This window comes from Erwinia sorbitola, from assembly GCF_009738185.1.
In the GTDB taxonomy this organism is placed as follows: domain Bacteria; phylum Pseudomonadota; class Gammaproteobacteria; order Enterobacterales; family Enterobacteriaceae; genus Erwinia; species Erwinia sorbitola.
The window spans coordinates 4240427-4355769 of the sequence record NZ_CP046509.1; the positions used below are offsets into that span (position 1 = coordinate 4240427).

The following is a 115343-nucleotide window of genomic DNA, read 5'->3' on the forward strand; positions in this document are numbered from 1 at the left end:
ATCGTAGTCAAGCCGCTGTCAGGCAGGTGGGCAGAAACGGCGTAATGTTAAAAAGAGAATGGAGAATAGAGGAAGGAATTTACCGGCAGAGTTAATCGGGCTGGTGGTCAGAGCCACCACCAGCCCGCAGATTATCAGGCAGAAGTCTGGGTTTTTAGCTGTGATTCATAGGCCACGGCCTGTTCAGCATCAAACTGGTTTTCCCATTTGGCAATCACCAGCACCGCCAGCGCATTACCGACCACGTTCAGCGCCGTACGCGCCATATCGAGGATGCGGTCAACACCCGCGATAAACGCCAGCCCTTCTAACGGAATCCCTACGCTGCCAAGGGTTGCCAGCAGCACCACAAACGAAACGCCCGGCACGCCCGCAATCCCTTTTGAGGTTACCATCAGCGTCAGCACCAGCACGATTTCCTGCCCTAAAGAGAGATCAATGCCGTACAGCTGGGCGATAAAGATCGCCGCGATGCTCTGATAGAGAGTAGAACCGTCGAGGTTAAACGAGTAGCCGGTCGGCACCACAAAGCTGGTGATCGACTTTGGCGCACCGTACGCCTCCATCTTCTCCATAATACGCGGCAGCACGGTTTCCGAACTGGCGGTAGAGAAAGAGAGGATCAGTTCATCTTTCAGGATACGCATCAGGGTAGTGATACGCAGCTTACAGATGCGTGCCACTGCGCCCAGAATCACCAGTGCAAAGAAGGCAATAGCAACGTATACCAGCACCACCAGTTTAGCCAGCGGCACCAGGGAGGCGAAGCCGAAGTTAGCCACGGTGACCGAAATCAGCGCAAACACCCCGATCGGCGCATAGCGCATAATCATATTGGTGACTTTAAACATCGCTTCTGAAGTCGAACGGAACACTTTGACCAGCGGATCGCGGTGTTCAGACGGCAGAGAAGAGAGGCCCAGGCCAAACAGCACCGAGAAGAAGATAATCGGCAGCATGTCGCCCTTAGCAATCGCCGCAAAGATATTCTGCGGGATCAGCGACAGGATAGTGGCAACCAGACTGTGCGGCTGCCCCTGCACCTGCGCCGTTGTGGCTTCATACTTAGAGATGTCCACCGTTGCCAGCGTCGACATATCAATGCCGGAGCCGGGTTGAAACACGTTCGCCAGAGTAATACCTGTCACAATGGCAATGGTGGTAATCACTTCAAAATAGACGATGGTTTTAACACCAATACGCCCGAGTTTTTTAGCATCCCCGACGCCAGCAATACCAACAATCAGTGTGGAAATCACTATGGGTACGACGATCATTTTGATCAGATGGATAAAGATATCACCCGCAGGGCTGAGAACGTTGATGACTAACCATTCACGATTCTCTGGCTGATTATGCAATATTGCACCAAAGGTGATCCCCAGAACCAACGCAATCAATATTTGCCAGGCCAGGCTGACTTTTACTGCTTTCATAACGTATCTTTTCCTTAACAAAACCTGCTTTCCGCGTAATGCATGCGGAGTGAATAACACTCAAGGGAGGCTGACCGGGATCGGGCAATTCGCAGGTATAGGATGGTTGAAACCTGTTTTAAAGGCGCGTAATCAGTACCATTTTCAACGGCCTGAATGCAACCCTACGCGAGATGTGGCTACTTTAAGATCGACCGGCAGGATAAAGAACTATTTCCCCCTTGATAAAATAACCCCTTGTAATAATTAGAAATATCTCCGTCAGTAAAAGCATATCTATGCAATAAATTGTCTCTTTCCCGCAGAAACAAAATGGTCTATGTGCGCTTTTTTTGCGCAACATGTCGTGCGTATCTCACCGATTAAGAGCATAAAAGAATATCTTTAAGGCAGAGGGAACCCCCTCTTTCATCACATTCCGTTATGGCGTGATCTGCCGCGCAAAAAGAAAACAAAGCTAAACCAACATCTTCACTTAACCTTTGATTGACATATTATTAACAATCTTCAAGGAGGCCAGCTATGAGCCAATCACATACGTACCCGGTTCCCGCGAACATTGCGGAAAATACCCTGATCAATGCCCAACAGTACCCATCGATGTACCAAAAATCCGTACAGGATCCCGATGTGTTCTGGGGGGAACAAGGCAAAATCCTGGACTGGATTAAACCTTACACGGTGGTGAAGAATACCTCTTTTGCCCCTGGTAATATCTCTATTCGCTGGTTTGAAGATGGCACGCTAAATCTGGCAGCCAACTGCCTTGATCGTCACCTGCAAACCCGTGGCGATCATCCGGCAATTATCTGGGAAGGTGATGACAGCAGTGAAAGCAAAACCATTACCTATCGTGAATTGCACCGCGACGTCTGCCGCTTTGCCAACACCTTAAAAGAACTCGGCATTAATAAAGGCGATGTGGTGGCTATCTATATGCCTATGGTGCCGGAGGCTGCCGTTGCCATGCTGGCCTGTGCGCGCATTGGTGCCGTGCATTCAGTGATCTTTGGCGGCTTTTCGCCGGAGGCAGTCGCCGGACGTATTATCGACTGTAACGCCCGACTGGTGATCACCGCCGATGAAGGTGTACGCGCCGGACGCGCTATCCCGCTGAAGAAAAACGTGGATGACGCGCTGAAAAATCCGGGCGTCACCAGCGTGGGTAACGTCGTGGTGTTTCGTCGCACCGGTAAAGAGGTAGCATGGAACAACACGCGCGATCTCTGGTGGCATGAACTGATCAACAAAGCCAGCGCCCACCATCAACCTGAAGAGGTAGGTGCGGAAGATCCGCTGTTTATCCTTTATACCTCCGGTTCCACCGGCAAGCCGAAAGGCGTACTGCATACCACCGGCGGCTACCTGGTGTATGCCGCAACCACCTTTAAGTATGTGTTTGACTATCACCCGGACGATGTTTACTGGTGTACCGCTGACGTCGGCTGGGTAACCGGTCACAGCTATCTGCTGTACGGCCCGCTGGCCTGCGGAGCGACGACACTGATGTTTGAAGGGGTGCCAAACTGGCCAAAACCAAGCCGTATGGCGGAAGTGGTCGACAAACATAAAGTCACCATTCTCTATACTGCGCCGACGGCAATCCGTGCGCTGATGGCCGAGGGTGATAAAGCGATTGAGGGTACCGATCGTTCCACTCTGCGTATTCTGGGATCGGTCGGCGAGCCGATTAACCCCGAAGCCTGGGAGTGGTTCCACAAGAAAATTGGTAACGGTCGCTGCCCGATTGTCGATACCTGGTGGCAGACGGAAACCGGCGGTTTTATGCTGACGCCTCTCCCCGGTGCCACACCGTTGAAACCTGGTTCAGCCACTAATCCGTTCTTCGGCGTACAGCCTGCGCTGGTCGATAACGAAGGAAATGTGCTGGAGGGAGCCACTGAAGGTAACCTGGTGATTGTCGACTCCTGGCCGGGGCAGGCGCGAACGCTGTATGGCGATCACGAGCGTTTTGAGCAGACCTATTTCTCAACCTTTAAAAACCAGTATTTCAGCGGTGATGGTGCACGCCGTGATGAGGACGGTTATTACTGGATTACCGGGCGCGTTGATGACGTGCTGAACGTATCCGGCCACCGCCTGGGAACCGCAGAGATTGAATCTGCGCTGGTATCGCATCCATTAATTGCTGAAGCAGCGGTAGTGGGCATCCCGCACAGTATGAAAGGTCAGGCAATTTATGCCTATATCACCTTAAACCACGGTGAGGAGCCATCGCCGGAGCTGTATACCGAAGTACGCAACTGGGTGCGGAAAGAGATCGGCCCGATTGCCACCCCGGATGTGCTGCACTGGACGGACTCGTTGCCGAAAACGCGCTCCGGTAAAATCATGCGCCGTATTCTGCGCAAAATTGCCGCTGGCGATACCACTAACCTTGGTGATACTTCAACCCTGGCCGATCCAGGTGTCGTGGAAAAATTACTCGAAGAAAAGCAGTTGATTAAAATGCCGTAACTCAACAGGGGCCTCTGTGCCCCTGGTTTTCTCTCTTAAATAATAAACCTGCCGCAGAGCAGATCTTACCGCCTCACGTCTTAATATTGTCCGTACCAGGAAGTTATAAAAATAAACTATTCCCCCAATAATTGAAGTTAGCGCTTTCTTTATTAAAGGAATAACCCTGTACCTGGAGATATTACAATGAACGATGTCCTCTACGAAAGAATAGAAAAAAGTGCTCGTTTTAAAGAACTGGTGAAGAAGCGTCAGAGCTTTGCCACCCTGCTCTCCATTATTATGTTAGTGCTCTATGTGGGCTTTATTTTGCTGATTGCTTTCGCCCCCGCCTGGCTCGGCACACCACTGTACGAAGGGACAAACGTCACGCGCGGTATTCCAATTGGCGTGGGTTTAATTGTGATCTCTTTCCTGCTGACCGGTGTTTACGTCTGGCGCGCTAATGGCGAATTCGACCGTCTGACTCGCCAGCTGCTGAAAGAGGTGAAATGATGAAACTACGTCATCTGTTCTTTACTCTGGCGGCCCTGCTGCCGTGCAGTGTGCTGGCTGCCGATGCCATCAGCGGCGCGGTTGAACGCCAGCCTACCAACGTTGAAGCGATTATCATGTTTCTGGTATTCGTCGCCTTTACGCTGGGGATCACTTACTGGGCATCGAAGCGCACTCGCTCGCGCAGCGACTACTATACGGCGGGCGGCAATATCACCGGTTTTCAGAACGGGCTGGCCATGGCCGGGGACTTTATGTCTGCCGCCTCATTCCTCGGAATTTCCGCTCTGGTCTACACCTCCGGCTACGACGGGCTGATTTATTCCCTTGGTTTCCTGGTAGGCTGGCCGATTATTCTGTTCCTGATTGCCGAACGCCTGCGTAATCTTGGGCGCTACACCTTTGCGGATGTGGCCTCCTATCGCCTGAAGCAAAAACCGATTCGTACCCTCTCCGCCTGCGGTTCGCTGGTGGTGGTGGCGCTGTATCTGATTGCGCAGATGGTGGGTGCAGGCAAGCTTATCCAGCTGCTGTTTGGTCTCGACTACCATGTGGCGGTAGTGCTGGTTGGTATTCTGATGGTGATGTATGTGCTGTTTGGCGGGATGCTGGCCACCACCTGGGTACAAATTATCAAAGCCGTGCTGCTGCTGTTTGGTGCCAGCTTTATGGCGATTATGGTGATGAAAACCGTCGGCTTCAGCTTCAATACGCTGTTTACTGAAGCGATCAGGGTACATCCGAAAGGTATCGCCATTATGAGTCCTGGCGGGCTGGTACACGATCCGATTTCGGCACTCTCCCTCGGGCTGGGTCTGATGTTTGGTACCGCAGGATTGCCGCATATTCTGATGCGCTTCTTTACCGTCAGCGATGCGCGCGAAGCACGCAAAAGCGTGTTCTGGGCCACCGGCTTTATGGGATATTTCTACTTCCTCACCTTTATTATCGGTTTCGGTGCCATCCTGCTGGTGGGAGCCAATCCGGCATTTAAAGACGCCACCGGAGCACTGATTGGCGGCAATAATATGGCGGCGGTGCATCTGGCCGACGCGGTAGGCGGCAGCCTGTTCCTTGGCTTTATCTCCGCCGTGGCATTCGCCACTATTCTGGCAGTGGTCGCGGGCCTGACGCTGGCCGGGGCTTCTGCGGTTTCACACGACCTGTATGCCAGCGTATTCCGTAAGGGCCAGGCCAGCGAGCGCGACGAGCTGCGGGTCTCGAAGATCACCGTGGTGTTGCTGGGCATTGTGGCGATTCTGCTGGGTATTATGTTTGAAAAACAGAATATTGCCTTTATGGTCGGACTGGCGTTCTCAATTGCCGCCAGCTGTAATTTCCCGATTATTTTACTGTCAATGTACTGGTCGAAGCTGACCACGCGCGGCGCGATGATTGGCGGCTGGCTGGGCCTGCTGACGGCGGTGATGCTGATGATCCTAGGTCCGACAGTATGGGTACAGGTGCTGGGCCATGCAAAAGCAGTATTCCCATATGAATACCCGGCGCTGTTCTCAATGCTGGCGGCGTTTATTGGTACCTGGCTGTTCTCGGTAACCGACAGTTCGCCATCCGGTGCTGAGGAGCGCCAGCGGTTCCAGGCACAGTTTGTGCGTTCCCAGACCGGGATTGGAATTGAGGGAGGCAAAGGGCATTGAGGATCGGCATGTAACCCCGGGCGAGGCGTGCCTCGCCCCTGCGAAACAGTACAATTTTCTTTCCCGCCAATATCGTCGGGGTCAGCCCCGGGCGAGGCGTGCCTCGCCCCTACGAAACAGTACGATTTTCTTTCCCACCAATATCGTAGGGGATCAGCCCCGGGCGAGGCGTGCCTCGCCCCTGCGGAACAGTACGATTTTCTTTCCCGCCAATATCGTCGGGGTCAGCCCCGGGCGAGGCGTGCCTCGCCCCTGCGGAACAGTATGATTTTCTTTCCCGCCAATATCGTCGGGGTCAGCCCCGGGCGAGGCGTGCCTCGCCCCTGCGGACAGTGCGATTTTCTTTCCCTCCAATATCGTAGGGGTCAGGCATGCCTGACCCGTCAGCACCGGACGCGGCGTGGCTATCCCTTACGGACAAATAATGGTTTTGGTTTTGACGTTCAGACGGCACGTAACTGCGCCAGAGGAGAGATAATTTACAGGACATCAGCAGGAGGGTGTGACGGGACAGAGATATCCCGTCACACCCGATACGGCGGGAAAGCAGATTGACTCAGCCAATCAAGCTAACCACGAACCGACTAGAAGTGCAGCGCAGCACCCACATACGGGCCATCTGCCACAACGTTATCTTTACGGCCATCTTTACCGTTCATGGACATATACTTATAACCCACGGTCACATCCACCAGAGAAATTGGCTGGAAGCTTACGCCCGCAGATGCTTCCTGGTAGTCATCAATGTGGCTGGAGAAAGAGTCCGGAGAGTAGAAATACTCACCGTAAACGTTAAACATTTTTGTTACCGGAACACGTACTCCGCCACCCACAGCAATCGCATAGCCATCTTTGGTGTCTTTAGGATTGGTGGAGAGGGCTTTCACCGTCGGAGAGAGGAATACATCGCCAAGTGCAATGTTGTAACCCAGGCCAAGACTCTCAACATTACCATCGTGATCGCTACGCAGCCAGTCACCGGATAGCGCGAAACCAGGGGTTGTTGTCCCCAGGCCGACGTGAACGTCAGTGTATTCTTTACCTACAGTCACGCCACCTTCGATAGCCTGAGCAGAGCCTGCCAGCGCCAGCAGCGCCAGAGCGCCAGTTGTCATTGCCACTCTTTTCATTTCTTTCTCCTGATTAATTTTCACTCACGCCTTAATGCGGCGGCCTAGAAGAGTAAACCAACCGCCTCAGGATTTATATGAGAAACCAACTAATCGCCGTGAATTTGAGTAACCTTACAAAGCGCTAAGACACTATTTTTAACTGACTGCCCACATGATATGACCGATTGCGGGCGCTATTACCACGGTCACTACACCGGATAACATCATTACCAGACTCGATACCACCCCCTCCTGCTGACCGATTTCGTAAGCACGCGCCGTACCGGCACCATGAGACGCGGCACCCAGCCCGGCACCGCGAGCCAGCCCCTGTTTGATCGCCAGGCGTAGAAACAGCAGGTCACCCACTGCCATACCAAACACCCCGGTGATCACCACAAAAAGCGCCACCAGATCCGGCTGACCGCCGAGCTGTTTCGCCGCTGCCAGTGCAAACGGCGTGGTTATCGAACGCACCGCCAGACTACGCTGGATAGTTTCCGGCAGCGCCAGCATCTGAGCCAGCCAGACCGAACTACACACCGCCACCGCAGTAGCCGTAATCACTCCGGCACTCAGTGACATCCAGTGGCGGCGAATGATCGCCATATTCTCATAGACCGGTACGGCAAACGCCAGCGTCGCCGGGCCAAGCAGCCACAGCAGCCAGCGGCTTTCGCTGATGTAGTCCTGCCAGGAGATATGCGCTACCACCAGCAGCGCCACCAGCACCATCGGTGTCATCACCAGCGGCATCAGCAGCAGGCGATGCCAGCGGCGATACAGACGTTTATTGCAGAAGTAGACAATCAGCGTAGCCAGCAAACAGATCACGCTGAGGATAAAATCACTCATCGCTTGCTCCCTGTTTGCGTGCTGACAGCCATAGTTCGAAACGATATACCCGTTCAACCACCAGCGAGGTTGCCGCCAGTACCAGCATCGTGCTGACCCCAATCACCAGCAGAATTCGCCAGCCTTCAACACGCAACAAGTCACCGTAGTTAACCACCGCCACCACTGCCGGAACAAAAAACAGCAGCATTTCAGCCAGCAGCCAGCCTGCTCCGGCCTTCACCCAGCCCAGCGGTAGTACGTGCAGCATAATCATCGCCAGCAGCAGCAACATGCCAACGATATTGGCCGGAAGAGGCAAATGCAGCCAGCTGACCAGCTGTTCGGAGAGCAAAAACAGCCCGACATATAGCGCCACCTGTAGCGGAACCTGCGCCCGATGCAACCAGGCCGAACCCTGTGGACGAATTGCCCATGTCATGCTGTTTACTCCTTTATGAATGTTTTTACGGGAAACATTATAAAGCGGTAACAAAGGGTGAAAAAAATGACTTAATATTATCCCAACTATGCCAGACAGGAATGATTATGGACGTTCGCGCCCTGCGCTATTTTGTGGAAGTGGTACGCCAGCAGAGCTTCACCCGGGCCGCCGAGCAGCTGTATGTCACGCAGCCAACCATCAGCAAGATGCTGCGGCAGCTGGAGGAGGAGCTGGGCTGTACGTTATTGATCCGTGAGGGGCGAAAACTGCATCTCACCGATACCGGCCAGGCGGTATATCAGCGCGGACTGACCATCCTGCAAGAATTTAAGCAGCTGGAAGCGGAGATCAGCGATATCAACGAGCTGAAAACCGGTGAGCTGCGTCTGGGTATTCCGCCGATGGTAGGCATGCAGATTGCAGGTTCAATCTCGGCGTTTCGCCAGCGCTATCCCGGCGTGGAGCTGAAGATTTCCGAGTTTGGCGGCCTGACGGTACAGCAGGCGGTGCTTTCCGGCAGCCTCGATATCGCCATGACCGCCCTGCCCGTAGCCGATGATTTACCACTGAATTCACTGGCGCTGATGAGCCATCCGCTCTGCGTGCTGGTACCGCGCACCGAAGAGTGGTTACGCCGCAGCCATATGCCGATCAGTGAGCTGGCCGGACATCCAATTCTGATTTATAACGAAGAGTTTTCCCTTAACCGCCAGCTGATGCGCGCTTTTCAGGCCAGCGGATTTACCCCGCAGATTGCGGTACGCAGCGGGCAGTGGGATTTCCTGGCGGCGATGGTGCAGGCAGGAATGGGCGTGGCGATTCTGCCGGAGCCTATCTGCCAGCGTCTGGATAAAAGCCAGCTGCTGTGGCTGCCGCTGGAGTCTGACCTGGTGTGGAAGCTGGGGTTAATCTGGCGTGAAGGGAGCTATCTGTCGCGCAGCGCCCAGGCGTGGATTACCTGTTGCCGCGAGTTTTGGCCCAGCGAAACACCGCGTATTTCGTTGTAATTGAGCCGCAGCGCGCAGGGGTCGGGCATGCCCGACCCGCTGCATTGTGGCTACTCTTCTTTATCAATCAGCAGAGTTTCCAGCAGATCGAGATCGTGCAGCAGCTTCTGCATCGTCTCATCGCTGATTTTCTGTGTCGCACGCAGGTGATAAACCTCGCCGCGCTCGGCGCGCAGGGCGCTGAGACGGAAACGACGCTCAAGATTTTCTGCAAACAGCGCGCGCTCAAGGTCTTCTTTACCATCAACGCGACGGCGCAGATTACCAATCACCCTCAGGCTGACCTCTTTCAACAGCTCAGGGTCGATATTCTCTTCCGTATCAACCATCAGGCGCTCTTCCATCTTATGCAGACTTTCAATCGCCGTACCGGCCATTACCGCGCGGGCCATCTGGAGTTCTCGTCGATGTCCTGATTTATCCACGCTCTCTACGCCACGCAGCAGCAGAGGCAGCATCACGACGCCCACCAGCAGCGAGAAGAGGATCACGCCGGTCGCCAGGAACACCAGCTCATAACGCGCCGGGAAATCATTGCCGTTGCTCAACAGCAGTGGGATCGAGAGCACACCGGCCAGCGTAATCGCCCCGCGTACCCCGGCAAATGAAGCAATCAGCAGATCACGCGTTGAGTAGCTGGAGAACTCCATCGGCCGCTTCTTTAACAGACGGCGGCTGATCAGGCGCATCGTCCACAGCCAGCCAAAACGCACGATCATCAGCGCCATATAGATCAGTACGACGGAGGCAAACAGCGCCCATAGCTCAACGTTCGGATCGGCATCCGCCTGACGCACGGAGATCTCCAGAATACCCGGCAGTTGCAGGCCCAGCATCAGGAACACCATGCCGTTAAACACGAATTCCAGCATCTGCCAGACGCTGTTTGCACGCAGGCGCATCGCCAGCGGTGCCTGTCGAATAATCCCGGAGCGTGAGATGGTCATCCCGGCCGCTACCGCCGCGAGGATACCGGACACGCCGATATGTTCAGCGATCAGATAAGAGGCAAACGGCAGCAGCAGCAGCAGCACGGTCTGGGTGGCCGGATCATCCCCGCTCCAGCGGCTGAACAGGCGCAGCGATTTACCGTACAGCCAGCAGATGGCGATACCCGCCAGCAGCCCACCAATGGCTACTTTTGCGAACTCCAGCGAGGCACCAGAAACGGTAAATACCATGGTGCCCATTGCCACAGCGACAGCAAACTTCAGCGACACCAGGCCGGACGCGTCGTTCATCAACGCCTCGCCCTGTAGAATCCCCATGATTTTTTTCGGGATACGGCCCTCACCAACAATGCCGGAGAGCGCCACGGCATCGGTCGGCGACAGCACCGCCGCCAGGGCAAATGCTGGCAGCAGCGGAATACCCGGCACCAGCCAGTAAATCAGGTAACCAATACCGACGACGGTTATCAGCACCAGCATCAACGCCAGGCCGAGGATCTCGCGCCCGTGATGCAAAAACTCGCTGGTCGGTGTTTTCCAGCCATCAGCAAACAGCAGCGGCGGAATAAACAGCACTAAAAACAGTTCCGGATCAAAATCGACATGCAGGCCAAAGGTCGGCCAGGCGAGCAATGCTCCCATGGCAATCTGTACCAGCGGCAGAGGAATTTGAAAGGGAATAATACGCGCAGCGACGCCTGACAGCGACACAACAAGCATCAGAATGAGGATGGTAAAGAAGATTTCCATGAGTTCCTTTTTATACGTCTTCCGGAAGGCTTGAAACAGATTCAGGCATTGAATGTTAATGCCATGTGAGATAGTAAAACAAATTAGGGAAGCGATGAAAAACAGGATGTGCGTATAGAGGGAAAATCAGTGGTATCTGAAGGTGGGGCCGGTGATTCCGGCCCCGGGACAGGATTAAATCGCCCAGCCGCCTGCATAGAAAGCGACCAATGCTACCGCAATGATTACTGTGCCAAGGTTGAGCTTGCGCCACTCGCCAGCAAAAACACGGCCAATCACCAGCGAAGCGAAGCCAAGCATAATGCCGGTTACGATGTTACAGGTCAGTACGATAAATACCGCCGCCAGCAGACCGGACATGGCATCGACAAAGTCGCTGAAGTCGATTTTAGAGACGTTGCTTAACATCAGCAGGCCGACATACATCAGCGCCGGTGCTGTTGCGTAACCCGGCACAAGATACGCCAGCGGCGACAGGAACAGGATCATCAGGAACAGCACGCCGACCACAATTGCCGTCAGGCCGGTTTTTCCACCGGCTGCCGTTCCGGCTGCTGACTCAATATATACCGCCGCAGGAGCGGCACCGACCAGGCCTGAGAAGATGCTGCTCAGTGAGTCACTGGTCAGAGCCTTACCGCCGTTGATGATCTGATTGTCTTTATCCAGCAGGTTTGCCTGACCGGCCACGGCACGGATGGTACCGGTGGCATCAAATACCGCCGTCATCACCAGCGCCAGCACGCTTGGCAGCACGGCCGGTTTTAACGCTCCGAGAATATCCAGGCTAAACACCAGGGAATTCCCCTGCGCATCGCTCAGGCTTGGCATCGCGAACAGCCCCTGATAGCTCACCGCCGGATCGAAGATCAGTCCAAGAACCGAGATAGCAATAATGGTCAGCAGGATACCGCCAGGCACACGCAGTTTCTCCAGACCAAAAATCACCGCCAGCCCCACCAGCGACATCACTACCGGGAAAGAGGGAAAATGACCGAGTGCCACCGGCAGGCCTGGGCCTGGGTTTTTGACCACCAGGCCGACACCGTCAGCGGCAATCAGCAGCAGAAACAGGCCAATACCCACCCCTGTGCCGTGCGCTACGCCCATTGGCAGATTTCGCAGTATCCAGGCGCGGATGCCGGTGGCCGAGATCAGAGTAAACAGTATCCCCATCAGGAATACCGCACCCAGCGCAACGGGTACGCTGATATGCTGACCCAGCACCAGACTAAAAGCGGTAAACGCCGTTAGCGAAATCGCACAGCCAATTGCCATCGGCAGATTTGCCCACAGCCCCATCAGCAGTGAACCAAAACCGGCCACCAGGCAGGTCGCCACAAAAACCGCCGCTGGCGGGAAGCCTGCTTTACCCAGCATTGAAGGCACTACAATTACCGAATAGACCATCGCCAGGAAGGTCGTCAGACCCGCCAGGATTTCCTGACGAATGCTACTGCCGCGCGCAGAAATTTTGAACCAGGCGTCTAGGGAGCCGCTGGCCGGTTGAGAAGGCGTTGACATCGTAATCCTCTGAATTTCTTATGAGTTATCACTGTGTGGTTATCCCCACCTCAAGTGGGAGGGTATCGAACGTTTGCATCCCTGGCGCAATATACACGGAACAAAAACCTCAGGGCGAGGTGCAGTCCGGATAAAGGCAAACGTTTACTTATCCACGCAAAAAATTGCTAAATTGCCGTGCATGTTGATCCCCCGAAAGCTGTCATGGCGCAGTAAGGCGGTAAGCGCATCTGCAACCTGAAGACGATTAGGGGATACGCAAACGATTATCCTGTGTTTAATAGTGCATTTTCAACACTTGTTATCGCTAAAATTTGCATAATTATTGATTAATGCCCGCATCAGCCCATCAGACTTCTGATGGTAACGGCAGCTCCCTCTGCCCTCTAATAGCGCTTTCTTATGATGGCCGCCGCGATGCAAAGCTGAAACGTGGTTCGCTACGGGTGAGAAAAGGGATTAATCGAGGCTAATCTCGCCGCCCTTTTGCAGCGCCCGCTGCCAGGCTGCGCGGCTTTGCACCTTCTGCAACCAGGCCTGAATAGCAGGACTGTCAGCCGCGCCACCGCGTGCAGTCAGCGCCTGCAGGGGGAAACTCATCTGTACGTCAGCAATACTGAAGCGGCTGCCCGCAAACCATGCATGGCTGGCCAGATGCTGCTCGATAAACTGGCGATGGGTGGCGATCTGCGGGTCAAGATAGCCCTTCTGTACACCTTTACCAAAAGCGCTGCCGATGGGGCGCAGCAGCCAGGGTACCGGCGCTTTTCCCATCCGGCTGAAGATCAGTTTCATCACCAGCAGCGGCATCAGAGAACCTTCTGCGTAGTGCAGCCAGTAACGCGACTGGATCACCTCTTCCTCATCGAAAAGTTTCAGCCTGCTTTCGGTATCGTAATGCGCTTCAAGGTATTCAAGGATAGCGCCGGACTCTGCCACCACGCGATTTTCATCGGTGATCACCGGAGATTTACCCAGCGGATGGACTTTTTTCAGCTCCGGTGGCGCCAGCATACTGGCCTCACGCTGATAGCGCTTAATCTGGTACGGCACGTCCAGCTCTTCCAGCAGCCAGAGGACGCGCTGCGATCGCGAATTATTCAGATGGTGTACGGTGATCATATTTTCTCCTTAAAGCCTGAGTATAGTTAAACACTCTTCACATCAAGCAAAATCGCTCCGGTACCCTGCTCGCTCAGACGATCGTTTGGATTTCGCAGCGGGCAGTCCTCCATCGACAGGCAGCCGCAGCCAATGCAGCCATCCAGATCATCGCGCAGGTGGATCAACGTTTCGATACGCCTGTCCAGCTCATCGCGCCACTGCTGCGACAGCACCGCCCACTCTTTGGTGGTCATCCTTTTTCCGGGGGAGTACTGCATCAGACTGTCGCTGATGGTGGCCAGGGGAATGCCGATGCGCTGGGCTATCTTGATCACCGCCACGCGCCGCAGTACGTCTCGCGTATAGCGGCGCTGGTTTCCCGGGTTGCGGAAGCTGCTGATTAATCCTTTGCTTTCATAGAAATGTAGCGTCGAAACGGCCACACCGCAGCGCTGTGCAACGTCGCCGGGGGTCAGTTCGCGCTTATTGGGATTGCTGAGAATTTTTTTCATTTAGCGCTTTACCTCAAGTTAACTTGAGGAATTATACTCAGCAACCATTGAGTACGCGACCTGTTGACGCAGAGACCTGGGAGAAAAAATGTATGCATGACGACATCATCAGCACCCTGACTGACTGGATCGATAATAATCTGGATAAGACTCTGTCGATTGATGAAGTGGCGGCAAAATCGGGCTATTCGAAATGGCATTTGCAGCGTATGTTCCGTTCCGTAACGAAACAGACGCTGGGTGGCTATATTCGTGAACGCCGTCTGACGCTGGCCGCTGAAGCTTTACGTCTGACACAGCGCCCGGTATTTGATATTGCAATGCAGTACGGTTATGACTCTCAGCAGACCTTCTCGCGGGTTTTCCGCCGCCAGTTCTCACAGACGCCGACCGCATATCGCAGCAGTATGCGCCATGCCCCTGTGAAGCGCAGCAGCTGGAGCTTTGACTGTGGTGACTACGCCACCAGCAGCTTTAGCCAGCGCATCAGCGAAAAATCCTGCCCGACCTGTAGCTAACGATTAAACGATGCCGCCGCCTCCTGTGGTGGCACTCCCTGTCGTTCCTGCCCCCACCAGGATGGCGATAAGAACCAGCCACCGCCCAGCTCCTTAATGTGATACATCGCCGCATCCGCCTGCGCAATCAGCGCTTCAGGTGAGCTGTGGTTCTTCGCCAGCGCCACGCCAACGCTTAACGACTGCACAACCTGAATGCCCTCCGGCAGTGAGATAGGCGGGCGCATCGCTTCGATAATATCGCGTGCGACCTGTGCCACCTGCTCTTCCTGTTGGGCCGTGGATAACAGCACGGCAAATTCATCACCACCAAGCCGCGCCACCAGATCGCCGTTACGCAGGCGTGCGCGCAGACGTTCTGCCGTTACCATCAGCACATGGTCGCCCGCCGCATGGCCGTAGCGGTCGTTAATCTGTTTAAACCGGTCGCCGTCAATAAACAGCACGCTAACCTGCTGGCGTGTCTGTGGATCGTTCAGTAATGACTGTAGCTGCTGTTCGAACGCCTTTCGGTTTGGCAGCCCGGTCAATCCATCATGCAGCGTCTGATGGGTCAGCGAGTCGTTCTCATGCTTCAGATGACGCTGCCACAGATCCAGCTCTTCAAGCAGGCTGTTGAAATCACCGCTGAGTTTATCCAGCTCGGCGATTGAGGCCGCAGGCACACGCTGAGAAAACGCACGCCGTCTGCGGACATCATGCGTAACCGTGGCTATATTTTGCAGCCCCTGCACGATCCCCGCCTGCATACGATACGCCAGGTAAAATGCCAGCATTGCGGTCAACAGCAGGCTTCCGCCCAGCCATAGCAGCGCCTGCCATAAATAGTGCAGCACGCGTGACGCGTCACCGTTGATCCAGACGCGCCCGACCTCCTGCTGTTGGTGCATAACCGGTGCACTGACCGGCTGCGGAAACAGCCAGCTGGCGACCATTGCGCTGACGCCGCTACGCGCTGTCTGCCCGGGTGCCTGCCAGCTGGCGAGCAGCTGCTGGTCGGCACGGTAAATACGCCCGGCGGCAAACTCCGTCCGTGCGCCAATTTCACGCAGAATACTGTCAGCCGTGGCGGCATCATTCTCCAGCACCGCCGTCCGGGCGCTGTAGCTGACACTGGTCGCCACCAGCTGGATATTATTTTCCGCATAACTGCGCAGCACATACATGGATAGCGCAGATAACGACAGCCCGCTGAACAGCAGCGAAACCAGGATTATCACCATATGCATGCGCTGAAAGGACTGACGCATGGTCGGTAGTTCACGCTTCACTGCCACCGCCCCTTGCTGTTGAATCTTCATGCTACCTCCCCCCTCAGTGTTCAGCCCCGATTTCCAGCTCAGTGAGAATGCCGGGAGTGAAACAGAGTGCGGCTGCTTGTTTCCGCTGTGTGAAAGACCTGAAAGCCTTGAGTAACCAATGGACGGTACGCAGGCTGTTTTTATTGTTTCTGCTTTTGCAGATGTATTATTTTTGTTTATTTTGAGAACGTATTCAGGCAATAGAAAACTCTCCCTGGAATAATCCGGGGAAATAATGAAGCAGGTGTAATGTTGGCAAAAATCCTACAGATCATCGAAAGCTTGTACAACTTTAAACAGCGTAAGATTCATCTTAAACCGTTATATTTGACTTAAAAAAAGCCGAGATCTGGCAAATAAAATAACACTAAGCTGTTGATTTTAATCAAATAAATTAAACCACCATGGTTTAATACAACAGAAAAACCCAATCAGAAACCTGTTAAAACAATACGTCAGGTGGATCAATACTACTTAAGCTAAATTAGATGCGTATTAGCAACAGATATAGATAAAAAATGCTGCCCTGGCATGAAATTAATATAATGCATAAGGATTAGTCTGTATTTTTCATTCTGAAGGTGTTTTTTTCTGACTCTGAAAAGCAAAGCGGTGTTTGACCTGACAAAAAGATCCATCCCGCAAAAACCACATACGGCACAAAAAACTACCATACCAGGCCTAAATTTTGTTCAGTTTTAAAAAACGGGTGATATAATGTGACCGCCGTCACACTTTAACGACCTGCGCGTCAGAACCAAGAGGAGCAAGCCTGACAGCTCCGCTCGCGTTCCGGGTGATGTTGCATTCTGTTTGTCAGGCCGACCACCCCGGAGTTTTAAAATGGCTACAATTACCACCAGCGTTATTCTCATGAGATGGGAGCTGCTCAGTGCAGTGATGATGTTCCTCGCCAGCACCTTCAATGTGAAGTGCCGTAAAGCCAGCCACAATGTCATGGCGTTCGCATTTACCGGTATCGGTATTGGTATGTCATGCTGGTTTGTCACCGGGCTGCTGGGTATTACGCTGAGTATGGATAATCTGCACAACTTCTGGAACATCACGAAAGATGTCTTTGTCGAAGTAATGAGCCGCACGCCTGCTGACTGGCCAATGCCGTAAGCGACATCTGCCCGGTGGGGTGACCTGACTCACCGGGCAGAAGGTTATTTGTCACTCTTTAAATCTTTTTTAGCACCGCCGCAGGTATCGGCACATCACCAGACTCTTTTGCTTCCGGTAACGCTTCCGTTTTACGATCCTGTAACCACATATCGCCCATGATCTGATTAAGACCATTATCCAGCCCGGTCACCATGCCAGCCCCCGGCGTAAAGGTCAGCTCGCCGAAGTAGATATGCCCTTCATGGATATACCAGTCCACGCGTACATAGTCGAAATCTGATGCCAGCTGCTTGCTCAAAGCCAGCGCACGTTCCAGCGTCTCGTAGTCGGCACTGATATCAAATCCGGTATCACGGATTTTATAAAAGCTCTGCTTCAGATTATTAACATAGAAGCTCATCGACAGCGCAGCACTACCCACGCGGTTATAAATCACCTGGAGCACATACTCAAAGTTGCCATCCTTCTTGTTGAACATATGAAACTTGTAGTCAACGGCGGCAAACTTGCCATCCCCAACGTACTGTTCAACCAGGATGCGCGGCTTGATATAGCGATAGTGAATCTCACGCGCATGATGTGAGAAGTCCTTATGCAGCCACTCATCACAGCGCCTGATCAGCAGCTGCTTCTGGATGCAGTCCAGCTCTTCCAGCACAATTTCGACCATGCCGGAGCCATGATTCGGTTTAATCACGGTATTTTTCAGGCTGGGTAAACTCAGCAGCGAGATCGGGTCATCTGTCTGATGAATTAGCGGGATCAGATAATCCTCTCCGATGGTGCCGGCAATATAATCTCTGACCAGTAATTTATCCGATAAGTTTGCATAACGAACATGATCGCTGGTCATATATTTACGATACAGAATCTTCTCATTGAATAACTTTGGTTCCCGGATATTAGGAAGACGTTTGAATTTTTGAAAATAATAAACTTTATCCTGGTAAGACCAAGGCATTTTCTTGAGCAGGTATACAAAACCCTTTCTCAACTCTGCTTTGAGCTTCAACATGATTTACCTCATTTGTAGGTTTTGTAGTTGAGTGAGGAAAGCTGTATTTTAAGAATGACGCCATTCTTAAAGAAATAATTCATTATCGTCAGGGACAGGAGTTCAGTGATAAACACGCTCCAGGCAGCGCCTGTTAATCCCCAGGATTGGATAAAGAAGTAAGATGTCGCCAGGCCAATAACCACCAGCAGAATCACTTTCACCAGTAAGTAATTGAAACCACCCTCTTTAACCATGTAGCGATAGGCTACTGTTCCCATTGCCGAAAAGCAGGTTGCTAACGACAATAACGTAATGAGGTTTCCCGATTGTGTGTAGTCTTGCCCATAAAGGCTGTTAATGATCCTGTCACCAAACAGCGTGACAACGGAGAGCATTAAAAGTGAAACTGCCATAACATAACCATTAAGCCGTGAAGCCAGTTTAACTGCCACATCCCCACGCTCCCTGAAAATCTCAGAGAAACAGGATGTAATGATTGCTACGGGAATAAAAATCCACGAAGCAGAGATGGTATTCGCTGCGGTAAACAGACCCAGATCCTGGGCTGAACTTACCCCGACCAGAAAGAACTGCGCGGTCTTCACCTGAACAGAGATAAACACGCTGGAGATTGCCAGTGGTAGCCCCGCATGAAGCAAATAACGCAGATAATTCTTACGCTTATGACGCGGCGGCTGACTGATGGTGTTGGTCTGATAAAAGCGACTGCGCTTGATCAGATAAGGCACCAGCGTGACCGCAACGATAGACAGAGATAACCACAGCGGGCTGAGTTTATACCAGGCAACAGTGAAGCTGATAATGAAACTCAATATCATTCCCGTGGCATTTGCTACCGTATTCAGCCGCGATTCCAGGCGTGCGTTATTGTAAACGCTGAAAATATCCTGAGTAACAAACATCGCAGATAGAAATGACGCCACGGCAAACACAATAAAATTTTCCCGCATCATCAGCCAGACGTACAACAATACTGGCAACGACAGCACCAGTAATAATGTCAGGCGTAATGACTTCGCCACCGCCATCAGACGCATTCCCTTTGGCGTACTTTTGCTAATGCTTTTAAAAAGAATTGTCTCAGTGCCAAAAATGGCAATAGTCTGAACAATTGAAAATAGTGAGGCAGAAAATGCTATTTGCCCAAATATAACCGGGCCGAAAGATTTCGCGACATAAGATGTGACAAAAATCACACCGAAGACCGAGACTACTTTTTCGGACATCATCCATGCGGCATTTGTCATTGCACTGTATTTCATCGAAGCATCCTTTGTGTTTCCAACTTTCACAATCCTTAACCCAACACATCCGTGTCCACAACAGATTCAATTACGCACAGCGAAGCCCTGGCGAGACCGCAAAGAAAAAATATTATTTATCAGGCATCGTTGTGCCTTTAATTTTTTTGAGACTGTTTTTCAACCCGCACAGACACTTCTGCCTGCAATTATGGTTTTATCTGGTCTTATTTTTAGTGTGATCATTTTCACAAATCCCTCTGAACGGGATTAAAGTTAGCACACTTTTTTTTCCCTGCCCGTTGGAGTTTTCCTAATTACTGCGTGGCCTTGAACTGGCATGAGACGAATCTATATCAAAAAAACCAATATCGAAAGCTATCAAAACCCTTTTGAAATAAAATAGGAGAAATCCCATGATGTTATTTCTTCATAATCCCTTAACTTAAAGCCTGCCATTCCAATCGCGTACTTTTAAACACTGCGCTAATATCTGTACAAAACAGATCCATTGATTAATGCAGTCATTCTCATCCAATTATTGTTAAGAAAGGTAATAGCATTCATGAGAAAGTCACGATATACCGAAGAGCAAATCACCAGTGCCATTAAAGCTTCTGAAAACGGAATCAAGGTAAAAGAGATTTGTGATGAGTTGGGCATTTCTGAAGCAACGTTCTACAGTTGGAAAAAGAAATATGCCGGTCTGTCTTCAGAAGAAGGCAGGAAAATCAAGGAGCTGGAGGAGAAGGTTCACAGCATGGAACGTGAGCTACAGTCGCTCTCGTCAGACAAAGAGATGCTGCAAAGCGTACTTAAAAACTTTTTCACCACTAACGATAAACGGCAAGCCGTTAATTTCTTACAGGATACGTTCGACATTGGAACACGCCGTAGCTGCCGTCTGTTGGATATCAGCCGCAGTGTTTACCATTATCCTTACAATCTTGAAAATCAGTAATAGCCCGACGACGATAAACGGAAGCGTAATAGTACCAAAATAAAATATTCTCAAACCTTATTGAAAAGTACAGATCGATTTTGTTACGCGGACAGTTGCTGATGATTCATTTGGTAATCCGCTCTACTACTTGGCTGTAACTTACCCAGACACCAGCTAAAATCTCAATAGCATCAATACTTTCAATGCGCGTTTATCTTTGCAGGCAAAGATAAACGCGCCTAAAGTAACTTTATGCTTTCTAATAAAATCCCCCCTCGCTCGAAAAAAATCGTTAGCTCTGGTGATCATTCTCTTTTTTTTAATGGTTCATTATTCTGATTCATAACTGATGAATTGCAGATGGAGCCAGCCAGGTGAAAAGAGCACTATCCGTGATGCAAAGCCTGTAAAGGCAGCATCGGGTCAGTGATTACCGTAAAAAACAGATTAAAGAGGCTTATCTTTTGGCAGGGCGATACTCCATTGACGGGCACTTAGTGATGTTCCTTCTTATCATTAGCGCCGTTCTCTCTTTAGTATTCCTGTCAGATCAGCTGAATTTTTCTGCTGAAAATTCGAGTTAATACTGGTCTGCGCAGATTAAATCCGTCTCAAAAATGGAGAAATTCACATTGAGTAGGTGGAGTTCACTGTACAAAAAAAGATGTTCTATGGATTAGCGATTATTCTTATAGCCGAACAATCCCTGCCTGTGCCAGACGATCCGGCCAGTTGATGCTATATGAAGCAGAAGAGATGCAGGGTAAAGAGTGATAAAGATCGCATTATTACGATTAAATGACCTGATATCGGGCCAGACGGGTGCCTGACAGCCGCCGGGCTGAACCCTGATGCATTCAGTCCGGCGATAGCGACGTTTACTGGCTGACTTTCAATGACTTTACTACCGGTTCTGGCTTGATAAGCATCGCGCTCACCACTCCCGATATCAGGCAGAGGATACCCATCAGCGTCAACAGTGGTGGCCATGTCTGGCGCAGCAGGAAGGTGTAAGCCAGCCCGGCAAGAATCTCAAATACTATCAGCGGGCCGACCAATACCGTTGGCAGCCGCTGGCTGGCTTCATTCCAGCACAGGGTGCCCAGCCAGGAGCAGAAGAGTGCAATCGCCAGCATCAGCGCGATAAAGACTCCCGGACGCGGGCCGAACGGCAGCACAAATTGTTCCCCGCTAAGATGCAGCTGCCCCATGACCAGCAAATAACCCAGTAACGCCAGCGGTAGCGTCACCACACCCTGCGCGGTAGCCCAGGTGGCAGGACGAATGGCATGTTGCCGGAGCCAGCGGGCGTTACGCAGCGGATACCACGTCCAGCACACCACTGCCGCAAAGGCCAGCGCCATTCCGCTCAGATAGCGCCAGATATCCACCTGATGCGCCCCGCCCTTCAGCTCTGCCACATTGACGCATACCAGCCCGGCGACAATCAGTAACAGTGCCGGAAATAACTTGCGCCAGCGCAGCTGCCCTTCATCTTTGCCGTAACAGAGATTGGCACTGACGGAGATCACCACCGGCAACGTACCAATGATCATGGTGGATATCGGGGCCCCGGTTCGCTGTATCGCCGTGGCAAGGCAGGCGTAATAGAGTAAGTTCCCTACCAGCGTCAGCCGTAGGGCCTCCTGCCAGTCACGACGGGTCAGAGCCAGCAGCCGATGGCGATCCTGCCAGGCAAGCGGCAGCGCAATCAGCCCAAAAGCCAGATAGCGGCCCATCGACTGTAAAGTGCCAGGATAGTCAGGCACCAGCAGCGGCCCGACGAAAATCAGCCCCCACATCAACCCGGCGCTCAGGGCAAATAAAATACCCGTTAACATTGTCTACTCCAGAACGCGATTATGGGGAAAAGTCAGAGCGAGGATTGTAGCAAATTGCGCTTCACCCAGGAGCAGCACATAGCGATTTCTGACAGTGTGATACGAGGGGGAGCGGGAGGCGGTTTAATCGACGCGGCATTTAACGATTGATGCCAATCAGTGCGGACAAATCATGAAGAATAAACGCCAGCCTAACAAACGCATTTTTGTCTGCCATATCGCCAGCTGCATTGACTTATCATTTATTTTTGCCGTGTTTGAATAGCCCTCTCTCCATCATGTCGGGTTAATTATCATGTCAGAAACGCTGACGCTTACGCGCCCGGAGAACGGGCTATCACTGTTTTGTCATCTGCTTAACGGTCGGGTGGTGCCTGGCTCCATCTGGCACAGCGCCACCTGGCGAATGAAGTTTTTGATGCGCTCGCTGGCTTACCCGCTTGCCAGTTTTCAGCATTTACAACATATCGCCACTCAACCTGTCATGAGGGAAGCGCTGTATCTGCAACCAACCTTACCGGGTAAGATCCACCGGCCTTATCTGTATATGGGTCTTTCTGTACGCCAGCGCGTACAGGCACTCAGCCAGCACTACCGATTTGTGCAGCAGGTGCCTTCCCTGATATTGCGCAATGCCCTGCTGTCATCACAGCGCACGGTGCTGCTCAGTTTTAACGGTAAAGAGGGTGAAGAGTTCCAGCTCAGTCTGATCTGCAATGGCCGCTGCGAGCGTGAAGGTGAAGTGAATATGTTGCTGCACTGCAACGGGATCATGCTGGCGATCTTGACCTTCTCCGTGGTGGAGCGGAATGGCCTGCCGGTGATGTTGATAGGAGGGATGCAGGGTGCGCACAGCGAAACACCACATGCGCTGATCCGCTCGGCAACCAAGTCCTGCTATGGGCTGTTTCCTAAACGGATCCTGCTGGAGGGCGCTTCACTGCTGGCGCGGGCTACCGGCATCAGCGCCATTCTGGCGGTCAGCAACCGGGGCCATACCTATCGCAGCCTGCGCTATCGTTTTAAAAAGAAAGAGGTGTTTGTTGCCAGCTATGATGAGTTTTGGCAGTCAGTCAGCGCTGAACCGATTTCACCCCAGCTCTGGCAGCTGCCGCTAACCTTCAGCCAAAAAACAATCGAAGAGATCCCCAGTAAAAAACGTGCAGAGTATCGCCGCCGCTATGACCTGCTGGAGGATCTCAGGCAGCAGTTCGCACGTTTTCACTAAGTGTGTTCAGGGTGCAGGCGACTCTTTTTCAACGTCATCAATCTTCCAGCCATCGCGCTCCTCCACCAGCGTGACCAGCAGATGTTGCTGGTCAGCCGGGTCACGCCCGAGAGTCACGTCACCTGCGGCCCGCTTGCCGTTTAGCGTAAAGCGGCTGACGCTGACATTATTAACCCAACCGTCGCTGTAATCCTGATCTTGCAGGAAATAATCATCGTCCATGCCGTCCGGGCTTTTGATCAGCAGATTAATTTTTTGCAGCAGCCGCTGAGTGACATACTCGTTTAATAACGGGTCATGTTCATCAATCGGGCTCTCTTCTTTATTCAGCGCCGCCAGATACCAACTGTAAAATGCCAGACTGGTGCTCTGGGGATCGTTGTTATGTCCCGCCGCCGCTGCCTGAAAAGCAACGAAGGACATCACCAGTATCAGCAACCACTTTTTCATGCAAACCATCCCGGATAACACTGCTATTGTTCTGTACGCCCACAGGCCGCCAGTGATTGTATTGAATTTACCCGGCTAATCCAGCCTATTTCCCCCGACTTTGCCCGCTTTTTTAGTAACTGTTTATCGCAACGTCTCTTTTAGTTACGGCACGGGAGCCACCTGTACCGCCAGCCGCCCCCGTGAGCTACGACAGCGGCACCTTATGCCCAGTGTTTCTTCTTGCTGGTTTTACCAATACCTGGATTGCAGCTGTTGGTCGGATCCAGCTGATGGAAATGGTGCTGATGCTCTTCAGAGGCGTGATAAAGATGGCCAATATTATGTTCAGCCGGATATTTCGCCCCGCGCTGGTCAAGATACGCCAGGACTGCGGCTTTAAACTTCACGCTATCAACGCCGGGCTTGAGGATATAGTCCTGGTGATTCACCAGGCAGAAGAAGTGCCCGCAGCAGGAGTCTTCCAGCACCTGTGCCTGCAACTCTGGCGGCAGGCGGATCATCCAGCGATCGTCGTTACGGCGCAGCGCCACATCAAAAGCAATCAGCCGATCGTCGGTATTAATCCCGGCGTACTCACAGTAAAACACCGTGCACGCCCCGACGCCGAAACGCACCAGAAATGCATCCTTCTGCTCCGCTTGCGTACAGTGGAACCATTCACCGTTGCGCGTGGCAAAGTAAGCCGTCAGCAGCCGGCTCATCTGTGGCACTTCATCACGTGCTACTTTGATCATCAAATGATGCTCATAGCGGCGATGATAGGAGAGCAGACGCGGCGCAACGGTGGATGGCATGATGTAATTGCCCCACTGGATCAGTCGATCGATAGTATTGTGCGGCAGCAGCCGGAGTTTTTTCACCAGCGCATCCCAGCGCGCTTTTTTCTGCATCAATGCCGGCAGCGCCGCCGGGCCGAAACGCTTTATCGACAAGAACATATGGCGCGCATAGCGCAGAGTCAGCCGGAATGCGTTGCGGTGAATGTATTCCGCCTGAATCGGCAGCGTATCCAGCTGTTCAATCAGATAGCGGCGCAGCTCAAGCAGTACCTGCTCATCGTTGGTGCCGATATAGAAGGTATCTTCCTGCGGCGTGGCATCAAAGGTGGCGAGGCGCACCGCAAAAACGATCACTTTTCCGGCGCAGCCCGCGCTGTCATGCAAATATTGCGGGTTGCCGTTAAAACGCGTAGGGGTGGTGGCATCCACATCTTTAATCACCCCGGCGTAGTCATCGGCCCAGATTTTTCCTTCCCAGTCAGGAGCGGTACCGGTGGTGTAATCCCCTGCTTCCAGCCGGGCGATCATCTCTTCGGGTGTACTTCCCAAATCGATCCCAAGATGGTTAATCAGATCCAGTTCACCGCTGTCATCGATTTGTGCAAACAGGGATTTTTCGGTAAACGCCGGGCCTCGCTGTAACAGCGATCCGCCAGAATTATTGCAGATACCGCCCACCACCGATGCGCCAATGCAGGATGATCCAATCACTGAGTGCGGCTCTTTGTTCCACGGCTTCAGGCTGGTTTCCAGCTCGGTCAGCGTACTGCCCGGGAAGGCGATAACCTGCTGTGCATTATCAATAACCTGCACACCTTTGATTTTACGCGTACTGACAATCACAACCGGACGATCGTAATCATTGCCGTGCGGCGTCGAGCCGCCAGTCACACCGGTGTTCGATGCCTGCATCAAGATAATGGTGTCATTTTGCTGACAGACCTTGAGCACCTGCCACAGTTGCAGCAGCGTTTCCGGCAGCACCACCGCCAGCGCATCCCCATGCCCCACGCGGAAGCCTTTGCAGTAATACGCTTTCTGGTAACTGTCGGTGATTAGATTGTGCGGGTCGACGAGGTCGCCCAGTTGTTGCAGGGTCAAAGTGTGTTGCATGTTATCGCTGCCTCTCCATAGCGCATTTTTTTAGCAACAGCGATTGTACCCCTGGGGATCAGCATGGGCCAGCATGCCAGGGGGATTATCTGTCAACTGTGAGCACGAACAGCGAAACGGCTTTGTCCACCACGAATAATTTTTTTTCATCTCATCCCCCCGTCAGTAATGAATAAATAGTTATTTTTTGCTGCCGGATAGGAAAATCTTCTTTATGCAAATTTTATTCACTTTTTATGCATATTAAAAACTTTTTCGCTGTTTTTCAGAAACTTGAATGTGATCAAAAAGTGAATAATTACGTATTTTAGTGTGTTGACTTTGTTACAGAGCAGCGCCAGCATGTGCAACAGTTTCTGGCCCCAGTTGATTCTTAACTCACTGATAATACAGCGGGTAGGGGAGATTTTTCCTGCTAATAAGAACAGATCGAGAGGATGCTATGTCTGACCAGGAAAACGCCACGCAAAACCTGCACCGAGGCCTGAGTTCGCGCCATATCCAGCTTATCTCACTGGGAGGTGCCATCGGTACCGGGTTGTTTATGGGAGCAGGTAAAACCATCGCTGTGTCCGGCACCTCGATCCTGATCACCTATGTGGTGGTGGGTTTCTTTATGTATATGGTGATGCGGGCCATGGGTGAGCTGCTGCTGACCCGGCTGGATTACCGCTCCTTCGCAGATTTTGTTTCCGACTACCTCGGCCCGAAGGCCAGCTTCTTTCTCGGCTGGTCGTACTGGCTTAGTTGGGTGGTGACCTGTATTGCTGATGTGGTGGTGTGCGGTGGGTATATGCAGTTCTGGCTACCCGAACTGTCGCCGTGGATCCCGGCGCTGATTACCCTTGGGCTGCTCTGTCTGTTTAATCTGCTGTCGGTGAAAATGTTTGGCGAGGCTGAGTTCTGGTTTGCGATTATTAAAGTGATCGCCATCGTCGCGCTGATTGTTACCGGCATCTGGATGATTGCCAGCGGCTGGACATCGCCAGATGGCGTCACCGCCTCGCTGCACAATCTCAGCGATCCGCAGGTATTCCTGCCACACGGTATCGTCGGCTTCTTTGCCGGTTTCCAGATCGCAATTTTCTCCTACACCGGCATCGAGTTGCTGGGCACCATGAGCGCTGAGACAAAATCGCCGGAGAAGGTGCTGCCGAAGGCTATCCGGGCGATTCCGCTGCGCATTATTATCTTCTATGTACTGTCGATGGTGGTGATCATTGCCGTGACCTCCTGGCAGCATATCTCGCCGGATACCAGCCCGTTTGTTACGCTGTTTGCCAGGGCCGGGCTGCCTGCTGCTGCCGCAGTGATTAACTTTGTTGCCCTGACGTCGGCAATGTCATCTGCTAATAGCGGCGTCTACTCCAGCACGCGAATGCTGTACGGCCTGTCGCTGGAGCAGCATGCTCACTGGCAGTTTCGCACTCTGTCGCGCACCACTCGCATTCCGGTACGCAGCCTGATGTTCTCCTGCTTCTGTATGCTAAGTGGTACGCTGCTGCTGTTCCTGGTGCCGAACGTTATGACGCTGTTTACCGTGGTGTCGACGCTGGCGGCAATTCTGGTGATTTATACCTGGGGGATGATTCTGGTGGCGTATCTGGTGTATCGCAAACGCAGCCCGGAGCTGCACCAGCGCTCGACGTTTAAAATGCCCGCCGGGATTCTGATGAGCTGGCTGACGCTGCTGTTCTTTCTGTTTTCACTGGTGGTGATGGTGTTTGATCCGGATACGCTGATGGCGCTGTGCGCAATGCCGCTGTGGTTTATTTTGCTGGCGTGGGTCTGGCGCGTGAAGCAGCGCCGGGAACAGGCGGATGTGGTTCATGCTGCTTAGAGCGTAGGGCGAGGCAAACCTCGCCCGTTCTTCCTGCGGGCAGTTGGGGTTACAGTACGCCCTGTGCCAGCATCGCATCGGCCACTTTAACAAACCCGGCAATATTCGCGCCGTGCACGTAGTGGGTCTGCTTCCCTTCCCCGCCGTGCTCTACGCAGGCGTGGTGGATATCCAGCATGATATGTTGCAGGCGAATATCGACCTTCTCAGCTTTCCAGCTCAGACGCGCCGCATTCTGCGCCATTTCAAGGCCGGAAGTTGCCACACCGCCCGCATTCGCGGCTTTACCCGGAGCAAACAGCACGCCGGCATCAAGGAAGGCATCGGTCGCCTGAATGGTGGTGGGCATATTGGCCCCTTCGGCTACCGCTTTGACACCATTGGCGATCAGCTGACGCGCCGCAGGCAGGTCGAGTTCGTTCTGCGTTGCGCAAGGTAAGGCGATATCCACCGGTACGTTCCAAGGCTGCTGCCCGGCAAGATAGACCAGGTTGAGTTCCCGCGCATAGTCTTCCACGCTGCCGTAACGCACGTTTTTGATGTCAGCCAGCAGCGCCAGCTTCTCAGGAGTAAACCCGGCTTCATCCACCACGGTGCCGCGCGAGTCAGAGGCGGTGAGCACGCGCGCGCCCAGCTCCATCGCTTTTTCAATGGCGAACTGTGCCACATTGCCTGCACCGGATACCGCGACGCTACTGCCTTCAAAGCCCAGCCCATGGCGTTTTAACATCGCATCAGTGAAGTATACCAGGCCATAGCCGGTGGCTTCCGGGCGGATCAGGCTTCCGCCAAACGACAGACCTTTGCCGGTAAACACGCAGGCGGTGTTATTCGACAGCTTTTTCATCATCCCGGCCATAAACGCCACTTCACGACCGCCAACGCCGATATCGCCCGCAGGGACATCGGTATCAGGACCAAGGTGTCGATACAGTTCTGTCATCAGCGCCTGGCAGAAGCGCATCACTTCCGCGTTACTTTTACCTTTCGGATTAAAATCAGACCCGCCTTTACCGCCGCCCATTGGCAACGTGGTCAGCGCATTTTTAAATGTCTGCTCAAAGCCCAGGAATTTCAGAATCGACAGGTTCACCGATGGGTGGAAACGCATTCCCCCTTTATAAGGGCCAATCGATGAGCTGAACTGCACACGCCATGCGCGGTTTACCTGAACCTGACCTTTATCATCCGTCCATGCAACGCGGAACTGGATCACTCGTTCCGGTTCGACCAGCCGCTCCAGCAGACTTTGTTCCTGATACTGGGGATTACGCTCAAGGAATGGCCACAGCGAAGTGAACACTTCGCGTACGGCTTGCAGATATTCCGGCTGGTGCGGGTCGCGCTGCTGAACAGAGGTAAGAAAAGACTCCAGAGAGTGAAAAGCTGTCATGACTAATTCCTTGTTCGAAATGATCTAACTCTGATGCGGATAGGTATTGTTAGGGTAATCAGAGAGATGATGTTGTGCTTCTGGGACTATATCACCGGCTTTACGAGGTACAACAAAAAACTTATGACCTGCAATTCGCAGGTAAAAGAGGCTGATAAGTCGCCAGGCGGCATCAACACTGAGCACAAGCGTAAAATCTTATCTTCCTGCCATAAGAAAAAGTTATCACCAGGCGACTTTTCATAAATGTTGATGATTATGGCCTGCCTGCTGGCAGCGAGAGAGTGTCGAATCAATATCCGTATCCGATACTAAAAAAGGCCTTTTAATGACAAGGGATAACCATCGATTATTTTTACCTGCATGCAGACTTTATTTCTCCTTATTTCCCTTACAAAGGGATTATTCTATTCATCACTCACAACAGTTAACCCGCTTATAAATGTAAACTTTGGCAATACAGGTTGCCGTTAATATTTGAGTATGATTCCATCAATCCTCCAGACATTTCGCTTTGCACCTGAGAACAATAATGATGAAGCCGGATAGTAAAATTATTCAGGAAATGCCGATCGGACTGTTGCTGATAAATGAGCACTCGCGCAATGGAAAAGCCAATAAACAGCAGGCGCTGTCACTGTTAACGGCCCAGGGGATTCAGGTGATTGAACCTGAGCCACACGACCGCCGCAACAGCAGTGAGATTATTCTCGCCTACGCTGACCGCATCGATATGGTGATTATTGGTGGCGGGGACGGCAGCCTGAACGCCGCCGCCAAAGGATTAATGCATAGCGGACTGCCGCTGGGTGTGCTGCCGCTCGGCACCGCCAATGATTTCGCGCGCACCATCGGTATCGCTCATGATCTTACCCTGGCGGTAAAAACGATTGCTGCCGGGCATCAGCGCCCCATCGACTTAGGTGAGGTCAACGGCCATCCGTTTTTCAATGTCTCCAGCATCGGTTTTTCCGCTACGCTGGCGCACCATTTAACTGCGGAATCCAAAAAACGCTGGGGCACCTTTGGCTATGCGCTGGCGGCGTTTAAGCTGCTAAAACAGAGCCGCCCGTTCAGCGCCACCCTTGAGTATGACGGCATCGCCGAGAAGGTAAAAACGGTGCAGGTTTCCGTTGGTAATGGCCGCTTCTACGGCGGTGGCATGACGGTGGAGCAGAGCGCTGCGCCAGACGATGGTCGCCTGGATATTTACAGCCTGGAAGTGGCGCACTGGTGGGAAATGATCGCTCTGCTACCCGCCCTGCGGCGCGGCACCCACGGGCGCTGGCGTAAAGTGCGAACCTTATCCACCACCGCCATGACGCTGACCACCCGTCGGCCCCATAATATTAACGCTGACGGTGAGCTGATCGGGCAGACGCCCGCCCGATTTTCCATCAGGCCACATGCAATTAATGTTTTTGCTCCAGAGGGCTGAGGAAGCAGATTGCCCGTAGCTCTGCGAGCAACGATAGCGGATATTTATTTTTACTTTAATATGCTGAGTAATTCACTCATCAGCTCAGAAGCATCCTGTTTATAGTCCGATTCCCACCGTTTTTGCCAGTCAGTGGGTTTACCCTCCTGTTCCCATTCAGAAAGAGCGCATGCGTTGATGATTTCTAATTCAAACCATAGCTGATGATATTCGGCCTTGCTTTTTTCATCCTCAAAAAGCTCACTTATCCGATCGAGGTATTCTGCATAGCTAACAAAGCGTGCAAAACTAACCAGATCATTCAATGACTGATAATGTAACAGCAAAGTTGTAATGTCCGCCTTGGGCTAAGTTAAGATGTCCGGCGTGTATAATCAAGTAAGGATTACCATGACGGCTCTCGCAGCGGAGTTTTTCACTTTGGATGAAGTTAACCGACTCAAGATAATTCAGGACGTCATCGACCGGCGTCTGACAACACAGATGGCAGCTCAGCGGCTTGGGATATCCGACCGTCAGTGCCGCCGTCTTCTTGCGCGTTATCGTGAAGATGGTCCACTTGGAATGACCAGCCGTCGCCGTGGTAAAGCAAGCAACCATCAGTTGCCGCAGGGACTGGCTGCTTATGCGCTCAATATTATTCGAGAACGCTATAACGATTTCGGCCCGACACTGGCCTGCGAAAAGCTGTCTGAGGTTCATGGCGTACATATTTCCAAAGAAACTGTGCGTAAGCTGATGACTCAGGCCAGTTTGTGGGTCCCACGTAAGCAACGTGCGCCAAAAATTCAGCAGCCTCGTTACCGTCGTGCCTGTGCCGGTGAACTCATACAAATCGACGGCTGTGATCATCACTGGTTTGAAAACCGGGGACCTAAGTGTACGGCACTGGTTTACGTAGACGATGCAACCAGTCGTTTAATGCAGCTTCGTTTTGTGAAATCTGAGTCTACTTTCACCTATTTTGAAGCGACCCGTGGCTATATCGAAAAACATGGTAAACCGCTGGCACTGTACAGCGACAAAGCCAGTGTATTCAGGATCAACAATAAAAATGCAACCGGCGGCGACGGCGATACACAGTTTGGCCGTGCGATGCATGAACTGAACATTCAGACCATCTGTGCAGAAACCAGCGCAGCAAAAGGTCGTGTTGAGCGGGCGCATCTGACCCTTCAGGACAGACTGGTCAAGGAACTCAGGCTTCAGGGCATCAGCACCATGGAAGCTGCAAACGCATTTGCCGAAGAGTTCATGAACGATTACAACCGACGTTTCTCAAAAGCGCCTCGCTAGGAGTTCGATGTTCACCGGGAACTGGATGTCGATGATGATCTTGATATGGTGTTTACTTGGCGTGAAGCCCGCCGCGTGTCGAAATCACTCACGGTGCAATACGACAAAGTGCTTTATCTCATTGAAGACAGTGAATTCAGTCGTCGGGCGATTGGTAAATATATTGATGTTTGGCATTACCCTGACGGACATAAAGAGCTCCGGCTTAATGGCGTATCACTTCCCTACTCCACCTATGACAAACTGTCTGAAATCGATCAGGGTGCCATTGTGGACAATAAACGTCTTGGCCGTGCGCTGGAAATGGCGCAACTGGTGCAGGCCGAACGGGATAATAACCGGTCACAATCAGTGCCATCCGGTGACGGCCCTTCACGCAGGCGCAAAGCCCCTACGACGAAGAAATCCCAGCGTTCTTTGGATCAGGACGATATGTTCAATGCACTTGTAAAACTTCAGTCGCGTTCTGAAGAAATATTTGGGAAGAAACAGATATAAAAAGCCCAAGTGATTAATTCGGACCATTATTCCTGTCAGTTTTTAGTCTGAGTAACATGTGTAGCAGATGCTACTTCGTCGTAATAGCCTATCAAAGGTTTCCTGTCTATCGGAACTTCTGTGCCTTACAAATAAGGCACAGAACCCACAATATACAAGCAATTTAGCAGTTAAGAACGTTTCCTATCACGTTGAAGTTCTTCTAAAAATTTTGACACCAATTCAAGGTCTTGGGTTATCTCATCAATTGTCGGATATGGGTCACCAATCTCTGAAGCACTGTCATGTCCAGTGAAATATGTACTGCACTTCGTCATGCTAATTTCAACACGATCAATGTCATTTTGGGACAAATCAAGTAGGCGTGATAAACGCTGTGTAGCAACTCCTCTTTCAAATCTTGTTACTACTTTGTTGAGCAATTTTTCTTCTACAAGCCTTTCCCAGCATTCACGTAAGAGACCATAAAATGAACGTGATGCAAGTCTAAACTCTGCTACAGTCCCTTCCTTATCTATCCGTCTTAGCTTTTGAACTTCCGAGCGAAGATAGCTTATGCGCCTTCCTGTTGTTAAAGCTTCCCATGGTGGTGAATCTCTAACAATACCGGCATAACTGCGCGATCTATCTAAAGCAATTCCATCGTGCAGTGCATTCGTTGATTCGGCCGCTTCGAGCAATAGTTTATAAAAAACGATATTATGGGTGAAGATAATAACTTGTCTCTCCACTGATTCTTTAACTAATCGCAAAGCAACGCGACGACTCCATTCATGGCTCAAAGAATTTACTGGATCATCAAATATTACAGCTGATTTTCTTTTATCAGCCTTCATCTCAGCAAGAAAACTTGCTATTGCTATACAACGTTGTTCTCCTTCACTAGCAACCTTGGCTACAATTGGTTCATTTGCTTCAGCAATAACTAATTTAAATTGCTGTTGTCCTGTACGATTACGTGAATCAACATTTACGGTGAAACGATTAAAACCAAATGCATTAAGCTCATGATTAAATGCTTGAATTAGTGGTTGAACAATTCCAGTTCTGTAAAGCTGGGAAGCCAGATTTGATATTTGCCGAGTTCCGCAGTCAGAAATCACCTTTTCCCATTTTTTAATTATCTTATAACGTTGAATATTACTTCTTATAGATTTATTGTTTTCCAGGGCATACTTTTTATCTTCGATAAGTTGTAGTTCTGATTCATTTTTTGATATTAGTGACAGGAGATCATCGTCTGTTTGCAATGATTCGATTTGTGTCGTTATATTGTTAATTATGGAGTCAATGAACGAGATGCAACTTGTGTCAATAGTGTTATCGTTATTCCACCCTGTGAAATCCGTAGAGCACAATAATTCTTTCCGCTGTTGTAGATCTGAAAATAATTTTTTAATTGAGTCGCTAATACCGACCTGAAATGATTCAAGCAACGTTAAAGCAGCTTGATAAGGAACTAAGTTAATATTGTATGATTTTATTTTTTGAATGGCGTTAGAATATAATAATTGTGCATCTTTAGCATCGCTGGACGTTTTATCAGTAAGATATCTATTCAATGATGCTTGATTATGTTCACTCTCAACCCCTACTTTTTGCAGGCACAGAGGGCAAATATCCCCATTTTTTAATGGGAACGATTGTGTTTTCGCATCATGCGCAATGAATTCCTTTGCAGCTAACCAAAGAGTTTGCCAAGTCAACCCAGCTACGTTTTCTAAAGGTAGCCCTTGTAGGGTTGCTTGTCGTAATTCTTCTGCCGTAATTTGCTTGAGATTTCTATCTATGAATAATCCTTGAATGTATGTTATTGCATTATCATCTAGCAACTTTAATGTTCTTTCACAAAAATCCTTCAAAGGATTAATGACACTCTTATTATGATTGAGAGTTTTTTTTGTTTGCTCTGCTGTCTGTAATTTAAGTTGTGCAATCGACTGTCTTAATGGTTCAATTCTGAATAACTCCGCAGGCGATGCTACATGTTCTCTCAGCTCCGACTCCATTGTTTCAGAGCTTATGTTGTTAATAAATTTAGCTGTTAGACTTTGAGATTTGCGTTCAGTGAGAGTGATTAATCCATTTCCTGGCATTATATCTTCTTCAGCAATCGCTTTAACTTTATTTATAGCATTTATTAATTCTGAAAGTAGATTAAGCCCCGCAGGTTTAAATCCAAGGCTATCTTCTTTATTTACATAATGATGTGCAGATGAACTATCGAAAACACGTATTGATTTTAGAAGATCATTACTTTGAAATTTTTTATCCCATGAGAAATCTCTAACACCGCTATCACAATTAACCGAGATTTTCGCTTGAGGGGGAGGATTTGTTATTGAAAAAACATTACCGATGATTTCAGGACTATCACCTCTTGTTAAACATGCGTTTTTCAAAATTGATGCGTAACTTGATTTACCAGCACCATTATCACCATAAACAATAAATAAGCCACTTTGTGGGAATTTTAATGTCTGATTTTCTGCTAATGCAGCAATCCCCTTTACACTCGAAAGAGAATTTAGCGAAACTTCATGTTGTTCAGATTTATATCCAGAGAAATCAATATTAGAAGAATAGTATGAATAATTAATATCATGATCTTCTAAGCCATTTTCCATTCTTGCCACATGAAGTATTTCATCGAGGCAGTTTTGATTTAATTCACCATGCCTAAGAGCCAGTCGAACTGAGTGTCTCCACCAAACAGGTTTGTTCTGAATCCACTGAGCAATCTCCTCAATAGGTGCCATCGTCTAGCCTCTTCATAATCATCGGTTTAGGTAGATATCATATTTGAGAGGGGCTGTATCATCAATCCAATAAGTTGAATGAACATAGTAATGTGATCGGAGGTATCTTTTGTTTGTTATGGACATTTGAACTTTGCCCCACCCCGGACATCTCTACTTAGCCTTGACACCGGCCCGCTCGTTGAGGGCGGGCCAGGCTGTGAAGCTCTGCGGGACGGCTGCGCATAATACCCGCACATTATGTTTAATGGCCGTGCGCCGGGAACTGCCTTACAGAGGGCATAGGCAGCAAGGCCCGGTGCGCAGCCATTTACCCCCGCGCACACTGATGCTGATGAAGGCAGATCGCCGCAGAGTCGCGGCGCTCTGCCGTCCACGGAACCACTGCTCTCACAGGGAACCGGCTAACTTTTCTGATAACGACCCGCTATTTTTCTGGCAGTATGCAGGACACGCAGGATACTGACCACCTTCCCTTCAACGACATAGATGATGATGAACGGGAAGCGGGGCACCACCAGTTTACGATGCCGCGCTGTTCTTCCGGCTTTTGTACCGGCCAGCGGATTCTCTTTAAGGATGCCAGTCATGCTGACGAACTTATCGTCTGTAGCGCTGGCTACCGACAGGCCAGCTTCCTGGTACAGATAACGGAAGATGGCCTCCCTGTCTGCCTGAGCCTGCCTTTCCCAGCGGATCGTTTGTGTCACAACCTGCCCCGCGCTGCCTGCGCTTTCAGTTCGTCCATTCGACTGCTCATCTCATCATCACTGATGAAGCTGGCTTCACCAGCATCATAGCGACTGAACGCCGCTGTTATCTGCTGTTCGAGCCAGGCATCATGTTGACCGTCCTGATACTGTCGCTCCTCTGCAGCAAGCTCTTCAGCCCGCTGACGCATGATTTCCGTCAGGCTGGTCTTCTGCCGCTCTGCCGCCTGCATCGCCAGACGCTTGGTTTCATCATCTATCCTGAAGTGGATTGTGCTCATTTTGCATGCTCTTTGTGGTGTCGACTGTGGTGTCGACTGTGGTGTCATTATGACTTTTATTTTCACCGCTGTCAGCGGAACATTCCGCCGGATGTGTACTCGTATGGACCGCCTGCAACGCACGGATACTCACCTGCGTGCTGCCGCCGCTCACCCCCGACGCTATCCCTGCGGCCAGCGTGGCCAGCGCGCTCAGGTTTTCCTTCTGCCCTGACGTCAGCCTGCTGCTGTCCGCCGTTCCGTACAGCGCCAGCGCTATGGCCGGGGCCGCAAGCTCTCCCGTCACGCCGCCCGCTGCACCCGCCGCCGCACTTCCTCCGCTCAGTTCCGCCACCACGCCACCCAGCAGCGCATGCCCCAGCGCGTTGCTCGCCTTCTCCTGTGTGCTCTGCTCTCCGTACGGCTTGTTCTGCGTCGTCAGGCTCTTCACCACGCCCGCAAGATACGGCGCCGCATCGTACCCGACAGCGCCAGGGTGAACCAGCTCACCACCCGACAGCTAGAGCCGGAAGTGATAACCACGCTGAAGCAGCTCTGTAAGAAGCTCTCCGACCGTAAACAGCGGGAGATAGCGGCGTTTATTGAACTGGTTACCACGCCGCAGAAGCGGCCCCGGAAGATACCGGAAGGGAAGGTGGAGTGGCGGCTTGTTTGAGGTAACTGGCCGGTTATAAAGTAAAACCCCAGCCACTGAAGGCTGGGGCTTGTCAACTTACTGGTTTGTTTTTTTACTGTGCTTATGCTCTTGTAACCGGGCTTTTATCCAGATACCAATTCCCGACAACATCCCAGCAGAAGTACCTACTTTTACAGAATACAAAATATCCTTTTTCCAATCGAAAGTTAAAATATCAGTTTTGAAAAACGCTATTGCCCTGCCAAGAAGACAGCCTGTCATTGTTATTAAAAAAACAGAAATAATACATAGTATTACCAGCGCAAGCAGAGTGTTTAAATTAACATTTCGATTATTTTTTAGTTGATTTATCAGCTTCATCGAGTGTTCCTTTTACTGTATTACCAACGGCTTCACTGGCAACTGATCCTCCAATATTGCTGATAATATCTGCCGTTCCTTCTTTTACAGAAGTTCCTAAAGTTCCGGATATAACCTTGCCTGTACCGCTACCAAGCACGGATCCCAACCCGGTACTAATAACAGAGTTCGTCGGATCTTCACCTTTAATACCACTTCCAATCGCAGCACCACCCATATTTATTCCAGCTGATGTACCGATACCTTTACCCGTAGTAACTGCTGCTGTCACGCCAGCCATAATCGCATCCACGTAGCTGAATGGATCATTTCCGCTGAGCTGGGCAACAGAGTTAACCCCCATACCGATTGCCGCATTCAGCGCCATTCCCTCTTTTATCGTGGTGCCAAGCACACTGCTCCCAAACATCAGCGGCGCATCACCAATACTGGCGTTCGATTTATGATAACCCCAGGTATTCATAATGGTCTGCGCTTTAGCCATAGCCTCAGAGTCAGGATTTCGTTTTATATAATCCTGCCCCGATAGCAGACCTTTAACCAGCTCCTGCGACACGGCCGGGCCATATTCCTTCTCCATTTCACAGGCATATTACTGAACCTCCAGCGTGGCTGGAGGTTTTCTGTGCACAAATAAAAACCCAGCACGATGACTGGGTATTTATTATGATGGGCCAACCCATGTTAATTTAGGTTTCAAATCGTCAGGTACTATATTAAAAAGCTTTTTTATATAAATAAGATGTTGATTGTAATTTGGTGACACATCCTCATTACATTTCTCAACGTAATACTTTGCTTGGTTATTTAAAAACCATATATCGTGTTCTGTAAAATTCTTATCCAGGATAGATACGGTCAAATTATGAACAAGTTCAGCTTCCAGATAACAAGATAAGTTCAAGCTTTTTTCTTTCTTTTCAAGTCGCTGTAGATTTCGTATGTAAGGTAGTGCAAGCCCTAACATTTTCACGTATATTTCATTTTTATACATGTAGCTATCCACTTGATTAATATTCATAAAATATATCACTTTCTTTTCGGCATCGAAGAGGCTCCAGCCGGAGCATTTTTAGTCTGAGTCCACGAGCCATTTTGTATAAGTTTTTCAACATACGAAACATCTCCTGTTTTTTTATATATTTCCTGAGCTGCAACCATCCTGTGATTACCTTCAGATATATAGTAACTTCCTTTGCTATCAACATATCCAGCTATACGCCCTTCAGGTGCTGTAAATTTATAATTACCACTCACCATATCGTTTTTAAGCTGATCTACCTGCTGTGGATTCCGTAATCCAACTTGCATACTTTTTATTGCGAATGGAATGCCACCTTGAGATAAGTTGGTTAAGGTAGATCTTGCTAATTGTACTAACTCCTTTGTCACTAACCCACCCGAAAGCAACATGGCCTGATTTTCCGGATCAGCAACCAACGTCGCAAATTTTACCCAGTCCGGCGTAGTGACATCTATCTTCGTCAGATCCTGCGAGTTCCAGTACTGAACATAGGCTTTCGCCTCATCATCACGCATGACATCCAGGCCAAAAATATCACCCATCCATTCAGGCCGTTCCGTCGCCTGAATCCCGCCTTCAGCCAGTGGTTTGTCCCATTCTTTGGCCGTTAGGGGTTTATCTTTCAGGTTACTGTCAACCTGTGCGCTTTGCTCGTCACTGATTTTTTTCCATTTATCAATGATGGGCTGGCAGTTCTCACCGGCGCTGCGGCAGGCCTGCATTTCCTTATCAAACGTCAGCGCCTGATCTGAGTGCAGATAGTTATTCTCCACCGCATTTTTCCCTGCCTGAGCACCCGTCACCGCATCCGCCGTACTGCCGCCGCTCACCCCCGACGCTATCCCTGCGGCCAGCGTGGCCAGCACGCTCAGGTTTTCCTTCTGCCCTGACGTCAGCCTGCTGCTGTCCGCCGTTCCGTACAGCGCCAGCGCTATGGCCGGGGCCGCAAGCTCTCCCGTCACGCCGCCCGCCGCACCCGCTGCCGCACTTCCTCCGCTCAGTTCCGCCACCACGCCACCCAGCAGCGCATGCCCCAGCGCGTTGCTCGCCTTCTCCTGCGTGCTCTGCTCTCCGTACGGCTTGTTCTGCGTCGTCAGGCTCTTCACCACGCCCGCAAGATACGGCGCCGCACCCTGCGCCAGCGCCCTCCTGATGTCCCCTCCGGCCAGACCCTGTAGCGCGCTCACCACCGCATTCACGCCCGTGCTCACGCTGCCGCCCGTCTGCGCGCCATTCCGGCTCAGGGCATCCTCATACGCCAGCTGCCACGCCTTCTCCTTCACCGCCTGCCGGCTGTCGTCCACCACCGGATCGACACGTTTCGCATCCGCAAGCTCCGCCCCCGCCCGGCCCTCATACTCCCGCTGCCGGGCTTTATCCGCCAGCGCTGCCGTCGCCTCACGCGTTGCCTTCGTCGCCTCGTGCGTGTTGTAGATGTCCAGCGCCTGCGAGGCGATATCGCTCACCAGCTGCGCCTGCTGCAGCCGTTTCTGCTCTTTCTCTTTGTTAAAGATCGGCGTGATGCTGCCGTCGTTGGCATGCGCCGTATCACGACTCAGCCCGCTCACGTCCTGCTGCTGATTCGCAGTGTCGCGCACCGTGAGGCGGCCCGCGCTCACCGCCGACTTCGTGGTGCCTTCCGCATGGCCCTCACTCCCGGAGCCGGATACCGGCAGGGCGCTGACGTTGCTTAACAGGTTCGCACCCACCGGGCCGCCGCTGTTAAAGCCCGCGCTCTGGTGTTCGGTTTTATAGTCCGCACGGTTATGGATATCTGACCAGCCCAGCGTCCCGGTGTCCAGCCGGTTTTTATCCGCCGCCGCCGTCGAGGATATCACCGCCCCGTCAAGCCGGGTATGCTCACCCACCCTGATATCATAGCCGCCGCTGCCTGCATACAGCCCTGTCTGCTCTTTCACCGAGTCGAAGCGACTCTTCATCCTGTCGCGGCTGACGTTCACGTTAGCCGACCCGGTCATGGAGCCGAACGTGAAGCTGCCGCCCGCGCTGACGTTCTGCTGCTTCGCATCGTAGCTGTCGCTGTCCTGCTCCGAGGCCAGCGTCAGATGGCGGCCGACGTCGGCTGCCACCGTCTCTCCGCTCACCTGCGCGCCCCTGAGGGTGGTGTCGCGACCGCTGGTCAGGCTGACTGCGCTGCCCGCGTCCAGCGTGGTTTCGGTATGCGTCAGACCGCGGCCCGTCTCATGGCCTTTTCCGCCGTTGACGCTGGCCGATACGCTGATGCCGAAGCCGCCGGATCCCACCCCGATCCCCACGCCCACGCTGCCTCCCCTGCTGCTGTTTTTACCGTCGGTGCTTTCCGTGTTCTGCGCGGAGAGCAGATGAATATCGCGGCCGGCGTCGAGCGACAGGTCTTTACCCGCTTTCAGCTGGCTGCCCGCGATGCGGATATCCCCGCTGTCCGGCCCGTTTCCCCGCCCGGTGGCGGTGATGCTCAGGCTGCCGCCCGCCGTCAGGCTGCTCCCCTGCGACTGGCTGCTTCCGGTCACCGTCTCGCTCTTCGAGGACTGGCTGCCGTAAGAGAGGCTGACGCCGACGGTGTTGGTCGCCCCTTTTGCTGCGCCATCAGCGTCTTTACTCATGCCGCCGGCGGCATTTTTCGCATCCGCGGCTTCCGTCACGGCACTGTCATGATCGTAGGCCTGCACGCCCTGTGCGCCCGAGAGGATCGCCTTGGTGCCCTGCAGCGCCTGCAGCCGCCCGTCGCCCTCTTTTCTCGCCTGCTGTGCCGTGCTCACCGCCGTGTTCACCGCGCTTCCCACCGTACCCGACAGCGCCAGGGTCAACCCGCTCTGCCTGCTTTCAACGCTCTCCTCACGCCGGCGCTTATCGTAGCCCGGGTCGATCTGCACGCTGTCACCGGCGATCGACAGGTCTCTGCCCGCCACCAGGTCGGCGCCGCCGATATGGACGCGGTTCCCCGCCGTGATGCTGACGTTACCCTGGCGGCTGCCCACCGTGCTCACGCTCTGGCTCTGCGTGGTGGCCTTTTCATCAACCTGATGCCGCGTTGACTGGCTGCCCACCGTAAAGCCGATGCCGCCGCTGCTCATCAGCCCGCTCTTCTTCTTCTCCTCCAGCAGATAGCGGGACGCCGTCTCCGTCGCCGCAGCGATCTCAGCGTTGTTGCCCGCCGCCAGCGTCACGTCCTTATCCGCAACGATGGCGGAACCCCTCACCGCCAGGTCACGTCCGGCACTCACGCTGACGCTTTCACCACTGAGCAGGGATCCCTGTTCGTGAGTGTCGCGGTCGTCCTGCACCCTGTGGCTGCTGCTTTTCGACAGCACGCCTTTTTTCTCGCTGCGCTCCTCCGAGAACGCCGACTCACGGTCGGTGGCGCTGTTTATCAGCACGTCCCGCTTCGCCTGCAGCGCTATCGCGCCCTCCTCGCTGTGCAGCGTGCTGCCCGTAACGGCAATATCGCTTTCACGGGCAATGACCGTCACGCCGCGCTGGCCGCTCAGGGTGCTGCCCGTGCCGCTGTCGCGCACCGTTTCCCGCTCACGCCGGCTTCTGGTTTTGCCTTCGTGCGTGTTTTCATTATCCTGGTCGCTGACCACCCCGCGCGCCTCCCGGACGGTCACCGCCTGCGCGCTGACCCCGACGTTGCCCTGCCGGCTGTCAACCTGTGCGCCCTCCATCAGCAAACTGTTACCGGCCACCACCGTCACGCCCCCGTCGCCGCTCAGGGTACTGAGCTGCAGGCGGTCTTCCCGGCGGGTGTTGCTCACCGAGGAGGTGCGGCTGCTGGCGGTCAGATGCGTGGTGTTGGTGGTGGTCTCCGCCAGCAGCTTCACCCCGCCCCCGGCCTCTGCCCGGATGCTGCCGCCCGCCTTCGCCTGGCTGCCCTGGAGCGTGATGTCCTGCCCGGCGCGCAGGCTGAGGCTGCTTCCGGCACTCAGCGTACTGCCCAGCGCCTGCTGCCACTCGCCGCTGACTGTCGCCATCCGCGTGCCGGCCTCTTCCCGGCCCGCGCTGGTGCGGTTGCCCATCGCACCGGATATCACCGCCAGGCTGGCCGTGTGGCTGCTTCTGGCGGCACCGATGTCAAGGCTGTTCTGCGCGTTCAGGCTGAGGCTCTGCGTGGCATCCAGCTTCGCCCCCTCAAGGCGCACGTCTTTACCATTCAGGGTGATGTCACCGGCGCTCATCGAGGCCTGGCGCAGCGCATCCTGAAGGCGGGTGCTTAACGTCAGGCTGCCGGCCGTCACGCTGATGCTGCCGGCGCGGATATCTCCGCCCTGATGCAGGAAGCTGTCCGCATCAACGTTCAGCGCCCGGTCAGAGACCAGGTTAGCAGCATTGTTCAGGCTGTCAGCCGAGAGTTGCAGGCTGCCGCCCGCTATCAGCGCACCGTCGCCGGAGAGGCGCACCGTGCTGTTAGCCAGATATACTTTTGGCACCCATACCGTCTGCGGGCCACCGGCCGTATCGACCGTTTCACTCACCAGCCAGACGATATCCTGTTGCAGCGCCGCAATCTGTGCCGGCGTCAGCGCCACGCCGGGCACCAGATGGAAGTCCTGCGCCACGCTGCCGCCGTTGTTCATCAGGCGCTGATACTGCGCCATGGCGTCTTCGCCCTTCTCCGGAAGTCGCCCGGTCAGCGTCAGCATCTGTTCACGCACCAGGCGCTGCTCGTAGAAGCCATCGCCAAGGCGTTTAACCACCTGTGCAGGATCGTATCCCACCAGCCCCAGCAGATAGTCACTGCTGATAAACCGGCTGCGGCTGGTAAAGCGCGCGTCGGTGACCACCAGGAAAGGGCTGCCTGCGGCGATCTGCTGCCGGAACAGGCCGTTATCCGGCACGGACATTGCCACCCGATCGGGGTGCTGTTGACCGGTCAGCGCCAGCTCACCCGGGGTTAAGGGGCGGCTGCCGGAGGAGAGATCCACCGCCAGCGGGTTACGCTCCTGCTCGGCGCGTTCTGCTTCCGCCGCGTTCTGCGCCGCCGCAACGCTGCTAATCTGCGCCTGATTAACCGTCACGTTTTCGATGCCGGTTCCCTGAATGGTCACCGCGCCATTGCCGGTGAGGATGGCATCAATGGTGGTCAGCGCCGTGGTTGTATCGTGATCAAAAGTCGGATACCAGTGGTTGGTGTCACGGTCGTAGTGGTCAACAATATGTTCCTGACGCCGTTCGTTAACGGAATAGCCTCTGTTAACGATATTTTTAGCACCCGCAATATTCAGACTGCCGCCGGCGCTCAGGGTGCTGGCGTCATTCAGCAGCTGCCCGGTAACGCGCAGCACCATATTGCCCCCCGCCAGAATATGCGCGCCGGTACCGGCCGAGACCAGCCTGTCCCGGGTGACCGTGCCGGTGACCGTGCGCTCGCGCAGGTTGTTGTAGTCACTCACATAGGGGGCAGCGGCAATATCTATATGCCAGTCCGGATCCCACTGCTCCAGCTCTCCCTGATCGTGCTCGCGCCAGACGGTGTTCTGATAGGGTGTGGGGACGTTGTTCTGACGCTGCCCGCGGGTTTCGTAAAACGTCATGGCATAGCTGCCGTCGGCGTTGGGCTTCAGGGACAGGTAGTTCACCCACAGAACGGTCATCGCGCCCCGGTTGTTTTTCACCCGTACCTGAGCGCGTCTGGCTCCGGCATCAATGGCCAGCAGCGTGCCGTAACGGTTGTTCGCAGCCGCCGCGCTGTCGTTGAAGGTCAGCCGCTGGGTAGTAGGCGCCATGGTGTTTACGCTGTGGCCCACTTTTGAGCCGTAGGAGCGCCAGTAGTAGTTATAGCGGTGCCACCTGTAGTCGCTGCTCACCGCGTTGCGGGCGATGTTCAGCCCCACGCGCAGGTTGTTGAGGCGCCCGGCCTCCACCGTGATATCCCCATCGGCTTCGATGCTGGCGGCGCGGTTTTCAATCAGGTCGTCGCTGCCAAGACTGAGGCTGCCGCTGCTGTAGAGCAGGCTGCCGTCGCGGTTGGTCAGGCGCTCGCTGGCGCGCAAATCGAGGTGCCGGGTGGCGGCGATCGCCGCATCGCGGCCGTAGTTGTCGATGATGCGTGCGCGCACCGTGATGTCATCGCCGATCAGGGTGGCCGGGTTATCCAGCGAATCAACGTTAAGCGTCAGGCTGTCAGCCTCCAGCCGGCCGCGGTTAATCAGCGTTCCGGTGGTCAGTTGCAGCGTTTTACCCACCAGCGCGCCCTGGTTGGTGAAGTGCCGGCTGTTAAGCGTCAGGCTGCCCGGCAGTAACCAGTCGGTCAGACTGGTCAGCACGCCGGCCACGGAGAGCGTCAGGGTGCCGTTGCTGCTCAGGGTGTCGCCCGCCCGGTGGGTGTAGTCCTGCAGGACAGAGAGGTTCAGCGCCTGCTGGCTGAGTAGCGTACCGCCCTGGTTGTTCAGGGTGCTGGTCTGCACGGTTAAGGTGTCACCGCTCTGCACCACGCCACTCTGGTTTAACAGATTAAGCGCAGGGGCCACCGCGCTGCGGGCGCGACTGTCACTGCCCTGAATCGTCAGCGCCCGGTTCGCCAGAATGCGTCCCCGGCGGTTATCCAGCGTTTCCAGCAGTGAGAGCGTGAGCGTGCCGGCGCTTTTCAGCTCCCCGGCGCTGTTATCCAGCGAGCGAGCCGTCACAGCGGTGTGCGTGGTGCCCAGCAACACGCCGCCGTCGCGGTTGTTCAGGCTATCCGTTTGTATGGTCAGCGCGCCCTGGCTGCTGATTTGCCCTCGGGTCTGGTTACTGAGCTGCGCGGCGTGCAGATCCAGCGCCCGGGTAGCAACCAGCTGTCCGCCCTGGTTGTTTACGACATCCGACGCGATGGTCAGCGCATCGCCGCTGTGTATTTTTCCCTGCTGGTTACTGAGCGTGGTCACACGGTAGATGCCCGCGCCACGACCCACTACCGTGCCGTTCTGGTTATCCAGCTGCTGTGCGGTCAGGTCAAGCCCTGCGCCGCTGCTGAACACGCCCTGGCGGTTGTTAATCTGGCCGGCAGAAATCAGCTGGTCGCCGTTACTTTTTACCGTGCCGCCGTGATTATCCAGCAGGGTGAGAACGTTCAGGCCAAGCTGCTGCTGGCCGGCTATCATCCCGCCTTCGTTCTGCAACGCATCCGCGGCAATCTTCATGTCGCCGCCACTTTCGAGCTGCCCCCGGCGGTTATCCAGCGCGTTATCAGCCTTCAGCTGCATCTGCTGAAGGCTGGAGATCAGGCCGCCCTGGCCGTTATCGATGCTGAGTGCCGCGACGGTCAGCGCATCGCCCGCCAGCATCTGCCCTCCGGCGTTGTTCAGATGACCGCCGGCCGCACCGGCGGTGTGGCCCTGTACGGAGAGCTGCCGCTGTGCGCTGAGGTTCCCTGCGCGGTTGTCAATGTCCCCGCTGACGCCGATCGCCAGCTCTGCGCCTGAGGCCATGATGCCCTGCCGGTTATCCAGCGTGGCGGCGGTCAGCATCGCGCCCTGCCCGCTCTGCACGTTTCCGTCACGGTTAACAAAGCGGCCGCTGACCGCTGACCAGCTCCCCTGCGTACCCATCCATCCCCCGGTATTGAAAATATCGGCGGCAGTGAGGGTCTGGGTCTGCCGGCTGAAGAGGCGTCCTCCGCTGTTATCCAGCGCGCGGGTGAGCTGCATATCCAGGCTGTCCAGCGACTCAACGGATCCCTGCCCGTTGAGCAGGCTGTCGGCCTGAACCTGCACCGGCCCGCCCGCTGTCAGCTGACCGCCGGCGTTATTAATAGCGGCTTTGGCGATGATATTTAACGCTGACTGACTCTGTAACGAGCCGCCCTGATTATCGAGGTTTCCGGCTTCCAGCGTCAGGCTGCCGTTGCTGCCCAGCGTACCGCTGCTGTTATCCAGCAGGCCGTCGATCTGCCAGCGCTGCGCCGCATTATCCAGCGCGACCAGCCTGCCGCGCCGGTTGGTCAGCGCGGCACCGGTCAGACTGAGCTGCCGGGCTTCGATGCTGCCGTCGCTGTTATCCAGCAGGCCGGAGAGCGCAAAGCGGCTTGTTCCCGCGCCCGTCTGGGACCAGATGCTGCCCCGGGCAAAAAGGCTGCCGGCGTTGATATCCCAGCGTCCTGCGCCGATCTGCGCCTGCTGCGCGTCAACGTCTGCTGCGCTGTTCACCACCAGTTCGCCGCTGTCCACGCTGGCCCGTTGCAGCGCCACGCCGCCTGCCTGCGCGTCAATGTTCAGCTGACGCGCCGCCAGCGTACTCTGGCTGAGATCGACCCGCCGGCCGCTGATGCTGACCGTTTTTTTGCTTAACAGGCTGCCGCTGGCGCTGATATCGCCCCCGGCGGAAAGCGTTAAATCCGCTTCACGCGTCAGCGTACTGTTGATATCGCTGCCCGCCAGCAGGCTGCCGCTGCCGGTCATCGACCGTTTCGCCTTCAGGCTGACGTCGCCCGCCGCCGCCAGCGTGCCGGATTGTTTCAGCCCGCCATCGCGGCTCTCCACTGAAAGAGTGCCGCCGCTGTGCAGTTTGCCTTGGTGTTCAATATCGTCTCTGGCAGCCAGCCGGATATCGCCGCCCGCCTGCGTGACCGCGTCCTGAGCGCCTGACTGCCAGGTGAGTTTCCCGTCGCTGCTTACCGTCAGCGTTTTCTCTGCCTGGATATGCCCGCCCTGGTTGCGCACCCCGACGCCCGCTTCGGTTCCGATCATGCGGATCTGGCCGCTGTACATGCCGCCCATCTGGCCCATATCGATGGCCAGCTCCGGCGCTTTACCGTCGGCGGCCAGCGCGTTCACCGTGTGGGTATCGGCGCTGATGTGGTTACGGCCCGCCACCACGTTCAGCCCCTGTTTCGCCCGAACACCGGCGTTGATCTCAACCGCCCGCGCCAGCACATCCACATATTCAGTATCATGCCGGGCATCGCCATTCAGGCCGCCGCCCTCAATGCGGACGGTGCCGCGCTCCACCCGGTAACCGGCCAGGCTGCCGTCGGGGTTCAGCTCTGTTTTACCGGTGGTCAGCGTCATGCGCCCGGCGTTGATGGTGCCGCAGCCGTTGCAGACAATCCCTGCCGGGTTGGCAACAATCACCTGCGCACGTCCCCCCGCCACCTCAAGAAAACCGCGCAGTTCGCTGGGGCTGTTGCTGTTCACTTCATTAAGAATGACGCGGGCAGGGGCGGCGTTCTGCTTAAGATTCGGGTTACCCTGGATCATCCCCGCCAGCTTTGTTGAGGTCATTGAGGCGGAGTTATTGAGGATGGCGCCGCGCTTATCGACATCGAACTGGCGGTACGGGTTATGGGATACGCCGGCCTTATTCGGGGCAGTGATATTGACCTGCGGTAAGCCGTTTTGGGTGGTGATGACCTGCGGGCGCTGACCTGCCCCGGCCTTACCGTCTGCGACGATACCGGCGGCGAGTGCCGGAGCGGCAGACAGCGACAGGCCGAGCATCCAGACCGCGCGACGTACCGTTACCCACAGACGCGGAGCGCCGGTACCACGGCTCTGCCCCGGCTCACTGCTGCAACTGCGGGCCAGTTCAGATACCACCCGCAGCTCCCCGTGAGTGCGGCTGAAGATAAGGCGATAACAGTGTCTGTTCATGATTTTCGTCCCTGAAAAATACGGTCGGTTCAGTAAAATGCGCAGCCGTCGCCCGGGCGACAGGGCAGGTTAAATGTCCAGGTTGAGGCTGAATCCCGCCGTCGCGCCTGAAGTGTGAAACTGTTCTGGTTTATAGAGCGGTACCCCGGCGAACAGGTCATAGCTGAGGTGGCTCCACAGTGCTCCGCGCACGCCAATTGCGCTGCCCACCAGCTGATGCCCCGCCAGATAGCGGGTACCGGGGCCATCGACGCGGCCATAGTCCAGCGCGGTGTACAGCTCATGACCACGCGACAGCACGTTCCACGCCAGCTCGTTACGCCAGATCACCCCTTTTTCACCGGAGAGGATCTGCTCGCCGTCAAAACCGCGCACGGTGTAACGCCCGGCAATGGCTAAACGATCCTGAGGCGTAAGCGCGTTGGCGCTCCACTGACCACGTACGCTGGTAACAAAGCGCCATGGCTCGTCACCCAGGGTAAACGGCTGATTCAGACTGATATCACCCATGGCGATCCCGGTACGGGCGCTGCCGCTGCCGGTCTCTTCTTCCGGGGCGCGCAAGGCATGAAAAGCACCGGTGCCACGTCGCCAGTTGATATTGGCATCCAGCGTGGCGTTACCAAGATAGCTGCGCTGGTTAAGCCCCAGCTCCCAGCCCGCAGTACGGCGGCGCTGCTGTTCAATCTCTACCTCCTCAACGGCATTGGTCGAGTGGCGGCGCCAGACGCGCATATTGAGGGTGGTTTTATGTAGCTGATTGCGAAACAGCAGGCGGGATACCGTTACCTGTACGTTGTCGCTCTTACCGCTATAGCTCAACACCTCGTTGGCGTTGGCGATATTCTGGTGATAGGTGTAGTCGTTGTAGTTGGCGGCAAAGCTCCAGTAGCCGACGGGTATGGAGTAGTTCAGCGTGTGGGAGCGGTTGCCGAAAGGGCCGTGCTGAAACAGATCTTTGCCGATGTTGGCATAGAAGAGGTCGTTTTGCGCAAAGGGTGCATCCACCGCCAGCGTGGCCGAGCCGAGGTAACGGCCTGTGCTTTTCGATCCGCTATCGTCCAGCCCCAGGCTGAGATGCACCGGGCGGGTCTCTTTCCAGTTCACCAGCAGGTCACTGGTGCCGTCCTGCTCGCCAGGCAAAATACTGATTTCTGCGGTGGCGCTGGGCACGCGGCGGAAGTTCTCCAGGCCCTGCTCAATATCGCGCAGATTGAGCACATCGCCGCGAGAAGCAGGCACGGCATTCCACATACGCGCACGCCATGATACCGGCTGATCGAAGTAAATGCGGCCAATGCGACCAGGCTGAAGAGTGAGCGTCAGCACGCCTTTTGTCAGATCCTGCTCCTGGGCCATCACCCGGGTGGTAACAAAACCCCTGGCCAGAATGGCATTCTGTACCTTGTTAATAGCCAGCATAATTCCCTGTCCGCCCAGACAGCGGCCTTTGGCACTTTCAGCGGCCTCCAGCGCCCACTGAAAACGCGGGGCAAGATCCCCTTCAAGGCGCAGGGAGTTGATCGTAAAACAGGGGGTTTCGTTGGCCGGATAATCTGGCAGCACCACGTCGGGACGTGCCAGACGCACATCGCTCTCCGGGGCGTTCTGCTGCTGAAGCGCACGCTCACGCGCCTGCTGGCGCTGCTGCTCCTGCGCATCGAGGATCGCGCCGTTAAGGGCATTATTGTCGGCTGGCGTCGCGGCATGGACAACAGATGAGTGGGCAAGTATCACACTCATAAGTACAGGCGCAGCGATCCCTTGCTGAAAGAAGCGCAAACATAAAGTCATGCTAATGAAAATCCATTTAAAGGAGATGTTACGTAATGTAATTTGCGCACATTATCCATTCAAAAGAATGAAAATCAAGCAGGAGAAAACACGTTTTTAATTATTTTACTTTTATAACTCGCCAGCAAACAAATTAACATGGCTTATCGTTACGCATAGAAACAAATATCAAATACAACTATATTATTTATACATAATGGTTAAATTTAGGATAAAGCATCGTCTAATTATGCTTACCGCGACAGACCATACAGCCTGGCAGGCCTTTGGCAGCAGGCTTCTCCGGCTGCGGGGGGGCGAATTTGCTCCTCAATGTGGGAACGCCATCCGGTGATACCGCCGCAAGGAAACTTCGAAGGGTAATTTGAATTAAGGAAAAAAGAAAAGGGAAAACAATGTCCTCCTTAATACAGATGTGCCAACGCCACCATGCTTATACATAAAGTGCTTTTCATTCTATCTCCCCTCCAAATTTGTGTTATTTCAGCGGATTCAATCTTCCCGTTACCGCTTATTTAAAGCGGACGGTTAATTCAGAAAATAAAAAAACCCCGCATTGCGGGGTTTCTTGTGACTCGATAACGACAGGGTTTTCTTAGAACGGAATGTCGTCGTCAAAGTCCATTGGTGGCTCATTGTTCGCCGGTGCGTTGTTCTGCTGTGGCTGCTGCTGCGGGCGAGACTGCTGCGCGCCGCCGCTGAACTGGTTGCTGCCCTGTGGCTGCTGCTGAGGCTGCTGTGGCTGGCCCCAACCGTTGTTGTTGCCACCCTGACCGCCGCCTGCTGGTGCGCCTGCACCCTGAGCACGACCGCCCAGCATCTGCATGGTACCGCCGACATTGACCACAACTTCGGTGGTGTACTTTTCGACACCCGCCTGATCAGTCCATTTGCGGGTTTGCAGTGCGCCTTCGATATAAACCTGAGAACCTTTACGCAGGTATTCACCGGCCACTTCGGCCAGTTTGCCGAACAGCACAACACGGTGCCACTCGGTTTTCTCTTTGGTTTCACCGGTCTGCTTGTCACGCCAGCTTTCGGAGGTGGCCAGAGTCATGTTGGCAACGGCACCGCCATTCGGCATGTAGCGAACTTCCGGGTCTTGCCCCAGATTTCCGACTAAAATTACTTTATTTACGCCTCTGCTGGCCATGTTGCTGTCTCCGGTTAAATGTTCTGACTTAAGTCTAAGCGCAAAATTCTATCATGGCCTACCCCGAGATCCTACATTTAGGAGACGCCTCGAAAAACACCTGAGTTCGTTGCACCGTTACATCGTAAAAGATGGCATTCCAGGCCAAAACACTGGTTATTCATTCAGGTTTTTTTGTGCCATACTAACTCGTTTCTTTCTGGCCGTGCCGGGCAGGTATGGTGAAGTTTGCGCTAATCCGGGAAATGTGAATGGATAAGATCGAAGTACGGGGTGCCCGCACCCACAATTTGAAAAACATCAACCTGACCATCCCGCGCGATAAACTGATTGTCGTCACGGGTCTTTCAGGCTCCGGTAAGTCCTCGCTGGCGTTTGACACGCTGTACGCTGAAGGGCAACGTCGCTATGTAGAATCACTCTCCGCCTATGCGCGCCAGTTCCTTTCCTTGATGGAAAAACCGGACGTCGATCATATCGAAGGGCTGTCTCCGGCGATTTCGATTGAGCAGAAATCAACCTCGCACAATCCGCGTTCCACCGTTGGTACTATCACCGAAATTCATGACTATCTGCGTCTGCTGTTTGCCCGAGTGGGCGAGCCACGCTGCCCGGATCACGATGTAACTCTGGCGGCACAAACCGTCAGCCAGATGGTAGATAATGTGCTGGCGCAGCCGGAAGGCCGCCGTCTGATGCTGCTGGCACCGATTGTGAAAGATCGTAAGGGTGAGCACACCAAAACGCTGGAAAACCTTGCCAGTCAGGGCTATATCCGCGCCCGTATCGATGGCGAAGTGTGCGATCTTTCCGATCCGCCGAAGCTGGAGCTCCAGAAGAAACATACTATTGAAGTGGTGGTTGATCGCTTCAAGGTTCGCGAAGATCTGTCGCAACGCCTGGCGGAATCGTTTGAAACCGCGCTGGAGCTTTCCGGCGGTAGCGCCGTGGTCGCCGATATGGACGACACCAATGCTGAAGAGCTGCTGTTCTCGGCTAATTTTGCCTGCCCGATCTGTGGCTACAGCATGAATGAGCTGGAACCGCGCCTGTTCTCGTTTAACAATCCGGCCGGGGCCTGCCCCACCTGTGACGGGCTGGGCGTGCAGCAATATTTCGATCCTGACCGCGTGGTACAGAACCCGGAGCTGTCGCTGGCAGGCGGCGCTATCCGTGGCTGGGATCGCCGTAACTTCTACTATTTCCAGATGCTGCGCTCGCTGGCAGAGCACCTGGAATTTGATATTGAAGCGCCGTTTAACAGCCTTAGCGAACACAGCCGCAAAGTGATTCTGTACGGTTCAGGCAAAGAAAATATCGAATTTAAATACGTCAACGACCGTGGCGACACGTCAGTGCGCCGCCATCCGTTTGAGGGGGTGCTGCATAATATGGAGCGCCGCTACAAAGAGACGGAATCGTCGGCGGTGCGCGAAGAGCTGGCAAAATATATCAGCAATCGCTCCTGTACCAGCTGCGGCGGTACGCGCCTGCGCCGTGAAGCACGCCACGTCTTTGTTGAGAACACCACGCTGCCGACCATCTCAGATATGAGCATCGGCCATGCGATGGAGTTCTTCCAGAATATGAAACTCAGCGGCCAGCGCGCCAAAATCGCTGAGAAAGTGCTGAAAGAGATTGGCGATCGCCTGAAATTCCTGGTGAACGTTGGCCTTAATTATCTGTCGATGTCCCGTTCGGCTGAAACGCTCTCCGGCGGTGAAGCCCAGCGTATCCGCCTTGCCAGCCAAATCGGTGCAGGCCTGGTGGGCGTGATGTACGTGCTGGATGAGCCTTCTATCGGCCTGCATCAGCGCGATAACGAACGCCTGCTGGAAACGCTGGTGCATCTGCGTAATTTAGGCAATACCGTGATTGTGGTGGAGCACGACGAAGATGCGATTCGCGCCGCAGATCATGTGATCGATATCGGCCCCGGTGCCGGGGTGCACGGTGGTGAAATCGTCGCTGAAGGAACGGTTGATGACATCATGGCGGTGGAGGCCTCCCTTACCGGGCAGTTCCTCAGCGGCAAACGTGGCATTGCTATTCCTGAGCAGCGCGTAAAAGGCGATCCGTCTAAAGTACTGAAGCTGACCGGTGCCAGCGGTAATAACCTGAAGGATGTGACTCTGACACTGCCCGTCGGGCTGTTTACCTGCGTGACCGGGGTATCTGGTTCCGGCAAATCGACGCTGATTAACGATACTCTGTTCCCGATTGCCCAGCGTCAGCTGAACGGAGCCACTATTGCCGAAGCTGCGCCGTACCGCGAGATCGTTGGTATGGAGCATTTCGACAAGGTGATCGATATTGATCAAAGCCCGATCGGCCGTACGCCACGTTCGAATCCGGCGACCTATACCGGGATCTTTACCCCGGTGCGTGAGCTGTTTGCCGGGGTACCTGAGTCACGTACTCGTGGCTATACGCCTGGCCGCTTTAGCTTTAACGTGCGCGGCGGGCGCTGCGAAGCCTGTCAGGGTGACGGTGTTATCAAGGTAGAGATGCACTTCCTGCCCGATATCTACGTGCCATGCGACCAGTGCAAAGGCAAACGCTATAACCGGGAAACGCTGGAAGTGAAATATAAGGGCAAGAGCATTCACGAAGTGCTGGAGATGACCATTGAAGAAGCGCGCGAGTTCTTTGATGCCGTTCCGGCGCTGGCGCGTAAGCTGCAAACCCTCATTGATGTGGGCTTGTCCTATATTCGCCTCGGCCAGTCGGCCACCACCCTGTCTGGTGGTGAAGCCCAGCGCGTGAAACTGGCGCGTGAGCTGTCGAAGCGTGGCACCGGCCAGACGCTCTATATTCTGGATGAACCAACTACCGGCCTGCACTTTGCCGATATCCAGCAGCTGCTGGAAGTGCTGCATCAGCTGCGTGACCAGGGCAACACCATTGTGGTGATTGAGCACAATCTTGATGTGATCAAAACCGCTGACTGGATTGTTGACCTGGGGCCGGAGGGTGGCAGCGGTGGCGGTGAAATTCTGGTGTCAGGCACACCGGAGACGGTGGCTGAGTGCGAGCGTTCGCATACTGCCCGCTTCCTCAAACCTCTGTTGCAGAGTTAACTGGCCGAGGTGCGTTAAATCGGGCGAGGCATGCCTCGCCCCTACAGTATTTGTATTTCCCACCAGCAGGCCGCTATCTCCGGCCTGCTGTTAACATTCGTATTTTTCTCTACGATTGACTGCTGATTTATTACATTCTCAACAAAATCTTGCAGAAACAGGCAAGACTTAGCGAGTTTTGGATATACCCCGATCTTCATTCCCTGACTATGCTTAACCTTCATCATTTTGCGGAGAAGGCGACGCTGTTCCACTGCCTGCTCCCACCTCATATGGCCACTGCGCCACATCATCAACAACTGGAGATACCAATGAATATTACGCATGCTTATGCCGCCCAGGACGCGAAATCGAAGCTGGCTCCGTTTGAGTTTCAGCCACGCGAACTGCGTGAACATGATGTGCAGATCGAAGTGCTGTTCTGCGGCGTTTGCCACTCTGACCTGCATCAGGCACGTAACGAATGGCGTAACACCATTTTCCCGGTGGTGCCAGGCCATGAGATCGTAGGACGCGTTACCGCGGTGGGCGCGCACGGCCATAAATACAAGGTGGGCGATCTGGTTGGCGTGGGCTGTATGGTCGACTCTTGTCGTACCTGTGACAGCTGTAAAGAAGATCTGGAGCAGTACTGCGAAGAGGGTTTTGTCGGCACCTATAACGGCAAAGACCGCGTTAATGGCGATATCACCTTTGGTGGCTACGCAACTCAGGTGGTGGTGCATGAAGATTTCGTGCTGCGTGTGCCTGAGAACCTCGATCCGGCGGGTGCAGCGCCGCTGCTGTGTGCTGGTATCACGACTTTCTCTCCGCTGCATCACTGGGGCGTTGGCCCGGGTAAAAAAGTCGGTATCGTTGGCCTGGGCGGTCTGGGCCATATGGGCGTGAAAATTGCCCATGCGATGGGTGCTCACGTCGTGCTGTTCACCACTTCACCGTCTAAAATTGAAGATGGCAAACGCCTGGGTGCTGATGAAGTCGTGATCTCGAAAGATGCCGATCAGATGGCGCAGCATGCCAATAGTTTCGACTTTATCCTCAACACCGTTGCTGCGCAGCATGACCTTAATCCGTTTATCACGCTGCTACGCCGCGACGGCACCATGACGCTGGTCGGTGCACCAGAACATGACCATCCATCACCGCAGGTGTTTAACCTGATCTTTAAACGCCGCAGCATTGCTGGCTCGCTGATTGGCGGCATTAAAGAGACACAGGAGATGCTGGATTTCTGCGGTAAGCACAACATCACCTCGGATATTGAGATGATTAATATCAATCAGATCAACGAAGCCTACGAGCGCATGCTGAAAAGCGATGTGAAGTATCGCTTTGTTATCGATATCGATACGCTGCGCGCATAATTGTGACGTCTCACGTATACCCTAAACACGTATACCTTAGACACGTTTACCTTAGACACGTATACCCTAAATAATTCGAGTTGCAGGCAGGCGGCAACGCAGCAAATCCCCGGGAGCTTACATCAGTAAGTGACCGGGGTGCGCGAGGAGAGCCAACGATCCTGCGGCCTGAAGTATGACGCCATCTATACCCCAAACATCTATACCCTAAACACGTATACCCTAAATAATTCGGGTTGCAGGCAGGCGGCAACGCAGCAAATCCCCGGGAGCTTACATCAGTAAGTGACCGGGGTGCGCGAGGAGAGCCAACGATCCTGCGGCTTGAAGTATGACGGGTATACTTATTTCTGCACCTGCTGCACCGACGCATCCACCAGATAATATATCTGCGAGTCCTTTAGCGACCCGTCCAGCAGCACAGTGTTCCAGTGCGAGGGGTTGAGATGTTTGCTGGGTTGCACGTCGCTGTGCTGATCGCGAATCAGTTCCGCCAGCGCCGGGCTGCTTTTCAGCGCCACTGCCGGACGTCCGTCCACATCGAATAACATGGCAAACAGCACGCCGTTGGCTTTGATCTGCGTGGCCTGCCACTCTTCATGCTCGCTCTGCTCTGCTCCGCTCTTCGCCATGCAGTATGTCAGTAGATCGGATACCTTCATGCTTAATCATCCCCCTGTAGCGTCGCCACAATACGTCGGGCACCGCCGCGAATGCGGTGTTCACCCAGATAGATCCCCTGCCAGGTACCGAGCATCAGACGTCCACGGCTGATCGGTAGCAGCAGTGAGGTGCCAAGCAGTGAAGATTTAATATGGGCAGGCATATCATCTGCCCCTTCGTAGTCATGCTGATACGGCGCGCTTTCAGGTACCGCTCGCAAAAAGTGCTGCTCCATATCGGCTCTTACCGTCGGGTCGCAGTTTTCATTCAGCGTCAGGGATGCCGACGTATGCTGCAACAGCAGATGCAGCAGCCCGGTCTGCACATCACTTAATCGACGTAGTTCACCGAGGATCTCATCTGTCACCAGATGAAAACCACGTGGTTTTTCGTTCAGAGTGAGGGTTTGCTGATACCACATAGTACGACTCCTTAACTAAACAGATCCGTTAAGTGTGCAGCAAGTAGCGAAAAGGTAAACCTGAAAAGTGAAAAAGCAGGAATAGCTGGCCGGGAGAGAACCCGGCCAGAGAGGAATTACATCACTGCCGCCATCGCTTCAGCAACCTGACGCACGTTATTGTGGTTCAGGCCAGCCATGCAGATACGGCCGCTGGCAATCAGGTAGATGCCAAACTCATTGCGCAGACGATCTACCTGGGCAGCACTCAGCCCGGTGTAGCTGAACATGCCGCGCTGCTTCAGCAGGTAATCAAAGTTTTTACCCGGTACCGCCAGCGTCAACCCTTCTACCAGCGCCTGACGCATTTCAAGAATACGCACGCGCATCTCTTCCACTTGTGCCAGCCAGTCGGCTTTCAGCTCAGGATTATTCAGCACACAGGAAACTACCTGCGCACCAAAGTTTGGCGGGCTGGAGTAGTTACGACGCACGGTAGCTTTTAGCTGGCCGAGTACGCGCCCGGCTTCATCCGCATCGTTACTGACCACTGACAGACCACCGACGCGTTCGCCGTACAGGGAGAAGATTTTAGAGAATGAGTTGCTGACCAGCGCTGGCAGACCTGCGGTTGCGATAGCGCGGATGGCGTAGGCATCGTCTTCCATACCGGCACCAAAGCCCTGATAGGCGATGTCGAGGAATGGGATCAGCTCGCGCGCTTTCAGCACCGCGGTCACTTCATCCCACTGTGCGTTAGTCAGGTCAGCACCCGTCGGGTTGTGGCAGCACGGATGCAGCAGCACGATGCTCTGAGCAGGCAGTGTGTTCAGTTTCTCCAGCAGCGCGGCAAACTTCACGCCGTTGGTCTCAGCGTCATACCACGGATATGTATTTACCGTGAAACCCGCACCCGCGAAGATGGCAATATGGTTTTCCCAGGTCGGATCGCTGACCCATACCTGTGAATTCGGGAAGTAGTATTTCAGGAAGTCAGCACCCACTTTCAGTGCGCCAGAGCCGCCCAGCGTCTGAATGGTTGCGATACGCCCTGCTTTCAGCACCGGATGTTCCGCGCCGAACAGCAGTGGCGCAACCGCGCTACGGTACGGCGGCAGGCCTTCCATTGGCAGATAGAGTGATGCGCTCTTTGGCTGTGCATTCAGCAGCTCTTCCGCAGCGGCAACCGCTCTCATTTGCGGGATCACACCCTGTGCGTCGTAATACAGGCCGATGCTCAGGTTCACCTTGTGTGCGCGGTTATCCTGCTTGAAAGTTTCCATCAGGGAGAGGATCGGATCGCCAGCGTAGGCATCAACGTTTTGAAACACAGTGCAAGTCTCCATTAATTAGTCAGTGTTATCCTGCGACGTCTCAGCGGGCGTCGCGGCTGATACAGGCAAAGCTAGACGAAATAGCGGCCAGGTCGATGGTTCATGGCAATGATCAGATTAAGTACCACCGCACCGGCAATTGAGGCCGCAAGCATCTCGCGCGAGACGACAAACAGCGAAGCCAGCACTACGCAGGTGTCCACCACCATTTGCAGTTTTCCGGCGCGAATGCCGTAACGATCCTGTAACCATAATGCCAGAATATTGATCCCGCCGAGACTGGCCTTATGGCGAAATAACACTATAAACCCAATCCCCATCACCACGTTACCGAACAGTGTCGCATAAAAGGGATCCAGCGCGGAAAAATGGATGAATAGCGGGTGTAAATGGCTGAACAGCGAGACCAGCGCCACGGCTGAGAACGTTTTCACGGTGAAAGCCCAGCCCATCCGTTTTACGGCCAGCCAGTAAAAGGGAATATTTATCAGGAAGAAGGCGAGGCCAAAAGAGGCTTTCGTCAGATAGCTAATCAGGAAAGCAATACCGGCAGTGCTCCCGGTGAGCGCCCCGGCCTGTTTCAGCAGCGTGACGCCGAATGAGACCATCAGCGTGCCCAACACAATAGCCAGCACGTCTTCCAGCAGCGTATGGGGGATTCTTGCAGGTTGTTGTACTACGTTGTCCATCGGATTGATTCCCGGGTAATTGTTGCTCTGTTTATTGCTCGCTTTATAGCGAAAACAAAGCAAAAATCGCACCAATCCGCTGACACTGTAAACCAGCAGATGGGGGCAGCCAATTAACCCATTGAATACGAGGCGCTTTATTTTTTATCTTTGTGCATGAAATGGTCTTATTTCCATCATTTCACGCACCAGATTTCGATTCTATGCACAATGCTTTCACTGCGGGTGCTTTTAATGCACAAAAACGGTGCGCGATCTGCACTGTTTTAGCGCAACAGCGTTTCGCTTACCGACATCAGGCCATTCTCTTTCAGGCGGTTGAGCACCACGGAGGTTTTAACATGGGATACGCTTTGATGCCCTGCCACCAGCTGGCTGATTAGCGCACTTAAGCCTGGCAGGTCAGCCACGGCCACTTTCAGCAGGTAGTCGGCGTCGCCCGTGGTTTTGTATGCATCCACAATCGCCGCCTGCTCTGACACCATACGATGAAAACTCTCAACGTATTCTGCCGTGTGGTTGATCAGGCGCACTTCAATCAGGCCGATCATTCCCAGCCCGACAGCATCTGGCGACAAACGCGCATGGTAGCCAAGGATCAATCCTGCCTGCTCCAGATTAATCCGGCGGCGTGAGCATTGTGAGGCGGAAAGCCCGACAATATCGCTTAACTCCTGATTGGTCAGGCGACCGTTGGCTTCCAGTAAAGTCAGTATCTTAAGGTCAAAATCATCAATCTGGGTCATCGTTCATCCGTGCCGGTGTCTGAGTGCTGCTGACAGACAGATAAACGCATTAAATGCGGTTTTGTCCAACATTATTTTGTGATGACAGGATGAGTGCGGGTCAGGCGTGCCTGACCCCTACGGGAGAGCGAAACGTTGAAATGGACGGGTATGCCTGACCTGAGAAAACTATTCGTCGTCGTACTGTGGGCCGGCATAGTTGTCGAAGCGAGACCACTGACCGTTAAAGGTCAGCCGTACGCTGCCGATTGGGCCGTTACGCTGTTTACCGAGGATAATTTCAGCCACCCCTTTCAGGTCGCTGTTCTCGTGATAAACCTCATCACGGTAGATAAACATGATTAAGTCGGCATCCTGCTCAATGGAGCCGGACTCTCGCAGGTCTGAGTTGACCGGGCGTTTATCAGCACGCTGCTCCAGGGAGCGGTTAAGCTGCGACAGCGCCACCACCGGCACCTGTAGCTCTTTTGCCAGCGCCTTTAGCGAGCGTGAGATCTCAGCAATTTCCAGCGTTCGGTTGTCAGAAAGCGCCGGAACGCGCATCAGTTGCAGGTAGTCGATCATAATCAGGCTCAAACCACCGTGCTCGCGGAAAATACGGCGCGCACGCGAGCGCACTTCCGTTGGCGTCAGGCCGGATGAGTCATCGATAAACATGTTTTTCTTTTCCAGCAGAATACCCATGGTGCTGGAAATACGCGCCCAGTCTTCATCATCAAGCTGGCCGGTACGAATACGGGTCTGATCCACGCGCGACAGCGACGCCAGCATACGCATCATGATCTGCTCACCGGGCATCTCCAGGCTGAAGATCAGCACCGGTTTATCCTGTGTCATCGCGGCGTTTTCACACAGGTTCATGGCGAAGGTGGTTTTACCCATTGATGGACGGGCAGCGACAATTATCAGGTCAGAGCGCTGTAATCCGGCAGTCTTCTTATTGAGATCCTGATAGCCGGTATCCACCCCGGTAACGCCGTCGTGAGGCGTCTGATACAGCGATTCAATACGCGATATGGTCGCTTCAAGGATCTGATCGACGCTTTTTGGTCCTTCATCTTTATTGGCGCGGTTTTCAGCGATCTGGAATACGCGAGATTCAGCCAGATCGAGCAGATCTTCACTGCTGCGGCCCTGAGGATCATATCCGGCATCGGCGATTTCGTTGGCGACAGAGATCATCTCACGCACTACCGCACGTTCACGCACGATATCTGCATAGGCACCGATGTTAGCCGCACTTGGGGTGTTTTTCGATAACTCAGCCAGGTAGGCAAAGCCGCCGACCATGCTCAGTTCACCTTTGGTTTCCATCGACTCGGACAGGGTGATCAGGTCGATCGGTTTCCCCAGTTCCAGCAGGCGCTGCATCTCCGCAAAGATCATCCGGTGTGGGCGGCTGAAGAAATCCTTCGCAACCACACGCTCGGAGACGTTATCCCAGCGTTCGTTATCCAGCATTAAACCGCCCAACACCGACTGTTCAGCTTCCAGCGAGTGCGGGGGCAGCTTCAGACCTTCCATCTGGCGGTCGCGCGGCTCTCGGTTTTCGAAGGATTTGTTGGTGGGTTTATTTCCTGCCATAGTGATGTAATACCAAAAATCTTGTGGGGGGACGCGCAAGTATACCCGTTTGCATGGCTGCCGTCGTCCCCCACATTGCGGCGAAATCCTCAGGAGTGAACATGGCAAAACGTATACAAATTAGCCAGCATGGCGCACCAGAAGTCATGCAGCTGGTCAGCTTTGAACCCGCCGATCCAGCCCCCGGCGAGGTGCAGGTAGAGAATAAAGCGATTGGGATTAATTACATCGATACCTATGTTCGCAGCGGCCTTTATCCGGCTTCGCTTCCTTCCGGGCTGGGGACTGAAGCCGCCGGGATAGTGACGCGCGTTGGCCCGGGCGTGGATGCATTAAAACCGGGTGACCGGGTGGTTTATGCGCAGTCGTCGCTGGGTGCCTACAGTGAAGTCCATAATGTCGCGGTTGAGAAAGTCGCGCTGCTGCCGGACGCGATCTCCTTTGAACAGGCGGCGGCCTCCTTCCTTAAGGGGCTGACGGTACATTATCTGCTGCGTCAGACCTATGTCGTGCAGCCCGATGAGGTGTTTCTGTTCCATGCAGCCGCTGGCGGCGTCGGGCTGATTGCCTGCCAGTGGGCGAAGGCGCTCGGGGCGCACCTGATCGGTACCGTCGGCTCGGCGGAGAAAGCCAGGCTGGCTAAAAATGCCGGGGCCTGGGCAACGATTAATTATCGCGAAGAGGATATCGCCGCACGCGTTAGCGAGCTGACCCACGGTAAGAAACTGCGTGTGGTGTATGACTCGGTTGGGAAAGATACCTGGGAGGCCTCGCTCGACTGTCTGCAACGCCGTGGGCTGATGGTCAGTTTCGGCAATTCATCTGGCCCGGTGACCGGCATCAACCTGGGGATTCTGAACCAGAAAGGCTCGCTGTATGTCACCCGGCCATCTTTAAACGGCTATATCACCACCCGTGAGGCGCTGATCCAGGCAAGTAATGAGCTGTTTTCGCTCATCGCCAGCGGTGCGATTAATGTGGATGTGCCACAGGCACAGAAGTTTGCGCTGGCCGATGCACAGCATGCACACCAGGTGCTGGAAGGTCGGGGTACGCAGGGTTCGAGTTTGTTAATACCCTAATCGCATGTGCGCGCAGCATGCCTTGCCGGCTTTATTCAGCACAAATAATCAGGGCCTCCCGAAGGAGGCCCTTTTTTCTTTCTTTTTATTGTTCGCTCTGAGTGTAGGGTCAGCGGCGATGAATACGTTTTGATTCAGTAAAACCATCCTGGCAGAATTCATAAGTAAAAAATATGTTTAATTGCGAAATTGAGCTTTGCAATTTCCGATGTGTGATCTACTCCGCATTAACCCTGCAAAACATACAGCCAACTCGTTGATATCATCGAGATAACCAAGGTTTATCATCCGCAGAGGACTTGCGGAAAGCGCGATACAGCCAGACGGCAACGACGGCGAGCAGCAGCCACGGCAACAATTTAATAACAACCGCGAACAACCCGCCAACCACCATCACTACGGTAGCAACCAGCAACGCTGCAATAATGCCCAGCAACGAAATACCGGTCAGCAACAGCATCATAAAAAAGCCGATGACAAACAGGATCTCTAACATAAGGGTAAGCTCCAGAATAAGTGACTCTACTGGAGTTATTACAAGAAACGTGCCAGGTGGCGGGGGGATTTAACCGACTGAATTTTAAGAAGAGTCATCACCAGGGCTGTTATCGCCCTGGTGAAATTAATCAAAACCTGGTGAAAATATGACTATATTAAACGCTGGCCGGGACTTTATCCGCGACCAGTAGCAAGGCACTTTCCACTACATCAACGCCTGCACCCGCTTTATGGGCATTTTCACTCAGGTAACGACGCCACTGGCGGGCGCCAGGGATCCCCTGGAACAGCCCCAGCATATGACGGGTCACATGGCCAAGATAGGTGCCTTTTGCCAGCTCACGCTCAATATAGGGGTACATGGCACGCACCACTGCAACCGGATCTGCCATAGGTAGGTGGCTACCGAAGATCGTCTGGTCAACCTGCGCCAGAAGGCCGGGGTTCTGGTAGGCTTCACGCCCCATCATCACGCCGTCCAGATGCTGCAAGTGGATACTGGCTTCCTCCACCGATTTAACCCCCCCGTTAAGCGACAGGGTGAGCTGCGGAAAATCGCGTTTCAGCTGGTAAACACGCTCATAGTCTAGCGGAGGGATTTCGCGGTTCTCTTTCGGGCTAAGACCAGAAAGCCATGCTTTGCGGGCGTGAATAATAAACGTCTCGCAGCCTCCCTGCTCCGCTACGCGCTGAATAAAATCACAAAGAAACTCGTAGCTGTCCTGGTCGTCGATACCAATACGTGTTTTGACCGTCACCGGGATAGACACCACATCGCGCATCGCTTTAATGCAGTCAGCAACCAGTTGAGCTTCTCCCATCAGGCAGGCACCGAAGCGGCCATTCTGTACGCGATCGGACGGGCAGCCAACGTTGAGGTTAACCTCATTGTAGCCGCGCTCTTCCGCCAGTTTCGCACACTGTGCCAGTGCAGCTGGATCGCTGCCGCCCAGCTGGAGCGCTACGGGTTGCTCTTCAGTGCTCCAGGCCAGATAGTCACCTTTGCCATGGATGATGGCGCCGGTTGTCACCATTTCGGTGTATAGCAGCGTCTGTCGTGTCAGCTGACGATGGAAGTAACGGCAGTGACGGTCGGTCCAGTCGAGCATAGGTGCAATGGAGAAGCGGTGTGCAGGTAAATTTTCGGTCATGAAAAGCGCTAACTCTGTATCAGAAAAGGGGTGTCGATATTGTGCTCAATCATAGCATGGCGGGCCGCAGGGTGACAGGATTGCTGATGTACACAGATACCCGATGTAACAAGTTAAGGCTGAACTAACAAAGCGTGTAACGGAAGGAATAATTTCATGTGTAAATCTTACCTTTTATAAATTACTATATAACATAGTTAGGGCAATATATTTTGCTAAAAGTTGACATGTAAGCCGAGTGAGTAATGGAAGCAGCTGATTTAACTCAGACCCTGATAACAGCCATTCAGCATGTGCTGCCGGCATAGAACGATTTCTGGGTAGATTCAGCAACAATTCCAGTTCCCGGTCATAATCTGACAAAACCTAAAACCGCGTGATACGGAGCAAACTGTCCTTAAAAATGTGAATGCTTACAGCGCATCACTATTTTAACAATAAGGAAAAGAGTCACTGAGTCAGCAGTATCCTCAAAAGGCATTTGAGGTTTTTTAAAAAAAGGAAAAAGACCATGAGTCTGATAACTAATCAGTCTTCAATATCACAGGGAAAAGTGCTCTCCATTTTAGTCACTGCGCATAATCTTGAAGATTATATTACTGATTGCATGGAAAGCATTCTCCTGGCTGTCGGTGATTTGTTACCGCTATGTGAAATAATATTGCTTGATGATTCATCTGTTGATCGTACGCCTTCAATGATGATGGCGTTCGCCAATAAAAATAAAAACAGCAGCTATTTTAGAATAAATCTGAAAAAAATTGGTCAGGTGAGAAACTACGGACTTTCATTATGCAGCGCAAGGTACATTACCATGATTGATGGTGACGATATTGTCTGCAAAAACTCACTGAAAGAAATAGTCACGCTGCTTGTGAAGGAGAACCCCGATCTCTATATATGTAAGCTGAAAGAATACCAGGATGCAGCCTCGACTCAAGTCAACTACAGCTTAAGCAGAGCGCAGAAAACGTCATCACATAAAGCCATTAAGACCTTTCTTACCCATAAAAAATTCCAGGCGCATTTAGGCGGTAAAGTAATCAGTCGGAAACTGTTCACAGAATTAAGATTCCCTGATTACACCTGCTATGAAGATGCAGCAACTTTCCCTGAAATCTTGATGAATGCCAGGAGTATTTACGTTGATGAGAATTCATTTTATTTTCATCGGAAAAGAAATGGTTCGTTATCCAACACCATCACCGCAGAGAAGATCTCTTATCTGGCAGCCGCGGTAATCAAGATGGATAGCCTCTTCGGTGAAAAATACCGGATATATACCTCTTGTCATGTCATCGAGTTGCTGAATAAGCATTATGACAAAATTTCCTTAAGCCAGCTTCAGATACTGAAGGGGATTTTAAAAAAATCATCAAAAATGCGATTTATTTTCAACCCGTTTATCAGGTTCAGTTTCAAGAAAAAATATATAAAATTATTATCAAAGAATAAATATTGAACCTCATTCGACACCTGCAATCGGTTTCAGAGCTATCAGCCCCGAATGACTGCACCACCGCCGCCGAATCTTTAAAAAAAGAGGATAACCTTTTATCCGGTTACCCTCTCAAAGATTGATCGCATTATCAGAAGGTAAAGTTTAACTGCGCAACAGCTCCCCAGGTATTGTCTTTCCCCACCATCCCGGCAAGATCCAGATGAACCTTATTAAACGGTGACAGACCAAAACCGCCTGTGAATACGTTGGTGTCATTGGACTTCACATCGGCACGATAACCGGCGCGCAGCTGTAGCCAGTCCAGTAAACGATACTCAGCACCCACTGCGGCATACTGGCTATCATCCTGCGTTTTAAAGCGCTTGGTTGGGGTGAGATCGACGTCCAGAGCCGTTGTCAGGCGTTCGGTATGATATGAAACACCGGAGGTCACCAGCGGGCGGATCTGATAGGTATCCTTATATCCACTGACCTCTTTGGTATCGATATCACGAGAAATCAGGTTCTGCGCACTCAGACCGACCGTCCAGTGTTCACCCAGGTCAGTTGAAGCGCCTGCATCAAGGTTAAATCCGTTGTTGGTGTTCTTATAGTTGCCGTTGGTGAAGTCTGACTTGTCATAGCTGTACACCGAAGCACTGTAGTTATACAGCGTGGTTCTTTGCAGCTTAGGGGTCACGCCCAGTGAAACTGGCTGACCGCCGAAATTAAACTCGTGCGCTACGGCAATCCCCATATCATATACAACCGCTGCACGCCCCAGTCCGGCAGAGGTCAGGCTATTCAACCCTTCGCTGGTCGGAATAACGGTGCCATCAGCGATGCCTTGCAGGTAGTCGATATCACTTTGCGTGACATCTGTGACCACCGAGGCAGTACCGTAAGCTTTAGTGACAAATGCGAAAGGCAGCACTTCATTGGGTACTGTCACCGCAAATGCAGCTCCGGCGTTAGCCCAGGCTTTCTGTCCTTTAATATCACGCAGCTGACCAGCAAGATCGCCAGCCGCGTCCTGAGCACGTGCAATATCCGTTGGGGAGAAGGGGAAGGTGATGTTATCCGCCAGTCCTTTGTAATTGTTGACCGAATCGGTCAGGTCATCCACTTTATCGACCAGCTTTCCCTTATCGCTGATCTGCGCGCCTGCTACAGGCAGTATGATGCTGACGCTATCCTCCGGGCGGGCTTTGGTCATCAACGCCGGGTTAGCCAGTACAGCTGAACCATAGCTGGAAGATGCCACACCTGTTCCCCCCATCGCATCATTTCGGGCATCAAAGTAGTTACCCGCAGCAAACACACTCAATGGAGTAAACAACAGAGCGGGTAATACTACTGGTCGGGAAAATCCGATTAATTTCTTGAATTTATTTGCCATTGACCCCAAACCCACCTTTAAAAAATGAAAAAAGCGAATGCGCAAGAACGCGCATAACCGGATGCCTGAATAATGAACATAAAGGCACCATTTCATTGCTGTGAACTGAGAGAAGATGAGTGGGCTTATCAGGTCATTGCCATTTTATTAATCTGTTATCACGCTAACAGTTGAACGTTTCACATCTGTTTTTTTCAGTGCCAAACGCACATAGCCCTTTGCAAAAGGTAGACACGAACCTTAAGCCCTGCAAATCTGATTAGCCCGGCTGAATAAAAAAATAGTGGCCCTGGTGCCATCAAGACAATGGTGAAATTTTTTTAACCTTCTGCACTTAGCAGCAATACCAGTGAATAATCGAGATTGTCGGGCAGAATTTTGTTGGCCGGGAGTCGCAGGACGGTGAGTTCGGTGTTTTGTTGCAGATGTGATAAAATAACATCCTGAAATTGCCTGAGGAGGGGAACAATGAATATTATTAGCGCTGAAAAAATCCTGTCACAGGCAGAAGCTATCTGTCAGCAGCGCAGCGTGCGCCTGACGCCGCAGCGTTTTGAAGTGCTGCGCCTGATGAGCGAGCAGAATGGAGCTATCAGCGCCTACGATCTGCTGGATTTGCTGCGTGCCTCTGAACCTCAGGCAAAGCCCCCGACTATCTATCGTGCACTGGACTTTCTGCTTGAGCAGGGCTTTATCCATCGCGTTGAGTCCACTAACAGCTATGTGGTCTGCCATCATTTTGAAGAACCGTCTCACACCTCAGCAATGCTGATTTGTGGCCGCTGTGGTTCGGTGACGGAGCAACAAGCCGATGGAGTGGAAGATATTCTGAAATCACTGGCCCTGAAGTCAGGTTTTAAACTGAGTCATAGCGTGATTGAGGCGCATGGATTTTGTCAGCAATGCGGGGAAATTGAAGCCTGTACACATCAGGATGCGTGCCAGCACGATCATAGTGTGCAAAGCAAAAAACGTGGGCGTTAGTATAAATATTTAAGGGAAGGGTTAGAGCTGAGTGGCACTATCCTTGTGCCGGTATAGGAGCAATGTCCTGGCAGGAGCCGCTGTATTACCAGCGGTGGTTGTGACGGGTTTCCCAGTCACTTAGCTCTTTTTCGGCTTGATCTTTTTGATAGCCGTAGCGTTCCTGAATTTTACCTACCAGCTGATCGCGTTTACCTTCAACGACCGTCAGGTCATCATCGGTCAGCTTACCCCATTGTTCTTTCACTTTACCTTTAAACTGTTTCCAGTTACCGCCGGCTTCGTCTTTATTCATAATGTGATTCCTCTACCTTGGGTTAAAACAGCTTCTTTGTCTCAGAATTTGGCTTATTAGCCAGAGAATTATCTGGTGAAGCGCCTGACACAGAGATAATTGTAGTAGAGAAAATGCAATATGACCGCTAACCCCCTGCCCTGACGCTCCAAAACAGATACAAAGTCATTTAAAATCAGCAATTTAATAACTTATCGGCTTACGTAAGCAAATATTTCAGTGAGCAAACCAGCTATCATTACGCCAGTGCCGACGCCAGATAACCCACAGCGTTACCCCTCGTAACAGCAGGAACAGCGTTACTGCCAGCCACAGGCCATGATTACCCAGCCAGGGAACGGAGCACAGCGTAAGACCGAAACCCAGCGCAGCAATGGCCATACTGTTACGCATTTCACTGGCACGGGTGGCACCGATGAACATCCCATCGAGGAGATAGCAGCCTACGCCAGCCAGCGGCATTAACACCTGCCACCACAAATACCGATCGGCAAGCTGGCGTAGCGGTTCCAGAGAGGTCAACAGCGCAACGATATTCTCGCCAAACAGGGCATAAAACAGAGAGAAACCTAACGCCACCACTAACGATTGCCGACAGGCAGCGTGCCACACGTTGAGTAACTGCTTACTATTTTTCGCCCCGTAGGCTTCCCCGGAGCAGGCCTCAACCGCATAAGCAAAGCCATCCAGTGCATAGGCCGTAAAGGTGAGAAACATCAGCAGTACAGCGTTTACTGCTACCACATCATTGCCCAGTCGCGCACCGAAGATGGTCAGCGATGCAAAACAGATTTGCAGCAGTAGTGAGCGCAGCATGATATCGCGGTTTAAACGCAGCAGTCGTCCCACGTCACCGCGCCAGGCTGCCAGCATCAGCCGCAGCGTCAGACCGCGCAGTACCATGACCCGCCACACCAGCAACAGGCCAACGATCAGGCTGATGTATTCAGCAATTGCAGTGGCCGCCGCCGCGCCCTGCACACCCCACTTCAGACCGATAACGAACCACAGGTCGAGCAGAATATTTACCAGGTTGCCCACCACCAGCAGTATCACCGGAGCACGGGCGTACTGCACTCCGAGCAACCAGCCCAGCAGCACAAGGTTAGCCAGCGTTGCCGGAGCACTAAGCCAGCGCACCTGCATAAACAGGGCTGCCTGGTGCAGCACTTCGTCACTGCCGCCGGTCAGGCCCAGTGCGAGGTGAGTTATCGGGGTTTTAAACAAAATAAACACTATTCCGGCCAGCAAGGCCAACAGTAGCGGCTGCATCAGAGCGCGTGCCAGTGCAGATTTATCCCCGGCACCGAATGCCTGCGCCGTCAGCCCGGTTGTACTCATGCGTAAAAACAGCAGCAGCATAAACAGGAAGCTGGTTACAGTTGTTCCAATCGCCACGCCGCCAAGGTACGTGGGACTGTCGAGATGACCGATAACGGCAGTATCCACCAGGCCAAGGAGTGGCACGGTGATATTTGAAAGGATCATTGGCAGCGCCAGCCGCCATAGGCTTTTATCTGCGGGGGTAAGCAGTTTCATCAGAATCCATCAGAGTCGAGCTGATTAGAGATGATATACGCGCCGCAGAAGCAGCGCGCAGGATTTAGCGAGGAGTGACGATTAAATCCAGTTGCCGTTGCGAATAACGCCAACCGCAAGACCTTCAATGGTCAGGGTTTGCTGACGCAGATCGACCACGATAGGTTTGAAATCCGGGTTTTCCGGCAGAAGTTGCACCGTATTTCCCTGCCTTTTCAGGCGTTTTACCGTGACTTCATCGTCAATGCGGGCCACCACGACCTGCCCATTACGCACATCTTCCGTTTTGTGTACTGCCAGCAGATCACCATCCATAATACCGATGTCTTTCATTGACATACCGCTGACACGCAGCAGGAAATCGGCACCGGGTTTAAACAGGTCAGGATCAACCTTATAGTGGCCTTCGATATGTTGTTCTGCCAGCAGAGGCTCACCAGCGGCTACCCGACCAATCAGCGGAAGACCTTCTTCTTCTTCCATCATCAGGCGGATACCGCGAGAGGCACCTGAAACGATCTCAATCACGCCTTTACGCGCCAAGGCTTTCAGATGCTCTTCAGCAGCATTCGGGGAACGGAAACCGAGCTGCGCGGCGATCTCTGCACGAGTCGGTGGCATACCGGTTTGATTAATGTGGTCGCGAATCAGATCATAGACCTGCTGCTGCCTTGCCGTAAGTGCTTTCATCCCGCCCCCTGGTTGTTTATACAGTCGACTGTGAGTATATACAGGTATTTAGACATTTAAAACCTAAACTTGGGCGAAAGGCTGTTTGTAGTGAATTTTAGAAAACTCATCGCAAATATGGCACTAAGAGCATGATCCAGACGAAGATTGCCAGCAATATAGTTAACAGCACGGCAGCAGAGCCCATATCTTTCGCTCGACCTGAAAGCGGATGAAGTTCGCTGCCAATGCGGTCAACCACCGCTTCAATGGCGCTGTTGATAATTTCGACGACAATCACCATTACCACTGAGCCAATCAATAGCACCCGGGTGATGGCATCAACATCCAGCCAGCAGGCGACGATAACCGCCACTATTGCCGCGATGGCTTCCTGGCGAAATGCCGCTTCATGCTGCCAGGCAGCAAGGATGCCTTTCCAAGAATATCCGGCCGCTTTTATGATTCGTGTCAGTCCGGTGACATTATTTGCCATAATCAGGGAACCCTTTGAGAAGTTTAACGTCAATGAGTGGAACTACAGGTTTTTTAACACCACAGATTCTGTTAGCGCTTTCTGGTATGCTTGCGGCGCTTTGCTAACAAGAGGCTTCATGTTGTCTATGTCAGGTTGGCGTAATCTATATTATAACTTATTGAATCTTCCAGTTAAATTACTGGTAAAGAGTAAAGCAATCCCGGCTGAACCGGTTGCCGAACTCGGGCTCGATACTTCGCGCCCTATTATGTATGTGCTGCCTTATGATTCAAAGGCCGATCTCCTTGCTCTGCGTGAGCAGTGTCGCAAACAAGAACTGCCCGATCCGCTGGAACCACTGGAGATCGACGGTACGGTGTTGCCACGCCATGTGTTTATTCATGATGGCCCGCGCGTGTTCCCGTATTTTGTTCCGAATCTCGAATCGGTCAAGCTGTTCCATGAGTATCTCGACCTGCACCGCAATCATCCTGACCTGGATGTGCAGATGGTGCCGGTATCAGTGATGTTTGGTCGCGCACCTGGCCGTGAGGTACAGGGTGACAATCAACCGCATCTGCGCATGCTAAACGGCATCCAGAAGTTCTTTGCCGTCATCTGGCTGGGCCGCGATAGCTTTGTTCGCTTCTCGCCAATGGTGTCGCTGCGCCATATGGCCACCGAGCACGGTACGGACAAGATCATTGCTCAAAAGCTGGCACGCGTGGCACGTATGCACTTTGCCCGCCAGCGTCTTGCCGCTGTTGGCCCGCGTCTGCCGGTTCGCCAGGATCTGTTTAATAAGCTGTTAAAGTCCAAGGCGATTGCTAAAGCCGTGGAGGACGAAGCGCGCAGTAAAAAAATCTCCCATGAAAAAGCACAGCAGAATGCCGTTGAGCTGATGGAAGAGATTGCCGCCGACTTCTCCTACGAAGCGATTCGTCTGACTGACCGCATCATGGGCTGGACGTGGAGCAAGCTGTACCAGGGGATTAACGTCAACGGCGGTGAGCGCGTGCGCCAGCTGGCACAGGACGGTCATGAGATTGTCTATGTTCCCTGCCATCGCAGCCATATGGACTACCTGTTGCTCTCCTATGTCCTCTATCACCAGGGCCTTGTACCGCCGCATATTGCTGCCGGTATCAACCTGAATTTCTGGCCAGCCGGCCCGATCTTCCGTCGCCTGGGCGCCTTCTTTATTCGTCGTACCTTCAAGGGCAATAAGCTCTACTCCACTGTGTTCCGTGAATACCTGGGTGAACTGTTCACTCGTGGTTATTCCGTTGAGTACTTTGTGGAAGGAGGACGTTCACGTACCGGTCGCCTGCTGGATCCAAAAACCGGTACGCTGTCGATGACCATTCAGGCCATGCTGCGCGGCGGTAACCGCCCTATCACTCTGGTACCTATCTATATTGGTTACGAGCACGTGATGGAAGTGGGCACTTACGCCAAAGAGCTGCGTGGTGCGACCAAAGAGAAAGAGGGCTTTATGTCGATGGTGCGCGGGCTACGTAAGCTGCGAAACCTCGGCCAGGGCTATGTGAACTTTGGTGAACCGCTGCCGCTGGTCGCTTATCTGAATCAGCAGGTGCCTGAGTGGCGTGAGGCTATCGATCCGATTGAAGCACAGCGTCCCGCATGGTTAACCCCGGCGGTGAACGATATTGCGCAGAAAGTGATGGTTCGCATTAACAACGCAGGGGCGGCAAATGCCATGAACCTGTGTGTCACTGCGCTGCTGGCTTCTCGTCAGCGCTCTATGACCCGTGAACAGCTGACCGAGCAGCTCGACTGCTACGTACAGCTGCTGCGTAACGTGCCGTACTCGCCTGATTCCACCGTGCCGGATATGACTCCGGAAGCACTGCTGGAACATGCGCTCAGTATGAATAAGTTCGAGCTGGAGCAGGATAATATCGGCGAGATCGTGGTACTGCCGCGCGAGCAGGCGGTGCTGATGACTTACTACCGTAACAACATCCACCATATGCTGGTGATGCCGTCGCTGATTGCCGCCATTGTGATGCAACACCGTGAGCTGACCCGCGCTGAACTGCTGCGTCAGGTTACGGTGATCTATCCGATGCTGAAGAGCGAGCTGTTCCTGCGCTGGAGCACGGATGAGCTTGGGCTGGTGCTGGACTCACTGGTGGCGGAAATGGCACGTCAGGGGCTGCTGATTGCCGATGATAATACGCTGCGTCTGAGTGCTGCTCGTTTCCGCACTCTGCAACTGCTGGCTGCTGGCGTACGCGAAACGCTGCAACGCTACTCCATCACCTTCTCTATCCTCAGCGCTAAACCAACCATTAACCGTGGAACGCTGGAAAAAGAGAGCCGTACGATGGCACAGCGCCTGTCGGTGCTGCACGGTATTAATGCACCCGAGTTCTTCGATAAAGCCGTATTTACCTCGCTGGTGCTGACACTGCGTGATGAAGGCTTTATCAGTGATTCTGGTGATGCGCAGGTTGAACATACACAGCAGGTTTATCAGCTGCTGGCAGATCTGATTACTCAGGAAGTGAGAATGACGATTGAGAGTGCTGTCGAGCAAGAGTGATGGCACTCCCTGATGGGCCCTAACGCAGGTCTGTCGCGTTGTAGATAAAAAGGGTCGGCTAAATTAAATAGCCGACCCTTTTTTATTGTCAGATACCGAACGCTACGCCCACGAAAAGCACCAATCCTACCCAGTTGTTATTCAGAAACGCCTGGAAGCAGCGCTCACGTTCACGCCCGGCGATCAGCTTCTGCTGGTAAACAAAGAATACGCCCGCGATTAACACCGACCAGTAGAAAATACCGCTGAGATGAAGCTGCCAGCCTACCAGCGCCATCAGACCCAGCGTCGCCAGCTGCAACAGGCCAACGATCAGCTTATCGAAACGGCCAAACAAAATAGCAGTAGATTTGACGCCGATCTTCAGATCATCATCGCGGTCAACCATCGCATACAGAGTGTCGTACGCCACCGTCCAGCAGATATTCGCCAGGAACAACAGCCAGCAGGTTAGCGGCACGCTTTCGCTAACGGCAGCCCAGCCCATCGGTATCGCCCAGCCAAAAGCGGCTCCCAGCACCACCTGCGGCAGATGTGTGTAGCGCTTCATAAACGGATAGAGCCAGGCCAGACCCAGACCACCCAGCGACAGCCAGATAGTCATGCTGTTCATAGTCAGCACCAGCGCAAAGGATGTCAGCACCAGCCCGGCAAACAGCAGTTTTGCTTCGCGCGTGCTCACCGCCCCGCTGGGCAGCGGGCGTTCGCGAGTACGCTTCACAAAACCATCGATTTTCCGATCGGCAAAATCATTAACCACGCAGCCTGCGGCACGCATAAAAAAGACGCCCAGCACAAACACCAGCAGTACGTTTAGCGGCGGCACTTTCATCCCGGCCAGCCAGAGCGCCCACAATGTCGGCCATAGCAGAAGCAGTGAACCAATTGGTTTATCAATACGCATCAGACGGCTGTAGGCCGAAAGCTTACTCATTTGCAGACTTCTCTCCACGCTACACCCCACCTTTTTCTGCCACACTCGCGTAGAGCGGGGAAGCGGGTAAAAACAGTTCGGTCAGTAATAACGGTTTGCCCGACAGACGCAGACGTGAGCGCCGCCCCCAGAGTTCTGCGCTGTGGCCGACATCAATAAAGTCACGCGTCAGAGTGGAGGTGGCAAACAGATAGCGCCCAAGCGGCATTGTTCCCAGCTGTTGCAGCTTCTGTTCCGGGCCATTCAGGGTTGATTCAGGCACCAGTGTTCGTGCCACCAGCCAGGGAACTCCATCGCCGCACAGTTCAATTTCCCGCAGCCAGTAGCGCGATTCGACCGGCAAAAGAGCGATGTCATCTGCCGCTTCCTGAGCGCTGATAAAGCCTTCACGCAGCAGGTTAACCGTCACCAGCTGACAGTGACGCTCAAAGCGACGGGTCATGGAGTCAACTTCCATCAGCCAGTCCAGCAAGGGGGCGGTTAACAGGGGTGATGAATCCGGTAGCCAGTTGATCGCGCGCAATTGCGACAGCGCGTTCTCAGCCATAACACTTCTCCGCAAAATCTTCGATGCGTCAGTGTAACGCAGACCCCGGCGGCAAACCTATCAAAGCAGGGCAAATTGCCACGATTTTGTGGCAGGCAGCCGCGGTTATTCGCGCTTAAGGCGGTTGCTGTTTGCCAGCCAGAGAGTGATCACCAGAATCAGAATAGCGATGGCGTAAGCAAGGGTATCAAATGGGTTTTTATGGTCGACAATAATCAGACGAATGATCGCCGTGATGCCGATGTAAACGAAATAGCGCAACGGGAAGTGATAGCCTGACTGGAAATACTTAATGATCAGCGCGATAAACTCAAAGTAGAGGAAGTAGATCACGATACCTTCGATCAGCAGATAAGAGGAGGTCTGCTCTCCGGTATTCAGCAGCACGTTGCCAAGATGGATGGTCTCTTTGCCGAGGAAAATAATCAGGATACAGGCGAGAGCAATCAGGCCGGTGTTTAATACCATTTGCAGGGCAAAGGCCAGCCGGTTGGCGGGCGTGTTACGGTCAGGGGAAGTCATGTCGGGCGCCTCAAAGTCATGGTTATCCGTCGGTGATGCCGACGGATTACAATATGCTTGAGTGTGATGCAGATCACAACATTTCTATTGGTGACGATGCTGGCCGGGTATACCCGGCCATTGGTCGTTATCGGTAGTTGATATCGCGATCGCTAGTCATATCGTACAGCTGATACTTACGACCCAGCATCTGACCGCCATCACGCGTCAGCGGCGTCCAGTTTACCTGCGCGCGGCCACGGGTTGGTGAGACACTGAAGACATCCATCGGCACGGAGATGTAGAAGCCTTTGGTGAAGTCACCCTCGCCGTACTCTTCTGCCGAAACGTTGGTTTTAGTGGCGTAAGCACCCACGACGATCCCGCTGTCGAAGCGCTTCGATATATCAACCGTTACACCTTTGTCTTCCGCCAGATACTGCCCGACGCTGGCTTTCACAAGGACGTTACGCATAAACCACGGCTGCCAGTATCCGGTGATATTGCCTACTTTGGCGCTGTAGTCGGTGAACTTCATCATGTTGTCCCAGTCACGCTGCTTAACGTAGTTGGCATCCACACCCACAGCCCAGCTCGCATCCAGCGGACGGTAGAGCACCTCACCGCCCGCCCCGCCATACATGGTTTCCAGATAGCCGCCATAAACCTGACCGTAGAAGCCGTTGCCGAGTTCACGCATGTAGTTGGCCTGGAGGTTATTCACATAGACGTTATTTTCAACGTAATCGCGAATATGGGTACGCACACGCGGCAGCGAGGAGTCCGCCGGGGCACCATTGTAGTTGAACTTATCGTAGTTGTTCGCAAGGTTGCCGAACAGGCTGCCATCTATCAGTAAATGGTCGGTCAGCCAGAAGCTGGCGTTAGCCATGACGCCCACCTGATACAGATAGAAGCTTTCCGGGCCGCCCACAGACTGGTTGAGAACCGGAGAGAGGCTGTAGTTCAGGCGGTCACCGTCAATAAAGAAGCCCTGCTCGGTATGACCCGGGTCAACCGGATCCACACGCTGCTGCTGTAGCGTCTCTTCGCGCCCCAGCGGATATCCCACCAGCTGACGTTGCAGGCTCGGCACATTAGTTTCTGTGGTCACCTGCCCCATATGGCTGCGCTGCTGCGTCACCTTCAGGGTATCAATTCCTTCCGGCAGATGATTCGCCATAATAATATTGGCGCGTTCAACGCCGCGGGCGGTGTCACGATATTTTGTCTGCTCACCGCTGACATACAGGGTGCTGCCATCAACCTGAATACTTGGTGCGTCCAGACCGGCATTGTATTTCAGATCCGTCAGCTGACTGGCTGTCACCGTAGGTTCCAGGAAGCGATCCTGCGGCTGCGGGTTATATTCCGGTTTTGGCGTATCGCGCTGATTCTGGTGCAGATCGTTAAAGTTAGTACGCAGGGTGAAGCCGGCCATAAAGGTGTTACCACGCTCATAGCTGACGTTCAAATCCGCCCAGTCGGTGATGCGGTAGATGGCTCCGACGTTAAATTTGCTCTTCTGCTCCAGACGGCCAGCGAAGTCATCCTTGTAGTCGTTACCTTCATACTCCATTTTCAGTCGCAGTGGCTGCCAGGGTGTCTGATACTCAATCCCGCCGAAAAGCGCCGTCGGCCCTTTAAACATATCGCTGCCGCTGACCGAACCCGCAGTGCCGTTGCCCTCGGTACGGTAGCAGTATTTTTCGCTGGCGGAGCAGAACGGGTTTTTCACCGTGCCGCTATTGCCGATATAACCCCAGCCCATGCCGAGTGTAAAATCAAACGGCCCCCAGGCCTTGGTGGCCACCAGGTATTCACTGTCAAACAGGCCGGTACCGCCGAGGTCGCGTGAGCCGACAGAGACCTCCGGCAGCCAGAAGCCCTCTTCCCACAGACGCACCTTGAGATCGAACGCTTTGTCTTTGTAGGTCTGATTACCCGAGAAGCTCGAAACCGCGCTGTATTCACGGGTTTTCACATCGGTGTAGCGGATGGTCGCTTCCAGCCAAGGGAACAGCTGTACCGAGGAGGAGTAGAAGTGATACTGATCGTTATAACGGTAATTAAGGCTGAATTCGCCCTCTTTGGCCATACGTGCAGTAGGTACCTGCATCAGGCCAACGCCGCCAAAGTCGGATTGTGAGGGGCCAATCGGCTCCACGCTGGAGGCTGCCTGAACCTGGCAGGCACAGGCGACTGAGAGTGACAGCAGGCTGAGAAGATAACGTTTTTTCATCAGTCAGGGATCCGGTGCGTCAGAACAGAAACGATCTGCTGGTTGAGATCGGCATAGGCGCTCGGCAGCGTCCAGGAAGAGAAGCCCACAAACAGGATACTGCCCGGCTGCGGCTCATAATGGCGACGATTCCAGTACGCCACCGGCACTTCCGTCACCTCACCACCCGGTGAGATCACCTGCGCGATATTCCGTTCACCACCTTCCATACGTGGATGTGCATCCAGATACTCAACGACGGAACGCCCTGCTGCCCAGGGGGTTTTCCCTGATTTTTCCACTGCGCCAGCCAGCGTGATTGACGTCGGCTTTTCCAGGGTATAGAGGCTGTACTCCCCTTCCAGCGTACGATTGGCCTGTGGCCGTAAGCGCACCCAGTCAGGATCCAGATTAACGATCTGTCGGCCCGTGACTTTTAGTCCGGCAATCTGCTGGCGGACATTCTCGACTACCGCAGCCTGTTCACCGTCATTGTCGTTTTTAAGTTCATCTCGCCATGCCTGTAGCCGAACCAGCAGTTGCTGCTGCTGCCGGACGGCTACAGCGGTTGCCAGTTTTTCGCCGATCACCGTTCCCGGCCACCAGGTTTTCTGCATCAGAACCGGGCTGGTTACCAGCTGCGCCAGATTGGTCGCACCGCTGATGACCACGGGCTGCGCCTGTCCGGGATAAAATATATTTACCCGGGCATCGGCCTGGGCGTGCAGCGACAGCGATGCCACCATCCCTGCGAGAATAAGGGTTATTTTTTTCATGATTTCGCAGGCTTCAGAATGGTGGATTCAACAGGGATGTAGTCTGCCCCCAGCATTTGCAGCGACTGACGCACCTGCCCGCTGGAGATATCTACCCAAAACGTATTGCGCCAGGACTGCCCGCTTTCCGTTATCGACACCTCTTCCTGCCAGACACGGCATGCCACCGACTGACCAGCCAGTTGCAGCACCTCATCTTTCAGGCGCGAGAAGTGGGATACTGCGGTTCCAGCCTGAGGCTTACCGTCTTCTGTCCAGCGCATTGTACGCGTCCAGCTCGCCCCTTCGGTAAGGCGTCCGGCATCACGCAGCGGATCGTTATCAAGATTGCTGACCTCATTGAGGTTGTCCGTCATGCCGAGGGTTTTCACCAGACGCCCGTGCTGAGTGACCAGCATGGCTTTATCACGGGTGATCCACTTCTGTTGGCCATTTTCGTTGAAGCCCAGCACCACAAAAATCTGCTGGCCGCCGTTAACGCGCAGATACATGCTGGCGTAAGGCATATTGTTGATTTGATCGTTAGTCATCTGGATGTCGTCAACGCCGAGAAAAGCCAGCTTGACGGTTTCACCCAATCCTTTTTGCGTTTGTGTACAGGCCTGAAGCAGCAGGCAGAGCAGCAGCAGTGGTAGGTTTCGCAACTGTGTGTGTCCCTGAGCAAAGTAGAACAAGGCTGAAAATAACCACACAAACGTGTGGTTATGATTAATTTTTGTACTTAGCGGGTCGTGCTTGTAGTGGTAGTGGTCGTGGTTCCAGTGTTGGAGCCATTTCCACCGCTGCTTGCTGCCAGCGCTATGCCAGCCAACGCACCAACGGCACCGATACCGATAGCGGTAGTCGTCCCAGATGACATCGTTCCTGCATCAGCACCGGCAGCCGCACCGGTTTCAACCGGTGGTGCACCAACAGCTTCAGCAGCGAACGCGCCAGTGGCACTCGCTAAGTACACTATGGCTGCAGTAGCCCATATGACTTTTTTCATCACACTTTCCCTTCATTAAATGAATGGATACCAGGGCCTGGATGGCACCTGGCGACTCCAGTATGGGGAATTAATTTCCAGAAAGCAGCGCATCAGGCGAGGTGTAACAGCAGGGTAATAAATTTGGCTAAACAGCTGGAAAGTCGAGATATATAGAGATATTTAACTGCAAAACAAGCTTAAACAGAACTTAATACCAATTTTTACTTTATTAAGCAGTGCGGACGCCTGAATAATGAAGTAGCGGGGAAAATGATGACGTAGCGGTAGTAATTAACAAAAACAACAGGATAATTTAATATAATTCAATAAGATAAATGTTTAAATATTTACACTTTTAATGAATTTTCTGCACGCTTATTTAAGAATTATCCGTCTCGAAACCCTCTGTTTTCAGGCAATTTTAGGAATATGCCCATCCCTCATCAGGCTACTTTACTCAACTTTGGGGTGGAAAATAACCGTGTAATCAAATCAGTACCCCCTGCTTCAGCGCCCGGACAAAGAAAGGAGGAGAAAGGCATCACTGTCAACCAGGGCCAGTTGTTTCCAGAAAATAAAAAACCCCCAGAAACTGGGGGCTGTACGGGATATCGCACGGGTCAGGCACGCCTGCGCCTGGGGCGAGGCGTATCTCACGCCGGTGTCAGATTAACGCCAGGATTTATAGCGGTTAATCAGGCCATTAGTAGAGCTGTCGTGACTATTAACCGGTTCAGCACTCGCCAGTTCAGGCAGGATACGGTTAGCCAGCTGTTTACCCAGTTCTACACCCCACTGATCGAAGGTGAAGATGTTGAGAATGACACCCTGAGTGAAGATTTTGTGCTCATACAGGGCAATCAGCGCGCCAAGGCTGTATGGCGTGATGTCACGCAGCAGGATGGAGTTGGTTGGGCGGTTGCCTTCAAATACTTTATACGGCACCACATGTTCAACGGCTTTAGCATCCAGGCCGGCATCAGCAAACTCTTTTTCCACCACGTCACGGGCTTTACCAAACGCCAGTGCTTCGGTCTGGGCAAAGAAGTTCGACAGCAGTTTGCTGTGATGATCGCCCAGTTTGTTATGCGATATTGCCGGAGCGATAAAGTCGCATGGTACCAGTTTAGTCCCCTGGTGAATCAGCTGGTAGAACGCGTGCTGGCCGTTGGTGCCAGGCTCGCCCCAGATAATCGGACCGGTCTGGTAAGTGACCGGATTACCGGCACGGTCAACGTATTTGCCGTTAGATTCCATGTTGCCCTGCTGGAAGTAAGCAGCAAAACGATGCATATATTGATCGTAAGGCAGGATGGCTTCAGTTTCAGCGCCGAAGAAGTTGTTGTACCAGATACCGATCAGTGCCAGCAGGATCGGCAGGTTTTTCTCTTCCGGAGTATCGGCAAAGTGGCGATCCATCGCATGAGCACCGTCCAGCAGTTTCTCAAAGTTGTCGAAACCGATTGAGAGGATGATCGACAGACCAATCGCTGACCACAGGGAGTAACGTCCGCCTACCCAGTCCCAGAATTCAAACATGTTGGCGGTATCAATACCGAACTCTGCCACGGCTTTACCGTTGGTCGACAGCGCAGCAAAGTGTTTCGCTACATCGTCCTGATTACCGGAGGTGAGGAACCAGTCACGCGCGCTGTGGGCGTTGGTCATGGTTTCCTGAGTGGTAAAGGTTTTTGACGCGACCAGGAACAGGGTGGTTTCCGGGCTGAGGGTCTTCAGCGTTTCAGCAATATGGGTACCGTCAACGTTGGAAACGAAGTGCATATTCAGGTGGTTTTTGTAAGGGCGCAGCGCTTCGGTAACCATAAACGGACCGAGGTCAGAGCCGCCGATACCGATATTGACCACGTCAGTAATCGGTTTACCGGTAAAGCCTTTCCACTCACCGCCAATAATACGCTCTGAGAAGCTTTTCATTTTTGCCAGCACGGCGTTGACTTCCGGCATGACATCTTTGCCGTCAACCACAATTGGCGTGTTGCTGCGGTTACGCAGGGCCACATGCAGTACCGCACGGTCTTCGGTACGGTTGATCTTCTCGCCGGAAAACATCGATTTGATCGCGCCCTGGAGATCAGTCTCTTTGGCCAGCGCCTGCAATTTATCAAGGGTTTCACGGGTGATGCGGTTTTTCGAGAAATCTACCAGCATCTGGTCGTCGAACGTGGCAGAAAAGGCAGCAAACCGGTCAGCATCTTGAGCGAAAAGGTCTGCAATTTGCACATCTTTCATCTGCTCATAATGCTGAATCAACGCCTGCCAGGCAGCGGTTTGTGTCGGATTGATATTTTTCATGGCAACACACTCTTTTTATTTAAGAATAGTAATTCAGACCGGACGATATGTTACCTGTTACGGAGCTTCGGCTCCCCTTTTCCTGCAACAGGTTACAGCTATCATCCCGCCACGATTCGGTATCCGGCGGTGCGGATGATTCCCATTTGGCTCGTAGTATGACTATTCATACCCTGTTACGGCAAAAAATTATAGTCCGTAGCGTGCTTATAAGAATTGACGCTTATGTGGGTTTACCTTAAATAATTCGAGTTGCAGGCAGGCGGCCACGCAGCAAATCCCCGGGAGCTTACATCAGCAAGTGACCGGAGTGCGCGAGGAGAACCAACAATCCTGCAGCTTTAAGTATGACGCTATCTATACCCTAAATAATTCGAGTTGCAGGCAGGCGGCCACGCAGCGAATCCCCGGGAGCTTACATCAGTAAGTGACTGAGGTGAGCGAGGAGAGCCAACGATCCTGCGGCTTGAAGTATGACGCTATCTATACCCTAAATAATTCGAGTTGCAGGCAGGCGGCCACGCAGCGAATCCCCGGGAGCTTACATCAGTAAGTGACTGGGGTGAGCGAGGAGAGCCAACGATCCTGCGGCTTGAAGTATAACGGGTATCAGTAAGTGACCGGGGGGAGCGAGGAGAGCCAACAATCCTGCAGCTTTAAGTATGACGCTATCTATACCCTAAATAATTCGAGTTGCAGGCAGGCGGCAACGCAGCGAATCCCCGGGAGCTTACATCAGTAAGTGACTGGGGTGAGCGAGGAGAGCCAACGATCCTGCGGCTTGAAGTATAACGGGTATCAGTAAGTGACCGGGGGGAGCGAGGAGAGCCAACAATCCTGCAGCTTGAAGTATGACGCTATCTATACCCTAAATAATTCGAGTTGCAGGCAGGCGGCCACGCAGCGAATCCCCGGGAGCTTACATCAGTAAGTGACTGGGGGGAGCGAGGAGAGCCAACGATCCTGCGGCTTGAAGTATGACGGGTATTATAAGTACAGATGATACGCGTCGTGGCATTACGAAAATGCGTAATCATCGGCCGACAAGCGTTGACAGGCGCGCCATAACCCGATATTTCTATGCGCAACTTACGCAATGTGTAAGCCAGAAGAGGCGCGTCGCCCAGGCAGTGTATTTGAGGAACCGTATCCTTTGATAATGCATGATGGGGAGCGACGCCGAGGTATCAACCACACGGAGTGGGGCGTATCGACCGCAGGGGCTGAATCCTCTGGGTTGTCACCAGCAACGTCCGGTAGTCGGGCGGCGAGGTGGGGCGCTTCTGGGTGCTCGTAGCTGCTTCTTCTACGTCCTCCCCGTTGTGCTATCCCCTTGTGCCAAGCTGATGGAATAATCCTGACACGAAGGTAGTCATCGTAATGTCTCAAAATCTGATCGTGGCGAAATTTGGCGGCACCAGTGTGGCCGACTTTATCGCTATGAACCGCAGCGCCGATGTAGTGCTGTCCAATCCCGATGTGCGTCTGGTTGTACTCTCCGCTTCTGCGGGTGTGACCAATTTGCTTATTGCCCTTGCTGAAGGCCAGGAACAAGAGCAGCGCGCTTTCCTGCTGGATGATATTCGCCGTATTCAATACGCCATTATCGACGAGCTGAATCAGCCGACGGTGATCCGCGATGAAATCGACCGTATGCTGGAAAATATCACCATGCTGTCTGAGGCGGCAGCGCTGGCGACGTCCAGCGCCCTGACTGACGAGCTGGTCAGTCACGGTGAGCTGATGTCGACACTGCTGTTTGTGGAGATCCTGCGCCAGCGTGAAGTTGCCGTTGAGTGGTTTGACGTGCGTAAAGTGATGCGCACCAATGACCGTTTTGGCCGTGCAGAACCAGATGTGAAGCTGCTGACCGAGCAGGTCAATGTTCAACTGAAACCCCGCACTGACGAAGCTCTGGTGGTGACTCAGGGCTTTATCGGTTGCGAGGATAAGGGCCGTACCACCACGCTTGGGCGCGGCGGTAGTGACTATACTGCTGCCCTGCTGGGCGAAGCGCTGCATGCCAGCCGTATTGATATCTGGACGGATGTTCCGGGCATCTATACCACCGATCCGCGCGTGGTGCATACCGCCAATCGCATCGACGAGATTACCTTCGAAGAAGCCGCCGAAATGGCAACATTCGGCGCGAAAGTGTTGCACCCTGCCACCCTGCTGCCTGCGGTACGCAGCGATATCCCGGTGTTTGTCGGCTCCAGCAAAGATCCATCAGCTGGCGGCACCCTGGTGTGCAATAAAACCGAAAATCCACCGCTGTTCCGTGCGCTGGCACTGCGTCGTAAACAGACGCTGCTGACGCTGCATAGCCTGAATATGCTGCATGCACGCGGTTTTCTTGCCGAAGTATTTAACATTCTGGCGCGTCACAATATTTCGGTTGATTTGATCACCACTTCCGAAGTGAGCGTTGCGCTGACGCTGGATACCACCGGCTCCACCTCCACCGGCGACAGCTTGCTGACGCAGGCGCTGCTGACAGAGCTCTCCTCACTGTGCCGGGTTGAAGTGGAAGAGAACCTGGCGCTGGTCGCCATTATCGGCAATAAGCTTTCTCAGGCCTGTGGCGTGGGTAAAGAAGTGTTTGGCGTACTGGAGCCGTTTAATCTGCGGATGATCTGTTACGGGGCGAGCAGCTATAACCTCTGCTTCCTGGTACCAGGGCAGGATGCGGAGAAAATCGTCCAGACGCTGCATCGCAATCTGTTCGAGTAATAATTAAACCGGGCATGGCCCGGTTTTTTTTCGCTATGGCAAACTGCATCACCTGCATACCCGTGAAAGAAAAAACGGGATTCTAAAAAGGAAGCTTTTCTATGCTCGCTACTGTTACCCGACTGTTCCCTCTCTGGGCAGTCCTGCTCTCTGTTGCTGCCTATTACACTCCCGCCACCTTTACCGGAATGGGGCCTTATGTGCCTTATCTGCTGATGCTGATTATGTTCGGTATGGGCGTAACGCTAAATGTGGGTGATTTTAAACGAGTGCTGACCCGCCCGGCACCGGTGATTGCCGGAACCTTCCTGCACTATCTGGTGATGCCGCTGGCCGCATGGGGCCTGGCAAAACTGTTTCATATGCCACCCGATCTGGCGGCGGGGATGATTCTGGTCGGTAGCGTCGCCAGCGGTACCGCGTCCAACGTGATGATCTATCTGGCAAAAGGTGACGTTGCGCTGTCGGTAACCATCTCCTCTGTTTCGGCACTGGTGGGCGTGTTTGCTACCCCGCTGCTGACCAGGTTCTACGTGGACACCCATATTCAGGTAGATGTGGTGGGTATGCTACTGAGTATTGTTAAAATTGTCGTGGTGCCGATCAGTCTCGGCCTGGTGATCCACCACACTATGAACGGCGTAGTTAAACGCGTGGAGCCGTATCTGCCGGCGTTTTCCATGGTCTGTATTCTGCTGATTATCAGTGCGGTGGTTGCAGGCAGTCAGAGCTTTATTGGCTCCGTTGGCCTGATGGTTATTCTGGCGGTGATCCTGCATAACGCGATTGGTCTGCTGGGGGGCTACTGGGGCGGCAAGCTGTTTGGCTTTGATGAGTCCACCTGCCGTACGCTGGCGCTGGAAGTGGGTATGCAGAACTCCGGCCTGGCCGCTGCGCTGGGTAAGATGTACTTCTCCCCGCTGGCGGCGCTGCCGGGCGCACTGTTCTCCGTGTGGCATAACCTGTCTGGTTCACTGCTGGCCGGTTACTGGTCAGGTAAGCCAGTCAATAAAAAATAATCTGTGGGTAATCAGAGTGGGCCTGCCCGCTCTCTGCCTGTCATGACAGAATAATGCGGCCAGCTGAATCATTCTCTGGCCGCATTAGCGTTAATCATCCCCTTTAACATCATCCGCCTGATCCAGCACAATGTAAGCCACTGCACAGAAGAGTGAGTTCAGACGCTTCATATCGCCCAGTAAGCCAAGATGCAGCGAACTGGTTTCAATGCTCTGTACGTTCTGTTGATGCAGGCGGTCAACATGAGCATGCGAGTAGCGGCGGTTGGTAATACGGAAGCGGTGCTTGGCGCGACGCAGACGTTTGGCGCTGGTAGTATCGCGCGATAAAAACACTGACAGGCTGAGGCGCAGATTACCGTGCAGCAGTTCAATTTGCGCATCCAGCTCTTTCAATCCTTCCAGTGAAAATGCGCGCTGCGTGGCCAGTGCTTTATCCGCCACATCACCGCTCATCCGCTCGAGAATATCCCCCGCCTGTTCCAGGTTGAGCGCCATCTCAATGATCTCTGCCCAGCGTCGCGAATCCTCTTCCGGCAGGTCTTCCTTCGGCATCTGCGCCAGGTAGAGTTTGATGGCGGTATAGAGCACGTCGACATCATCATCCATCTTACGGATTTCACGATCCTGTCTGAGTTCGCCGTGTACCACTTTACTAAAGGTGATTAACATCTGCTCCAGCACATCTCCCATTCGCAGCGTTTCGCGAGCGGCATTTGCCAGCGCCAGTGCTGGCGTATCCAGAGAGCCGGAGTCCAGATGGCGCGGCTTCAGGCGGGGATCGGTTTCCGGCTCTTCGCGGATTAGCCGATGACACAGACGCGCCATTGGCCCGGCAAAGGGCACCATCACCAGGCAGCGGATCAGGTTGTAAAATACATGGAAGAAGATCACCAGTTCTTCATCATCAACCGGCAGTTTTTCCAGCCAGTCGGCCAGCAGATCGATAAACGGCAGCACCATTAACGAGCCGATAAATTTAAACAACAGGCTGCCGAGCGCTACCCGTTTGCCGGAGGCGTTCGACGCACTGTTATTCAGCATCGCCAACAGTCCGCTACCGAGGTTAGCTCCCACCACCAGACACAGCGCTACCTTAAAGGAGATCACCCCGGTGGCGGTCAGCGTGGCGGTCAGCAGTACCGCAGCCAGGCTGGAGTAACTGATAATCGCAAACAGTGCACCGATCAGCGAGTCGAGCATTATGTCGCCGGTCAGGGATGAGAACAGTACTTTTACCCCAGCGGCCTGGGTGATCGGCGTGGCGGCAGCAACAATCAGCTGTAATGCCAGCAGAATTAAGCCCAGCCCGATGCTGGCACGGCCTAACTGCCCGGCACGGGTTTGCTTGCGCCCCAGAAAGAATACGACGCCAAAAAAGATAAACAGCGGCGACAGCCAGGAGAGGTCAAAAGTCAGGATACGGGCCATCAGCGCGGTACCGACATCCGCGCCGAGGATAATCACCAGCGCAGGTGTCAGGCCCACCAGCTCCTGGGCGACAAATGATGTCACCAGCATAGTGGTGGCATTGCTGCTCTGAACCAGCGTAGTCACGCCGATCCCGGCGAGAAACGCCATCGGCTTTTTGGAGACACTGCGGCTGAGTACCCGCCGCAGATCGGCACCATAAACACGCATAATGCCGGTACGCACGATGTGGGTACCCCACACCAGCATAGCTACGGCGGAGAGAAGATTAAGCAGGGTTAACACTGATTCGACCTCATAACTCAGGAATAACTCATCATGCACAGTGAAAACTATCCACTGTGCTTATGGTGTTAGTTTAGCCGATAATTACCTTCATCGAACAAGGTGTTGGATAAGGAAAAGCTTTTTAATCAGCATCATATCCAAGATTCGGTGCCAGCCAGCGCTCGACTTCTGTTACCGGCATCCCTTTACGACGGGCGTAATCTTCAATCTGGTCACGCTGAAGCTGGGCCACGGCGAAGTATTTGCTGTCCGGGTGGCTGAAAATCCAGCCTGACACTGCCGCGCCTGGCCACATGGCGAAGGATTCGGTCAGTTTCATCCCGGTGTGGTTTTCCACGTCGAGCAGCTCCCAGATCGTGGCTTTCTCGGTGTGCTCAGGGCAGGCAGGATAGCCCGGCGCCGGGCGGATACCCTGATAGTTTTCGCGGATCAGCTCGTCATTGCCCAGATTTTCCGTTGGGGCAAAGCCCCAGATCTCTTTACGTACCTGCTCATGCAGGTATTCCGCGAAGCCCTCTGCCAGGCGATCGGCCAGCGCCTTGACCATAATTTTATTATAGTCGTCATGCTGCGCATCCCAGGCTTCCGCCAGCGCATCTTCTTCCAGCCCGCCAGTGACGGCAAAGGCCCCGAGGTAGTCGGCTTTGCCACTTGATCCCGGGGCGACAAAGTCTGCAAGGCAATAGTTAGCAAAGCCCTTTTTCTCTGTCTGCTGGCGTAAGTGATGACTCACTTTCAAAATATCAGAACGCGTTTCATCAGTGTAGATTTGCACATCATCCCCAACGCGGTTTGCCGGGAAAATGCCGACTACGCCACGTGGATTGAGCGTACCATCGCGGCTGAGTTGATCCAGCATGGCGTTGGCATCGGCAAACAGACGTTTGGCCTCTTCACCAACGATTTCATCTTCCAAAATGCGTGGATATTTCCCTGCCAGCGACCAGGTCATAAAGAATGGCGTCCAGTCGATGTAATGGCGCAGTGTTTCGATGTTAGCACTCACTTCGCTTACACCCAGCCTGCGTGGTGCCGGCGGTGTGTAATTTTCCCAGTCAAAGGTGAAGTCGTTATCACGTGCTACCTGTAAAGTGACCGGCGGCGTACGCGGTTTTTTACGCGCGTGCTGAATACGTACGGTTTCGTACTCTTTGCGCGTGCGGGCAACAAAATCATCGTATTGGGTAGCTGAAAGCAGCGCGGAAACCACGCCCACAGTGCGTGAGGCGTTCTGCACATAGACCGTCGGGCCGCTGTAGTTCTGCTCAATTTTCACCGCCGTGTGGGCCTTGGAGGTGGTGGCGCCGCCAATCAGCAGTGGCAGGGTAAAGCCCTGGCGCTCCATCTCTTTGGCCACGTTAACCATTTCATCCAGCGAAGGCGTTATCAGCCCGGATAGCCCGATAATATCCGCATTGTGCTCGCGGGCAGTTTTGAGGATTTTGTCGCTCGGCACCATCACACCAAGGTCGATGATTTCATAGTTATTACACTGCAACACCACGCCCACAATGTTTTTGCCGATGTCGTGAACATCGCCCTTTACCGTGGCCAATACAATTTTACCGTTGGTGCTGCCCTTCTCTTTGCTGGCTTCAATATAGGGTTCCAGATAGGCCACGGCCTGCTTCATGACACGGGCTGATTTCACCACCTGCGGCAGAAACATTTTGCCCTCACCGAACAGGTCACCGACCACGTTCATCCCGGCCATTAACGGCCCTTCAATGACTTCAATCGGGCGGGTAGCAAGCTGGCGGGCAGCTTCAGTATCCAACTCGATAAATTCAGTAATCCCCTTCACCAGCGAGTATTCAAGACGTTTTGCCACTTCCCAGCTGCGCCATTCGGCCTGGGGTTTGGTGCTGTCATCATCGGCTTTGCTACCACGATATTTTTCAGCCACCTCCAGCAGACGCTCGGTGCCGTCGTCGCGACGGTTCTGGATAACATCTTCTACGGCATCGCGCAGGTCGGCGGGCAGATCGTCATAGATAGCCAGCTGGCCAGCGTTAACAATACCCATATCCATGCCGTTCCGGATGGCGTAATAGAGGAATACCGCGTGGATAGCTTCGCGTACCGGGTCGTTACCACGGAAGGAGAAGGAGACGTTAGAGACGCCGCCGGAGATCATCGCATGTGGCAGTTCACGCTTGATGTCTTCACAGGCACCGATAAAGTCCATCGCGTAGTTATTGTGCTCTTCGATACCGGTAGCAACGGCGAAGATATTCGGGTCAAAGATGATATCTTCCGGTGGAAAACCCACTTCTTCCGTCAGCAGCTTGTAGGCGCGGCGGCAAATTTCGATTTTACGCGCTCGCGTATCAGCCTGGCCGAGTTCATCAAAAGCCATCACCACGACGGCGGCACCGTAGCGGCGCACCAGGCGGGCATGATGCAGGAACTGCTCCACGCCCTCTTTCATGGAGATAGAGTTAACGATGCCTTTGCCCTGGATACATTGCAGGCCTTTCTCGATCACATCCCATTTGGAGGAGTCGATCATAATCGGCACGCGCGCGATGTCCGGCTCACCGGCAATCAGGTTAAGGAAACGCACCATCGCCGCTTCAGCGTCGAGCATTCCCTCATCCATATTAATATCGATAATCTGCGCGCCGCTCTGCACCTGCTGTAGCGCCACTTCCAGCGCTTCGTTATATTTTTCTTCTTTAATCAGACGTTTAAATTTAGCCGATCCGGTCACGTTGGTACGTTCACCCACGTTCACAAACAGGCTGTCTGCGCTGATGTTCAGTGGCTCCAGCCCCGCAAGACGGCAGGCAACGGGCAGGGTTGGCAACGGACGCGGGGCCACCCCTTCCACTGCTTTTGCCATTGCAGCGATATGCTCAGGCGTGGTACCACAGCAGCCGCCGACAATATTGAGAAAACCGGCATGCGCCCATTCACCAATCTGCTCCGCCATGATTTGCGCATCGAGATCGTACTCACCGAAGGCGTTTGGCAGCCCGGCGTTCGGGTGCGCAGTAACATACCCCTCAGCAATGCGCGCCAGTTCAGCTACATATTGACGCAGCTCATCCGGGCCAAGGGCGCAGTTCAGACCAAAGGAGAGCGGTTCAGCATGGCGCAATGAATTGTAGAAGGCTTCCGTGGTCTGCCCGGAGAGTGTGCGTCCGGAGGCATCGGTAATGGTGCCGGAGATCATCAGCGGCAGCTCAATGCCCAGCGCATCAAATTCTTCTTTAACGGCAAAGACGGCAGCCTTGGCGTTCAGCGTATCGAACACCGTTTCAATCATAATGATGTCAGCCCCACCTTCCACCAGCGCACGGGTGGATTCCCGGTAGGCCGCCACCAGCTGATTAAAGGTGACATTACGGTAAGCGGGATCGTTCACATCAGGGGAAATGGAGCAGGTACGGTTAGTGGGCCCTAACACACCGGCGACATAGCGCGGGCGATCTGGCGTGCGCGCTGTCCATTCATCCGCACATTCACGCGCCAGTCTGGCCGCCACATAGTTGATCTCTGCCGACAACGATTCCATCTGGTAATCGGCCATGGCAATAGTGGTGGAGTTGAAGGTGTTGGTTTCAAGAATGTCTGCGCACGCCGCGAGGTATCCGTTATGGATTTCGCGAATAATGTCAGGTTGAGTCAGCACCAGCAGATCGTTATTACCTTTCAGATCGCACGGCCAGTCGGCAAAACGCGTGCCGCGATAATCGCCCTCTTCCAGTTTGTAGCTCTGGATCATGGTTCCCATACCGCCATCAAGCAGCATAATGCGTTTTTTCAACTGCTGATGCAGCGCTTCAATCCGGTTACTCACCACTCTTCCCCTTCAACTTCATACCCAGGCACCACTGCCAGCACGTCATACTGGCATAACTTTTGTGCAGGTAACAGTGAATGACAGGTGATACATTTTCAACCAACTAACAAGGCACTTGAAGTATCACGGTTATAGAACGAAAATGGTTTCCATAATCAGGGAAACAAAGGAGTCAGGTATGGCTACCCCCGTCGTTACAAAGCGCGGCAAGAAACCACGGGCAGCGGCCGCAACTGCCTCTGCTCCTGCTGGTCAGGTTCAATCGCTAACCCGTGGTCTGAAATTACTGGAATTTATTGCCGAGTCTCACGGTAACGTGGCGCTGACCGAACTGGCTCAACAGGCCGGGCTGCCGAACTCCACGACTCATCGTCTGTTAACCACCATGCAGCAGCAGGGGTTTGTACGTCAGGTCGGCGATTTAGGGCTGTGGACGATGGGCGCTCACGCGTTTGTAGTCGGCAGCAGTTTTTTGCAGAGCCGCAACCTGCTGGCGCTGGTGCACCCGATGCTTCGTACACTGATGGAGGAGTCTGGCGAGACGGTGAATCTGGCGGTTCTCGATCTTAGCGATCGCCAGGCGGTGATTATCGATCAGGTGCAATGTACCCAGCTGATGCGTATGTCTGCGCCAATTGGGGGCAAACTGCCGATGCATGCCTCCGGTGCAGGTAAAGCCTTTCTGGCAAACCTTAATGATAAGCAGGTAAGCGATCTGCTGCATCGTCAGGGGTTGCATCACTACACGCCAAGAACGCTGATTTCACCGCAAATCCTGAAAGAAAATCTCGCTCTGGCGCGTAAAGCAGGTTATTCGTTCGATGACGAAGAACATGCGCTGGGGTTGCGCTGCATCGCTTCTTGTATTTACGACGAGCATCACGAACCGTTCGCCGCTATCTCTATCTCAGGCCCTGTCTCACGTATTACCGACGACCGCGTTACCGAAATCGGTGCGCTGGTAATCAAAGCAGCAAAAGAGATCACCCGCGAATATGGCGGAACCCGATAAACACTACTACTCCGCTCCACCCGATATAAAAGGATAAAAATGGATAAGGACATTCAGGACCGTCGCCCGGTCAGGACTCGCCATGCCCGCTGGGCCACCACTTTCGCGCAACGTTTGCAGCGCGCGGGTGCCACACCAAACGGTATCTCAGTCGCCAGTATGGTCTTTGCCCTGCTGGCTGCTATCTGCTTTGTCTGTGCTTTTCGTACTGATGAGCCGCTGCTGACGCGGCTGGCGATGCTGGGTGCAATTATTGGCATCCAGGGCCGCCTGCTGTGCAATCTGTTTGATGGCATGGTTGCGGTAGAAGGGAAACTACGCAGCGCCGTTGGCGCGCTCTATAACGATATGCCTGACCGCATTTCCGATTCACTGATTCTGCTGGGAACTGGCTACGGCCTGACTGCTCTGCTGACAGGCCCCACGCTTGGCTGGGCAGCAGCTCTGCTGGCAATGATGACCGCCTATATCAGGCTGTTAGGCGGTAGCTGCGGCGTACCGCAGACGTTCTCAGGCCCCATGGCTAAACAGCATCGAATGGCGCTGCTCACGCTGGCGGCGGCAGTGACACTGCTGATGCCTGACTGGGGGCAAACACTGCTCACTACCGCCCTGTGGCTAATCATCGTTGGTAACGTGCTGACCTGTATTCAACGTACCCGCATTATCACGGTGGCATTGCGTAAGGAGCTGTCGCCAGATGTCTGAATCACGTTTCTCCCCTGACCGCCGCTTAGTCAGTTCACTGCTGGTGATGCTGTGTCGTCTGTTGACCGGCATTCGTTCGCGCTGGCTGACTCTGCCTGATGCGGAAGTGACGCGCATTTATTACGCTAACCACAGCAGCCACCTTGATGGTCTGGTTATCTGGGCCAGCCTGCCAAAAAACATGCGCGAGCGTGTTCATCCTGTGGCAGCCGCTGACTACTGGTCAGGCTCACGCCTGAAGCGCTATCTGTCACTGCGAATTTTTCGTGCGGTGCTGGTCGAACGCCGTACGCCAGGGAGTACGCCTGCTGACGGCCCACGACAGGATCTGTTGCAGCCACTGAAGCAGGCGCTGGAGGAAGGGCATTCTCTGATCCTTTTTCCGGAAGGAACTCGCGGTAACGGCAAGCAGCTGAACGCCTTTAAAAGCGGGCTGTATCACCTGTCGAAAGCCTGGCCGGACGTGGAACTGGTACCGGTGTGGTTAGAAAATCTTAACCGCGTACTGCCGAAGGGATCGCGTCTGGTCGTGCCGATTATGTGTAGCGCTACCTTTGGCTCACCGCTGCCTGGCGTTCAGGCGGGGGAAGAAAAACAGGAATTTTTAGCCAGAACACGCAATGCGCTGGAGGCGCTGGAACCATGAATAGTTGGGATAACGAACTGTGCTGGCTACTCGGTGGTCTGTTCAGCCTGCTGCTGGTCGCCAGCCTGATTGGCGGTACGCTGGCAAAGTTTAAACAAAATGACACCATCAGCAATCTGAATGCACGCATCCGCGCCTGGTGGCTGATGTGCATCATCTCGGTACTGGCGATCATGATTGGCCCGAACGGCTCAGTAGTGCTGTTTATGCTGATATCTTTTTTCGCCCTGCGCGAATGCATCACACTGCTGCCTACCCGCCGCGGCGATCATGAGGCGCTGTTCTGGTGCTTCTTTATCATTCTGCCTTTGCAGTATCTGCTGGTAGGGATTCAGTGGTACGGGGTGTTTATAATTCTGATCCCGGTTTATGCATGGCTGTTTATTCCGGCACGACTGGCGCTGGCCGGGGATACTCAGCATTTCCTTGAGCGGGCGGCGAAAATCCAGTGGAGCATGATGATTGCGGTTTACTGCATCAGCCATGCTCCTGCGCTGCTGATGCTGCCGATCCCGGGTTATGAAACCGAGAATATTAAGCTGCTGCTGTTCCTGATGATTGTGGTACAGATCTCCGACGTGCTGCAATACGTGTTTGGCAAGCTATGGGGCAAACATCCCATTGTGCCAAAGCTGAGTCCGAATAAAACGGTGGAAGGTTTTATCGGCGGCATCCTGACAGCAAGCCTGGTTGGAATGGGCCTGTGGTGGGTAACTCCATTTACCCCCTGGCAGGCGTTTCTGATTTCACTGCTGATTACCCTGCTCGGTTTCCTCGGCGGGCTGTGCATGTCAGGTATTAAACGCGATCGCGGCATTAAAGACTTTGGCGCAATGATTGAAGGTCACGGCGGCATGATGGATCGCATTGATTCCCTTTGCTTTGCTGCACCGGTTTTCTTCCACGTGGTAAGGTATTTTTATACCTGAGGCAAAAAGTGGGGCGGCTGTGCCCGCCCCTTTAAGTAACGGCTGTTGGATAACGCTGGCTGAAGCGCTGACGGCGACGGTAGGCGAATACATCTTCTATATGGCCTGCACGGATACGCTGTTGCAGACCGCGCCAAAAGTCAGCGTGGAACAGCTCCGCATGCATCTCATCAAACAGCGTGGCAATTGCCGGATCTGCACACAGATAGTGACGGAACTCTTCCGGGAAGACATCTTCTGGTGACACGCTGTACCAGGGCTCATGACTTAACTCATCCTCAGGGTAGCGCGCCGCTGGAATATCGCGGAAGTTAACCTCGGTCATATAGCTGATCTCATCGTAGTCATAAAACACTACACGCCCGTGACGGGTAACGCCGAAGTTTTTATACAGCATATCGCCGGGGAAAATATTCGCGGCTGCCAGCTGCTTCACCGCATTGCCATACTCTTCAATGGCCTCACGCCGCTGGTGCGCATCGGCCTGCTCCAGCCACAGGTTAAGCGGCGTCATACGGCGCTCCATATAAAGATGGCTGATGGTCAGCATTTCACCGTGACGCTGGAGTTTCTCGGGCACTTCGCGTTCCAGCAGGGCAAGCAGCGCCGGGCTGAGACGTTTCTCTTCAATCGCAAAGTTTTCGAACTCCTGGGTGTCTGCCATTCTTCCCACGCGATCGTGCTCTTTCACCAGCTGATAGCACTGGCGCACCCGCTCTGGCGTCACCTCTTTTTGCGGGGCAAAGCGGTCTTTTATCACTTTAAATACCCGGTCAAATCCCGGCAGAGTGAACACCAGCATCACCAGGCCCGGCACCCCGGGAGCAATCACAAACTGTTCGTCTGTTGCCCTCATATAGTTGAGGTATTCACGGTAAGTTTCGGTTTTACCATGTTTTTGGCAGCCAATCGCCATATAGAGCTCTGCGGTGGTTTTCCCCGGCAGAATTTCACGCAGCCACTCAACCAGCGCCGCCGGTAAAGGGGCATAAACCATAAAATAGGAGCGGGCGAAACCGAAGACAATGCTGGCCTCACGGTTGCGCGTCAGGCAGGTATCAATAAATAGCTCCCCTTCTTCGCTGCGGTGAATCGGCAACAGGAAAGCACAAACGCCCGCTGGCGTACGAAGTTTAGCTACCAGCCAGGCAGCTTTGTTACGATAAAACAGCTCATTCGCCACCTGCAAACTCGCCTGTTGTAGTTCGCTGGCAGTAAAATTTTCTCGCAAATGTGCAACGATATAGTCGATGTCACGCGCCATATTTTGCCACGGCAGGCGCAGCGGCAGATCGTGCAGTAACCGGTTCAGCAACGGCCGCCAGCCATCAACGGCGCTGAATGTTTTTGCCAGCGGGCGCGGGATGGTACGGAATCGTTGTTCCGGCTGAGAACTGAAGATAAACAGCCGTTCCGGTGTCAGCGACTGATGGCTGAACAGACGGCAGTAAACCGAGTTAAAAAAGCTTTCGGCAATTTCAAAGCGCGGATAATCCGGCAGCAGATGCGTGTAAATCTCCTTTACCCGCAGGAGAAAATCACGATCTTTCGACTGTGAGGCAGTAATACAGCGCAGCTGTTCCACAACCAATCCGACATGGTGGTCATAGAGATGAATACGGGCTTTCATCGCCAGCTGAACCGCCTGCCAGTCTGCCTGCTCAAAGCGCTGCTGCGCCCCGGCAGTGATTTCAAGGAAGCGGCCATACTGCGCGTCAAATCCTTGCAGAATGGTGCGGGCAATCAGGGTATCCAGTACGGTCATGGTTCACCTCCGGTGATGGCATGACGAAGGGACGGGTGCGCCCGCCCCCTGTGATGTGTGCTGCCCGGGTCAGAACTGATCTTCTTCCGTCGATCCGGTTAATGCTGTTACCGATGATGCTCCACCCTGAATAATGGTAGTGACGTGATCAAAGTAACCAGTGCCCACTTCCTGCTGGTGTGAGGAGAAGGTATAGCCCTGTTTGATTGCGGCAAATTCCGGTTGCTGCACTTTTTCTACGTAGTGACGCATCCCCTCTCCCTGCGCATAGGCCTGTGCGAGGTCGAACATGTTGAACCACATGCTGTGGATCCCTGCCAGGGTGATGAACTGGTATTTGTAGCCCATCTCTGACAGCTCCTGTTGGAAACGAGCGATGGTGCTGTCGTCGAGGTTCTTTTTCCAGTTAAATGACGGTGAGCAGTTATAGGCCAGCAGCTTGCCAGGGAAGCGAGCATGGATAGCCTCAGCAAAGCGTCGCGCCTGCTCAAGATCAGGCTTTGAGGTTTCACACCAGATCACATCAGCATAAGGTGCATAGGCCAGACCACGGCTGATCGCCTGTTCTACGCCGGCATGGGTGCGGAAGAAGCCTTCCGGCGTGCGCTCTCCGCTGATAAATTCACGGTCATATTCATCACAGTCAGAGGTGATCAAATCGGCTGCATCGGCATCCGTACGGGCGATTAACACCGTTGGCACCCCCATCACATCGGCAGCCAGCCGTGCAGCGACCAGTTTCTGAATCGCTTCCTGGGTAGGAACCAGCACTTTTCCGCCCATATGGCCGCACTTCTTCACCGAGGCCAGCTGATCTTCAAAATGCACACCTGCTGCCCCCGCCTGGATCATTGATTTCATCAGTTCGAAGGCATTTAATACGCCACCAAATCCCGCTTCCGCATCGGCCACTATTGGCAGGAAATAATCCACATAGCGCGGATCGCCGGGTTCAATATTGGAAGACCACTGAATCTGATCGGCGCGCTGGAAAGTATTATTGATACGTTCCACCACCGATGGCACCGAGTTCGCTGGATAGAGCGACTGATCCGGATACATGCTGGCCGCCAGGTTAGCATCTGCCGCAACCTGCCAGCCAGAGAGGTAGATGGCCTCAATGCCCGCTTTTGCCTGTTGCAGCGCCTGACCGCCGGTTAACGCGCCCAGACTATTGATATAGCCCTTCTTCGCTCCGCCGTTAAGCAACGCCCAGAGTCTTTGCGCGCCATTTTCCGCCAGCGTACAGACCGGGTTAACTGAGCCACGTAGCCTGACCACTTCCTCAGCGCTGTATGGACGGGTGATGCCTTCCCAGCGTGCATCGCGCCAGGTTTGTTCTGTCTGCTGAATCTGTTGGGTACGAGAAGTCATGGTGGAGCTCCTTGTCAATATTCAGGGAAGTAGGCGGTAACCAGGGAGAGTCAGAAACTCAACCAGTTCGGGTTCAGTGGTAATGCGTTCCATTAGCGAGGCGGCTTCATCAAAGCGTCCTGCGCTGTAACGTGGGTCACCCAGTTCTTGTCGGATCACCTGTAACTCTTCTTGCAACATCTGGCGGAACAGTGCTTCTGTCACTACTTCACCGCCTTGTAACGTTTTGCGATGATGGATCCATTGCCAGATGGAGGTACGTGAAATCTCAGCGGTGGCGGCGTCTTCCATCAGCCCGTAAATGGGTACACAGCCGTTACCGCTGATCCAGGCTTCGATGTACTGCACGGCAACTCGAATATTGGCGCGCATACCGGCTTCCGTACGCTCACCCGGGCAGGGTGCCAGCAACTCTGCTGCGCTGATCTCCGCATCCTGATCACGCATTACCTGTAGCTGATTCGGTCTTGCGCCGAGCGCCTGGTCAAAAATGGCCTTTACGGTATCGGCAAGCCCCGGGTGGGCAATCCATGTGCCGTCGTGGCCGTTAGCCGCCTCACGCTGTTTGTCGGCCTGCACTTTGTCGAGCACCCACTGATTGCGTTCAGCATCTTTACTCGGAATAAACGCCGCCATTCCTCCCATAGCAAATGCGCCACGTCGGTGACAAGTTTTGATCAGCAGGCGGGAATAGGCATCGAGGAAGCCCTGATCCATTGTCACCGACTGACGATCCGGCAGGACACGATCCGGATGATTTTTCAGGGTTTTGATATAGCTGAAGATATAATCCCAACGGCCACAGTTCAGCCCGACAATATGATCGCGCAGATGCCAGAGGATCTCGTCCATCTGAAATACTGCTGGCAACGTTTCGATCAATAGCGTGGCCTTGATCGTTCCTCGCGGAAGATCGAAACGATCCTCAGCAAAACTGAAGACCTCGCCCCACCATGCTGCTTCCTTGTACGACTGAGTTTTCGGCAGGTAAAAATATGGCCCACTCCCTTTGGCTAACAGCGCATCGACGTTGTGAAAGAAGTAGAGCGCAAAATCAAACAGGCTGCCCGGGATCGGCTTATCCTGCCATGTGACATGTTTTTCAGGCAGATGCAGCCCGCGAACACGGCAGATAAGCACCGCCGGATCGGGCTTCAGCTGGTAGATCTTTCCTGCATCATTGGTGTAACTGATGGTGCCGTTGACAGCATCGCGCAGGTTGATCTGTCCACTGATGACTTTGTCCCAGGCCGGTGCCAGCGAATCCTCAAAATCCGCCATAAATACGTTCACATTGGCATTGAGCGCATTGATCACCATCTTGCGCTCTACCGGGCCGGTGATCTCGACTCTTCGGTTCTGTAAGTCCGCGGGTATACCGCGAATTTTCCATTCGATATTTTTAATGGAATCAGTTTCCGAAATAAAATCAGGAAGGTTTCCGTTATCGATATTTCGCTGTGCCTGCTCACGTTCCGCCAGCAGTGCATTGCGTTGCGGAGTGAATTTCACCACCAGTTCACTTAGAAAATCGATGGCTTCATCAGTAAGAATTTGCTGCTCATCCTGACCAAATGCGTGTTGAAAGGCCAGTTCACTGCTGATTACCTGTTGTGTCATCTGTTTGCTCCTGTCATCGATGCTTACGGGTACGCCATGCTTTACCCGGCGATCTTCTTCGAACAATCTTTGAGCTACAGGATCAAAATATCATCAGTTAATTTTTAAAATCAAAAGCTATTTCCATTTTTTTATTAACTTTGATTTAACAATATGATTTCAATAGATTTAAATCTACTTATTAACAGGAAGATGTTTTCATAAAAAATGGGATCGCGATCGGGGTGACAGGATTCAGCAAAAAAAGGAGTCGGAGCAACGTATGATCGAGGTGGATCGGGGATCCACCTGATAAGGGAAGTGGGGAGGTGACTATTCGAGCGTCGGATTCATATGGCGCAGATCGAACGGAGTGATCTGATATACATAATAGTTCAGCCAGTTGGAGAACAGCAGGTTACCGTGACTGCGCCAGCTGGCACGCGGTGGCAGCGCTGGATTGTCATTAGGGAAGTAATTAAAGGGTACTTCCGGGTTCAGTCCCGCATCAAAATCTCGATGGAATTCACCGGATAGCGTTAGTGCGTCATATTCCGGGTGGCCGGTTACAAAGGCCAGGCGTTTATCTTTACTGGCAAACAGGTAAGCCCCGGTTTGCTCAGATTCGGCAAAGATTTCCAGGTCTGTGTAATCGCGCAGTAACTGGGTTGGGAAATCGGCATAGCGTGAATGCGGAGCAAGGAATGTATCGTCAAAGCCGCGGGTTAAGAGCGCATGAGGATGTAAGATTTGATGTTCAAATACGCCAGATAGTTTGTTGTCACGCGTCTGTTTTGGAATGCCATACAGGATATTAAGAGCCGCCTGTACTGCCCAACAGACAAACAGCGTTGAGGTGACATGCTCTTTCGCCCAGTGCAGCACTTTCTGAATTTGCGGCCAATAGGCCACATCACAGAAGTCGACCAACCCTAGCGGTGCGCCGGTAACGATCAGTCCATCGTAATTATCATTCTGAATATCTTCGAAATTACAGTAAAAATTGTTCAGGTGCTCAGATGGGGTGTTACGTGATTCGCGGCTGTCGATACGCAGCAGCTGGATATCGATCTGTAGCGGTGAATTGGAAAGCAGACGTAAAAACTGATTTTCAGTTTCGATCTTTTTCGGCATCAGATTGAGTACCAGCACTTTCAGCGGGCGGATATTCTGCGTGCTGGCACGCGAAGACGTCATCACAAAGACGTTCTCGTCGCGCAAAAAACTTACGGCTGGTAATTCGTCGGGTACCCTGATCGGCATGACCTGCTTCCTCACTACATACGTTTATACATTTATACGTTTAGACATCCAGACAGCTAAAGATAACGTGCAAGCGACCGAATGTCGAGTCCTCATCCGGTTCTTGAAAATCTTTCATCTGATTGAACATTAAAGAGTAGAGGTCTGGAAGAAAATAGCCAGAAAAGGAGCAAAAGCGGAGGATAAAAGGCTTCGATTCAGCAAATCTAAGCTATTGTTTTAGATAGAATCAGGTGAATTGGGTAATAACGGGTGAATGGCGGACAAACAACAGACGAAAAAAAACCCCAACCTTTCGGTCGGGGTTCTTTCTTCGTTTGATGCCTGGCAGTTCCCTACTCTCGCATGGGGAGACCCCACACTACCATCGGCGCTACGGCGTTTCACTTCTGAGTTCGGCATGGGGTCAGGTGGGACCACCGCGCTAAAGCCGCCAGGCAAATTCTGTGCTCTGTCCTGTGTCTTTTGCGCTCTGACTGCGTTGCCTGCGCTCGCAAGCTCAGTCACATACCTGTGTATGCTCCTTCACTCACTTCGCTGGTCGCCTTGTCACAGCACAAAATCCTTCGGAATTGACTCCGCAGGAGGACAGATAAATTCTTTATCCGGTACAGGCTGAAAATTGTCTTCGCGTCTCTCATAACGCTCACCAGAACGCTTCTGGCGTTGTAAGGTTAAGCCTCACGGGTCATTAGTACCGGTTAGCTCAACGCATCGCTGCGCTTACACACCCGGCCTATCAACGTCGTAGTCTTCAACGTCCCTTCAGGACTCTCAAGGAGTCAGGGAGAATTCATCTCGAGGCAAGTTTCGCGCTTAGATGCTTTCAGCGCTTATCTTTTCCGCACTTAGCTACCGGGCAATGCCATTGGCATGACAACCCGAACACCAGTGGTGCGTTCACTCCGGTCCTCTCGTACTAGGAGCAACCCCTCTCAATTCTCCAGCGCCCACGGCAGATAGGGACCGAACTGTCTCACGACGTTCTAAACCCAGCTCGCGTACCACTTTAAACGGCGAACAGCCGTACCCTTGGGACCTACTTCAGCCCCAGGATGTGATGAGCCGACATCGAGGTGCCAAACACCGCCGTCGATATGAACTCTTGGGCGGTATCAGCCTGTTATCCCCGGAGTACCTTTTATCCGTTGAGCGATGGCCCTTCCATTCAGAACCACCGGATCACTATGACCTGCTTTCGCACCTGCTCGAGCCGTCACTCTCGCAGTCAAGCCAGCTTATGCCATTGCACTAACCTCACGATGTCCGACCGTGATTAGCTGACCTTCGTGCTCCTCCGTTACTCTTTAGGAGGAGACCGCCCCAGTCAAACTACCCACCAGACACTGTCCCCACGCCGGATCACGGCGCCAGGTTAGAACATCAAACGTTAAAGGGTGGTATTTCAAGGTTGGCTCCACGCAGACTGGCGTCCACGCTTCAAAGCCTCCCACCTATCCTACACATCAAGGCTCAATGTTCAGTGTCAAGCTGTAGTAAAGGTTCACGGGGTCTTTCCGTCTTGCCGCGGGTACACTGCATCTTCACAGCGAGTTCAATTTCACTGAGTCTCGGGTGGAGACAGCCTGGCCATCATTACGCCATTCGTGCAGGTCGGAACTTACCCGACAAGGAATTTCGCTACCTTAGGACCGTTATAGTTACGGCCGCCGTTTACCGGGGCTTCGATCAAGAGCTTCTCCTTGCGGATAACCCCATCAATTAACCTTCCGGCACCGGGCAGGCGTCACACCGTATACGTCCACTTTCGTGTTTGCACAGTGCTGTGTTTTTAATAAACAGTTGCAGCCAGCTGGTATCTTCGACTGGCTTCAGCTCCGGGAGCAAGTCCCTTCACCTACGCGCCAGCGTGCCTTCTCCCGAAGTTACGGCACCATTTTGCCTAGTTCCTTCACCCGAGTTCTCTCAAGCGCCTTGGTATTCTCTACCTGACCACCTGTGTCGGTTTGGGGTACGATTGATGTTACCTGATGCTTAGAGGCTTTTCCTGGAAGCAGGGCATTTGTTACTTCAGCACCGTAGTGCCTCGTCATCACACCTCAGCCTTAAAGAGTTCCGGATTTGCCTGGAACTCAAGCCTACATGCTTAAACCGGGACAACCGTCGCCCGGCTAACATAGCCTTCTCCGTCCCCCCTTCGCAGTAACACCCAGTACGGGAATATTAACCCGTTTCCCATCGACTACGCCTTTCGGCCTCGCCTTAGGGGTCGACTCACCCTGCCCCGATTAACGTTGGACAGGAACCCTTGGTCTTCCGGCGAGCGGGCTTTTCACCCGCTTTATCGTTACTTATGTCAGCATTCGCACTTCTGATACCTCCAGCAGCCCTCACAGGCCACCTTCGACGGCTTACAGAACGCTCCCCTACCCAACAATACTTGCGTATCGCTGCCGCAGCTTCGGTGCATGGTTTAGCCCCGTTACATCTTCCGCGCAGGCCGACTCGACCAGTGAGCTATTACGCTTTCTTTAAATGATGGCTGCTTCTAAGCCAACATCCTGGCTGTCTGTGCCTTCCCACATCGTTTCCCACTTAACCATGACTTTGGGACCTTAGCTGGCGGTCTGGGTTGTTTCCCTCTTCACGACGGACGTTAGCACCCGCCGTGTGTCTCCCGTGATAACATTCTCCGGTATTCGCAGTTTGCATCGGGTTGGTAAGCCGGGATGGCCCCCTAGCCGAAACAGTGCTCTACCCCCGGAGATGAGTTCACGAGGCGCTACCTAAATAGCTTTCGGGGAGAACCAGCTATCTCCCGGTTTGATTGGCCTTTCACCCCCAGCCACAAGTCATCCGCTAATTTTTCAACATTAGTCGGTTCGGTCCTCCAGTTAGTGTTACCCAACCTTCAACCTGCCCATGGCTAGATCACCGGGTTTCGGGTCTATACCCTGCAACTTAACGCCCAGTTAAGACTCGGTTTCCCTGCGGCTCCCCTATACGGTTAACCTTGCTACAGAATATAAGTCGCTGACCCATTATACAAAAGGTACGCAGTCACACCACGAAGGTGCTCCCACTGCTTGTACGTACACGGTTTCAGGTTCTTTTTCACTCCCCTCGCCGGGGTTCTTTTCGCCTTTCCCTCACGGTACTGGTTCACTATCGGTCAGTCAGGAGTATTTAGCCTTGGAGGATGGTCCCCCCATATTCAGACAGGATGTCACGTGTCCCGCCCTACTCATCGAACTCACAGCAAGTGCATTTTTGTGTACGGGAGTATCACCCTGTACCCTGCGACTTTCCAGACGCTTCCACTAATGCACAAACTGATTCAGGTTCTGGGCTGTTCCCCGTTCGCTCGCCGCTACTGGGGGAATCTCGGTTGATTTCTTTTCCTCGGGGTACTTAGATGTTTCAGTTCCCCCGGTTCGCCTCATGCCACTATGTATTCATGACATGATAGTGTGCCGGAGCACACTGGGTTTCCCCATTCGGGTATCGTCGGTGTTGCGGTTCATATCACCTTACCGACGCTTATCGCAGATTAGCACGCCCTTCATCGCCTCTGACTGCCTAGGCATCCACCGTGTACGCTTAGTCGCTTAACCTCACAACCCACAAGCGTCCCGGAGGACACATTGCTGTTGCGAGCATTTGAGAGACTCGAACATATCGTTGATTTCATTCTTATTTACGGAGAATGAAAACGACATGTCGTTTCAATTTTCAGCTTGTTCCGGATTGTTAAAGAGCAAATATCTCAAACATGACTCGTTAAAGTCAGCTTTGAGATACTGGGTGGCAACGTCTTTCACGTCGTTACCGGTATGGCGTCCCCAAGGGGATTCGAACCCCTGTTACAGCCGTGAAAGGGCAGTGTCCTGGGCCTCTAGACGATGGGGACTCGGGTACTACTTTGCTCGTTACTTCTATCAGACAATCTGTGTGGACACTGCGCGGGAAGGTATCTTCAGGTAAGGAGGTGATCCAACCGCAGGTTCCCCTACGGTTACCTTGTTACGACTTCACCCCAGTCATGAATCACAAAGTGGTAAGCGCCCTCCCGAAGGTTAAGCTACCTACTTCTTTTGCAACCCACTCCCATGGTGTGACGGGCGGTGTGTACAAGGCCCGGGAACGTATTCACCGTAGCATTCTGATCTACGATTACTAGCGATTCCGACTTCACGGAGTCGAGTTGCAGACTCCGATCCGGACTACGACGCACTTTATGAGGTCCGCTTGCTCTCGCGAGGTCGCTTCTCTTTGTATGCGCCATTGTAGCACGTGTGTAGCCCTGGCCGTAAGGGCCATGATGACTTGACGTCATCCCCACCTTCCTCCGGTTTATCACCGGCAGTCTCCTTTGAGTTCCCGGCATTACCCGCTGGCAACAAAGGATAAGGGTTGCGCTCGTTGCGGGACTTAACCCAACATTTCACAACACGAGCTGACGACAGCCATGCAGCACCTGTCTCACGGTTCCCGAAGGCACTTTCGCATCTCTGCAAAATTCCGTGGATGTCAAGGCCAGGTAAGGTTCTTCGCGTTGCATCGAATTAAACCACATGCTCCACCGCTTGTGCGGGCCCCCGTCAATTCATTTGAGTTTTAACCTTGCGGCCGTACTCCCCAGGCGGTCGACTTAACGCGTTAGCTCCGGAAGCCACGCCTCAAGGGCACAACCTCCAAGTCGACATCGTTTACGGCGTGGACTACCAGGGTATCTAATCCTGTTTGCTCCCCACGCTTTCGCACCTGAGCGTCAGTCTTTGTCCAGGGGGCCGCCTTCGCCACCGGTATTCCTCCAGATCTCTACGCATTTCACCGCTACACCTGGAATTCTACCCCCCTCTACAAGACTCTAGCCTGCCAGTTTCGGATGCAGTTCCCAGGTTGAGCCCGGGGATTTCACATCCGACTTGACAGACCGCCTGCGTGCGCTTTACGCCCAGTAATTCCGATTAACGCTTGCACCCTCCGTATTACCGCGGCTGCTGGCACGGAGTTAGCCGGTGCTTCTTCTGCGGGTAACGTCAATCAGCGAAGCTATTAACTTCTCTGCCTTCCTCCCCACTGAAAGTACTTTACAACCCGAAGGCCTTCTTCATACACGCGGCATGGCTGCATCAGGCTTGCGCCCATTGTGCAATATTCCCCACTGCTGCCTCCCGTAGGAGTCTGGGCCGTGTCTCAGTCCCAGTGTGGCTGGTCATCCTCTCAGACCAGCTAGGGATCGTCGCCTAGGTGAGCCGTTACCTCACCTACTAGCTAATCCCACCTGGGCACATCCGATGGTGTGAGGCCCGAAGGTCCCCCACTTTGGTCCGAAGACGTTATGCGGTATTAGCCACCGTTTCCAGTGGTTATCCCCCTCCATCGGGCAGTTTCCCAGGCATTACTCACCCGTCCGCCACTCGTCACCCAAGGAGCAAGCTCCTCTGTGCTACCGTCCGACTTGCATGTGTTAGGCCTGCCGCCAGCGTTCAATCTGAGCCATGATCAAACTCTTCAATTAAAAGTTCGATTTGCTGCAACAAGTGCAGCGATGCTCAAGTGTAAAACGTCATAATGAATTTCATTATGTGTTCACTCTTAAGACTTGATATTTTTTGTCACCCGGAGGTGACTGATATCAATCCTGCGAGTGCCCACACAGATTGTCTGATAAATTGTTAAAGAGCGGTGCAATCAGTGCCTGAAGCATCAGTTGCGAGGTGGCGTATATTACGCTTTCCTCCTTCGGAGTCAACTTCTTTTTGAGAAGTTTTTTCCGGCGGTTCAGATACTTCCTGAACCTCCTGAGCCGCTGGCCTGTAAGCCGTTGTGCCGTCTCAGTGGTTGCGCATTATAGGGAGTTCTGGACAGGTGACAAGGGCTAATTTGCGATAATTTGACTGTTTGCTGCAATCCCCAGCAAAACCCCTTGTTATACCCTGTTATGCACAAACTTATCCACATTCATACTGAGACCACAATTTTGACGAGCATCGCGCAATCGTTTTCGCTACAATGCCCGCGCGTAATGGAAGCCCCTTCAGGGGCGTTACATGAACCTTAATCTCTCTTTTCTTCTTCTATATAGAAGAAAGGAAAAGAGTAAGCTTCATATAACGCTCTTTATATGCGATCCAAAGCCAAGGGATAAACCTCATGCAACAACGTCGTCCTGTACGCCGCGCACTGCTCAGTGTGTCTGACAAAGCCGGTATCCTCGAATTCGCTCAGGCGCTTTCTCAACGTGGCGTCGAGCTACTTTCCACCGGCGGCACCGCGCGTCTGCTGGCAGATGCCGGCCTGCCCGTCACGGAAGTGTCTGACTATACCGGTTTCCCGGAAATGATGGATGGACGCGTCAAGACGCTGCACCCGAAAGTGCATGGTGGCATTTTAGGACGTCGCGGCCAGGATGATGCCATCATGGCCGAGCACAGCATCTCTCCGATTGATATGGTTGTTGTTAACCTCTACCCCTTTGCCCAGACTGTAGCCCGCGAAGGTTGCTCGCTGGAAGATGCGGTAGAAAACATCGATATCGGCGGCCCTACCATGGTGCGCTCTGCCGCCAAGAACCATAAAGACGTGGCGATTGTGGTGAAGAGCAGTGATTATCAGACTATCGTGGCCGAGCTTGATGCCAATGATAACTCGCTGACGCTGGCTACCCGTTTCGACCTGGCAATTAAAGCCTTCGAACATACCGCAGCCTATGACAGCATGATTGCTAACTACTTCGGTAGTCTGGTTCCTGCCTACCATGGTGAAACCACCGAACCTTCCGGCCGCTTCCCCCGCACGCTGAACCTGAACTTTATTAAGAAGCAGGATATGCGTTATGGCGAAAACAGCCATCAGGACGCCGCCTTCTATATAGAAGAGAATGTTAGCGAAGCTTCCGTGGCAACGGCACAACAGGTACAGGGCAAGGCGCTCTCTTATAACAACATTGCCGATACCGATGCCGCGCTGGAGTGCGTTAAAGAGTTTGATCAGCCAGCCTGTGTCATCGTTAAGCATGCTAACCCATGCGGTGTGGCGGTTGGTGGTTCGATTCTTGATGCCTACGAGCGCGCTTACAAAACAGACCCGACCTCTGCTTTCGGCGGCATTATTGCTTTCAACCGTGAACTTGATGAAGCAACAGCGCAGGCGATTATCAGCCGCCAGTTCGTTGAGGTGATCATCGCGCCTTCTGCTACCGAAGCCGCACTGAAAGTTACCGCAGCCAAACAGAACGTGCGCGTACTGACCTGCGGGCAGTGGCAGCAGCGCCAGACCGGTCTGGACTTCAAACGTGTTAACGGTGGCCTGCTGGTACAGGATCGCGACCTCGGCATGGTCAATGAAAGCCAGCTGCGCGTTGTCAGCCAGCGTCAGCCAACAGAACAGGAACTGCATGATGCGCTGTTCTGCTGGAAAGTGGCCAAGTTTGTGAAGTCTAACGCCATCGTTTATGCACGTGACAATATGACCATCGGTATAGGCGCAGGTCAGATGAGCCGTGTTTACTCCGCCAGGATTGCCGGTATCAAAGCCGCCGATGAAGGTCTGGAAGTAAAAGGTTCAGCCATGGCCTCTGATGCATTCTTCCCATTCCGTGATGGAATCGATGCCGCTGCCGCCGTGGGTATTACCTGCGTGATTCAGCCAGGGGGATCAATTCGAGATGATGAAGTGATCGCCGCCGCTGATGAACACGGCCTTGCGATGATCTTTACCGACATGCGCCACTTCCGCCATTAATTACGGAGCCTCAGATGAAAATTTTAGTGATTGGTAATGGCGGCCGTGAACACGCGCTGGCCTGGAAAGCCGCTCAGTCGCCACTGGCTGAAACTGTTTTTGTTGCTCCAGGTAATGCGGGCACTGCACTGGAACCTGCGCTGCAAAACGTAGCGATCGATCCGACAGATATTCCTGCCCTGCTGACCTTTGCCCGTGATGAGCAGATCGATTTGACCATCGTAGGCCCGGAAGCACCACTGGTTATTGGCGTGGTCGATGCATTCCGCGCTGCCGGTCTGAAAATCTTCGGCCCAACCCAGGCAGCTGCACAGCTGGAAGGTTCGAAAGCCTTTACCAAAGACTTCCTTGCACGCCATAAAATTCCAACGGGTGAATACCAGAACTTTACCGAAGTAGAACCCGCCCTGGCTTACGTACGTCAGAAAGGCGCTCCGATTGTCATCAAGGCTGATGGCCTGGCGGCAGGTAAAGGTGTGATTGTCGCTATGACGTTGCAGGAAGCTGAAGACGCCATTCAGGATATGCTGGCCGGGAACGCCTTTGGCGATGCTGGCCACCGTATTGTGGTGGAAGAGTTCCTCGATGGCGAAGAAGCCAGTTTCATCGTGATGGTAGATGGTAAAAACGTGCTGCCAATGGCCACCAGCCAGGATCATAAACGCGTTGGCGACGGCGATACCGGACCGAATACGGGCGGTATGGGCGCTTACTCTCCTGCTCCGGTGGTGACCGATGAGATCCACCAGCGCGTGATGGACGAGGTTATCTGGCCAACGGTGCGCGGTATGGCAGACGAAGGGAATGTTTATACCGGCTTCCTGTATGCCGGTCTGATGATCGATAAAAGCGGCCAGCCAAAAGTGATCGAGTTCAACTGCCGCTTTGGCGATCCAGAAACTCAGCCAATCATGCTGCGTCTTAACTCCGATCTGGTTGATCTTTGTCTGGCAGCCGTTGACGGCAAGCTGGACGAGAAAGATTCAGTCTGGGATCCGCGCCCGTCACTTGGCGTGGTTCTGGCAGCAGGCGGCTACCCGGGTGATTACGTTAACGGTGAACAGATTCACGGCCTGCCTCTGGAAGAAGTGGCAGATGGTAAGGTGTTCCATGCCGGCACTACATTACAGGATGACCTGGTGGTGACTAACGGTGGCCGCGTGCTGTGCGTTACTGCGCTGGGTGAAGACGTTGCAGCGGCTCAAAAACGTGCCTATGAGCTTGCCCGTCCAATCTCATGGAAAGGCAGCTTCTGCCGTAAAGATATCGGTTACCGTGCGATAGATCGTAAGTAACCTGTCAGGGGCGGTTCGCTGAACCGCCTTTAAGCAGATCCAGCCCCAGGGGCGTTGTTCAATCGCCCTTATTTATGCTTAAAATCCCTCTTCTTTCGGTTCGGTCTTGCAGAGATCGCTGGCTGATGCCATCAGCAGCTGCGTCCCGCCAGGCGCTTCCAGCCAGGCGATACTGACCGGGCCTGCCGCATCGCGCTGCTGACGCGCAATATGCCCCAGTTCCATCTCATCCATTTCAGGCTTCACTCTTTTGCCCTGGCAGGTAATAACGGTGCCATCAGGCTGCCAGCTCCCCTGTTTGAGCAGTACACTGCCGGATAACAGATCATCGCTTATTTTCAGCATTCGCTGGGCATCAAACTGATACAGCGCTACCTCGTCAGGAGTAAGCGCATCACGCCTTCCGGACAGCTGCCGCTGCATAAAGCTCAGGTTCCCGTCGTGGTCGAAACGCAGCATCACATCTTCAGGCTTATCGCCCGCTACATGGCGCTCTACCGAAAACAGTTTATCCTGCTGCCAGAGATAGTCGCTGGTCTCGGTGGCAGCGCCGTTAAACGGGGTATATACCGTCATCAGATGTGCGACCTGCTGGTGCTGATTCTTACGCCAGATGCGAACCACACCGCGATCGGCAAGATAGCCGCTGGCGGTAAAATCGGGGAGATCGGAATGCGAACTACAGCCTGCTAACAGCATCAGCATGGCGAGAGTAAGAGGTCGGGTGAAAGCGGATAATTTCATGGGAAAAGAGTATCACACCCCAGACGTTGCGAAAGGGGCCATTAACGGCTAACTCTGTTAAACCTGCGATTTAAAACAAAAGGGGCGAAACCGCCCCCCTGTTTAAACTCTTCACCGTCAGACGATTACTTAACTGCGTCTTTCAGTGCCTTACCAGATACAAATGCAGGCACGTTTGCAGCGGCAATTTTGATTTCTTTGCCAGTCTGCGGATTGCGACCAGTACGCTCAGCACGGTGGTTAACTTTAAAGGTACCAAAACCAACCAGTTGTACAGCATCACCGTCTTTCAGAGACTCAGTAATCGCAGCCAGGGTTGATTCCAGAGCAGCTTTAGCCTGGGTCTTAGACAGGTCTGCTTTGTCCGCAATTACATCAATCAGTTGAGTCTTGTTCATAAGTTATCCTTACAGTGTATTTATCGCTTGCTAAGCATCGAGTGCGAGGGAAAAACCAGTTTCTGGCACTCTCCTGCATACACGCACCGATAGCCACATTTTTCAGCCCCCCAAATGTAGACCAGACTGGGGGCGAATGTGAAGCCCAAAGGCGCTACAAATCGGGCCTGAAGTCACGTTTTGTCGCCTTACTGCTGAAAATTTATACCGATATTACTAATACCGGATTCACGCAGGTCAGATCGTAACCCTTTTATCAACTCCAGATCCCTGTCCTCGCAGGCGGCAAGCAGGCGAAATATCTCCCACTGGATATCCCATTCCTCTTCTACGGCAGGATTCACTTTTAACTCTTCTTCGGTCATTTCACGACCAGCCTGAGTCATTTCCAGCATTGCCACCGTGGTGATTGACGTCTCGCTGACCGCAATCGCATGGGCCAGGGTTTCACCACTTAAGCGGGAGTGCAGCAGTTCGCTAAGAGCAACGCAGGCATCGATAGCAGGATAAACACCATACAGATCGTAATCGTCCGCGGAAGGAATCGCTTCTTCCAGCTTCTCCAGCTGGCTGTCAAAATTTACTTTCGCGTCTTTAACTACCAGCGTTTCCCACAACAGGTCGAGAATGCGCCGGTAAAGCTGACCATCACCAAACCCGCTTTTCTGGCAAAACTCGCGGTAATTGGGCGCCATGCGTTCACACAGGCAGGCCATAAAAGTAACGTGCTGCCAGCTTTCCAGCTTTTCCAGACGCAAATGAATAGGGTTACGTAACATATCGGGATCTCAGAGTTAATGCACTTGTCGCAGTGTACCTGAAAAGCTACCAGGCGACACGGTTAACCCAGAGACAGCGAGCTAAAAGCCGGACGCCGCGAGGCAACAGCATCTGCCCAACGCGTTGGCTCCGGCAAGCGATAGCCCTGTAAGCAGCGCTGCACCCACTCAAGAGCGGTCGCGTGACTGACACGGTGGCCGGGAGAGATAAACAGCGGATTGCAACGTACTTTACTGCGTAGAACAAAGCCCAACAGTTCGTCTTTATCCATCAGTGGCTGACAGCTACCCGGTTCAGCTGCCGGTGGTTCAAATTTCCCACACAGACGTTTTTTCGCCACGCCAATAGTGGGAACATCCACCAGCAAACCAAAATGGCTGGCCACGCCCAGACGACGAGGATGCGCCACGCCGTGGCCGTCCACCAGCAGCAGGTCAGGATGGTGATCCAACTGTTGCCACGCGGCCTCCAGTGCCGGAGTTTCGCGAAAGGAGAGGAAACCGGGAATATAGGGCATGGTGGTGGCAACGCGTGCCACCTGATGCTCAATAACCTTCAGGGAGGGATATTCCAGGATAACCATAGCGGCGCGGGTCACCTCTCCACCCTGTTCAAAACCAACATCCGCGCCGCCAATAAGGCGAGGTGGCAAGACATCAAAATCATCCTGACATCTTACTTCTGCTGCACGCTGGCGCTGCTGATCGCGTAATGCCGCAATATCCATATCTTCCCCCTGCTGCTTTAAGCCACGGTGCGTTATCCGAGGTGGTAAGGACGCGAGAGTTTATGCACCGCTTCAACGAACACACCCGCGTTCTCTGGTGGGACATCCTGATGGATACCGTGACCAAGGTTGAAAACGTGCCCTTCGCCCTGGCCAAAGCCCTCAAGGATACCCGCCACTTCCTGCTCAATTCGCGCAGGTGAGGCATATAGCATGGACGGATCCATATTCCCCTGCAAAGCAACTTTATGACCTACGCGGCGGCGGGCATCGGCAATATCGGTTGTCCAGTCCAGACCGAGAGCATCGCAGCCTGTAGCTGCCATCGCTTCCAGCCACTGTCCGCCCCCTTTGGTGAACAGGGTAACCGGCACACGGCGTCCCTCATTTTCATGCAACAGACCATCAATAATCTTATGCATGTAATGAAGGGAGAACTCCAGGTAATCACGCCCGGTCAGTACGCCACCCCAGGTGTCAAAGATCATTACCGACTGCGCACCCGCGCGGATCTGCGCATTAAGATAGAGCGTGACGCTATCGGCAAGCTTATCAAGCATCAGATGCAAGGTTTGCGGATCGGCGTACATCATTTTCTTCAGTTTGGTAAAGGCCTTACTGCTGCCACCTTCCACCATATAGGTCGCCAGCGTCCACGGACTGCCAGAGAAACCGATCAGCGGCACGTCACCATTGAGATTTTTACGAATAGTACGTACCGCATTCATCACATAGCCTAACTCCTGCTCCGGGTCAGGGACAGGCAGTTTTTCAACATCCGCACGACAGGTGACAGGGGATGAGAAACGCGGGCCTTCACCCGTTTCAAAATACAGCCCCAGCCCCATGGCATCGGGAATGGTCAGAATATCGGAGAACAGGATCGCCGCATCCAGCGGATAGCGGCGCAGTGGTTGCAGCGTCACTTCACAGGCCAGTTCGGCATTTTTGCATAGCGACATAAAGTCACCCGCCACGGCGCGGGTTGCTTTATATTCCGGCAGATAACGCCCGGCCTGACGCATCATCCATACCGGGGTCACATCTACTGGCTGGCGCAGCAATGCGCGCAGATATCGATCATTCTTCAGTTCTTTCATCACGGGACTCTCTCACCATACAGGCAGCTAGTGTAACATTTATTAGAATTGACGATGATCGACAGCTCAAAAAATTGAGCCGTCTGAGTACGCAAACCGGCTTTGCCATCAGCAGAGACCGGAGAGAAAGAAGGAAACCAGGAGAAGTGACAACGGTTTCAGCTTATTCTTTTATTGCCGTTCGCCACATTTTTCTTCTGTGTATTATCAACAGCCGTAAGAGAAGGCTGAACAGGATCAGCAACGCTGACCGTCAGTTTTTTTTCTTTTTTCTTCTCTGGCAGCACCTGGGCTTCTTCAATCTGACGTGAGTTCCCGACGAATACGCCCCCTTTTTCAATAGAGAACTCAGTGGCAAACACTTCGCCCTCAATTCTGCCACGCGACATAATAATCACCGTTTTGGCATAGCAGCTTCCTTTCAGCAGGCCATTAACTACCAGCTTAACGGATTTAACGTTCCCGATAACCTTCCCTTCTTTACCAATCTGCGTCGTTTTCTGGCTGGTCAGATCCCCTTCGACAACTCCATTTATAGAAATATTGTTCTCATTATTAATTTCACCACATAATACACTGCCAAATGAGATAACAGTTTCCTTCATACTGCCTTCTTCATAAGAGGGAGCTATAGTAGGAACTATTTTTTGCTGCTGATCCTGTGAAGATATTTTCTCGCCCATCTGACGCTCTTCCTTGCGATTAAAATTAAACACGTTTGTAACTGTCCTTTTAGTAAATAGAAAAGGGATGACGAGCAGCAGAATCAGATACGCCATCACACTCAGAGAAATATATAAGGGAGTTCTTATTGATAGCTTAAACGCAACAATACTGATCCCCCAGCAAAGCCAGACTCCCCACAGATAACATTGTTTTTTTATCTCAGACATTATTTCACTTACAACGCGCAGAACATCATGCAGAAGGTTTAGTCGCTGGTGCCGTCAATCAATAGCCAGGAAATTAGTAAGATTACACTGATTAAAATACAAATATTTCTTAAGCGGGGTTTGATAAGAAATTTTTCCTTATCAGGCACACAGCCTCGCTTATAGCGCAGAATGATATTTGAATTTTTCACAGAGTTAAAGCTGTTGTAGCTTATAGACTTTAGAGATAATGACGCAGCTCCTGATTCAGGTTAAATGAATCAGGAGAATATATCGTAAAATAATATTTTCAAGAGTTAGATAATAACATTCTCATTATTCTTCTTCCGCGCGACATAATGCGACAGTATCTTCGATTAGACGACGCGCTACCGTTCCTGGTGGAGGTAACTGCGGCAATGCATCATATCGATACCAGCCTGCTGACAGCAGCTCTTTGGGATCAATCTTGATGTCCCCTCCTGCGTAGTCAGCCATAAATGCCATCATCAGTGACTGAGGGAATGGCCAGGGCTGCGATGAGACATAACGCAGATTTTTTACGCTGATGCTGCTCTCCTCCATTACTTCACGCGCTACGGTCTGCTCCAGGGTCTCACCAACTTCAACAAATCCCGCCAGCACGGTAAATATGCCATTACGATGGCGCGTATGTTGCGCCAGCAGGATCTCATCGCCACGGCGGATCGCCACGATAATGCACGGGGCGATTTGCGGATAATAGCGTTGGCGGCAGTGCCCGCACAGGCAGGCCAGTTCTGTTTTGCTGTGATGCATTTCATGGCCACAGTAGCCGCACCAGCGATGTGAACGGTAAAATTCAGCCAGCTGAATACCGCGCCCGGCTAGCTGGAACAGGCCGGTCTCCTGATCGAGCAGCTGACGTAACGATCCCATTTCCTGCGGCTGCGCCCCGCAGATCAACCAGACCGTTTCGCCCTGCCACTCCCCAACAGGCCTCCCGGATCGCCCTGTCAGTCCAAGCGAACCCGCATTACCGTGCGGTAATTCACCTTTTGGTAACCAAATTTTGTGTTCCTGGCTGACAACCCACCAGCCAGCGTCTACGCTTAAAATTTCCTGTTCCATAATTTTGCTCATCATCCTCAGCTTAAAGACTGGATTGAGGTCAGACGTTAAAATATAACATTCACGGAGTTGAACATGCTTAACCAGTTGGAAGTCCTCACCGCGCGCGTCGGTGGATGCAGTGAGCTGGTAGACTTTTGTCTGCGCTTACGCAAGCAGTTGCTGGTTACCTATTACCAAATGGCTGGTATTAAGCCTAACAAGGAAACGCTGACTACGCTCGATGAAAACGCGCTGAATGCGTTCTGCCAAAATCTGGTGGATTATCTTTCAACCGGCCATTTCACCGTGTACGAGCGTTTTATCAAGGAGCTTGAAGGGACTGAGCAGCTGGCAAAAGCGTCGCTAATCTACCCCTCTTTAAAGGCCAATACCGATCAGATCATGCAGATTTATGATTCTCATCTGGAAACGGCCATCGAAGATGATAATTGTCTGGAATTACAGCAGGCACTGTCAATCGTCGGTGAAGCTCTGGAAGCGCGTTTTACCCTTGAGGATAAATTCATCAAGCTGGCCTTAGAAAAAAATGCTGACAATCAAGAGGCTGCCAACACTGCCTCCCTCGTTCGTCCTGCGTGATTCTCGGCATATTGTGAATTTCTTGTAGTTTGCGAGAAGCCTCTTTATGCTTAAGGGGTCAGGGCGAGGTATGCCTCGCCCCTGCGTTGACTGAAAAACCAGTCGCTATCTTGTCGGAGTGCCCCTAGGGGCTGAGACCGTTAATTCGGGATCCGCGGAACCTGATCAGGTTAGTACCTGCGAAGGGAACAAGAGTAAATCACCTGTGACGGTGTGAACCCATATTTTTCACGCCGCTCTTATTACTCCCGCCTCCAGACAAGCAAACTTCCATCTGATTATCAGGAACTTGCTATGTCTATCGTTGAAAAACCCTTTGTTGAGAAAAAAGCCACCCGCCGCGAGCAGCGCGCAGAAGCCCAGCAGTTTATCGACTCATTACAGGGCACCGCCTTTCCCAACTCAACGCGTATTTATCTGAGTGGTTCACAGCCTGATATCCGCGTGCCGATGCGCGAAATCCAGTTAAGCCCGACCACAACAGGCGGCAGCAAAGAAGAACCGATACTGGAGGCGAATGAACCGATACCTGTCTATGATACTTCCGGGGCGTACGGCGATCCGGCGGCAACGATTGATGTTTACGCGGGGCTGAAGAAGCTGCGT

87 protein-coding genes, 1 tRNA gene, 3 rRNA genes, 1 pseudogene and 2 riboswitches (1 of these 94 cut by a window edge) are annotated in these 115343 nt (G+C 53.2%); of the genes and pseudogenes, 28 read left to right on the plus strand and 64 right to left on the minus strand.

All coding sequences use genetic code 11. The features are described 5' to 3' along the window. Nucleotides 1-134: 134 nt before the first annotated feature. The gene (gene gltP / locus GN242_RS19270; protein ID WP_154754271.1) at nucleotides 135-1436 is read right to left on the minus strand and encodes a glutamate/aspartate:proton symporter GltP; all 1302 of its coding nucleotides are present in this window, start codon (nucleotides 1434-1436) and stop codon (nucleotides 135-137) included. Between the two features lie 522 nt (nucleotides 1437-1958). Between gltP and acs the strand changes: the two genes are divergently transcribed. The 3 genes from acs (at nucleotide 1959) to actP (ending at nucleotide 6067) form a co-directional block, all read left to right on the plus strand. Beyond that, the gene (acs, locus tag GN242_RS19275) at nucleotides 1959-3914 is read left to right on the plus strand and encodes an acetate--CoA ligase (RefSeq protein WP_154754270.1); all 1956 of its coding nucleotides are present in this window, start codon (nucleotides 1959-1961) and stop codon (nucleotides 3912-3914) included. Nucleotides 3915-4100: 186 nt separating this feature from the next. Next, nucleotides 4101-4409 carry a DUF485 domain-containing protein gene (locus GN242_RS19280; protein ID WP_154754269.1) on the plus strand — a complete coding sequence of 103 codons (309 nt, stop codon included), beginning with the start codon at nucleotides 4101-4103 and terminating at the stop codon, nucleotides 4407-4409. Then, nucleotides 4409-6067, plus strand: a complete 1659-nt coding sequence (actP, locus tag GN242_RS19285; protein WP_156288353.1) for a cation/acetate symporter ActP — start codon at nucleotides 4409-4411, stop codon at nucleotides 6065-6067. The genes GN242_RS19280 and actP overlap by 1 nt, the downstream gene beginning before the upstream one ends. Before the next feature lie 584 nt (nucleotides 6068-6651). Here actP and GN242_RS19290 read toward each other — a convergent pair. From GN242_RS19290 to GN242_RS19300, 3 genes are all read right to left on the minus strand, one after another. Next, a complete protein-coding gene (locus GN242_RS19290; protein ID WP_154754268.1) occupies nucleotides 6652-7197 on the minus strand; it encodes a YfaZ family outer membrane protein in 546 nt (181 codons plus the stop codon). Nucleotides 7198-7335: 138 nt separating this feature from the next. Next, complete coding sequence (locus GN242_RS19295; RefSeq protein WP_154754267.1) at nucleotides 7336-8034, minus strand: LrgB family protein; 699 nt, start codon at nucleotides 8032-8034, stop codon at nucleotides 7336-7338. Then, nucleotides 8027-8455 (minus strand): CidA/LrgA family protein, encoded by a 429-nt coding sequence (locus tag GN242_RS19300; RefSeq protein WP_154754266.1) that lies wholly within the window; start codon nucleotides 8453-8455, stop codon nucleotides 8027-8029. Before GN242_RS19300 ends, GN242_RS19295 begins: the two co-directional genes overlap by 8 nt. A gap of 107 nt (nucleotides 8456-8562) precedes the next feature. Here GN242_RS19300 and GN242_RS19310 point away from each other — a divergent pair, with 107 nt between their 5' ends. After that, nucleotides 8563-9465 carry a LysR family transcriptional regulator gene (locus GN242_RS19310; protein WP_154754265.1) on the plus strand — a complete coding sequence of 301 codons (903 nt, stop codon included), beginning with the start codon at nucleotides 8563-8565 and terminating at the stop codon, nucleotides 9463-9465. 50 nt (nucleotides 9466-9515) lie between these two features. Here GN242_RS19310 and GN242_RS19315 read toward each other — a convergent pair whose 3' ends face one another. From GN242_RS19315 to soxR, 4 genes are all read right to left on the minus strand, one after another. Further along, the gene (locus GN242_RS19315) at nucleotides 9516-11165 is read right to left on the minus strand and encodes a Na+/H+ antiporter (protein WP_154754264.1); all 1650 of its coding nucleotides are present in this window, start codon (nucleotides 11163-11165) and stop codon (nucleotides 9516-9518) included. Between the two features lie 174 nt (nucleotides 11166-11339). Further along, nucleotides 11340-12689 carry an NCS2 family permease gene (locus GN242_RS19320; protein WP_154754263.1) on the minus strand — a complete coding sequence of 450 codons (1350 nt, stop codon included), beginning with the start codon at nucleotides 12687-12689 and terminating at the stop codon, nucleotides 11340-11342. A 459-nt stretch (nucleotides 12690-13148) separates the two neighbouring features. After that, complete coding sequence (locus tag GN242_RS19325; RefSeq protein WP_154754262.1) at nucleotides 13149-13811, minus strand: glutathione S-transferase family protein; 663 nt, start codon at nucleotides 13809-13811, stop codon at nucleotides 13149-13151. Nucleotides 13812-13837: 26 nt separating this feature from the next. After that, nucleotides 13838-14305 carry a redox-sensitive transcriptional activator SoxR gene (gene soxR, locus GN242_RS19330; RefSeq protein ID WP_154754261.1) on the minus strand — a complete coding sequence of 156 codons (468 nt, stop codon included), beginning with the start codon at nucleotides 14303-14305 and terminating at the stop codon, nucleotides 13838-13840. A 92-nt stretch (nucleotides 14306-14397) separates the two neighbouring features. On the opposite strand from soxR, the gene soxS reads away from it, so the two are divergent. After that, a complete protein-coding gene (gene soxS / locus GN242_RS19335; RefSeq protein ID WP_154754260.1) occupies nucleotides 14398-14823 on the plus strand; it encodes a superoxide response transcriptional regulator SoxS in 426 nt (141 codons plus the stop codon). Here the strand turns inward: soxS and dgcN are convergent. Beyond that, nucleotides 14820-16124, minus strand: coding sequence for a diguanylate cyclase DgcN/YfiN (dgcN, locus tag GN242_RS19340; protein ID WP_156288049.1), 1305 nt, complete (start codon nucleotides 16122-16124; stop codon nucleotides 14820-14822). The genes soxS and dgcN overlap by 4 nt on opposite strands. Before the next feature lie 843 nt (nucleotides 16125-16967). On the opposite strand from dgcN, the gene GN242_RS19345 reads away from it, so the two are divergent. Continuing rightward, complete coding sequence (locus GN242_RS19345) at nucleotides 16968-17249, plus strand: YjcB family protein (protein ID WP_154754258.1); 282 nt, start codon at nucleotides 16968-16970, stop codon at nucleotides 17247-17249. A 58-nt stretch (nucleotides 17250-17307) separates the two neighbouring features. Here the strand turns inward: GN242_RS19345 and GN242_RS19350 are convergent, their stop codons facing one another. Both GN242_RS19350 and GN242_RS19355 read right to left on the minus strand, forming a co-directional pair. Continuing rightward, a complete protein-coding gene (locus tag GN242_RS19350; RefSeq protein WP_154754257.1) occupies nucleotides 17308-18267 on the minus strand; it encodes an ATP-grasp fold amidoligase family protein in 960 nt (319 codons plus the stop codon). Between the two features lie 8 nt (nucleotides 18268-18275). Continuing rightward, a complete protein-coding gene (locus GN242_RS19355; RefSeq protein ID WP_154754256.1) occupies nucleotides 18276-19532 on the minus strand; it encodes an MATE family efflux transporter in 1257 nt (418 codons plus the stop codon). Nucleotides 19533-20076: 544 nt separating this feature from the next. On the opposite strand from GN242_RS19355, the gene GN242_RS19360 reads away from it, so the two are divergent. After that, nucleotides 20077-20472, plus strand: coding sequence for a transposase (locus tag GN242_RS19360; protein ID WP_154754255.1), 396 nt, complete (start codon nucleotides 20077-20079; stop codon nucleotides 20470-20472). Nucleotides 20473-21332: 860 nt separating this feature from the next. Here GN242_RS19360 and GN242_RS19365 read toward each other — a convergent pair. Further along, entirely contained in the window at nucleotides 21333-22295 is a 963-nt protein-coding gene (locus GN242_RS19365; protein WP_154754254.1) for a DMT family transporter, read from the minus strand. Nucleotides 22296-22590: 295 nt separating this feature from the next. On the opposite strand from GN242_RS19365, the gene GN242_RS19370 reads away from it, so the two are divergent. After that, nucleotides 22591-23523 carry a VirK/YbjX family protein gene (locus GN242_RS19370; protein ID WP_154754253.1) on the plus strand — a complete coding sequence of 311 codons (933 nt, stop codon included), beginning with the start codon at nucleotides 22591-22593 and terminating at the stop codon, nucleotides 23521-23523. A gap of 6 nt (nucleotides 23524-23529) precedes the next feature. Here GN242_RS19370 and GN242_RS19375 read toward each other — a convergent pair whose 3' ends face one another. Next, nucleotides 23530-23973, minus strand: a complete 444-nt coding sequence (locus tag GN242_RS19375) for a DUF3828 domain-containing protein (RefSeq protein WP_154754252.1) — start codon at nucleotides 23971-23973, stop codon at nucleotides 23530-23532. A 203-nt stretch (nucleotides 23974-24176) separates the two neighbouring features. Continuing rightward, nucleotides 24177-25868, minus strand: a complete 1692-nt coding sequence (gene dld, locus GN242_RS19380; protein ID WP_156288050.1) for a D-lactate dehydrogenase — start codon at nucleotides 25866-25868, stop codon at nucleotides 24177-24179. A 442-nt stretch (nucleotides 25869-26310) separates the two neighbouring features. Between dld and GN242_RS19385 the strand changes: the two genes are divergently transcribed. Continuing rightward, on the plus strand, nucleotides 26311-27708 hold the full coding sequence (locus GN242_RS19385) for an amino acid permease (protein ID WP_156288051.1): 1398 nt from the start codon (nucleotides 26311-26313) through the stop codon (nucleotides 27706-27708). A gap of 49 nt (nucleotides 27709-27757) precedes the next feature. On the opposite strand, the gene gdhA is transcribed toward GN242_RS19385, so the two are convergent. Further along, nucleotides 27758-29101: an NADP-specific glutamate dehydrogenase gene (gene gdhA / locus GN242_RS19390; protein ID WP_154754249.1), complete on the minus strand. Its 1344-nt coding sequence runs from the start codon at nucleotides 29099-29101 to the stop codon at nucleotides 27758-27760. Nucleotides 29102-29654: 553 nt separating this feature from the next. On the opposite strand from gdhA, the gene GN242_RS19395 reads away from it, so the two are divergent. Beyond that, nucleotides 29655-30539 carry a lipid kinase gene (locus tag GN242_RS19395; RefSeq protein ID WP_374189843.1) on the plus strand — a complete coding sequence of 295 codons (885 nt, stop codon included), beginning with the start codon at nucleotides 29655-29657 and terminating at the stop codon, nucleotides 30537-30539. Nucleotides 30540-30589: 50 nt separating this feature from the next. Here the strand turns inward: GN242_RS19395 and GN242_RS19400 are convergent, their stop codons facing one another. Continuing rightward, nucleotides 30590-30865, minus strand: coding sequence for a hypothetical protein (locus GN242_RS19400; protein ID WP_231617117.1), 276 nt, complete (start codon nucleotides 30863-30865; stop codon nucleotides 30590-30592). Between the two features lie 64 nt (nucleotides 30866-30929). Between GN242_RS19400 and GN242_RS19405 the strand changes: the two are divergent. Further along, a pseudogene (locus tag GN242_RS19405) lies at nucleotides 30930-32333 on the plus strand (ISNCY family transposase). Nucleotides 32334-32503: 170 nt separating this feature from the next. Here the strand turns inward: GN242_RS19405 and GN242_RS19410 are convergent. The 4 genes from GN242_RS19410 to GN242_RS19425 form a co-directional block, all read right to left on the minus strand. Then, nucleotides 32504-35092 (minus strand): AAA family ATPase, encoded by a 2589-nt coding sequence (locus tag GN242_RS19410; RefSeq protein WP_156288053.1) that lies wholly within the window; start codon nucleotides 35090-35092, stop codon nucleotides 32504-32506. Between the two features lie 404 nt (nucleotides 35093-35496). Continuing rightward, the gene (locus GN242_RS19415; RefSeq protein WP_156288054.1) at nucleotides 35497-35802 is read right to left on the minus strand and encodes a type II toxin-antitoxin system RelE/ParE family toxin; all 306 of its coding nucleotides are present in this window, start codon (nucleotides 35800-35802) and stop codon (nucleotides 35497-35499) included. After that, a complete protein-coding gene (locus GN242_RS19420; protein WP_156288055.1) occupies nucleotides 35799-36083 on the minus strand; it encodes a damage-inducible protein J in 285 nt (94 codons plus the stop codon). Before GN242_RS19420 ends, GN242_RS19415 begins: the two co-directional genes overlap by 4 nt. Then, nucleotides 36055-36513 carry a VENN motif pre-toxin domain-containing protein gene (locus GN242_RS19425; RefSeq protein ID WP_231617118.1) on the minus strand — a complete coding sequence of 153 codons (459 nt, stop codon included), beginning with the start codon at nucleotides 36511-36513 and terminating at the stop codon, nucleotides 36055-36057. Before GN242_RS19425 ends, GN242_RS19420 begins: the two co-directional genes overlap by 29 nt. Nucleotides 36514-36558: 45 nt before the next feature. Here GN242_RS19425 and GN242_RS19430 point away from each other — a divergent pair, with 45 nt between their 5' ends. After that, entirely contained in the window at nucleotides 36559-36738 is a 180-nt protein-coding gene (locus GN242_RS19430; RefSeq protein ID WP_156288057.1) for a SymE family type I addiction module toxin, read from the plus strand. Between the two features lie 57 nt (nucleotides 36739-36795). Here GN242_RS19430 and GN242_RS19435 read toward each other — a convergent pair whose 3' ends face one another. The 6 genes from GN242_RS19435 to ssb1 all read right to left on the minus strand — a co-directional run bounded on the left by GN242_RS19435 (nucleotide 36796) and on the right by ssb1 (nucleotide 50617). Beyond that, nucleotides 36796-37080 (minus strand): hypothetical protein, encoded by a 285-nt coding sequence (locus GN242_RS19435; protein WP_156288058.1) that lies wholly within the window; start codon nucleotides 37078-37080, stop codon nucleotides 36796-36798. Continuing rightward, the gene (locus GN242_RS19440) at nucleotides 37052-37660 is read right to left on the minus strand and encodes an adhesin (RefSeq protein ID WP_156288059.1); all 609 of its coding nucleotides are present in this window, start codon (nucleotides 37658-37660) and stop codon (nucleotides 37052-37054) included. Before GN242_RS19440 ends, GN242_RS19435 begins: the two co-directional genes overlap by 29 nt. Nucleotides 37661-37744: 84 nt before the next feature. Then, nucleotides 37745-38101: a zinc ABC transporter substrate-binding protein gene (locus GN242_RS19445; protein ID WP_231617119.1), complete on the minus strand. Its 357-nt coding sequence runs from the start codon at nucleotides 38099-38101 to the stop codon at nucleotides 37745-37747. A gap of 8 nt (nucleotides 38102-38109) precedes the next feature. Continuing rightward, the gene (locus GN242_RS19450; RefSeq protein ID WP_156288060.1) at nucleotides 38110-47670 is read right to left on the minus strand and encodes a hemagglutinin repeat-containing protein; all 9561 of its coding nucleotides are present in this window, start codon (nucleotides 47668-47670) and stop codon (nucleotides 38110-38112) included. 69 nt (nucleotides 47671-47739) lie between these two features. Continuing rightward, nucleotides 47740-49413, minus strand: coding sequence for a ShlB/FhaC/HecB family hemolysin secretion/activation protein (locus tag GN242_RS19455; RefSeq protein ID WP_231617120.1), 1674 nt, complete (start codon nucleotides 49411-49413; stop codon nucleotides 47740-47742). 646 nt (nucleotides 49414-50059) lie between these two features. Next, entirely contained in the window at nucleotides 50060-50617 is a 558-nt protein-coding gene (ssb1, locus tag GN242_RS19460) for a single-stranded DNA-binding protein SSB1 (protein ID WP_156288062.1), read from the minus strand. Between the two features lie 251 nt (nucleotides 50618-50868). Here ssb1 and uvrA point away from each other — a divergent pair, with 251 nt between their 5' ends. Both uvrA and GN242_RS19470 read left to right on the plus strand, forming a co-directional pair. Continuing rightward, entirely contained in the window at nucleotides 50869-53697 is a 2829-nt protein-coding gene (uvrA, locus tag GN242_RS19465; RefSeq protein WP_156288063.1) for an excinuclease ABC subunit UvrA, read from the plus strand. 311 nt (nucleotides 53698-54008) lie between these two features. Beyond that, the gene (locus GN242_RS19470) at nucleotides 54009-55061 is read left to right on the plus strand and encodes an NAD(P)-dependent alcohol dehydrogenase (RefSeq protein WP_154754236.1); all 1053 of its coding nucleotides are present in this window, start codon (nucleotides 54009-54011) and stop codon (nucleotides 55059-55061) included. Between the two features lie 344 nt (nucleotides 55062-55405). Here the strand turns inward: GN242_RS19470 and GN242_RS19475 are convergent, their stop codons facing one another. From GN242_RS19475 to dnaB, 6 genes are all read right to left on the minus strand, one after another. Beyond that, nucleotides 55406-55723: an MmcQ/YjbR family DNA-binding protein gene (locus GN242_RS19475; protein WP_154754235.1), complete on the minus strand. Its 318-nt coding sequence runs from the start codon at nucleotides 55721-55723 to the stop codon at nucleotides 55406-55408. 2 nt (nucleotides 55724-55725) lie between these two features. After that, nucleotides 55726-56145, minus strand: a complete 420-nt coding sequence (locus tag GN242_RS19480) for a secondary thiamine-phosphate synthase enzyme YjbQ (RefSeq protein WP_154754234.1) — start codon at nucleotides 56143-56145, stop codon at nucleotides 55726-55728. 116 nt (nucleotides 56146-56261) lie between these two features. Next, nucleotides 56262-57455 carry an amino acid aminotransferase gene (locus GN242_RS19485; protein WP_197094746.1) on the minus strand — a complete coding sequence of 398 codons (1194 nt, stop codon included), beginning with the start codon at nucleotides 57453-57455 and terminating at the stop codon, nucleotides 56262-56264. Nucleotides 57456-57529: 74 nt separating this feature from the next. After that, a complete protein-coding gene (locus GN242_RS19490; protein WP_154754232.1) occupies nucleotides 57530-58147 on the minus strand; it encodes a YitT family protein in 618 nt (205 codons plus the stop codon). A gap of 266 nt (nucleotides 58148-58413) precedes the next feature. Further along, nucleotides 58414-58893 (minus strand): Lrp/AsnC family transcriptional regulator, encoded by a 480-nt coding sequence (locus GN242_RS19495; RefSeq protein WP_154754231.1) that lies wholly within the window; start codon nucleotides 58891-58893, stop codon nucleotides 58414-58416. 168 nt (nucleotides 58894-59061) lie between these two features. Beyond that, on the minus strand, nucleotides 59062-60477 hold the full coding sequence (gene dnaB, locus GN242_RS19500) for a replicative DNA helicase (protein WP_154754230.1): 1416 nt from the start codon (nucleotides 60475-60477) through the stop codon (nucleotides 59062-59064). 101 nt (nucleotides 60478-60578) lie between these two features. Between dnaB and GN242_RS19505 the strand changes: the two genes are divergently transcribed. Further along, nucleotides 60579-61559: a quinone oxidoreductase gene (locus GN242_RS19505; protein WP_156288064.1), complete on the plus strand. Its 981-nt coding sequence runs from the start codon at nucleotides 60579-60581 to the stop codon at nucleotides 61557-61559. A 262-nt stretch (nucleotides 61560-61821) separates the two neighbouring features. Here the strand turns inward: GN242_RS19505 and pspG are convergent, their stop codons facing one another. Continuing rightward, nucleotides 61822-62055 carry an envelope stress response protein PspG gene (gene pspG, locus GN242_RS19510; protein ID WP_156288065.1) on the minus strand — a complete coding sequence of 78 codons (234 nt, stop codon included), beginning with the start codon at nucleotides 62053-62055 and terminating at the stop codon, nucleotides 61822-61824. Nucleotides 62056-62212: 157 nt separating this feature from the next. After that, complete coding sequence (dusA, locus tag GN242_RS19515) at nucleotides 62213-63208, minus strand: tRNA dihydrouridine(20/20a) synthase DusA (protein WP_156288066.1); 996 nt, start codon at nucleotides 63206-63208, stop codon at nucleotides 62213-62215. Nucleotides 63209-63719: 511 nt separating this feature from the next. Between dusA and GN242_RS19520 the strand changes: the two genes are divergently transcribed. Next, nucleotides 63720-64670 carry a glycosyltransferase family 2 protein gene (locus tag GN242_RS19520; protein WP_156288067.1) on the plus strand — a complete coding sequence of 317 codons (951 nt, stop codon included), beginning with the start codon at nucleotides 63720-63722 and terminating at the stop codon, nucleotides 64668-64670. Between the two features lie 127 nt (nucleotides 64671-64797). On the opposite strand, the gene GN242_RS19525 is transcribed toward GN242_RS19520, so the two are convergent. Continuing rightward, nucleotides 64798-66048: a conjugal transfer protein TraF gene (locus tag GN242_RS19525; RefSeq protein WP_156288068.1), complete on the minus strand. Its 1251-nt coding sequence runs from the start codon at nucleotides 66046-66048 to the stop codon at nucleotides 64798-64800. 474 nt (nucleotides 66049-66522) lie between these two features. Between GN242_RS19525 and zur the strand changes: the two genes are divergently transcribed. Continuing rightward, the gene (gene zur / locus GN242_RS19530; RefSeq protein ID WP_156288360.1) at nucleotides 66523-67032 is read left to right on the plus strand and encodes a zinc uptake transcriptional repressor Zur; all 510 of its coding nucleotides are present in this window, start codon (nucleotides 66523-66525) and stop codon (nucleotides 67030-67032) included. An 85-nt stretch (nucleotides 67033-67117) separates the two neighbouring features. Here the strand turns inward: zur and GN242_RS19535 are convergent, their stop codons facing one another. From GN242_RS19535 to GN242_RS19550, 4 genes are all read right to left on the minus strand, one after another. Continuing rightward, complete coding sequence (locus GN242_RS19535) at nucleotides 67118-67327, minus strand: CsbD family protein (protein ID WP_154754223.1); 210 nt, start codon at nucleotides 67325-67327, stop codon at nucleotides 67118-67120. 216 nt (nucleotides 67328-67543) lie between these two features. Next, nucleotides 67544-68866, minus strand: coding sequence for an MATE family efflux transporter DinF (gene dinF / locus GN242_RS19540; RefSeq protein WP_156288069.1), 1323 nt, complete (start codon nucleotides 68864-68866; stop codon nucleotides 67544-67546). Nucleotides 68867-68947: 81 nt separating this feature from the next. Continuing rightward, nucleotides 68948-69556 carry a transcriptional repressor LexA gene (lexA, locus tag GN242_RS19545; RefSeq protein WP_154754221.1) on the minus strand — a complete coding sequence of 203 codons (609 nt, stop codon included), beginning with the start codon at nucleotides 69554-69556 and terminating at the stop codon, nucleotides 68948-68950. Nucleotides 69557-69662: 106 nt separating this feature from the next. Beyond that, a complete protein-coding gene (locus tag GN242_RS19550; protein WP_154754220.1) occupies nucleotides 69663-70031 on the minus strand; it encodes a diacylglycerol kinase in 369 nt (122 codons plus the stop codon). Nucleotides 70032-70158: 127 nt separating this feature from the next. On the opposite strand from GN242_RS19550, the gene plsB reads away from it, so the two are divergent. Further along, entirely contained in the window at nucleotides 70159-72582 is a 2424-nt protein-coding gene (gene plsB, locus GN242_RS19555; RefSeq protein WP_154754309.1) for a glycerol-3-phosphate 1-O-acyltransferase PlsB, read from the plus strand. 88 nt (nucleotides 72583-72670) lie between these two features. Here the strand turns inward: plsB and ubiA are convergent, their stop codons facing one another. The 8 genes from ubiA to pgi form a co-directional block, all read right to left on the minus strand. Continuing rightward, nucleotides 72671-73534 (minus strand): 4-hydroxybenzoate octaprenyltransferase, encoded by an 864-nt coding sequence (gene ubiA / locus GN242_RS19560; RefSeq protein WP_156288070.1) that lies wholly within the window; start codon nucleotides 73532-73534, stop codon nucleotides 72671-72673. Nucleotide 73535: 1 nt separating this feature from the next. After that, nucleotides 73536-74063, minus strand: coding sequence for a chorismate lyase (gene ubiC / locus GN242_RS19565; protein WP_154754218.1), 528 nt, complete (start codon nucleotides 74061-74063; stop codon nucleotides 73536-73538). A 105-nt stretch (nucleotides 74064-74168) separates the two neighbouring features. Further along, nucleotides 74169-74585 (minus strand): phosphate-starvation-inducible protein PsiE, encoded by a 417-nt coding sequence (gene psiE / locus GN242_RS19570; RefSeq protein WP_154754217.1) that lies wholly within the window; start codon nucleotides 74583-74585, stop codon nucleotides 74169-74171. Between the two features lie 127 nt (nucleotides 74586-74712). Next, on the minus strand, nucleotides 74713-76806 hold the full coding sequence (locus GN242_RS19575) for a YjbH domain-containing protein (RefSeq protein ID WP_156288071.1): 2094 nt from the start codon (nucleotides 76804-76806) through the stop codon (nucleotides 74713-74715). Further along, nucleotides 76806-77561 carry a capsule biosynthesis GfcC D2 domain-containing protein gene (locus GN242_RS19580; protein ID WP_156288072.1) on the minus strand — a complete coding sequence of 252 codons (756 nt, stop codon included), beginning with the start codon at nucleotides 77559-77561 and terminating at the stop codon, nucleotides 76806-76808. Before GN242_RS19580 ends, GN242_RS19575 begins: the two co-directional genes overlap by 1 nt. After that, nucleotides 77558-78205, minus strand: coding sequence for a YjbF family lipoprotein (locus GN242_RS19585; RefSeq protein ID WP_154754214.1), 648 nt, complete (start codon nucleotides 78203-78205; stop codon nucleotides 77558-77560). Before GN242_RS19585 ends, GN242_RS19580 begins: the two co-directional genes overlap by 4 nt. A gap of 77 nt (nucleotides 78206-78282) precedes the next feature. Next, entirely contained in the window at nucleotides 78283-78549 is a 267-nt protein-coding gene (yjbE, locus tag GN242_RS19590; protein ID WP_154754213.1) for an exopolysaccharide production protein YjbE, read from the minus strand. A 651-nt stretch (nucleotides 78550-79200) separates the two neighbouring features. Beyond that, entirely contained in the window at nucleotides 79201-80844 is a 1644-nt protein-coding gene (gene pgi / locus GN242_RS19595) for a glucose-6-phosphate isomerase (RefSeq protein ID WP_154754212.1), read from the minus strand. A 1101-nt stretch (nucleotides 80845-81945) separates the two neighbouring features. Next, nucleotides 81946-82135, plus strand: a riboswitch (Lysine riboswitch). Between the two features lie 89 nt (nucleotides 82136-82224). Here pgi and lysC point away from each other — a divergent pair. Next, entirely contained in the window at nucleotides 82225-83577 is a 1353-nt protein-coding gene (gene lysC / locus GN242_RS19600) for a lysine-sensitive aspartokinase 3 (RefSeq protein WP_156288073.1), read from the plus strand. A gap of 101 nt (nucleotides 83578-83678) precedes the next feature. Then, complete coding sequence (gene panS / locus GN242_RS19605) at nucleotides 83679-84596, plus strand: ketopantoate/pantoate/pantothenate transporter PanS (protein WP_154754210.1); 918 nt, start codon at nucleotides 83679-83681, stop codon at nucleotides 84594-84596. Between the two features lie 90 nt (nucleotides 84597-84686). On the opposite strand, the gene GN242_RS19610 is transcribed toward panS, so the two are convergent. Together GN242_RS19610 and metH are read right to left on the minus strand one after the other, a co-directional pair. Then, nucleotides 84687-86312 carry a Na/Pi cotransporter family protein gene (locus GN242_RS19610; protein ID WP_156288074.1) on the minus strand — a complete coding sequence of 542 codons (1626 nt, stop codon included), beginning with the start codon at nucleotides 86310-86312 and terminating at the stop codon, nucleotides 84687-84689. 124 nt (nucleotides 86313-86436) lie between these two features. Further along, on the minus strand, nucleotides 86437-90120 hold the full coding sequence (gene metH / locus GN242_RS19615) for a methionine synthase (protein WP_156288075.1): 3684 nt from the start codon (nucleotides 90118-90120) through the stop codon (nucleotides 86437-86439). 181 nt (nucleotides 90121-90301) lie between these two features. Between metH and iclR the strand changes: the two genes are divergently transcribed. Genes iclR through GN242_RS19635 form a run of 4 tightly spaced genes read left to right on the plus strand, consistent with a single transcriptional unit; the run spans nucleotide 90302 to nucleotide 93418 of the window. Then, nucleotides 90302-91135, plus strand: a complete 834-nt coding sequence (gene iclR / locus GN242_RS19620) for a glyoxylate bypass operon transcriptional repressor IclR (protein WP_154754209.1) — start codon at nucleotides 90302-90304, stop codon at nucleotides 91133-91135. Between the two features lie 39 nt (nucleotides 91136-91174). Then, nucleotides 91175-91843, plus strand: a complete 669-nt coding sequence (locus tag GN242_RS19625) for a CDP-alcohol phosphatidyltransferase family protein (protein ID WP_154754208.1) — start codon at nucleotides 91175-91177, stop codon at nucleotides 91841-91843. Continuing rightward, complete coding sequence (locus GN242_RS19630) at nucleotides 91836-92489, plus strand: lysophospholipid acyltransferase family protein (RefSeq protein ID WP_156288076.1); 654 nt, start codon at nucleotides 91836-91838, stop codon at nucleotides 92487-92489. Before GN242_RS19625 ends, GN242_RS19630 begins: the two co-directional genes overlap by 8 nt. Beyond that, nucleotides 92486-93418 carry a phosphatidate cytidylyltransferase gene (locus GN242_RS19635; RefSeq protein ID WP_154754206.1) on the plus strand — a complete coding sequence of 311 codons (933 nt, stop codon included), beginning with the start codon at nucleotides 92486-92488 and terminating at the stop codon, nucleotides 93416-93418. The genes GN242_RS19630 and GN242_RS19635 overlap by 4 nt, the downstream gene beginning before the upstream one ends. Nucleotides 93419-93449: 31 nt before the next feature. On the opposite strand, the gene aceK is transcribed toward GN242_RS19635, so the two are convergent. The 8 genes from aceK to GN242_RS19675 form a co-directional block, all read right to left on the minus strand. Then, a complete protein-coding gene (aceK, locus tag GN242_RS19640) occupies nucleotides 93450-95183 on the minus strand; it encodes a bifunctional isocitrate dehydrogenase kinase/phosphatase (RefSeq protein WP_154754205.1) in 1734 nt (577 codons plus the stop codon). 69 nt (nucleotides 95184-95252) lie between these two features. After that, entirely contained in the window at nucleotides 95253-96557 is a 1305-nt protein-coding gene (gene aceA / locus GN242_RS19645; RefSeq protein WP_156288077.1) for an isocitrate lyase, read from the minus strand. 21 nt (nucleotides 96558-96578) lie between these two features. Then, nucleotides 96579-98177 (minus strand): malate synthase A, encoded by a 1599-nt coding sequence (aceB, locus tag GN242_RS19650; RefSeq protein WP_156288078.1) that lies wholly within the window; start codon nucleotides 98175-98177, stop codon nucleotides 96579-96581. A 312-nt stretch (nucleotides 98178-98489) separates the two neighbouring features. Beyond that, on the minus strand, nucleotides 98490-99419 hold the full coding sequence (gene metA, locus GN242_RS19655; protein WP_154754202.1) for a homoserine O-acetyltransferase MetA: 930 nt from the start codon (nucleotides 99417-99419) through the stop codon (nucleotides 98490-98492). 322 nt (nucleotides 99420-99741) lie between these two features. Beyond that, nucleotides 99742-99857 (minus strand): 5S ribosomal RNA (rrf, locus tag GN242_RS19660). Between the two features lie 232 nt (nucleotides 99858-100089). Further along, a 23S ribosomal RNA gene (locus GN242_RS19665) occupies nucleotides 100090-102994 on the minus strand. A gap of 220 nt (nucleotides 102995-103214) precedes the next feature. Continuing rightward, a tRNA-Glu gene (locus GN242_RS19670) sits at nucleotides 103215-103290 on the minus strand. A 71-nt stretch (nucleotides 103291-103361) separates the two neighbouring features. Next, nucleotides 103362-104904: ribosomal RNA gene (locus GN242_RS19675) — 16S ribosomal RNA — on the minus strand. Together the 16S, 23S and 5S rRNA genes with 1 tRNA gene alongside form the textbook arrangement of a ribosomal RNA operon. Nucleotides 104905-105539: 635 nt before the next feature. On the opposite strand from GN242_RS19675, the gene purH reads away from it, so the two are divergent. Together purH and purD are read left to right on the plus strand one after the other, a co-directional pair. Further along, the gene (gene purH, locus GN242_RS19680; protein ID WP_154754576.1) at nucleotides 105540-107129 is read left to right on the plus strand and encodes a bifunctional phosphoribosylaminoimidazolecarboxamide formyltransferase/IMP cyclohydrolase; all 1590 of its coding nucleotides are present in this window, start codon (nucleotides 105540-105542) and stop codon (nucleotides 107127-107129) included. Nucleotides 107130-107143: 14 nt separating this feature from the next. Next, nucleotides 107144-108424: a phosphoribosylamine--glycine ligase gene (gene purD, locus GN242_RS19685; protein WP_156288079.1), complete on the plus strand. Its 1281-nt coding sequence runs from the start codon at nucleotides 107144-107146 to the stop codon at nucleotides 108422-108424. Between the two features lie 78 nt (nucleotides 108425-108502). On the opposite strand, the gene GN242_RS19690 is transcribed toward purD, so the two are convergent. From GN242_RS19690 to nudC, 7 genes are all read right to left on the minus strand, one after another. Continuing rightward, nucleotides 108503-109168, minus strand: a complete 666-nt coding sequence (locus GN242_RS19690) for a DUF1481 domain-containing protein (protein WP_154754578.1) — start codon at nucleotides 109166-109168, stop codon at nucleotides 108503-108505. A gap of 125 nt (nucleotides 109169-109293) precedes the next feature. Then, a complete protein-coding gene (gene hupA / locus GN242_RS19695) occupies nucleotides 109294-109566 on the minus strand; it encodes a nucleoid-associated protein HU-alpha (RefSeq protein ID WP_154754579.1) in 273 nt (90 codons plus the stop codon). A 188-nt stretch (nucleotides 109567-109754) separates the two neighbouring features. Then, nucleotides 109755-110345: a YjaG family protein gene (locus GN242_RS19700; RefSeq protein WP_154754580.1), complete on the minus strand. Its 591-nt coding sequence runs from the start codon at nucleotides 110343-110345 to the stop codon at nucleotides 109755-109757. A 62-nt stretch (nucleotides 110346-110407) separates the two neighbouring features. Then, nucleotides 110408-111073: a deoxyribonuclease V gene (nfi, locus tag GN242_RS19705; RefSeq protein ID WP_156288080.1), complete on the minus strand. Its 666-nt coding sequence runs from the start codon at nucleotides 111071-111073 to the stop codon at nucleotides 110408-110410. 32 nt (nucleotides 111074-111105) lie between these two features. Beyond that, nucleotides 111106-112173 (minus strand): uroporphyrinogen decarboxylase, encoded by a 1068-nt coding sequence (gene hemE / locus GN242_RS19710; RefSeq protein WP_154754582.1) that lies wholly within the window; start codon nucleotides 112171-112173, stop codon nucleotides 111106-111108. 158 nt (nucleotides 112174-112331) lie between these two features. Further along, a complete protein-coding gene (locus tag GN242_RS19715) occupies nucleotides 112332-113066 on the minus strand; it encodes a bactofilin family protein (protein ID WP_156288081.1) in 735 nt (244 codons plus the stop codon). Between the two features lie 315 nt (nucleotides 113067-113381). Then, nucleotides 113382-114155 carry an NAD(+) diphosphatase gene (gene nudC / locus GN242_RS19720; RefSeq protein ID WP_154754584.1) on the minus strand — a complete coding sequence of 258 codons (774 nt, stop codon included), beginning with the start codon at nucleotides 114153-114155 and terminating at the stop codon, nucleotides 113382-113384. Between the two features lie 75 nt (nucleotides 114156-114230). Here nudC and rsd point away from each other — a divergent pair, with 75 nt between their 5' ends. Both rsd and thiC read left to right on the plus strand, forming a co-directional pair. After that, on the plus strand, nucleotides 114231-114737 hold the full coding sequence (gene rsd / locus GN242_RS19725) for a sigma D regulator (RefSeq protein WP_154754585.1): 507 nt from the start codon (nucleotides 114231-114233) through the stop codon (nucleotides 114735-114737). Between the two features lie 104 nt (nucleotides 114738-114841). After that, nucleotides 114842-114942, plus strand: a riboswitch (TPP riboswitch). A gap of 89 nt (nucleotides 114943-115031) precedes the next feature. Next, nucleotides 115032-115343: the 5' end (the start) of a phosphomethylpyrimidine synthase ThiC gene (thiC, locus tag GN242_RS19730; protein ID WP_154754586.1), read on the plus strand. Its footprint extends 1638 nt past the window's final position; only the first 312 of its 1950 coding nucleotides appear in the window; it begins with the start codon at nucleotides 115032-115034; its stop codon lies beyond the right edge, outside the window.

Excerpts from the sequence above, each read along its gene's own strand:
- gltP (WP_154754271.1), bottom strand. The coding sequence starts at position 1,436 with ATGAAAGCAGTAAAAGTCAGCCTGGCCTGGCAAATATTGATTGCGTTG.
- acs (WP_154754270.1), top strand. The coding sequence starts at position 1,959 with ATGAGCCAATCACATACGTACCCGGTTCCCGCGAACATTGCGGAAAAT.
- GN242_RS19280 (WP_154754269.1), top strand. The coding sequence starts at position 4,101 with ATGAACGATGTCCTCTACGAAAGAATAGAAAAAAGTGCTCGTTTTAAA.
- actP (WP_156288353.1), top strand. The coding sequence starts at position 4,409 with ATGAAACTACGTCATCTGTTCTTTACTCTGGCGGCCCTGCTGCCGTGC.
- GN242_RS19290 (WP_154754268.1), bottom strand. The coding sequence starts at position 7,197 with ATGAAAAGAGTGGCAATGACAACTGGCGCTCTGGCGCTGCTGGCGCTG.
- GN242_RS19295 (WP_154754267.1), bottom strand. The coding sequence starts at position 8,034 with ATGAGTGATTTTATCCTCAGCGTGATCTGTTTGCTGGCTACGCTGATT.
- GN242_RS19300 (WP_154754266.1), bottom strand. The coding sequence starts at position 8,455 with ATGACATGGGCAATTCGTCCACAGGGTTCGGCCTGGTTGCATCGGGCG.
- GN242_RS19310 (WP_154754265.1), top strand. The coding sequence starts at position 8,563 with ATGGACGTTCGCGCCCTGCGCTATTTTGTGGAAGTGGTACGCCAGCAG.
- GN242_RS19315 (WP_154754264.1), bottom strand. The coding sequence starts at position 11,165 with ATGGAAATCTTCTTTACCATCCTCATTCTGATGCTTGTTGTGTCGCTG.
- GN242_RS19320 (WP_154754263.1), bottom strand. The coding sequence starts at position 12,689 with ATGTCAACGCCTTCTCAACCGGCCAGCGGCTCCCTAGACGCCTGGTTC.
- GN242_RS19325 (WP_154754262.1), bottom strand. The coding sequence starts at position 13,811 with ATGATCACCGTACACCATCTGAATAATTCGCGATCGCAGCGCGTCCTC.
- soxR (WP_154754261.1), bottom strand. The coding sequence starts at position 14,305 with ATGAAAAAAATTCTCAGCAATCCCAATAAGCGCGAACTGACCCCCGGC.
- soxS (WP_154754260.1), top strand. The coding sequence starts at position 14,398 with ATGCATGACGACATCATCAGCACCCTGACTGACTGGATCGATAATAAT.
- dgcN (WP_156288049.1), bottom strand. The coding sequence starts at position 16,124 with ATGAAGATTCAACAGCAAGGGGCGGTGGCAGTGAAGCGTGAACTACCG.
- GN242_RS19345 (WP_154754258.1), top strand. The coding sequence starts at position 16,968 with ATGGCTACAATTACCACCAGCGTTATTCTCATGAGATGGGAGCTGCTC.
- GN242_RS19350 (WP_154754257.1), bottom strand. The coding sequence starts at position 18,267 with ATGTTGAAGCTCAAAGCAGAGTTGAGAAAGGGTTTTGTATACCTGCTC.
- GN242_RS19355 (WP_154754256.1), bottom strand. The coding sequence starts at position 19,532 with ATGAAATACAGTGCAATGACAAATGCCGCATGGATGATGTCCGAAAAA.
- GN242_RS19360 (WP_154754255.1), top strand. The coding sequence starts at position 20,077 with ATGAGAAAGTCACGATATACCGAAGAGCAAATCACCAGTGCCATTAAA.
- GN242_RS19365 (WP_154754254.1), bottom strand. The coding sequence starts at position 22,295 with ATGTTAACGGGTATTTTATTTGCCCTGAGCGCCGGGTTGATGTGGGGG.
- GN242_RS19370 (WP_154754253.1), top strand. The coding sequence starts at position 22,591 with ATGTCAGAAACGCTGACGCTTACGCGCCCGGAGAACGGGCTATCACTG.
- GN242_RS19375 (WP_154754252.1), bottom strand. The coding sequence starts at position 23,973 with ATGAAAAAGTGGTTGCTGATACTGGTGATGTCCTTCGTTGCTTTTCAG.
- dld (WP_156288050.1), bottom strand. The coding sequence starts at position 25,868 with ATGCAACACACTTTGACCCTGCAACAACTGGGCGACCTCGTCGACCCG.
- GN242_RS19385 (WP_156288051.1), top strand. The coding sequence starts at position 26,311 with ATGTCTGACCAGGAAAACGCCACGCAAAACCTGCACCGAGGCCTGAGT.
- gdhA (WP_154754249.1), bottom strand. The coding sequence starts at position 29,101 with ATGACAGCTTTTCACTCTCTGGAGTCTTTTCTTACCTCTGTTCAGCAG.
- GN242_RS19410 (WP_156288053.1), bottom strand. The coding sequence starts at position 35,092 with ATGGCACCTATTGAGGAGATTGCTCAGTGGATTCAGAACAAACCTGTT.
- GN242_RS19420 (WP_156288055.1), bottom strand. The coding sequence starts at position 36,083 with ATGAGCACAATCCACTTCAGGATAGATGATGAAACCAAGCGTCTGGCG.
- GN242_RS19435 (WP_156288058.1), bottom strand. The coding sequence starts at position 37,080 with ATGAAGCTGATAAATCAACTAAAAAATAATCGAAATGTTAATTTAAAC.
- GN242_RS19440 (WP_156288059.1), bottom strand. The coding sequence starts at position 37,660 with ATGGAGAAGGAATATGGCCCGGCCGTGTCGCAGGAGCTGGTTAAAGGT.
- GN242_RS19445 (WP_231617119.1), bottom strand. The coding sequence starts at position 38,101 with ATGAATATTAATCAAGTGGATAGCTACATGTATAAAAATGAAATATAC.
- GN242_RS19450 (WP_156288060.1), bottom strand. The coding sequence starts at position 47,670 with ATGAACAGACACTGTTATCGCCTTATCTTCAGCCGCACTCACGGGGAG.
- GN242_RS19455 (WP_231617120.1), bottom strand. The coding sequence starts at position 49,413 with ATGAGTGTGATACTTGCCCACTCATCTGTTGTCCATGCCGCGACGCCA.
- ssb1 (WP_156288062.1), bottom strand. The coding sequence starts at position 50,617 with ATGGCCAGCAGAGGCGTAAATAAAGTAATTTTAGTCGGAAATCTGGGG.
- uvrA (WP_156288063.1), top strand. The coding sequence starts at position 50,869 with ATGGATAAGATCGAAGTACGGGGTGCCCGCACCCACAATTTGAAAAAC.
- GN242_RS19470 (WP_154754236.1), top strand. The coding sequence starts at position 54,009 with ATGAATATTACGCATGCTTATGCCGCCCAGGACGCGAAATCGAAGCTG.
- GN242_RS19475 (WP_154754235.1), bottom strand. The coding sequence starts at position 55,723 with ATGAAGGTATCCGATCTACTGACATACTGCATGGCGAAGAGCGGAGCA.
- GN242_RS19480 (WP_154754234.1), bottom strand. The coding sequence starts at position 56,145 with ATGTGGTATCAGCAAACCCTCACTCTGAACGAAAAACCACGTGGTTTT.
- GN242_RS19490 (WP_154754232.1), bottom strand. The coding sequence starts at position 58,147 with ATGGACAACGTAGTACAACAACCTGCAAGAATCCCCCATACGCTGCTG.
- GN242_RS19495 (WP_154754231.1), bottom strand. The coding sequence starts at position 58,893 with ATGACCCAGATTGATGATTTTGACCTTAAGATACTGACTTTACTGGAA.
- dnaB (WP_154754230.1), bottom strand. The coding sequence starts at position 60,477 with ATGGCAGGAAATAAACCCACCAACAAATCCTTCGAAAACCGAGAGCCG.
- GN242_RS19505 (WP_156288064.1), top strand. The coding sequence starts at position 60,579 with ATGGCAAAACGTATACAAATTAGCCAGCATGGCGCACCAGAAGTCATG.
- pspG (WP_156288065.1), bottom strand. The coding sequence starts at position 62,055 with ATGTTAGAGATCCTGTTTGTCATCGGCTTTTTTATGATGCTGTTGCTG.
- dusA (WP_156288066.1), bottom strand. The coding sequence starts at position 63,208 with ATGACCGAAAATTTACCTGCACACCGCTTCTCCATTGCACCTATGCTC.
- GN242_RS19520 (WP_156288067.1), top strand. The coding sequence starts at position 63,720 with ATGAGTCTGATAACTAATCAGTCTTCAATATCACAGGGAAAAGTGCTC.
- GN242_RS19525 (WP_156288068.1), bottom strand. The coding sequence starts at position 66,048 with ATGGCAAATAAATTCAAGAAATTAATCGGATTTTCCCGACCAGTAGTA.
- GN242_RS19535 (WP_154754223.1), bottom strand. The coding sequence starts at position 67,327 with ATGAATAAAGACGAAGCCGGCGGTAACTGGAAACAGTTTAAAGGTAAA.
- dinF (WP_156288069.1), bottom strand. The coding sequence starts at position 68,866 with ATGAAACTGCTTACCCCCGCAGATAAAAGCCTATGGCGGCTGGCGCTG.
- lexA (WP_154754221.1), bottom strand. The coding sequence starts at position 69,556 with ATGAAAGCACTTACGGCAAGGCAGCAGCAGGTCTATGATCTGATTCGC.
- GN242_RS19550 (WP_154754220.1), bottom strand. The coding sequence starts at position 70,031 with ATGGCAAATAATGTCACCGGACTGACACGAATCATAAAAGCGGCCGGA.
- plsB (WP_154754309.1), top strand. The coding sequence starts at position 70,159 with ATGTCAGGTTGGCGTAATCTATATTATAACTTATTGAATCTTCCAGTT.
- ubiC (WP_154754218.1), bottom strand. The coding sequence starts at position 74,063 with ATGGCTGAGAACGCGCTGTCGCAATTGCGCGCGATCAACTGGCTACCG.
- psiE (WP_154754217.1), bottom strand. The coding sequence starts at position 74,585 with ATGACTTCCCCTGACCGTAACACGCCCGCCAACCGGCTGGCCTTTGCC.
- GN242_RS19575 (WP_156288071.1), bottom strand. The coding sequence starts at position 76,806 with ATGAAAAAACGTTATCTTCTCAGCCTGCTGTCACTCTCAGTCGCCTGT.
- GN242_RS19580 (WP_156288072.1), bottom strand. The coding sequence starts at position 77,561 with ATGAAAAAAATAACCCTTATTCTCGCAGGGATGGTGGCATCGCTGTCG.
- yjbE (WP_154754213.1), bottom strand. The coding sequence starts at position 78,549 with ATGAAAAAAGTCATATGGGCTACTGCAGCCATAGTGTACTTAGCGAGT.
- pgi (WP_154754212.1), bottom strand. The coding sequence starts at position 80,844 with ATGAAAAATATCAATCCGACACAAACCGCTGCCTGGCAGGCGTTGATT.
- lysC (WP_156288073.1), top strand. The coding sequence starts at position 82,225 with ATGTCTCAAAATCTGATCGTGGCGAAATTTGGCGGCACCAGTGTGGCC.
- panS (WP_154754210.1), top strand. The coding sequence starts at position 83,679 with ATGCTCGCTACTGTTACCCGACTGTTCCCTCTCTGGGCAGTCCTGCTC.
- iclR (WP_154754209.1), top strand. The coding sequence starts at position 90,302 with ATGGCTACCCCCGTCGTTACAAAGCGCGGCAAGAAACCACGGGCAGCG.
- GN242_RS19625 (WP_154754208.1), top strand. The coding sequence starts at position 91,175 with ATGGATAAGGACATTCAGGACCGTCGCCCGGTCAGGACTCGCCATGCC.
- GN242_RS19630 (WP_156288076.1), top strand. The coding sequence starts at position 91,836 with ATGTCTGAATCACGTTTCTCCCCTGACCGCCGCTTAGTCAGTTCACTG.
- GN242_RS19635 (WP_154754206.1), top strand. The coding sequence starts at position 92,486 with ATGAATAGTTGGGATAACGAACTGTGCTGGCTACTCGGTGGTCTGTTC.
- aceK (WP_154754205.1), bottom strand. The coding sequence starts at position 95,183 with ATGACCGTACTGGATACCCTGATTGCCCGCACCATTCTGCAAGGATTT.
- aceA (WP_156288077.1), bottom strand. The coding sequence starts at position 96,557 with ATGACTTCTCGTACCCAACAGATTCAGCAGACAGAACAAACCTGGCGC.
- aceB (WP_156288078.1), bottom strand. The coding sequence starts at position 98,177 with ATGACACAACAGGTAATCAGCAGTGAACTGGCCTTTCAACACGCATTT.
- metA (WP_154754202.1), bottom strand. The coding sequence starts at position 99,419 with ATGCCGATCAGGGTACCCGACGAATTACCAGCCGTAAGTTTTTTGCGC.
- purH (WP_154754576.1), top strand. The coding sequence starts at position 105,540 with ATGCAACAACGTCGTCCTGTACGCCGCGCACTGCTCAGTGTGTCTGAC.
- purD (WP_156288079.1), top strand. The coding sequence starts at position 107,144 with ATGAAAATTTTAGTGATTGGTAATGGCGGCCGTGAACACGCGCTGGCC.
- GN242_RS19690 (WP_154754578.1), bottom strand. The coding sequence starts at position 109,168 with ATGAAATTATCCGCTTTCACCCGACCTCTTACTCTCGCCATGCTGATG.
- hupA (WP_154754579.1), bottom strand. The coding sequence starts at position 109,566 with ATGAACAAGACTCAACTGATTGATGTAATTGCGGACAAAGCAGACCTG.
- GN242_RS19700 (WP_154754580.1), bottom strand. The coding sequence starts at position 110,345 with ATGTTACGTAACCCTATTCATTTGCGTCTGGAAAAGCTGGAAAGCTGG.
- nfi (WP_156288080.1), bottom strand. The coding sequence starts at position 111,073 with ATGGATATTGCGGCATTACGCGATCAGCAGCGCCAGCGTGCAGCAGAA.
- hemE (WP_154754582.1), bottom strand. The coding sequence starts at position 112,173 with ATGAAAGAACTGAAGAATGATCGATATCTGCGCGCATTGCTGCGCCAG.
- GN242_RS19715 (WP_156288081.1), bottom strand. The coding sequence starts at position 113,066 with ATGTCTGAGATAAAAAAACAATGTTATCTGTGGGGAGTCTGGCTTTGC.
- nudC (WP_154754584.1), bottom strand. The coding sequence starts at position 114,155 with ATGGAACAGGAAATTTTAAGCGTAGACGCTGGCTGGTGGGTTGTCAGC.
- rsd (WP_154754585.1), top strand. The coding sequence starts at position 114,231 with ATGCTTAACCAGTTGGAAGTCCTCACCGCGCGCGTCGGTGGATGCAGT.